Origin of the sequence: Lysobacter sp. BMK333-48F3 (genome assembly GCF_019733395.1) — a bacterium.
Classification (GTDB): Bacteria; Pseudomonadota; Gammaproteobacteria; order Xanthomonadales; family Xanthomonadaceae; genus Lysobacter.
The window spans coordinates 1653991-1766127 of sequence record NZ_JAIHOO010000001.1; the positions used below are offsets into that span (position 1 = coordinate 1653991).

A 112137-nucleotide genomic window follows, 5' to 3' on the forward strand; every position below is an offset into this window, starting at 1 on the left:
GCGAAGTCAGCCTGCGTTCGCAGGGGCTCGGCGACGCCAGCGCCGCGGTGTACTACCAATGGGTCAAGGAATCGCCGCGCTGGCCCGACATCGTCACCAGCCTGCGCGTGCGTGCGCCGACCGGCCGCGATCCGTTCGGGCTCAAGCTGATCCAGCCCGACGACGACAACAACAACCTCAACATCCCCGAGGAGCTGCCGACCGGTTCGGGCGTGTGGAGCGCAACCTTCAACGTATCGGCGCTGCGCACCTACGACCCGGTGATCCTGTTCGGCAACATCGGCTACACCTACAACCAGCCGACCGACTTCGACGACATCTCGCCGGTGATGGAGCAGGTGTCGCCGGCCGAGGTCGCCTTGGGCAACACCATCCAGCTCAGCGGCGGCCTGGCGATCGCGCTCAACGACCGGTCGGCGATCAGCTTCAGCGTCGCCACCGCGCAGACCGGCGCCACCCATACCACCGCGCCGGGCGGTCCCAAGCGGCGCGTGCCGGGCAGTTCCAGCAACAGCACCACGCTCAACATCGGCGCCAGCTACGTGTTGCCGTCGGGATGGACCCTCAACGGCCAGCTCGCCGCCGGACTGACTCCGGACGCGCCGAACTTCGTGTTCTCGATGCGCGGTTCCAAGTCGTTCTGAGCCGAGGCGTCGCAAGGGGGAAGACAGGGGAGAACAGGGGATAGCGCCGCGGGGCGGCGCAACCGACCGATCGGGTTTCGCGCTGCAGCGCCGTTCCGGCGCGGGCGCCGGGGCGAAGGTGTGAGGCTTTCGCCCTGTTTTTTGTCCGTTCCCGGCGCTCAGGCGGCGCGCTCGGGGCCGTCGTCGTCGACGCTGCCCTGCTCGAAGCGGGCTTGAATGGCGCGCACCCGCACCCGGGTCGATTCCAGCTCGCCGGCGGCGGCGCGCATCGCGGCGATCGGATCGTCGATGCCGAAGCGGCGGTGCAGGACCTTGCGTTCGCGTTCGTTGAGCCCGGCGAACAATTCCATCAGCCAGGCATTGAGTTCTTCGTCGTGCTCGCTCATGGCCGCACTCGGTGATGGCGCCGAAGCGACGCCGCGAATGGGATGGGAACCGGAGGTTCGGGCAGCCGGTTCAGGCGGGTTGAGCGTCCTGCTCGGCGTCGTCTTCGCCGCTGCGCATGCCCAGCTTCAGCATCAGCCGGTACAGCGTCACCCGCGATACGCCTAGTTCGCGCGCCGATTCGCCCAGGCGCTGGCGATTGCGCTTGAGCGCTCGCTCGATCGCTTCGCGGGTGGCGACGTCGCGGGCTTCTTCCAAGGTCATCGGCCGCTCCGCGGCCGCGTCGCCGATGCGCAGGTCGGCGGCGGTGATATAGCGCCCTTCTGCCATGACCACGGCCTGGCGTACGCGGTTGATCAGCTCGCGCACGTTGCCGGGCCAGGCATGGCGCTGCATGGCCTGGCGCGCGCAGGGCGAGAAGCCCTTGAAGCCACGTCGGCCTTCCTGTGAATAGCGGCGCAGGGCGTGGTCGGCGAGCAGGTCGATGTCGGCGCCGCGCTCGCGCAACGGCGGCATCTGCATGCGCAGCACGCACAGGCGGTGATACAGATCGGCGCGGAACCGGCCGGCCGCGACCGCAGCGTCGAGATCGTGGTGGGTCGCCGAAACGATGCGCGCGTCGACCCGGATCGGAGTCTGGCCGCCGACCCGCTCGATGGTGCCCTGTTCGAGAAAGCGCAACAGCGAGGTCTGGCTGTCCAGCGGCAGGTCGCCGATTTCGTCCAGGAACAAGGTGCCGCCGTGGGCCAGCTCGATCCGGCCGAGCTTGCGTTGCTGCGCGCCGGTGAAAGCGCCGCGCTCGTAGCCGAACAGCTCGGACTCGACCAGGTTGTGCGGGATCGCGCCGCAGTTGATCGCTACGAAAGGCGCACGGCTGCGCGAGGAATGCCGGTGCAGGGCCATCGCCGCCAGTTCCTTGCCGGTGCCCGTTTCGCCGGCGATGAACACCGGCGCATCGCTGCCGGCGGCCTTGCCGAGCATGCGGCACAGGGTGCGCACGCCCTCGCACTCGCCGATCATGCCGTCGACGTGATGGTGTTCGGCGCCGCGGTATTGGCCGCAGGACAGCGCCGCCATGCCGTGGCCGTGGCCGATCACTGTGTGCAGCACCGCCTCGGGGCAGGGCAGGGTGACGTAGTCGTAGCAGTAGTCGCGGATCAGCCGCCGCACCAGCGCGTCGCCGAGCTGCTCGGCGTGGATGCCGGCGATCCAGCCCGCGTTGGGCGTGGTCAGGGCGGAGCTCAGTTCGCTGAGGTCGCGGGCGCTGAAGCCTTCGCGCAGATCCACCAACACGGCGTGCGCGGTATGCGGACTGGCGTGCAGCATGCGCATGACCGCTCGCGCGTCGGCGGCGCGGCGCAGGCTCCAGCCCAGCCCCCGCAACGCGGTCAACGCGTGCATGCGCCCGGCCCCGCCGGGACTCAAGTACAACAATTCGCGCGGGCCTTCCGCTGCCGCACCCAATGGCGGCGGCAAAGTCATGGCCGCTTGGCGACCCCCCAGGTCGCGCTGTGCGTGATTCGACATCGCAGGTTCCCCACCGGCGCGAGCGCGCCATGAACTACCGCAAGTCTCTATGTAAACGAAGATAGCAACCGATTGCGGACAGTGTGATATCCGTCCGATATACGGTAAAAAATTTGTGGTATACGGCGAACCGGGTGGGGCCCCGGTTCACCCGTTCAGCGCGGAAAACCAAGCTTGGACCCGCGCTTAGCCCTGTTCAGCGTCGTAGTCGAGGTGATAGCGCACCGCCGTTTCGACCTCGCGCTTGCTGCCCAGGAACACCGGCACGCGCTGGTGCAGGCCGGTCGGCTGCACTTCCAGCATGCGCTGGCGGCCGGTGCTGGCGGCGCCGCCGGCCTGTTCGACCAGCAGGCTCATCGGGTTGGCCTCGTACATCAGCCGCAGCTTGCCGCCCTTGTCGGCGCACTTGGCGTCGAGCGGATAGCTGAAGATGCCGCCGCGGGTCAGGATGCGGTGCACGTCGGCGACCATCGACGCCACCCAGCGCATGTTGAAGTCCTTGCCGCGCGGGCCTTCCTTGCCGATCAGCAGGTCGGCGACGTAGCGCTGCATCGGCGGCTGCCAATGGCGCTGGTTGGACATGTTGACCGCGAATTCCTTGGTGTCTTCGGGAATCTTCATGTCGCGCGTGGTCAGCACGAAGCTGCCGACCTCGCGGTCGAGGGTGAAGGCGTGGGTGCCGTGGCCGATGGTCAGCACCAGCATGGTGCTGGGGCCGTAGGTGGTGTAGCCGGCGCAGACTTGCTCGGTGCCGGGCTGGAGGAAGTCCTTGTCCTCGGCCTGGGTCACGCCGTCGGGCGCGCGCAGCACCGAGAAGATGGTGCCGACCGAGATGTTGACGTCGATGTTGGACGAGCCGTCGAGGGGATCGAACAGCAGCAGGTAGTTGCCGCGCGGGTAGACGTCGGGAATCGGATGCGAGGTGTCCATCTCTTCCGAGGCCAGGCCGGCGAGGTGGCCGCCCCAGGCGTTGGCTTCGAGCAGGATCTCGTTGCTGAGCACGTCGAGCTTCTTCTGCGCCTCGCCCTGGATATTGCCCGTGCCGGCGTCGCCGAGCACGCCGCCGAGGGCGCCCTTGCCGACCGCGATCGAGATGGTCTTGCAGGCGCGGGCGACGACTTCGATCAGCAGGCGCAGGTCGGCGTTGATGCGGCCGGCGCGCTGTTCTTCGATCAGGTAACGGGTCAGGGAGATGGCGGAGCTGGGGCTGGGCGTGGGTACGGCGGACATGGGCTCGGGGCGGTGGCGGCGAGGGGCGCCATTGTCGCCGATGCCGGGCCGCGCGGCGCCTCGCCGCCGGCCCGCGTTCAGCTCGGGCGCAGGCCGTCGGCCTCGCGGCGCAGGTGGCGCTCGGTCACGCCGAAGGCATGGGCGACCTCGCGCAGGCTGCGGCCGCTGCGGATCGCGGCGCGGATGCCGACCCGGCGTAGGCCGACGAACACGCCCCAGGCCGAGGGAATCTCGATGGTGCCGGCGGCGCTGGCGCGATCGAGCAACTGGCGATGGGTCAGCGGATCCAGCGCCAGGCCCATGCGCGAGGAACAGGCGGCGCGGCCGCGCGGCAGGTACAGCCGGCGCCCGCCGTGACGGTGCACCAGCCCCAGCATCGCGCCGAAGCCGGCCTTGCCGGCCACCTCGGCGGCGACCCACGGCAGCGAGGCCAACACCTCGATGTGATGCTCCTCGCAGAACCGGCACAGCGACTCGAACTCGGGCGAGTCCGGCTCGGGCAGGCCGGCGAAGCAGGGTTGCGGGGCGCGCGAGGCGTCGCTGTGCAGAGTCAGTACGAAGTTCATGTCCGGCAGAACGCAGCGGCGCCGTATTCGTGAAGCGATGCGCGCGGCGGCGATCGCGGTTTGCGCCCTGCGGCGGCTGTACGGCTGCGATCGTCGCCCGCGCTGGGGAGGCGATCCGCATGTCGCCGCCGTCGCCGCGTCGCTACAAGTCGGACCTGCGGCGTCGTGCCGCAACGGGAGGCCGCTCCCGATCACGCGGTGCTACAGGAGAACACCGACATGCCCTATCAGATCTTTCAATGGAACGCCGACCCGCTGGCCATCCCCGAGCGCTACTGGGCCAGTGCGCAAGGCGTGCCGCCGGAGGGCGGCGACGTGGTCGACACGGTGCGCTTCACCCAGTTCACCTCCTGCATCGGCGTCCTCGCCAGCAGCGGCGAGGGCGAGGACACGCAGGTGGTCGGCATCCATCTGTCGTTGATGGACGCGAACGACAACTGGTTCGATATCGGCGCGGCGCAACAGGTCATGGCCGTGCTGGCGAACTATCCGGACAATCGCTGGATCGTCGGCCAGACCACGATCTGGGAGGACACCGATCCGGTCAGCGCCGCCTACCAGTACCTGGTCGACCAGATCGGCGAAGCCAACTACCTGTCCGCCGACGACGGCATCTACTCCGGCGCGATCAACCAGGTCGACGAGCTGGAAGCCCGCTACGTCGCAGCCTGAGGCCGCGCCGGCGCTACCATGGCGGCGTCGCCCGACGCCACGCCGCCTTGCTTCCGACCGCCGCCACCGCCGAATCCGCGCCGCGCCGTAAAGTCCTGCACATCGACATGGACGCGTTCTACGCCTCGGTCGAGCAGCGCGACGACCCGGCCTTGCGCGGCCGGCCGGTGGTGGTGGCCTGGCGCGGTGCGCGCTCGGTGGTGTGCGCGGCCAGCTACGAGGCGCGCAAGTTCGGCGTGCGCTCGGCGATGCCGGCGGTGCGCGCCGAGCGGCTGTGCCCGCAGGCGGTGTTCGTGCCGCCGGACTTCGTCCGCTACAAGGCGGTGTCGCGCCAGGTGCGCGAGATCTTCGCCCGCCACACCGACCTGATCGAACCGCTGTCGCTGGACGAGGCCTACCTGGACGTCACCGCGACCAAGACCGGCCTGCCCTCGGCCACCGCCACCGCCGAAGCGATCCGTGCCGCGATCCGCGAGGAGACCGCGCTGACCGCCTCGGCCGGGGTCGCGCCGAACAAGTTCCTGGCCAAGATCGCCTCCGACTGGAACAAGCCCGACGGCCTGTTCGTGATCAAGCCGCACCAGGTCGAGGCCTTCCTGGCGCCGCTGCCGGTGGGGCGCCTGCCCGGGGTCGGCAAGGTGATGGAGCGCAAGCTGGCCGAACTCGGCGTGGCGGTGGTCGCCGACCTGCGCGCGCTGGGCGCGTTGGCGCTGGAGCAGCGCTTCGGCCGCTGGGGCAGGCGCCTGCACGAACTGTCGCAGGGCATCGACGAGCATCCGGTCGAGCCGGAGCGGCCGACCTTGCAGATCTCGTCCGAGGACACCTTCGCCGAAGATCTGCCGTTGGAGGCGCTGGACGAGGACATCCGCCGCCTCGCCGAAAAGACCTGGGACGGCTACCGGCGCGAGTTGCAGCGCACCCCGGGACGGATCGCGCGCACCGTGGTGCTCAAGCTCAAGACCGCCGACTTCCGCATCCTCACCCGCAGCCTGACCGCTGCGCAGCCGCCGGCGGGTGCGGACGAACTGGCGCGGATCGCCGCCGCGCTGCGCGGCCGGGTCGAGCTGCCCGCGCAAACCCGCTACCGACTGGTCGGGGTCGGCTTGTCGGGGTTCGTGCGCGAAGACGAGGCCCCGCCGCAGTCGGACCTGTTCGACGATCGCGACCCGACGGCGGACGACTGAGTCAGGCCGCGGCGGGCTCTTCCATCCGCACCACGTAGCGCACCGCGTCCATCCGCACCGCGCGCAGCGGCGCGTCTACCTGGCGCGCGGCCTCGCTCCACAGCGGCGACTGGCATTGCAGATTCAGGCAGCCGAAGCGCTGCGCGGCCTCGCGCGCCTGGCGGAACAACTCGACCTCGATGCCCCGGTCGCGCCACGGCGCGCGCAGGTAGGGGTCGTCCAGGTGCAGGCAGTAGGCGCGTTCGAGCATCGAGAAGCCGGCGGTGGCGCTGGCGTAGCCCACCGCCTGGCCGTCGACTTCGGCGATCCAGGCCCAGGCGGCGTACGGCGGCTCGAACAGCACTTCCAGCAGTTCCAGCGCATCGCTGCGCGGCGGTCCGTAGGGGCGCCGTTCCAGCGCGCGCTGTTCGATGTGCTCCTGGCACAGCGCGATCAGCAAGGCGGCATCCTGGCGCTGGACGGGGCGGACCACCAGGCCGGCGGCGGCGTTCGCGCCGGAGGATTCGGCGGCGGCGGGCTGGGCTTTCATCGCGGGGGGCTCCTGAAAGGCGGGGACTGAAGGGGCGCAAGCGGGATTCGCCGACGGCCCGGGCGCAGCGGGCGCGGTAGCATCGGCGGCGAGCGCCGGACCTGCCGACCGCGGGCGCTCGGCCCGGACCAGGGCATCCTGCGCCCGGGCTTTTAAGAACTTTTTAATCGTGCCGGCGCACAGTGCGTCCGGTGGAGCGACGCAACGACGCAGACGGACGGAGCATGAAGATCCTGTTGGTGGAAGACGACGCCATGCTCGCCGAGGCGGTGCGCACCGGCCTGCGCCACGATGGCGGCCGGGTCGACTGGGTCGCCGACGCGCCGCTGGCCAAGACCGCGCTGGTCGATCACGACTACGACGCGGTGGTGCTCGACCTGGGCCTGCCCGGCGGCAGCGGCCTGAGCGTGCTGGCGACCCTGCGCAACCGCTACGACGCCACCCCGGTGCTGATCGTCACCGCGCGCGACAAGCTCAGCGAACGCATCGCCGGGCTCGACGCCGGCGCCGACGACTACATCGTCAAACCCTTCCAGCTCGACGAGCTGGGCGCGCGGCTGCGCGCGGTGATGCGGCGCAGCCAGGGCCGGGTGTCGCCGGTGCTCAGCTGCGGCAGCGTGGTGCTGGATCCGGCGCGGCGCCTGGTGACCCGCGACGGCGAACCGGTCGCGCTGAGCGGCCACGAGTTCCGCACCCTGATGCTGCTGCTCGAGCGCCAGGGTCGGGTGGTCACCCGCGAGCAACTGGAGGAAGCGGTGTACGGCAGCTCCGGCACGATCGAGAGCAATACCATCGCGGTCTACGTGCACCAGTTGCGGCGCAAGCTCGGCGAGCCGTTGATCGTGACCGTGCACGGCTACGGCTACCGCATCGGCGGCGGCCCGAATTGAGCATGCGCCGTCACCGCGATGCCGGCGCCGCGGACGCGAGCGCCGCCGACCCGACCACCGCCGCGGCGGACTGGCGCGAACGCCGCCGCCAGGCGCGCCGCGAGCATTGCCGACGGATGCGCGAATTCCCCGGCGGGCGTTCGCTGCGCTGGAAACTGACCTGGGTGCTGATCAAGGCGGTGCTGCTGGCCTGGTTCGTCTGGCTGAGCTGCCAGGTCTGGCAGCTGGGCCGCGAGCACACCGGCATGCTCGACAACTCGCTGCGCGAAATCGCCGAGCAGGTGCTGGGTTCGATGCCCGAAGGCCTGGATCGCCTGCCTTCGCGCGATCCGGCGCGGCCGACGGTGCCGGTGGAAGCCGACCGCAAGATGAGCTTCCAGGTCTGGGCCAACGGCCGCAACGTGGTGTACTCCGCGGCGGCGCCGCTGCAGCCGCTCAACCCCGAGTTCAAGGACGGTTTCGCGCGCCGGATCATCGACGGCGAGCGCTGGCAGGTCTACACCCTGACCGATCCGCAGCGCGGCCTGGTGGTGCAGGTCGGCCGGACCAAGCGCATGGCGATCGAGGAGCTGCAGGGCTGGATCGTCGGCAGCCTGCTCGCCGCGGCGCTGATCCTGGTTGCGTTCGCGCTGGCCACCTGGCTGGTGATCGGGCGCTCGCTGCGGCCGATCACCGCGCTGCGCGACATCCTGCGCCAGCGCCAGCCGCTGGACCTGACCCCCTTGCCGACCCAGGCCTTGCCGAGCGAGTTCCGGCCGCTGGTCGACGCCTTCAACGGCCAGCTCGAGCGCGTCGACGCCGCGGTCCAGCACGAGCGCCGCTTCATCGCCGACGCCGCGCACGAGCTGCGCACGCCGCTGGCGGTGCTGAGCACCCACGCCGAACTGGCCCTGCGCGCGACCACCCTGGAAGACAAGAACGGCGCCCTGCAGCGGCTCAACGCCGGGGTCCAGCGCGCGGCGCGGCTGTCGGAACAGTTGCTCGACCTGGCCCGGCTGGACGCCGGCGAAGAGTCGGTGCGGCTCAAGCCGCTGGACCTGTCGGACCTGATCGTGCTGGTGATCCGCGACTTCGAGACCCTGGCGCGCGAGCGCCGCCAGCGGATCAGCCTGCGCACCGGGCCGTCGCCCTTGCTCGGCGACGTCGACCAGCTCGGCATCCTGCTGCGCAACCTGCTCGACAACGCGGTGCGCCATGCCGGCGCCGACGGCCAGATCGCGGTCAGCTGTACCCGCGGCGACGACGGCGCGGTCGAACTCAGCGTCGCCGACAGCGGTTGCGGGGTCGCTGCAGAAGATTGCGAACGGATCTTCGACCGTTTCTACCGCGCCCCGGGCAGCCCCGACGGCGGCAGCGGCATCGGCCTGTCGCTGGTCGCGCGCATCGCCCAGACCCACGGCGCGCGGATCGAATGCGGCCCGGGCCTGGAGCGCGGCAGCGACGACCCGCGCGGCCCGGGCCGCGGCTTCGAGGTGCGGCTGCGGTTCCCGGGGGCGCCGGCGGCTTAGGCGCTGGGGCGACAGCAACAGCAGCAGCAAAGAGCAACAGCAAATCCCCCCTGGCCCCCCTTTTTCAAGGGTCTTAGGAAGCAAACAGCCCCTCAGAGTGGGTTGGATCGTAGCAACTTGAGGGTCGCCCGGTAGAGGTCTTCGTGGCGGTGGTTGAAGCGGAACTCGCACTCCTTCAGGTGCAGGTAGAAGGTGGCCTTGGGCACCTCGTTGAATTTGGCCAGGCGCCGCTTGGCGAAGCTCCAGAAGCTCTCGATGCCGTTGATGTGGTTGTCGCCCTCGGCGAAATGATTGCCGCTGTGGCGAATGCGCCAGTGCTTGGCATAGCCCAGGTCGACCAGGCCGTCGTAGCTGGACAGACAGTCGGAGAGGATTTCGCTCTCCAGGCGAATATGCCCACGAATTAAGGCCTGAAGCGTGGCGGTTTTGCAGTTGGGGACGATCTGGGTGTAGACGTGCTGGCCGCGTTTGAGCATGCCGAAGACGATGGTTTTCTTGCCGGCGCCGCGGCCGCGTTTGCCGCGCACGCGCCACGGTCCGAAGAAGGATTCGTCGACTTCCACCTGGCCGGTGAACGGCGAATGCTGCTCGCATTCGGTGGCGATGGCACGACGCAAGGCAAGGAAGATCGAGTTGACCGATCGCACGCTCAACCCGGTCAGTTGCGCGGTGCTGGTCGCGGTCAGGTCCAGGGCCCAGCAGCGCACGAGGGCCCGAAATCGGGCCTCGCTGATTTTCGAACGGCTGTAGTACCTATTTTTCTTATTCATTTCAGGAAGATAGCTGCGTTATGAGGCAGCTTTGCTTCCTAAGACCCTTTGAAAAAGGGGGAACAGCAAGCTGCATCGCGGTGGAAGTAACGGCCTCGCGATCTCCGTGGATGTCGTGGAAGCCCGACCGCAGCGGATCCACCCGAAGCATTCCCCCCTTTGAAAAAGGGGGGCCAGGGGGGATTTGCTTTTGCTTCCATTGCGAAACCCCCCTCCCCGCCGCCCTGCTGACAACAGGCTGGCAGCAGCCCCCGCGCACAGTGCTGCGGTGCGATCGGCACGGCAGAGGGGTGCGGCATGGACCGGCAGCGACGGACGATCTTGCGGTTGGGGGCGAGCGCGCAGCTCGCGGCGTGGGCGACGCTGTTGCCGACCGGCGCGGTGGCCGGCGGCGCAGGCGGCGCCGCTGCTACGAGCGAAAACGGCGCCGGCGGCGATGGCGAGCGCGACGGCCGCCACGATTTCGACTTCTATCACGGCCGCTGGCGGGTCGAGAACCGGCGCCTGGCGCAGCGCCTGGCCGGCAGCGACGACTGGATCGAGTTCGAAGCCACCGACGAGTGCCGGCCGGTGCTCGGCGGGCTCGGCAGCGTCGACCGCTACCGCACCGACTGGAACGGCGGCATCGAGGGCTTCGCCCTGCGCCTGTACCGACCGCAAAGCCGGCAGTGGCACGTGTACTGGGCCAGCGACCGCGACGGGGTGCTCGAACCGCCCCTGGTCGGCGGCTTCCGCGACGGCGTCGGCCTGTTCGAGGGCCTGGAAGCGCACCAGGGCCGGATGCTGCGCGCGCGCGCGACCTGGTCGCAGATCCGCGCCGACAGCGTGCACTGGGAACAGGCGCTGTCGCCCGACGACGGCCGCACTTGGGAAACCAACTGGGTCATGCGCATGACCCGCATCGACTGACGCGCATCGACCGACCCGACCAGGAGACCGGCGCCATGACCGCCACCGCAGCCCAATCGACCCTCGCCGCGTCAGCGCGCGACGACAGCCGCCACGACTTCGACTTCCTGCACGGCCGCTGGCAAGTGCGCAACGAACGCCTGCGCGAGCGCCTGAGCGGCAGCGACGAATGGGAAACCTTTTCGGCGCTGCAGACCTGCGCGCCGGTGCTCGGCGGACTCGGCAACGTCGACGCCTTCGTCAGCGACTGGGACCGAGCTGGCGCGCCGGGCCGTTTCGAAGGCATGACCCTGCGCCTGTTCGATCCGGCGCGGCGGCAGTGGAGCATCTACTGGGCCGGCAACCACGACGGCGTGCTCGAACCGCCGGTGGTCGGCGGCTATCGCGACGGTGTCGGCAGCTTCGAAGGCGAACTCGAACACGCCGGCCGCCCGGTGCTGGCGCGCTTCGTCTGGAGCGGCATCAGCAAGAACACCGCTCATTGGCACCAGCAGTTCTCCGCCGACGGCGGGCGCAGTTGGGAAACCAATTGGCATATGTGGCTGCGCCGCTGCGGCGACGATGGCCGCCTGCTGCACGAGGATGCGGTGATCGAACTACGCCGCTATCGCCTGCAGCCGGGGCGGCGCGAGGAACTGATCGAGCTGTTCGAGCGCGAATTCGTCGAGCCGCAGGAAGCGGTCGGCATGCATTTGATCGGCCAGTTCCGCGACCTCGACGACGACGACCGCTACACCTGGATCCGCGGCTTCCCCGACCACACGCTGCGGCGCAGCGCGCTGGAGGGCTTCTACGGCGGGCCGACCTGGAAGCGCCACCGCGAAGCGGCCAACGCGACCATGGTCGACAGCGACGATGTGCTGATGCTCAAGCCGGCCTGGCCGGGCGCGGGCTTCGCCGCGGCCGCGCAGGCGCGGTCGGCGCCGGGCGCGACCGTCGAAGCCGGGCCCGGGCTGATCCTCGCCGGCGTCTGTGCCCTGGCTCCGGCCGCCGCGGCCGGCTTCGCCCGCGCCTTCGAACGCGAGTTCGCCCCGGCACTGCGCGCGACCGGCGCCGAATTGTTGGGCGTGTACCTCAGCGACGACACGCCGAACAAGTTTCCGCGTTTGCCGGTGCGCGAGGACGGCCCGCACCTGGTCTGGTTCGCGCGGGTCGAAGACGCGTCCGCGGCGGAACGGCTGCAGGCCGACCCGGCCTGGCGCGCGCGTTGGGCCCAGGCCGAGCGCGAAGCCCTGCGCGGGCCGCCGGAGTGGCTGCGGCTGGCGCCCACGCCGCGTTCGGAGCTGCGCGGGTGAACCCGCGGCGCCGCGGTACCGCTGCGCTTGAACGCGGCGCGGCGGCGCGGGATCATGCCGCATGCGCCGCGCCGACCGCCTGTTCCTGTTGATCCACGCCCTGCGCGGCCGCCGCCATGCGATCACCGCCCAGCAACTGGCGCAGACCCTGGAAGTGTCGCTGCGCACGGTCTACCGCGACGTCGCCGACCTGCAGCGCTCCGGCGTGCCGATCGAAGGCGAGGCCGGGGTCGGTTATCTGCTGCGCAAGGGCGCGGACATCCCGCCGCTGATGTTCAACCCCGACGAGCTCGAAGCCCTGGTGGTCGGCACGCGCTTCGTGCGCGCCTTCGGCGGCGAGCGCTTGGGCCGCGGCGCCACCGCCGCCTTGCTCAAGATCGAGGCGGTGCTGCCGCCCGAGCTGCGCGCCCGCAGCGCCCGCACCCGCATCTTCGCTCCGCAGTTGGACAACCGGATCGAGGCCAGCGGCCTGATCGACGCGCTGCATGCGGCGGTGCTGGAACAGCAGGTGCTGCGCCTGAACTATCGCGACAGCGAAGCGCGCAGCAGCGAACGCGAGATCGAGCCGTTGTGCCTGTCGTTCTGGGGCGGCAGCTGGACCCTCGGCGCCTGGTGCCGGCTGCGCGCAGGCTTCCGCAGCTTCCGCCCGGACCGGATCGCCGACTACGCCGCCACCGGCGAGCGCTTCGCCGAATCGCGCGAACGCGGCCTGGACGCGTACTTGCGTTCGGTGGGCGGGCAGGGATTGGAGCCGGTGTAAGCAGAAAGGCGGAACTGAAGCGATTGGGCCGATGCTTCCTGGGATGCATCGCTAGCCGTCGCCCCCTTTGAAAAAGGGGGCGAGCGCCCGGTACGAGTACGAAGTCCGATCGGACTGGCGGCGCGGGGGATTTGCTTTTTGCACGCAACATCAAAAGCAAATCCCCCCTACCCCCCCCTTTTTCAAAGGGGGGAACAGCAACGCGGCGAATGTGGAGCATGTGCCAGTTGCTTCGGCGGACGCGGATTTTTAGCCTTTTTCGACTTTCGACTTTCGACTTTCGACTTTCGACTTTCGACTTTCGACTCCCGATTCCCGTCCCTCAGCGAATCCGCACCGCCTCCAGCCGCGCCAGCTTGTCCGGGTTGCGCATGATGAAGATGTCGCGCAGGCGGTCGTCGTCGTCGTAGCCGAAGCTGATCGCCGCTTCGATCTTGCCGTCGCGTTCCAGGATCACGCCGCGCGAGCCGTTGAGGTCGACGAACAGCCAGCGGTCGTCGCGGCAGGCCGGGTGCAGCACAGCCTGGATGAAACCCAGCACCGCGTCGCGGCCGTGCAGGGCTTCGGCTACCGCGGTGACCTTGCCGCCGCCGTCGGCGCGCAGGGCGATCTGTTCCGACAGCAGCGCGGCCAGCGGCGCGGTGCGGCCCTCGACCAGGGCGGTCTCGAACGCCGCCAGCAGCTGCTCCTGCTGCTCGGCCGGGGTGACGTGGCGGACCTTGGACCGTTCGACATGTTCGCGCGCGCGCTGGACCAGCTTGCGGCAGGCGGCTTCCTCGATGTCCAGGGTCCGGGCGACATCGGCATAGGACTGCTCGAAGATCTCGTACAGCAGATACGCGGCGCGCTCCTTCGGCGTCAGCCGCTCCAGCAACAGCAGGAACGCGGTCGACAGCGACGAGGCCAGGGCCAGCTGCTGCTCGGGCTGGTCGGCGCTTTCGGCCTGGATCGGTTCGGGCAGCCAGGAGCCGACATAGTCGACCCGGCTGCGGTGGGCCGAACGCAGCAGATCGATGCAGCGGCGGGTGCAGGCCGTGGTCAGCCAGGCCGCCGGGTTGTCGATGCCGCTGCGCTCGGTGTTCTGCCATTTCAGGAAGGTGTCCTGGACCGCGTCCTCGGCGTCGGCGCGCGAGCCGAGGATGCGGTAGGCCAGGCCGGTCAGCATCGGCGCGGTCTGGGCGAACAGGCGGTGGTCGTCGTTGGCGGTCATGATCGATTCCTGGAGGCGGCGCAGATGATAGCCAGCGCCGCGGCCGTTGCCGACGCGTACGGCTGCGCAGCGCGCGGCACGCAGCGTCCCGCGTTCAGTGCTTGGAGACCTGCAGCCGGTTCCACAGGTTGATCATGCCGACCAGCGAGGTCAGCGCGCCGATCTGGGCATCGTCGTAGTGGGCGCGCAGTTCGCTGCGCAGCGCGGCGTAGTCGCTGCGCTCCTCGATCCGGGTCAGCGCCTCGGTCCAGGCCAGCGCGGCGCGTTCGGCCGGGCTGAAGTCGCCGACGTGGCGCCACACGCTCAGGTGATCCAGGCGGGCCTGGGTTTCGCCGTCGGCGCGCGCCTCGCGCAGATGCATCCTGATGCAGAAGGCGCAGCCGTTGAGCTGGGAGGCGCGCAGCTGGATCAGGTGGTAGACCGCGCGCGGCAGCCCGCGTTGGTCGATCGCGGCCTGGACGCTGCCGTGGACGTCGCCGAGCTGGCTGAGGATCTCGGGGATTTCGCGTTCGTACTTGATGGCGTCGGTCTGGTTCATGGGGCGCTCCGGCGGGGTTTGGGTGGGCTGATACCGGTTCGACGATCCAGCCCGGCCGCCCGTGACATCCCCGCCAAAAAATTCTCGCTCCCTGTAGGAGCGGCGTGAGCCGCGACCGCGCCATCGCGACAACGACGCGGCCGGCCGGTAGCGCAGGGAAATCAACCGCGGATATCGACAGGCTTAGGCGACGCCGCGAGTGCGAAGCATGGCGGTCGCGGCTTGCGCCGCTCCTACCCCGGTCCGGCAGAACGGCTTCGATGATCGGCGACGGAGGCGGATGGTTCTGCGCATCCCCTGTCGCGGCTCACGCCGCTCCTACAGGCGCAGCATGCTCTTCGAATCCACAATCCCCAACGATCAAATCACCCGCAAAGTGATCGCCTTCAGCACCGCCCGGGTGCGGTCGCGGGTGTCGAGCTTTTCCAGGATCGTCGAGACGTAGTTCTTGACCGTGCCTTCGGCCAGGAACATGGCGCGGGCGATTTCCTTGTTGGAGTAGCCGCCGGCCATCAACCGCAGCACCGAGACCTCGCGTTCGGTGAACAGCGCGCGCGGGGCGTCGTCGGCGTGGTAGCGGTAGCGCGCGCGCACCGGCTCGGTGCTGACCGGTTGCAGCAGGGTCTCGCCAGCGGCGACCCGGGCGATGGCGTCGCGCAGGTCTTCCGGGGCGGCGTCCTTGAGCAAAAAGCCCTGGGCGCCGGCTTCGGTCGCGCGCAACAGCAGCTCGCTGTCGTCGAAGGTGGTCAGCAGCAACACCGGGGTGGCGTCGCCGCGCTCGCGCAGGCGCAACAAGGCGTCGATGCCGTCCAGGCCGGGCATGCGGATGTCGCTGAGGATCACGTCGACGGACGTGTCGGCTAGGCGGTCGAGCAAGGCCTGGCCGTCGTCGGCCTCGAACGCGATCTGCAGGCCCAGCCGCTCGAGCAGGGCGCGCAGGCCGGCGCGGACCAGGGTCTGGTCGTCGGCGAGGGCGAGCCGGATCGGCGCGCGCGGCGCGGTCGCGGCGCTCACGCCGGCCGCTCCGATGTGGGCAGCTCTGATGTGGGAAGCTCCGCCTCGATCCGCAGCGCACCGCGCGCATTGGCGGCCAGCTGCAGGCGGCCGCCGAGCGCGGCGATGCGTTCGCGCATGCCGGTCAGGCCGTTGCCTTCGCGCAGCGCGCCGCGAAGCCGGCCGTCGTCTTCGATCGCCACCCGCAAGCGGCCGGGTTCGGCCCGGATCTCGACCCGCACCCGCTCGGCCTCGGCTTGGCGCGCGCTGTTGGTCAGCGCTTCCTGCACCAGCCGCAACAGAGCCTCGGCCAGAGCCGGGTCGGTCAGGTGCAGGCGCGGGTCGATGTCCAGGTCCAGCACCGGCCGCGGCAGCGGCGCGGCCAGCGCGCGCAGCGCGGTGGCCAGGTCCAGCCCGCGCGCGTCGCGCAGGGCCTGGACCACGTTGCGGATATCGCCGAGCAGTTCGACCGCCAGTTGCTGGGCCAGTTGCACCTCGCGGCGCTGGCCGAGCCCGGGTTCGGCGGCGAGCGCGCGCAGGTTCAGGGTCATCGCGGTGAGCTTGTGCCCGGCGACGTCGTGCAGCTCGCGCGCGACCCGCAGGCGTTCGGCATCGCGTGCGCTGTCGGCCAGCAGGGCGCGGGTGGCGAGCAGGTCGGCGTTGACCAGGGCCAGGCGGTCGCGGGTCTGCTCGGCGCTGCGCGCGTAATGCGCGACCAGCGCGGCGAAGCTCTGGAAGCCGGCGAAGATCAAGGTGACGATGAACGGCGCGCCATGGCCGGCCTGGCGCAGGATCAGGTACAGGGCCAGGTTGAGCAGCAACGCGATCGCCAGTACCGGCCGCAGCGGCAGGGCCATGACCAGGTGCGCGGCGACGATCACCAGCAACGCCGGCGCGGCGCCGCCGGTCGGCGCCAGCCAGCTCACCGCCAGCGCGCTCAGGCATTCCGGCACGAACAACCACGCGCGCCAGCGCGGCCGCGACGGCGGCAGCAGGTCGTGGCCGAGGAAGCAGGCCAGGAACAGCGCCATCGCCAGCCATTGCGCGGCGCGCTCGGCATCGTCGTCGTAGCGCAGCGACAACAGCACCGCCAGCCAAGTCAGCACGGCGGGCAGGTTCAAGGGTTGCAGCAGCGAGCGCAGGCGGCCGGACATGGCCGGATGCTGCGCGCGGCGCCGCGCACAGGCAATGGCCGCGCAGCAGAAAGTGACTTCCGGCAGGGTCGATCGACGACTCCTGGCCCCTGTGCCGGCGACGGCCGCGACGCAGCATGGTCCGGCGCCCACTTTCACCGCCGGGCGCCCTACCGGAGCCGCCGCCATGTTGTCCGCCTACGATTGGATCAAGACCCTGCACATCGCCGTCGGCGTGGTCGCGCTGATCGGCTTCTGGAGCGCCGGCCTGGCGCGCAAGGGCAGCCCCCTGCACCGCCGCGCCGGGCAGATCTTCCTGCTGGCGATGACCGGGATCCTGATCACCGGCGTGCCGATGGCGGCTTACAAGCTCGAACAAGGCCATCCGGTCACCGCCGCCTTTCTCGGCTATCTGCTGGTGATCACCGCCACCGGGGTGTGGACCGGCTGGCGCGCGATCGCCGACAAGCGCGACGTGCGCCGCTACACCGGGCCGGTGTACGTGGCCCTGGCCGGGTTGTCGCTGCTGTCGGGCGCGGCGATCCTGGCGCTGGGCCTGCGCATCGGCGCGCCGCTGCTGACCGGCTTTTCCAGCATCGGCTTGTTCATCGGCGCCGACCTGCTGCTCAAGCGCCTGCGCCGCGAGCGCCTGGGCGCGCGCCCGCGCTGGTGGCTGATCGAGCACTACACCGCGATGATCGGCAACGGCATCGCCACCCATATCGCCTTCCTCGGCATCGGCCTGCCGCGCCTGTTTCCGGCGATCGATGGAGCGGCCCTGCACTACGCGGCCTGGTTCGGCCCGCTGCTGGTCGCGATCGGCGCCAAGCTCTGGTTCGACCGCCGCTGGCGCGCGCCGCAGCCGGCGACCGTGGGCGCGCGAGCGCCGGCGCAGATCGGTTGAACTGCGACGCAGGCGCAAGGATCACAGTCGCGGCGAAAAAGAAAGTGTCGCCGGTTGAGCGTCGGCATGCCCTTCGCACTGCAACCGCGCGCCGCAAGCGCGCATCAGATCGGATAACTCTTAGCGGAATCCGACCATGCCCAACGCCCGCCCCCTGCCCCGTTCCGCCGTCTTCCGCCGCACCGCGCTGGCCCTGGCCCTGATCGCCGGCGTCGGCGCGGCCCACGCCGCCGAACCGGCCCCGGCCGCCGATCCGGTGCGCTGCCATGCCGGCGCTTACCGCCTGGACGACGGCCGCGTGGTCGACATCGGTGCGGTCGCCACGCCCGGCACGCTGCGCTGGCGCCTGGTGGACGGCCGCACCGGCAAGCTGACCCAGCGCGACGGCGCCTGGACCAGCACCCGTGGCTGGACCGACCAGGCCGACGGCGTCGCGGTGTCGTTCGGCGACTGCGCGCAGGGCAAGATCCGCTACGACGGCCACACCGGCCAGAAGCTGCGCTTCGACGTCCGCGAGACCCGCTTCCAGGGCAACGGCGTCGAGCTGCGCGGCCGCCTGGTGCTGCCGGAAGGCCGCGACAAGGTGCCGCTGGTGGTGCTGGTGCACGGCTCGGAGAACTACTCCGGGGTCGACCTGTACCACCTGCAGAACCTGTTCCCGGCCAACGGCGTCGGCGTGTTCGTCTACGACAAGCGCGGCACCGGCGGCTCGACCGGCAAGTACAACCAGAATTTCTACCAGTTGTCCGACGACGCCGCGGCGGCGCTGCGCGAGGCCAAGCGCCTGGCCGGCGCGCGCGCCGGCCGCACCGGTTTCCAGGGCGGCAGCCAGGGCGGCTGGGTCGCGCCGCTGGCGGCGAGCAAGGAGCCGCAGGCCGAGTTCGTCGTGGTCGGCTTCGGCCTGGCCGACGGCGTGCTGGCCGAAGACCGCGATCAGGTCGCGATGGACCTGCGCGCGGCCGGCTTCGGCGACGCCGATATCCTGGCCAAGGCGCGCGAAGTCTCCGACGCCACCGGCCTGATCGCCTCCAGCGACGGCCAGCGCGGCTGGGAAGAACTGGACGCGTTGCGCGCCAAGTACGGCGCGCAGCCGTGGTGGAAGGCGCTGAAGGGCGAGTACACCGGTCTGGTGATCAACAAGACCCGCGCCGAAGTGCTGGCCGAGCTGGCCCGGCTGGACGTCGACGTGAGCTGGGACTACGACCCGATGCCGGTGCTGCGCGACCTGCGCGCGCCGCAGCTGTGGATCGTCGGCGGCTCCGACGTGGAAGCGCCGTCGGACGAAACCCAGAAGCGCCTGGTCGGCCTGGCCGGCGAAGGCCGACCGATCACCACCGCGCTGTTCCCGACCGCCGACCACGGCATGCTGGAGTTCGACGTCGACGCCAAGGGCGAGCGCCAGCACAGCCGCATCTCCGAAGGCTATTTCCAGATGCAGCTGGACTGGATCCAGCGCGGCAAGCTGGACCATGCGCCGTACGGATCGGCCAAGCTGTTGGCGCAGCCGAAGTGAGCGCGCAGTCCGTCGCCCGCAGCGCGGCGGACTTCGCAGCGATGCCTGGATGAAGCCCTGGATCCCCGCTTTCGCGGGGACGACGGCCGAAGGCTTCGCGGCGACTCGCGCTACCGTTTCGGCGCCGCGGTGCAACAGATGCCCGCGCCGCTCTCCTATCGTCATCCCCGCGAAAGCGGGGATCCAGAGACTTCAGCGCGATGTCCCGATGCCGCTGTGCGGCGATGCGTTCCCTCGCGCAGAAAATCCCCGCACTGCGACCCCGATTGCAATTCGATGACATCGCTCATGTCGTATCGACATGACGAGGTTCCGCATCGTCCGCGCCGATTTACGAACCGGTAACCGTCGCTTTACGCAGCCGCGCCCGCGATCCACTAGAACGAAGCCTCCTCAAATACGACCGGGGGCAGCATGCGCATCACCATCGTCGGAGCGGGTTTCAGCGGCAGCGCCTTGGCGCGCGAATTGGTCGGGCAGGCGGGGCCGGGCGTGGAGCTGTGCCTGGTCGGCATCGGTGACAGCTACGGCCGCGGCGTGGCCTACGGCGAGGCGCGGCCGGAGCACCTGCTCAACGTGCGCGCCAGCGAACTGGGCGCGACGCCCGATCAACCCGGCGGCTTCGCCGACTGGCTCAACCTCACCGACCGCGCGCGCAGCAGCTACCTGCCGCGGTTGTTGTACGGCGAGTACCTGCATGCGCAGTTGCAGACCGCGCTGGCCGGCAGCGCGGCGGCGTTCAACCAGATCCGCCAGGAAGCGGTGGCGGTCGAGCGCGCGGCTTCGGGCTTCCGCATCCACCTCGCCGACGGCAGCGACTTCCTCAGCGACAAGGTCGTGCTCGCGGTCGGCGCGCTGCCGCCGCAGCCGCTGCCCGGGGTCGGGCCGCGCCTGGCGATCCATCCCAGCTATCTGGGCTGGCCATGGCAGGACGGCGCGATCGATGCGATCGACCCGGACGCGCGGCTGTTGATCGTCGGTACCGGCCTGACCATGGCCGACGTCGTCGTCACCCTGCACCGCCGCGGCCATCGCGGCCCGATCGTCGCCCTGTCTCGCCACGGCTTGCTGCCGCGCGCTCACGGCGAGTATCCGCCGCCGCCGATCGCCTTGCCGCCGGCGGTGCTGCAGGCCTTGCAGACGCACGCACCGCGCGAACTGTCGTGCGCCTTGCGCACCCTGGTGCCGGTGGTCGAGGACTGGCGCAGCCTGGTCGATGCCCTGCGCCCGCATCTGCAGGGCTTCTGGCGCGGCATGCCCTTGCCGCAGCGGGCGAGCTTCCTGCGTCACCTGCGCTCGTACTGGGAGGCGGCGCGGCACCGCATCGCGCCGCAACTGGCCGAGGAGCTGCTGCGCCTGCGCGAACACGGCCGCCTGCGGATCCGCGCCGGCCGGCTGGTGCGCGCGCGTCGCGGCGCCGATGCGGTCGAGGTCTTGATCCGCGAGCGCGGCGACAACGTCCTGCTGCAGGAGCGTTACGACGTATTGATCCGCGCCACCGGCCTGGACACCGACATCGAACGCACCACCCATCCCTTGATCGCGCATCTGCGCGAGTCGGGCCTGGTCGCGGCCGACCCGCTGGGCCTGGGCCTGCGCACCTCGGATCGGTTCGAAGCCCTGGACGCCAAGGGCAGCGCGGTGCGCGGCCTGTACGCGCTCGGGCCGCTGCTGCGCGCGCAGCGCTGGGAGATCACCGCCGTGCCGGAGCTACGTCAAGCGGCGCGCGAGCTGGCCGGCGAGTTGCTCGCGACCGCCTCGACCGCGCGCGCCGGCGCCAAACCGCTGGCCGCGACCGGCTGACGCCATGCCGCCACATCGCGGCGCCGCCGCCCGCCTGTAGGAGCGGCGCAAGCCGCGACCACCATGCCGCCACATCGCGCCGCCGCCGTCCGCCTGTAGGAGCGGCGTAAGCCGCGACCACCGCAGCGGTGGTCGCGAGCGCGGCAGCCGAAGACCGGCCATACGGTTCTGGCGAACAACGCCTTGGTGCCAGGCTTCGGCGGCGGACGTGAATGACGTCGCTTCGGCGGTCGCGGCTTACGCCGCTCCTACGACAGGCAGCGCACAACCCGTGCTGGGGTAGGAGCGGCGCAAGCCGCGACCGCCATGTCGCCCCATCGCGGTGCCGCCGCCCGCCTGTAGGAGCGGCGTAAGCCGCGACCATCGCAGCGGTGTGCGCGAGCGTGGTAGCCGAAGCTCAGACCGGGCTGGCGACCGGATAAGGCCGTTCCGTCGGTAGCGCGGCGCCGGCCTCGTCGAGCCGTCCGGCCTGGACCAGCCCGTGGATGCGATGCGCCAGCGGGGTGATGTCGTCGATACGATGGATCCATTGCTCGACGTAACGATCGACCGCAAGCGGGCCGAGGCCGATCTGGATCGAACGGTGCGGCAAGGGACGCAGATGCAGATCGCGTTCCGGATCCCATTGGATGCGGACCGGGTGGGCGCGCTTGTGCTGCTCCCATTCGCCTGGACTCATGTCCGGATCGGGGTGGCTGGCGCAGGCGTGGCGCAAGGCCCATTCGAAACCGGCGCGGTCGATATCGATCGCCAGAACGCGGGCCTGACCGGCGTCTTTGTGGCCCCAGCCGGCGCGATACATCATCCACAGGAACGAAGGCTTGATCCAGGTCATGCGTTCGCGCTTGAACGGCGCGACGAAACGGCCGGCGCGCAGCGCCGCATCGGCGATCGCGTGGGAATAGGCCTGGTAGACGCGGATCGTGGCGTCGTCGTAGACGGCGCGGATCTGGCGATGGGGCACGGCGGACTCGCCGTGGTGGTCGTCCGCACCCATGTGCGGGGTCTTGCTCGGGTTGTCGTCGTTCATTCCGCGCCAGTGTAGCGCGTTGCGCTATCGACCTGGGCAGCGGGCGAGCGCCGGCTCCCGGAGGAGGAGCCGACGTGTGCGGAATCGAACTAACCGGCCGCCGCGTCGCTCAAACGTCCCCGTCCGTCAGCCAGCCCTCGCCGGTGCCGCGATTGAACACCTGGTCCTCGGCCAGCACCTCGCCGGCCGGGATCGAATCCTGCCGGGCCAGGCGTTGGTAGATCGGGGTGAAGTCCGGAGTCGTCGCCTGCATCAGCTGTTCGAAGCTGTCGATGACGAAGTAAGTCTTCTGGAAGGTGTCGATGCGGTAGCGGGTGCGCATGATCCGCTCCAGGTCGAAGCCGATCCGGTTCGGCGCGTTCGATTCCAGGCAGTGGATCGATTCGCTCTTCGACGAGACGATGCCGCTGCCGTAGATGCGCAGGCCGTCGGCCTGCTTGATCAGGCCGAATTCGACCGTGTACCAGTACAGCCGGGTCAGGTGCACCAGCGCTTCGGGGTTGATCCCGTGCGCCTTCACGCCGCCGCGGCCGTAGGCCTGCATGTAGTCGGCGAACACCGGGTTCATCAGCAGCGGCACGTGGCCGAACAGGTCGTGGAACAGGTCCGGTTCGGACAGGTAATCGATCTGGTCGGCGCGGCGGATCCACCAGGTCACCGGGAAGCGGCGGTTGGCCAGGTGATCGAAGAAAGTCAGCTCGGGCAGCAGGCCTTCGACGCCGACCAGCTCCCAGCCGGTGTGGGCGCGCAGCACGCGGTTGAGATCGTCGAACTTCGGGATCCGGTCCGGGGTCATGTGCATGGCGCGCTGCGCAGCCAGGAACTCGTCGCTGGCGCGGCCGACCAGCACCTGCTGCTGGCGCTCGAACAGCTGCGCCCACACCGCATGGTCCTGGCTCGAATACGAAGCCCACGGCTGCTCGACCACGGCGGTCGTGTAGACCGGCACGTAGCCCTTGTCGGTGAGTTGGTGTTCGACGCGCTGCGGGGTGGGCTGCTGGCTGGCCATGGAACGCTCCGTGCGTCCCGGAGAGGGACGCTACGACTGTAACCGTGGCCCGGCGCAATAGGCTTGCGTTATTGCGCGCCCACGCCGGTTTGGCGCAATATCGTTGCGTCAAATCGCCAGGGGGCGCAGCGAATGGCCGCGATCGAGCTGGACCGTACCGACATCGTGCTGCTCGCCGAATTGCAGCGCGAAGGCCGTCTGACCAATGCCGAGCTGGCCGAGCGGGTGCACCTGTCGGCCTCGGCCTGCCTGCGCCGGGTGCAGCGGCTGGAGCGCGAGGGGGTGATCTCCGGCTATCGCGCCGAGGTCGACCCCGAACGCCTGGGCCTGGGCTTGCAGGCCTTCGTCCGGGTGCGCCTGGGCCGCCACGACAGCGAGGCGGTGGCGGCGTTCGCCGAGTTCGTCGACAGCTGGGACGAGGTGGTGGCCTGCTATGCCCTGACCGGCGACATGGACTACCTGCTGCAGATCGTGGTGCGCGACCTCGACCACCTCTCGCGCTTCCTGCTCGACCGCCTGCTCAACCAGGCCGGCGGCGCCGACATCAATTCCAGCCTGGTGCTGCGCACGGTCAAATCCTTCCGCGGCCTGCCCTTGCCGGGACGCTGATCGCGGCTCAGGGGTCGCTCGCCGACGCGTCCGGGGCCGGCTCTTCGGTGGCGGTGTCCTGCGGCGCGGCGGCCGGCGCCTGCGGCGGGAATGCGTCCGGTGCCGGCGGCGCGAGCAGGTCGATGCGGCGGCCGTCGTCGAGTTCGACCTCGATCCGCGAATAGGTCCAGCGGCCGTCGCGGCGTTCGCCGCGCAGATGCACCTGCGCCTCGCCCTTGGGCCCGCTCAGCGGGAACACCGCATCGACTTCGCCGCCCTCGTCGTTCATGTCGAAGCGGCCGCTGCGCATCCAGCCCGAATCCACCGGGCTGCCGAGCGCGGCGATCACCGCCGGATCGTGGCGCGCCAGGCCGGCGGCATGGCGGAAGGGTTCGCCGGGCTTCATCAGCCCGCCCAGCCCGCCGAGGCCGTACATCACCAGGGCGCCCAGCATCAGCCCGGCCAACAGGATCACGCTCAGGCAGCCGGTCGGGACCGCCCATTTCCAGTGCCGGCTCCACCAGCCGGGGTTGGCGCTGTCGTTCATGGGATGGCTCCTTGCGCTGTCCAGGGTTGAGTGTGGTCGCATCCGCGCGCGGCGATCAGCCGATGCCGCCTCGGTTCCGGGCGAATCGGGCGGGCCCTACGCGGGGTGTTAGGGACGGAGGGGATCAAGCGAGCTTAATCCCCTCCGTCCCTGCGTTCTGGCCGATCGCCGCCAGCGCTGCGGCGCGCGCGTGCAGGGCGGCGGTGTCGAAGCACGGGATCGCGACGTCGTCCGGGCCGATCAGCAGGCCGATCTCGGTGCAGCCCAGGATCACGCCTTGCGCGCCCTGCGCGACCAGCCCGGCGATGATGGCCTGGTACTCGCGTCGCGACTCGTCGCGGATCCGGCCCAGGCACAGCTCGTCGTAGATGATCCGGTGCACGCGTTCGCGCGCGGCGGCGTCGGGCACGATCACCTCCAGGCCGTGACGCTCGATCAGGCGCTGGCGATAGAAATCCTGCTCCATGGTGAAGCGGGTGCCGAGCAGGCCGACGCGCTGCAGCCCGGCGGCGCGGATCGCCGCGCCGGTGGGGTCGGCGATGTGCAGCAGCGGCAGGCCGCAGGCGGCTTCGACCGCATCGGCGACCTTGTGCATGGTGTTGGTGCAGATCACCAGCAACTGCGCGCCGCCGTCGCGCAGGCTGCAGGCGGCGCGGCCGAGCAGGGCGCCGGCCGCGTCCCAGTCGCCGGCATGCTGCAGGCGTTCGACCTCGGCGAAGTCGACGCTGTACAGCAGCAGCCGCGCCGAATGCAGGCCGCCGAGGCGTTCGCGCACGGTTTCGTTGATCTGGCGGTAATACGGCAGGGTCGATTCCCAGCTCATGCCGCCGAGCAGGCCGAGGGTCTTCATCGCGGTCGCGGTCATCGCCGCAGTATGTCACGCATGCCCGGCGCGGCGTCCGCTCAGGGCGCGGCCGCGCGGGCGCCGGCGGAGGCCGGCCGGGCGAAGCGCTCGCCGAAGAAATCGCCGCGGTTCCAACGCGGCCGCTGCGGATCGTCGGCGATCAGCTGGCCGATGCGCGCGTTGAGCCGCGCCAGCCGCGCCGCATCGGCGTACTGGATCGGCTGCGAGGCGTCGTCGCCGGGTTGGTGGTAGCGCTCGCGCAGGAATTCGCCCAGCACCGCGCGACCGTCGGCGCCGGCGTCGCGCGCCTGGATGCCGCCGGTCAGGTACACCGCCGGAATGCCGGCGCGGATGAAGGCGTACTGGTCGCTGCGGATGAAGATGCTTTCTTCCGGATTCGGGTCCGGGCTCAGGCGCAGGCCGACTTCGCCGGCGGCGCGTTCGAGCGTCGCCTGCAGGCTGGAATGCTCGACCCCGACCGGAATCGCGTCGCGGGTGGGGGTCAGCAGCACCGGCATGTCCATGTTGACGTTGGCGACGATCGAGCCGGCCGCGACGCTGGGATGGCGCGCATACCACTGCGCGCCGAGCAGGCCTTTTTCCTCGCCGGTCACCGCCAGGAACAGCAGCGAGCGCTGCGGCGGCGAGGGCGCGCGCGCCAGCTGCTGCGCCGCTTCGAGCAGGATCGCCACGCCCAGGGCGTTGTCGAGCGCGCCGTTGTAGATCGCGTCGCCGCGCACCGGCGCGCCGATGCCGACGTGGTCGAGATGCGCGCTGAACAGCACGTGCTCGCGCGCCAGCGCCGGATCGGCGCCGGGCCGCAACGCGACCACGTTGCGCGATTGCGCCGGCGCGATCCGGGTCAGCGACGACAGCTCCAGCGTGCCGGGCAAGTCGTAGCCGCGCAGGCTGCCCTCGCGCGCATCGCGGAACACCTGCTGCGCGTTGCGGCCGCCGGCATCGAGCAGCAGCGGCGCGGCCGCGGCGGACACGTTGGCGATCACCTGCAACTGCGGGAAGGTGTCGATCGCGCGGCCGTCGGCGTCGCGCAGGCGCATGCCCGGCCGCGCCCAGTTCTGCGCGCCGCGCGCCCACGGCTGGCGTTTTTCCTCGTCTTCGGTCGAGACGATCACCGCGCCGACCGCGCCGCGCGCGGCCAGGGCGGCGAACTTTTCCCGCATCGAGCTGTAGAACGCGCGCCGGTCGATATCGAAGCGCGCCGGCGCGCCGTGCAGCAGCACTGCGATCTTGCCGCGCAGCTCGAGCCCGGCGAAGTCGTCGTAATCGAGTTCCGGCGCGTGCACCGCATGGCCGACGAACACCGCCGGCGCCGCGATCCGCGCCTGGGCGCGGTCGAAGTCGAGTTGCGGCAGGAACTGTTCGCGATAGGTCAGCGCCACCGTCGCCGCGGGCCGGCGCACCACCAGGCTGCCGCCGCCATCGACCCGCTGCGCGCGCAGCAAGGGCACGCGCTGGAAATAGCTGCCGTCGTCGCCGGCCGGGCGCAGGCCGATCGCGCGCAGGCGCTGGGCGACGTACAGCGCGGCAAGATCGTAGCCGCGGGTGCCGGTTTCGCGGCCTTCGAGCAGATCGTCGGCGAGAAAGCGAAGATCGGCCTCGATCCGGCGCGCGTCGGCGCCGGCGGCGGGATCGTAGGCGTCCGCCGGCGGTGCCGGCGCATCGCGCTGGCAAGCGGCCAACAGGCACAAGGCGGCGGCCCAGGCCCAGCGGGACATACGGCCGGCCAGTCGGCCGGATCGGAACGAACGGCGCATCGGATCCCCCACGGTCGCGAAGCGGCGCGCGCCCGGCGGCGCGCGAATGCCGCCGACGCTAGCACCGCCGCGCGCGCGCCGCCACGGCCGCAGCGTCCGCGGCGCTGCGCGCGAACCGGGAACAACCTGTGCCGCGATCGCAATCCTGCGCTGCGACAGCGGTCGCACCGGCGGGCGCGAGCATGAATGCGGCCGGGCCGACGCATTCATGCCGCGCGCCGCGGCCGTCCGCGGCGACCGTCGCCGTCGCCGTCGCCACGCTCACCGAATCTATAGGCCGGGCGACCGCGCGCCCGGCACGCAGGCGCCGCCCGTCCCAGAACCGGACATCCGTTGCCGTGGCCTGTCCGGCGCGGGAAAACAGCTGCGTTCACCCCTACGCCACCCCCCACCGAGGAGTCGCTCATGCCTACGATTACCGCGCCCATCGTCGCCGCTTACTGCGAAGGCCTGTTTTCCAAGACCGGCGGCAAGAGCTACATCGAAGGACTCAAGAACTCCAAGTTCAACACCGCGATCCTGGCGCTGGCCCATCCGCACTACCAGGACAAGTCGCCGCCGGCGCCGGACGCCTTCAAGGGCGACCTGTACTACAACGACACCGAAATCTTCGCCAACGGCAAGTATGTCGGCCCGGCCGAATGGATACCGCTGGTGAATTCGCTGACCCTGGGCGAGACCGGCATCGAGCGGGTCTGGCTGTCGATCGGCGGCGGCGGCGTGGGCGACTACGGCAACATCCAGAAGCTGATCGCCGAGTACGGCACCGGCGAGAAGAACCCGCTGTACCAGAATCTGGTCGCGCTGAAGAACACCTTCCCGGCGATCGAGGCGATCGACCTGGACGACGAGGAAATGCAGGACACCAAGCTGATCGTCGAGTTCAGCCGCATGCTCGGCAAGATCGGCTTCCACGTCACCTTCTGTCCCTACTACAACCCCGACTTCTGGGTCGGCTGCCTGGCCGAACTGGAGAAGAGCGATCCCGGTCTGGTCATCGCCTTCAACCTGCAGTGCTATTCCGGCGGCGCGGGCAACGATCCGGACGACTGGATCCAGGCGCTGCGGCAGAAGCTCGGCGCCGGTTTCCCGGCCAGTTTCGTGATTCCCGGCGTGTCGACCGATTCGACCCCGAACCAGGTCCAGCAGCAGTACGCGCAATGGGCCAGCGACGGCATCGGCGGCGGCTTCCTGTGGACCTACGAATCGGCCGGCACCCAGGCGCCGGACTACGCCGCGGCGATCGCCACCGGCCTGGGCACCGCCGCGGCGTTGCGCGGCTCAGTCGAAGTAGAACGACGCCCCGATACCGCCCGTTAAATCGGGGCTGTCGCGGTCCAGGCCGACGTCGAACGAGGCGTCGAGCTGCACGCGCGGGGTCGCCATCCAGGTGACCCCGCCGCCTGCGACCGACGTGGTCGAGGCATGGTCCTGGCGCGACACGCCGGCTTCGACATAGACCGCGATGCGGTCGTTCAAGGCCAGGCTCAGGCTCGGCGACCAGGTCCAGGTGTTCAGGCCGTCGCTGCGGTCGAGGTTGAAGTACAGCGCGCCGGACAGCCGCTCGTCGAAGTCGTAGCCGAGCGTGGTGCCCAGCGTGTATTGAGTCGCGCCGTTGCTGAACTCGCGATCGCCGCTGGCTGCGGCGACGCCGGCCAGCACGGCCCACGAGAACGCCTCGTGCGCGCTCGGCAGCGCCGCCTTCAACGCCAGGCCAGTGTCGCCGGCGCCGTGGCGCGAGCGGCGCCCGTCCGCATCGCGTTCGCGCAACCGGTTGTAGGGCGAACCCGACAACTGCAGTTCGACCCGATCGCTCAGGCCCAGGCGCAGATTGGTGTTGGCGCTGTACAGCGTGCGCCGCGCGCCGCCTTCGCGGTCGCGCTCGAAATCCGGCAGGCCCTGTTCCCAGGCGAAGGCGCCGCGCGGCAGGGTGTCGGTGGAGAACGAAATGCCGGGACGGTCGAACGACGGCGCCGACTCCTGTGCCAGCGCCGGCGACGACAGCGCGGCCAGGGCGACCGCAGCGAAACCACCCCTCACGGTGCGACCCAGCGGCCGCGCTGCATCTCGCAGGCCTGCTTGATCGCCGCGATCTGCTCGGGGCTGCGCTTGTAGTAGTGGATCCGCGCCTGCGCGCCCATCGGCGACTCGCACACGCCGTTGGCGCCGGCCGGGCAGCTTTCGACCCGGCGCGCGGTCACCTGACCGCCCATCTCCGCCAGCCCCGGCACGCTGCCGTTGCACTGCTGCTTCTGCAGCTCCTCCGGTACCGGCTGCTCGGTCTGGGTGCATTCGTTGACCGGCTGGCCCATCACCTGCCCTTCCAGCAGGCAGGCGCTGCCGGCGTGGGCCAGCGGGGCGAGGGCGAACAGGGCAACGGCGGCGAGGATACGGGACTGGCGCATGACGCAACCTTGGTCACAGGAGCGGGCGGCGCCCGCGGTGCGCAGACCTTACTGCAGAACGCCGGTCCGCGCAGCGTGGGCTGGCGGACCGGCGTGGCGGCTCAGTGATAGCGCACCGACGGGTCCCAGCGCGAGGTGTCGCAGAAGTTGTCGCCCTTCGGCGCGACGATGAAGAACAGGCTGTCGCCGGCGGCGACGCTGCGGTCTTGGGCGATGCTGCGCCCGACCGTGTCGGCGTTGGCGATGTCGGCGGAAAAGATCTCGGTGCCGTTGTGCGCTACCGAGGCATTGACGCCATCGCCGCAGTTCACGTCGGCGTCGCGCAGCGTGCCTTCGATGCGGACCGTACCCGCCTTGGGCGCGATCCACTGCAGCGCCGGCATCTGGGTCGTGGCGGGGTGCATCGCGTCGCTGTAGATGCGCGCCCACTCCTCGCTGCCGACCCAGTAGCTGCCGGCCCAGCTCATCGGCGACAGGCCGGCGCCTTCGCCGCGCAGATAGCGCCAGACCTGGCCCTGGGTCGAGGCGAAGTCGGCCGACTGGCGGTAAGCGTCGACCGAGGCGCCGAGATTGACCTCCCAGCGATAGATGCCGAAGTTGCTTGCCATGTAGGTCGGGTCCTTCATGCAGTACAGGTAGAAGGACTGGCCGGCTTCGGCGTTGACCGCGCCGTTGCGGTCGGCGATGGTGCAGTACTGGTAGCCTGCATCCGGCTTGAGCGAATGGGCCGGTTCGTCGGCGACGACGAAGGCGGGTGAGGGGTTCCAGTTCACCGCGTCGGTGGACTCGTACAGCTTGACGCTGGAATTGATCCGGGTGGTGTCGTTGGGATCGCCGTTGGCCTTCCAGGTCATCGCGGTCAGCGGCATGTAGAACTTGCCGTCGTAGCTGCTGCGCACGGCCTGGGTGTGGGTGATGCCCCAGATCGACAGCGGCTGCCACAGGCCGCCCAGACCGTTCTGGGTGAAGCCGTTGCCGTCGTACTTCTTCCACAGGCCGGCATTGAGCTGGCCCGCGCGCGCCGAGGCGATCACCTCGGCGACGCTGGCGCGGGCCACGGCCATGCCGATGCAGCCCGGCGTGCTGGGTTCGCTGGCCGGGCATTGCGGAACCGCGCCGCGCAGCGAGTCGACGTAGTAGACGTGGAAGTAGCCGTCCTTGATCAGATAGGGCGCGCCCTGAATGTTGTGCGGCTGCGGGTCGCCGTAGGCGCTGACGATGCGGCCGAGGTAGTTCCAGGTATTGCCGTAGTCGCTGGACCAGGCCAGGCCGATCCGGGTCCGGCCTTCGCGATTGCCCGGGCCGCCGCTGCCGGCGACGTTCTCCTCGTGCACGAAGGCCAGCAGTTCGTTGCCTTCGGCGCTGGGCTGGTACAGGCTCACGAACCACAGATTGGTCACATCGGTGTGGCCGACCTGGGTGAAAGCGGTGCCTGTGCCGTTGCCGCAATAGTTCGCCGGAGTGCGATTGCACATTTCCTTCTGCCAGACGAACTGACCATAAGGCGCGTCCAATCCACCGCGATGCAGGGTATGGACGATACCGCCGCTGTGGCGCCAGGCCGATGCCAGCCAGTAGCGTTCGGTGCTGGTGGTGTAGGTCGACAGCGAGCCGTCGAGCTGGGTGCCGGCCAGGCTGCCCTGGGTCATTTGGCCCGGCGTGGCGACGATCACCGGCGAAGTGACGCGCGAAACGGTCGCGGTCTGGGCGCCGGCCTGGCCGGCGAGGCCCAGCGACAAGGCCAGGCAGAGCGTAGCGCAACGCAGGCGCAGGGTGCGGAACTCGCTCATGGAGCATCCTTGAGTTTGGGTCGCCTTCGCGCGGTCGACAGGGGCGCATGCGGCGACGGGACGGAATACAGGGGGGCGGACGCCGCCGTCGATGCGAGCCGCGACCGAAGCCGGATGCGTCCGATGCGGTCGGCCGTCGTCGCTTCGCCGTAAAGCACATGCGAAGCGCGATTGCAGTCCGGAGCGGACTCTAGCGCACTCGGATCGCGTCAAGTAAGACGAGGCCGGCGACGTGCAATGTGTCTTGCGAAGCGCGAATGTGCTGGCCCGCGCCATCGATTCGATCGCCGCGGCTAGCGCTCAGGCACTCGGCCATGGCTGCACACACAGGCAATGCCGATGTACTTTCCAATTCCGCTCCGGCGACCGCGGTCCGAACACAACATAGTTGACGATCTGGGCGGACGGAAACTCCCAGATTTGCGCCTGGGCAATATCCATGCGTGGCGGCGGCAGCGCGGCGCGCAGCGCTTGCGCGCTGCGGCGGAACTCCGGCATCAGGACGCGCCGGCGTCGATGGCGGCGAAACAGCTGCACCTCGGATAACCAGCCGCGACTGACGAAGTTGAACCAGTACGGCGCGCGATAGCCGAACAGCGTGAATCTCAACACCGTAGGGCCGTGGTGACACGGCTCGAAGTGTTCGCTTGGAATCAGGTCGTACAGGTCGGAGCGGGTGATGCCCCAAGGCACCACCACGCCGTACTCCGGAACCGGAATACCGATTCCGGGATCGCAATAGGGAAGCATTGCGCGCGGGCTCGGGGCGAGCCGGATGCGGACAGGTGCGCGCAGTCTAAACGGCGTGGCTGTCGCTGCGCAGGCTCTTGTCTGAAAAATGGCCCCGCCGGCGCCGTCGACTACTCCTCCGGCTCGCGCCGCGGCGGGAACCGCAGCACGGTGCCGGTCTGCACGTCGCGCGGGTCGGGGCGGTTCCACAGCACCGGCACTTCGCGCGGCTTGGGCGGTTCCAGTTCGTCGTCCAGCGGCACCAGTTCGGCGTCTTCTTCGTCTTCCCAGCTGTAGCGCTTGCGCGGCGGCAGCGGGTCGCGCAGGCGGAAGGCGTAGGCGGCGATCACGCCGGCGACGGCGCCGCCGAGGTGGGCCTGCCAGGACACGCCGATCTCGCGCGGCAGCACGGTCAGCAGCATGCCGCCGTAGAGCAGGAAGGCGATCATCGCCGCGGCGATCGAGGCCCGGTCGCGGCGCAGCAGGCCCAGGGTCATGACCAGGAACATCAGCCCGTGGGTGAGGCCGCTGGCGCCGAGGTGGTAGCTGCCCGGCTCGCCGAGCAGCCAGGCGCCCAGGCCGGAGCCGAGCCACAGCAGCGGCAGGGCGCGGATGGTCGCCTTGGGGTAGACCGCGCCGGCCAGGCTGCCGAGCAGCAGCAGCGAGGTCGCGTTCGCCGCCAGGTGTTCGATCGAACCGTGCAGCAAGGGCGCGGTCAGCAGGCCGAGCAGGCCCGCCGCCGACCAGGGCTGGACGGTGAACGGGCGCGGGTCGAACAGGCTCTGGGCGCTGAACACCGCGACCAGGACCAGGACGAAGCCCAGGCTGAGGTTGAGCGCGCGCAGCAGCCGCGCGCGGTCGGCCTTGCGCTGGGCCGGGGTGTCGGGGATCGGGGCGTCGGTGGGCAGGTGCATGGGGATCAGATTGGCACCGGCGGCGGGCAAAACAAGCCGGCCGGCGCGGGCTTCTTCGTCCCGCAGGCGGGATTGCGACGCCGATCGGCCAGCGGCCGCACCGGGCCGGCGGCGCCCGGCCCGGTAGAATGGCCGGATGACTACCGAAATCCCCACCGTACGCCTCAAGAACGCCTGGAAATCCACCCATCCCTGGATCTTCCAGCGCCTGGTCGACAAGCCCGCCCAGCGCCCCAAGCCGGGCGCGATCGTCGACGTGGTCGGCGTCGACGGCGTCTGGATCGGCCGCGGCTTCTACAACGGCCATTCGCGCATCGCCCTGCGCATGCTGGAAAACGATCCCGATGTGGCGATCGACGCCGACTGGTTCGCGCGCAAGATCGCCGCGGCGGTGTCGCTGCGCCGCGACGTGCTCAAGCTCGATCAGGTCAGCGACGCCTGGCGCGTGGTGCACAGCGAAGGCGACGGCATCAGCGGCCTGGTCGTGGACCGCTACGGCGACCTGCTGGTGGTCGAGTACTTCAGCGCCGGCGCGTTCCGCCACCGCGAATGGATCTACGACGCGCTGCGCGCGCAGTTCCCCGGCTGCCGCTTCTACGCCTTCGCCGACGAACACGTGCAGAAGCAGGAAAGCTTCGACTTCCGCGGCACCGAGGCGGTGCCGCCGGCGATCATCACCGAGTACGGAATCAAGTTCCGCGCCGATCCGGCCGGCGCGCACAAGACCGGCTTCTTCGCCGACCAGCGCGAGAACCGCGAGTGGCTGTCGCAGCAGGTCGCCGGCAAGCGCGTGCTCGATCTGTGCTGCAACACCGGCGGCTTCGGCGTCTACGCCAAGGCGCGCGGCGCCGAGGAAGTGATCGGCGTGGACATCGACGCCGACGTGATCAACATCGCCAAGGGCAACGCCAAGCTCAACGGCGCCCACGTCAAGTTCGTCCAGGCCGACATCTTCCCCTACCTGCGCGACCTGGGTAACGCCGGCGAGCGCTTCGACGTGGTGATCCTGGATCCGGCCAAGATGACCCGCGACCGCGAGCAGGTGATCGCGGCGCTGAAGAAGTACCTGGACATGAACAAGCTGGCGCTCAGCGTGGTCAAGCCCGGCGGCCTGTTCGCGACCTTCTCCTGCACCGGCCTGGTGTCGGAGGACCAGTTCCTCGACATGCTGCGTCGCGCCGCGTTCTACGCCGGGCGCACGGTGCAGGTGCTCAAGGTCGCCGGCGCCGGCGCCGACCACCCCTGGCTGGCGCAGGTGCCGGAGTCGCGTTACCTCAAGGCAGTGTTCTGCCGCGTGCTGGACTGAGCGCGGCCGGTCGAAACGAGCTGGGCGCCGCCGGCCGGACCCGGGTCCGGCCGGCGCGGTTCTAGCGCGGGCGCATCCCGTTCGTGGGCAGGCTCAGCACGCTGGGGTGTTCCACCGCCTGCTTGATCTGCAAAGCGAATTGCTGGCAAACCATCCCGCGCTGCGGGGTGTCCTTGATCCCGTCGTAGAAGCGGTTGGCTTCGTCGAAACCGATCTGGAACTCGGCCTCGATGTCCACCGCCTGGCCGGCGGGCAGGGCGGCGTTGGCGGTGTTCGCCTCGGCCTGGAACTTGTTCCTGTGCCGGCGCAACAGGTCCGCATCGAAACCGCAGCGGGTGCCGAACTGGTAGCTCATGCCGGTCGCGCGGGCGACCGAGGCGATGGCGCCGGCGGGGCCGTCGTTCGCGGCCAGCGCGGGCGAGGCGGACAGCAACAGCGACAACAACAGCGCGGGCGATCTCATCGGCGGTCCGTTTCGGTGGCGGTGGGACGGGATTCTGCACCAGGGCCGAGCCGTGGCTGCGACAGAACCCGGCGCCGGTGTCGCGCCGGACCGGCTCAGTCGCGCCACCACAGCACCGCCGGCGGATCTTCCGGACGCAACTGGTCGGCGTTCAACAGCGTCTCCAGGCGCAGCCCCGGCAGGCGCAGGCTGAGCGCGGTGGCGACTTCGCGGTAGCCGGGCCAGTCGAACGGCAGTTCGAGCCGCTGGCCGGCGGCGGTGCCCAGTTCGACGAAGGTCTGGCGTTGCCCGTCGGCGTCGATCGCGTAGGCGTCGACGCCGTCGATCTCGTTCCAGCGCACGCCGTAGATCCGGCCGGCGCCGTCGTCGCGCCAGACGCCGCGCGGGTCGGCGTACAGCCTGGGGGCATGCGGATTCATCGGCGGGCCGTCCTGGTCGCGGCTACCGGGGGAGCGGCGGCCGGCCTTGCTCGAAGGGGAACTCCTGTCCACTCCGATTTCATACCCGCGATCGGCGGCCGCGGAAGGGCGCCGGCGACCGCCGATGCCGATATTGCGATGGATCTCACAAAAACGCCCCGACCCGGTGCGGACTGCGCACCGGGTCGGGGTCGTGGCCTGCCGATTTAGCGAGCCGATTTTAACGAGCCGATTCAGCAAGCGGATTCAGCGAGCGGCAGCGACGGCGCCTGCGATCGGAGTGGCGGTGCGGGCCGCCGCCGGGGCCGCGACGACGCGGCGGTTGGCCAGGATCACTCCGGCGAACACCAGCGCCACCGCCGGGATGAAGCTCCAGCCCAGGCGTTCGTCGAACAGCACCGCGCCCCAGATCACCCCGGTCAGCGCGACCACGTAGCCCAGCTGGCTGTAGGCGACGCTGTCGGCGATGCGCTGCAGGGCAGCGGCGGCGACGTTGGCGGCCAGGGTCACCAGCACCATCGCCAGCAGCAGCGGCCAGGCCTCGGCGATCTTGGCCGCGCTGCCCTGCAGCTCGGCGCCGGCCAGCAGCGGCAGCACCGCCAGGGCCTGGACCAGCATGGTGCCGGCGGTGGACATCGGCGCGCTCAGGCCGGCCGGCCAGCGGCGGCTGCGGTAGACGTTGCCGATCGCCAGCAGCACCGGCACGCCCAGCGCCGCGCTCAGCGCCAGGGCCTGCTCCGGCTCCACCGCCTGCGCCCGCGGCGCCAGCACCAGCAGCACCCCGACCAGGCCCAGGGCGGTACCGGCCAGCGCGGTCGGGCTCGGCCAGCGGCGTTCGACCAGGGCGTTGAACAGCGAGGTGAACATCGGCGACAGGGTCACCACCACGGCGAAGATGCCGGCCGGGATCCGCGCCAGCACCCAGTTGCCGAGCAGGGCCGAGCCGGCGACCGCGATCGCGCCGGCGGTGGCGTAGAAGCGCAGCGTGGCCGGGTCCAGGGGCAGGCGCTGGCCGCGGCCGCGCAGCACCGCCAGGATCAGGCCGGCGGCGCCTGCGGTCTGCACGAAGGAAACGATGAACGGGTTCAGCCCCTGGCTCAGCAGCAGCTTGCTCAGCACGAAGATGGCGCCGACCAGGCTGCCGGCGGTCAGGGTCAAAACGAGGCGCAGTGCGGTGGCGTTCATGGCGGCGGGAGGCGGTGGCGGTGAGGTCGGAGGCCAGATTAGGCGTCCGCGGCGCGCGGATAATCGGCCTCCAAGTGGCTAGACTGTTTCCCTATGTCAACAATCCTGCCCAGTAAGCTGCCGGTCCCGGACCTCGCCGGCCTGCTCGCCTTCGTCCGCGTCGCCGAACTCGGCAGCTTCGTCCGCGCGGCCGACGCCCTGGGCCTGTCCAAGGCCGCGGTCAGCAAGCAGGTGTCGGCGCTGGAGCGCCGGCTCGGCGCCCAGTTGCTGCACCGGACCACCCGCCGGCTGAGCCTGACTGAGGCCGGCCAGGCCTATCTGCGCCATGCCCAGGGCGCCTTCGCCGAGGCGCGCGCGGCCGAGGACGCGGTCGCCGGCACCCACGCCGCGCCGCAGGGCCGGTTGCGGGTGTCGGCGCCGATGACCTTCGGCGCCCTGCACGTGGCGCCGTGGCTGGCCGGGTTCCTGGCCCGCTACCCGCAGGTCGACCTGGACCTGCAGCTCGACGACCGCGAGCACGACCTGGTCCAGGGCAGCTTCGACCTGGCGATCCGCCTGGGCCGGCTGGAAGCCTCCAGCCTGGTCGCGCGCACCATCGCCTACAGCCGGGTGCTGGTCTGCGCCGCGCCGGCCTACCTGGAGCGCGCCGGCCGGCCGCAGCGCCCGGACGAACTGGGCAGCTACGACTGCCTGCACTTCACCCTGTCGGCCAGCGGCCGCACCTGGAGCTTCGCCCGCACCGGCGAGGTGGTGCGGGTGGCCTTGGGCGCGCGCCTGGACGCCAATTCCAGCCTGGCGCTGAAGGCGGCGGCGCTGGCCGGCGCCGGAATCGTGCGCGTGCCCGAGTTCGCGGTCGCGCGCGAGCTGGCCGAGGGCGCGCTGGTGCAGGTGCTGCCGGACTGGGAGCTGCCCGGCCTGGACGTGCATGCGGTGATGCCCGAGCGGCGCTACGTGCCGGCCAAGGTGCGCGCCTTCGTCGAGCACCTGGTCGAAGCCTGGATGCACGGCGGCGGCTGGAGCGACCCGCGCTCGCTCCAGCCGCGCCGGCCGGCCGCAAGGGACGGAGGGGATTAAGCCGGTGGCTTGATCCTCTCCGTCCCTGAGTGCGTACGCGGCGAGAGTCGCAGCCGCTGCGCTGCTGGCCGCGCATCTCAGAAGCTGAGACTCATCTCGTTAGACTAGTGGCGAACAACCGCGCTTCGAACTTGCAAGTGCGGAAGGGACGGAGGGGGTTAAGCCTCTGGCTTAACCCCCTCCGTCCCTACTAACCGAGCGTTCCGATGCCCCTCACCGCCGCCCTCGTTTCCATCGCGTTCGCACTGCTGATCGGGGCCGTCCTGGCCTGGCTGCTGGCCCGCGCCAGCGCCGCGCGCGCGCTGGAAACCGCGCGCGCCGAGCTCGGCGCGCAGTTGAACGCGGCCCAGCTCGAACGCGCCCAGCTGGCCGAGCGCGCCGCGCGCATTCCCGAGCTGCAGGCGCGCGTGGACGAACTGGAAGACCAGCGCGACGCGCTGGTGCGCGACAGCGGCGGCCTGCGCGAGAGCATCGGCCGCACCGCCGCCGAACTGGACAAGGAACAACAGAGCCTGCAGCGCCTGCGCCTGGAGTTCGGCGCGCTGGAGCGTTCGCGCGACGAAGCCGCGGCGCAGTCGCAGCAGCGCTCGGTCGAGCTGGAGCGGCTGTCGACCCAGCTCGACGCCGAGCGGCGCCAGGCGCAGGAGAAGATCGCCCAGCTGCGCGAAGTGCGCGAGGACTTGTCGGTCCAGTTCAAGAACCTGGCCAACGACATCCTGGAAGAGAAGAGCAAGCGTTTCACCGAGCAGAACCGCAGCCACCTGGGCCAGTTGCTCGATCCGCTGCAGCAGAAGCTCACCGAGTTCCAGGCCAAGGTCGAGACCGTCTACGACCAGGAGACCCGCGATCGCACCGCGCTGGGCGAGCAGGTGCGCCAGCTGATGGCGCTGAACCAGTCGCTGAGCGAGGACGCCAAGAACCTGACCACCGCGCTCAAGGGCTCGAGCAAGACCCAGGGCGCCTGGGGCGAGCTGATCCTGGAGCGGGTGCTGGAATCGGCCGGCCTGCGCAAGGGCGAGGAATACGACGTGCAGGAAAGCCACGGCACCGAGGACGGCGAACGCCGCCCGGACGTGACCGTGCACCTGCCCGAAGACCGCCACCTGATCGTCGACGCGAAGCTGTCGCTGGTCGCGTACGAGCAGTTCGTCAGCGCCGAGAACGAGGACGACCGCGCGCGCGCGCTGAAGCGGCACATCGAGTCGATGCGCCAGCACATGCGCGGGCTGTCGGACAAGCGCTACCAGGAGCTGTACGGCCTGCGTTCGCTAGATTTCGTGCTGATGTTCGTGCCGATCGAGCCGGCCTTCATGCTCGCGGTCGCCAACGACCGCGGTTTGTTCATGGAGGGCTGGGAGCGCAACGTGCTGATGGTCAGTCCGTCCACGCTGCTGTTCGTGCTGCGCACGGTCAAGCATCTGTGGCGGCAGGAGGCGCAGAACCGCAATGCGCAGGAGATCGCCAAGCGCGGCGCGCAGCTGTACGACCGCCTGTGCGCCTTCGTCGCCGATCTGGAAAAGGTTGGCGAGCGCATCGAGCAGGCCAAAACGAGTTTCGATGCGGCGCACGGCAAGCTGGCGTTGAACAAGGGCAACGTGATCCGCCAGGCGGAGATGCTGCGCGAACTGGGGGTGAAGCCGAACCGGGCCCTGCCGGCGGCCCTGGTCGAGCTGTCGGCCGACGGCGATGCGCCTGCCGGCGACGCGTCCAGCGACGGCCTGCCCAGCGATAGCCCGCCCAGCGACGGCCCGCAACCGATCGAAGGCGCCGCCGGCCTGCCGCCGCCGGCCGACGAAGCCTAGCCCTTGTAGGAGCGGCGTCCCACAGGGATTTCCTTCGCTCATAAGCCGCGACCGCCATCCCGCCCATTCGCCGCGTCTTTGTCCTAGGCCCTTGTAGGAGCGGCGTAAGCCGCGACCGCGCTCTTGCGGTCTCGCGGCGTTCGTCGTTCGAAGGCTTCTAAAGCTCTTAAGGCTTCAAAGCTTTAAAGCTCTAAAGCTCTAAAGCAAAGCTTCCGTCCGCAAGCGGCCGGGTCACTTTCTTTGTCCAAGGCGACAAAGAAAGTAACCAAAGAAAACGCCATAACTGTTTCGAATCAAAAGCCACTATGGGACGAGGCCTGCGCAGGGCTGCTCCGCACAGGCCATCCATGGCCTGGCTGCGCACGGCCCGCATCCTTGCGGGCCGCCCTTCGGGGCTTCAGGGCGTTCTCGCGAGGCCGGTTCTGCGCCAAGCTCTTTACGGCAACGGCAACGGCAACGGCAACGGCAACGGCAGCGGCAACTGCTGATCGGCGTTGTCTGACGCGCGATGCCTTGGCCCCACCGAATTACGGCGACGCACAAAACAAAACGGCCCGGATCGCTCCGGGCCGTTTCGCTTTCGCTGTTCGTCGCGCCTATGCCGCTCAGCCGCCGTCGGTCGGCATCACCGGCATCGCGTCGGCGGGGACGCTGGGGTTGCTGTCGTCCTGCAGGTACTCGGGCAGCTGGCTGTCGCCGTTCTTGTCCATGCGGTCGCCGAAGATCTGGTAATCGCGGCGCTGCATCCAGGAATCGCGGACCAGGGCGTACTCGTCCTCGGCGCCGTCGCGCAGGCTGTCCAGCGGCAGCAGTTGGGCGCGCACGTCGACCAGTTGCAGGCCCTGCAGCGGAATCCGGATGCGGTCGCGCTCGACCTGGCGCAGCGGGCTCAGCGGGGCGTCGCCGAGGGCGCCGAACGAATCGCGCACGGTGCGCGGGCCGAACAGCGGCAGTTCGACGTAGCGCGAACGCTTCCAGCCCCACACGCCCAGGGTCTGGCCGAAGTCCTCGCTGCGGTTGGGCAGCTTGGCGTCGCTGGCCGGATCGAAGATGCCGCCGATGCCCAGGGTGGTGTTGAGGGCGAAGCGGCCCAGCGACTGCGCCGCCTGCTTGGGCTTGCCCTGCAGCAGCGCGTTGAGCGCCGACACCGGCTGGCCGAGGTTGTTGAAGAAGTTGCTCACGCCCAGCCGGATCGGCCGCGGCACGACCTTGCTGTAGGCGCGCGCCAGCGGCCGGGCGATGCCGCGGTCGACCGCCATGTTGAAGCGGTGCATCTTGCGGTTGTAGCGCTCCCACGGATCGTAGGCGCCCGGCACCGAGGCCGGCGCCGGCAGGGTCGGGTCGGCGACCGGATCGTAGTCCTGCGGCTGCACCCCGTAGATCTCGTCGAAATCGCGTTCGGCGTCGGTGCGCTGGTCGTCCGGATTCGCGCTCGCGGTCGCGCTGGGCGGGGCCGGCGGCGGCGCGTCGGTGCGTTCGACGTCGGCCGTGGCGGCGGGCTCGACCTGCGCCGCAGGCGCCGGTTCGGCCTGCGCCACGCTCTCGCCGGCGGCGACCGCGGCGCTGCCGGCCATCGCCAGCGCGCGCGCCGAATCGGTCTGCACCGGCGCCGGTGCGGCGATCGCCGCGGCCGATGCGTCGTGGCCGACGCCGCTGTTCGGTGCGGCCAGTTCTACGGTCGGAACTTCGGCCGCCGACGCCGCGACGGCGCTGGACTGGGCGAAGGCGGGAACGCTGGGCAGCGCGGCCAGGGCCAGGCCGAGCGCGAAAGTGAGTGCGTGGGGGCGCATGGGTTGCAGTCTAGTCTTCCAGGACAACGGGTGGGGGCAGCCAGGGCCCGATCCTCGGGCGAAGGCGACCGCAACGGATGTGGGAGGCGCCGGCCGGATCAGCGACCGAAGCCGAGCGCGTCGTCGAGGCGATAGGCGTCGCGCAACTCGGCCAGGCCGGGCGGCGTTCCGATCACCTCGACGCCGGGCGCCAGCGAGGCCAGCTCCGCCAACAGCGCCAGGCCGGCGCTGTCGACCGACGCCACCGCCGACAGGTCGAAGCGGCGCGCGCCGGGCGCCAGCGCGCGCGCCTGCGGCCACAGCGTCGCCGCCGCGGCGCGGTCGAGCGCGCCGGCGAAGCTCAGCGCATCGCCGTCCTTGCGCACGCTGGCGGGAGCGCCGGCCATGCTCAGTTGCCGCCGGCCTGGGCCTGCAGCTTGCCGGCCTTGAGTTCGGCGGCGACCTGGGCGATCGGCTTCTGGCTCAGCGGCGCGTCGAACTGATTGCGGAAGGTCTGGACGAAGCTGACGCCTTCGACCATCACGTCGAACACCTTCCACTGCTGGCCGTTCTTGCGCAGCAGGTAGTCGACCGGCACCGGCTCGCCGCCCTGGCGCAGGAACTCGCTCGACACCTTGACGATGGCGCCGCCGCGCAGCGGGGTCTCGGACTTGATCCGCACCTTGAGCTTGGTGTTGAAGTCCAGCAGGGCCGAACCGTAGCGCTGCATCAGGCTGCCGGTGAGGGCGTCGGCGAAGGCGTTGACGTCGCCGTCGGAGGCGCCGCGGCCGTGCGTGCCCAGGACCAGGCGCGCGGCGTAGTTGCGGTCGAACACCTGGTTGAACTCGGTCGAGATGAACTGGCTCAGCGCGGCGCGGTTCTTGGTGAACTCGGCGCGGCGCGCTTCCAGGGTCGACAGGATGCGGGTGCTGTTGTTCAGCACCATCGCGCTCGGCGAACCGGCCGCCGGAACGGCCTGGCCGGCCGCGGCGGTGGCCTGGGCGAAGGCGAGGCTGGGCGCGCCGGCGAGCAGGGCCGAGGCGACGACGATGGAAATCAGGGAGCGCTTCATTTCTGGGTCTCGTCCGTGGTGGGGGCGGCTTCGCCCTGGAGGTAGTCGGGGACGCCGGCGTCGGCGGGCTTGGCTTCGCCGCCCGCATTGCCGCCTTGTGCGCCACCGCCGCTGAACATGTACTTGCCGACCAGCTGAATGAGGTCGATCGCCGGCTGGGTCAGGTAGATCTCGTCGCCGGGCTTGAGGTTTTCCGGGTCGCCGCCTGGGGTCAGGCCGATATAGCTCTCGCCGAGCAGGCCGCTGGTGAAGATGCCGGCGGCGGTGTCGGCCGACAGCTTGTCGTAGCGCTTGTTGATCGCCAGGGTGACGATCGAGTTGTACTTGACCGGGTCCAGCGAGATGTCGGCGACCTGGCCGACGGTGACGCCGCCGATCTTGACCGGCGCGTTCGGGCGCAGCGCGCCGATCGCGGTGAAGCGGGCCTTGATCTCGTAGCTGTCGCCGCCGAAGCCGAACTTGCCGTTGGTGGAGGCGATCGCCAGCACCAGCAGCGAGCCCAGGGCGAGCAGCAGGAAGGCGCCGACGGCGAATTCGATGCGGGGACTGCGGACGGACATGGAGGTCACCTTTACTTGAACAAGAACGCCGACATCACGAAGTTGAACATCAGCACCAGCAGCGAGGCGTTGACCACCGCGCGGGTGGTCGCCACCGAGGTGCCCTCGATGGTCGGCTCGGCGTGGTAACCCACATAGGCCGCGACCAGCGCCGCGGTGGCGCCGAACACCGCCGACTTCACGAACGCCATCAGGAAATCGTCGAAGAAGTCGACGCTGTCCTTGAGCACCTGCCAGAACGTGCCGGCCTCCAGGCCGATCACGTGCACCGACTCGAAGTAGCTGGCGCAGATCGCCAGGCTGCAGAAGAAGCCGGTCAGCAGCGGCACGCACAGCACCGCGGCCCAGAAGCGCGGCGCCACCGCCTTGCCGACCGGGTCGATCGCCATCAGGCCCAGCGCGGTGATCTGGTCGGTGGCGCGCATCAGGCCCAGTTCGGCGGCGATCGAGCTGCCGGCGCGGCCGATGAACAGCAGCGCGGTCAGCACCGGGCCCAGTTCGCGGTACAGGCCCAGGCCGAGCATGGCGCTGACCTGGTTGGCGGCGCCGTAGGTGTCGAGCGCCCGGTAGCCCAGCAGGGTCACCGAAAGTCCGACGAACGCGCCGCCAACGGCGATGATCGGCAGCGAACGTGCGCCGATCTTGTAGATCTCACGGACCAGCTCGCGGAAAAAGTCGAGGCTCGGCTTGGACGCGCGCAGCACCGACAGCGAGAACAGGCCGGCGCGGCCCAGGGAGCGGGTCGCGGCGATGAAGGGCATCAGGCAACCTCCGATTGGCGCGGCGCGGCGTCGAAGCCGATCGGGCCGTCCGGCTCGCCGCGCAGGAACTGGCGCACCAGCGGGTCGTCGCTGCGCTCCAGCTCGGCCGGGGTGCCGGAGAACACGATGCCGCCGTTGGCGATGACGATCGCGTGGTCGGCGACCGGCAAGGTTTCGTGGACGTGGTGGGTGACCACGATGCTGGTCAGGCCGAGGGTGTCGTTGAGCCGGCGCACCAGGCTCATGACCACGCCCGAGGCGATCGGGTCCAGCCCGGTCAGCGGCTCGTCGTAGATCATCAGCGGCGGGTCCAGCGCCAGCGCGCGGGCCAGCGCGACCCGGCGCGCCATGCCGCCGGACAGCTCGCGCGGGAACACGTCGGCGGCGGCGCCCAGGCCGACCGCATGCAGCTTCATCAGCACCAGGCGGCGGATCAGCGGATTCGGCAGGCGGGTGTGGGCGCGCAGCGGCAGGGCCACGTTCTCGGCCGCGGTCAGGTCGGTCAGCAGGCCGTTGCCCTGCAGCAGCACGCCGATGCCCTTGCGCAGCTCCAGCAGTTCGCGCGAGCGGCGCGGCACCTCGCGCCCGAACACCTCGACCCGGCCGGCGGCCGGGGCCAGTTCGCCGGTCAGCGCCGACAGCAGGGTCGACTTGCCGCTGCCGGAGGGGCCGAGCACGGCGACGATGGCGCCGCGCGGCACCGACAGGTTGATCCCGCTCAGCACGCTGCGCCCGCCGCGATCGAGGCGGAGGTCGGTCAGGCGGACGATGGGCGGTTCGGTCGTCATGCGCGCGGGGCGGGTCCTGCGGTGAAGGCGGTGGGATCGACGGGCGGAGCGCACTGCAAAACGGCGCAGCTTGGCCGAGCCAGGCTGAACCGGGGTGGAGCGCGCCATTGTCGCAGGTTCGCCGGCCGGTCTCGCGGCGACGGCGGAATGGAGCGTTCGCTGGCCGCCGCGTCAGCGTGGCCTGGGGCGATTAAGAGGGCTTTAAGTGTGCTGGCGGGGAAGCCGTTGGTGGTTGGTAGAGCAACAGCAACAGCAAATCCCCCCTGCCCCCCTTTTTCAAAGGGGGGTAATGCTTCGGGTGGGGTGCCGGTTTGCGGTGGCGTCGCGGCACCTCGAAGCACCGCTTGCTGTTCCCCCTTTTGCACCGCTTTGCTGTTCCCCCCTTTGAAAAAGGGGGGCAGGGGGGATTTGCTTTGGGCTTCGGCTGTCGGCCCCACCACCGCGCCCCGTAAACGCCACACCCTGCCGCAGCGCAGCGCGCGCCCTTGCGGCAAGATGTCGCGATGCCCGCGCGCGCCGATTTCCGTCTCTACCATTCCAATGCGCTGGACGTGCTCGCCGGGCTGCTGGCGCAGGAACTGCGCACCCCGGCGCCGGGGCTGGGCCTGCTCGCGCCGGACACCATCCTGATTCCGCAGGTGGCGATGCGGCGCTGGCTGCAGGCGACCCTGGCCCAGGCCTACGGCATCGCCGCCAACCTCGAATTCCTCACCCCGGGCGAATTCGTCCGCCGCGCGCTCGAGGCCAACGTGCCCGGCGACGAGGACGACCTCGATGCCGCGGCGATGCGCTGGCGCCTGTACGCCACCCTGGCCCAGCCGGCGCAGTGGCGCGAGCCGGCGCTGGCACCGTTGCGCGCCTACCTGGACGGCGACGATCCGCTCAAGGCCTGGTCGCTGGCCGGCGAGCTGGCCTCGTTGTTCGAGAAGTACCAAGCCTGGCGCCGCGACTGGCTGCTGGCCTGGGACGCCGGCGGCGAGCGCCACGATCCGCAGGCGGCGCTGTGGCGCAAGGTCGCCGCCGGCCGCCGCTACCGCGCGCGCCGGATCGACGACTACCTGCAGCGCTTCGGCGGCGACCAGGCGCCGGCACCGCGCGGCCTGCCGCCGCGGTTGTTCGCCTTCGCCACCCTCAACGTCTCGCCCGACGTACTGCGGGTGATCGCGACCCAGGCCCATGCCGGCACCCTGCACTTCTACCTGCCGACCCCGACCCGCAAGTACTGGGGCGATCTGAGCAGCTACGGCCAGCGCCTGCGCCAGCTCGACGCCGCCGGCGGCGCGCCGGCCGCGGACGAGGAAGAAAACCCCTTGCTGCAGGCCTGGGGCGCGGCCGGGCGCGATTTCATGGCGGTGCTCGGCGGCTACGAAGTCGTGCATCCCTCCGGCGAAATCGCCGCCTATGCCGACCCCGAGGACAGCCGCCACGACGACCCCGCGCGCGACAGCCTGCTACAGAGGCTGCAGCGCGACCTGCTGCACCGGCGCGCGCCGCCGCTGCTGCCGTGGCGCGCCGAAGTCGAACGCGACGACGCCAGCCTGCAGGTCCACGCCTGCCACACCCGCCTGCGCGAAGTGCAGGTGCTGCACGACCAACTGCAGGCCTTGCTCGATCCGGACTCGCCGCAGGGCCGGCGTTTCGATCCGCCGCTGCAGCCGCGCGAGATCGCGGTGCTGGCGCCCGATATCGACCCCTACGCGCCGCACATCGCCGCGGTGTTCGGCGGCCTGGCCGGGCGCGCCGGCTACATCCCCTATGCGCTCGCCGACGTCAGCCCGCTCGCCGCCGAGCCGCTGGCCGAGGTGTTCCTGCGCCTGCTCGCGCTGCCGGTGTCGCGCTTCGGCCTGAGCGAAATCCTCGACCTGCTGGCGACCCCGGCGATCGCCGAACAGGCCGGGCTCGACGGCGCCGGCCTCGACCGTCTGCGCACCTGGCTGCAGGACGCCGGCGCGCGCTGGGGCATCGACGCCGCGCACCGGCGCCGCCACGACGCGCCCGGCGACGACGCCTACACCTGGGCCTTCGCCCTCGACCGCTTGCTGCTCGGCCACGCGGTCGGCCACGACCACGACGGCCACGGCGAACTGGTCGCCGGCATCGCGCCCTACGCCGAACTCGAAGGCGCCTCGCTCGACGCGCTGGATGCCCTGATCCGCTTGCTGCGGGTGCTGGCCCGGCACGAGCGCGCGCTCGATGCGCAATTGAGCCCGGGGCAGTGGGCCGAACGCCTGCTCGGCTTGCTGCGCGCGTTGCTGCCCGAGCGCCCGCGCGGCGGCGCCGACCAGCGCACCCTGGAGCGCCTGCGCAGCCTGATCGAAAGCTTCGCTCGCGACGCCGCGTTGGCCGACGTGGAAACCACGGTGCCGGCGGAAGTGGTGCGCGCGCATTTCCGCGCCGCCCTGGCCGAGGCCGATACCCGCGCGCCGCTGCTGACCGGCGGGATCAGCTTCGGCCGCATGGTGCCGATGCGTTTGATTCCGTTCCGGGTGATCTGCCTGCTCGGCATGAACGACGGCGACTACCCGCGCCGCGATCCGGCCGGCGGCCTCAACCGGCTCGCCGCCGAACTGGGCACCGCCGCGCGCCGCCACGGCGACCGTTCGCTGCGCGACGACGACCGCTTCTTGTTCCTGCAGCTGTTCGCCGCGGCTTCGGACAGTTTCTACCTGAGCTACCTCGGTGCCGACCCGCGCGACGGCAGCCAGCGCGAGCCGTCGGCCTTGATCGCCGAACTGCTCGACGTGGCCGCGCGCTACCACGCCGACCCGGCGCAGGCGCGCAAGGCCTTGCTGGTGCGGCAACCGCTGCAATCCTTCGCCGCGGCCGCGTTCGGCGCCGGCGAGCGCGAGGGCGAGCGCGAACCGCGCCGCTTCAGCTATCGCGAGGAATGGCGCGCCGCGGTCGACGCCGGCGCGCAGGAGCGCGCGCCGATCGGGCCCTGGCTGGAACAGCCGCTGGCGCCGGCCGCGAGCGAGGACGAGATCGCCTACGCCGAACTGCGCGCCTTCCTGCGCGACCCGCCGACCGCGTTCCTGCGCCAGCGCCTGGGCCTGCGCCTGCCGGACCGGATCGAGGCCGAGGACGACGTCGAGCCGCTGGTGTTGCCCGGCCCCGGCCTGTTCCGGCAACAACTGCAGCGGGCGGTGTTCGACGAATTGCTGAGCGGCGCCGGCGCGGTCGACCGCGAGCGTCTGCAGGCGCAATTGCGCGCGCGCGCCCTGCTGCCGTCCGGGCCGCTGGGCCGGCGCCAGCTCGACGCCCTGCTCGGCCAGGTGCGCCCGTACGCGGACGCGTTCGGCCGCTGGCGCGAGGGCGAGGCGCAGACCCTGGACTTCGCCCTCGACCTGGACGGCCGGCGCTTGTCCGGCCGGCTCGACGAGCTGTATCGCGGCGGCCTGGCGCGCTTGCGCTTCGACCGCGTGCACGGGCCGGCGCAGATCGCCCACGGCCTGGACTGGCTGGTGCTGTCGGCGCTCGGCGACGCGCGCCCGCTGGCCCAGTTCGCCGATACCGACACCGGCCCCGGCCCGCACCTGCGCCCGCCGGTACCGCCGGCGCAGGCGCGCGCCGCCCTGCAGGCCTTGCTGCGGCTGCGCGACTACGGCCTGCGCGAGCCGCTGCCGTTCCTGCCGCGCGCCGGCTGGCTGTGGTACGAGGCGGCGATGCAGGATCCGCAGGGCTGGAGCGACGCCGGCTGGAACAAGGCCGAAGCCCAGTGGCGCGGCAGCCCGCGCAGCTGGGCCGAGGCGGGCACGCCGGGCGCGCTGTTGGCGCTGCGCGGGCGCGACCCGTTCGCCGATCCCGAACTGGGCGAGCAATTCCGCGACATCGCCCGGCGCGTGTTCGGCGCGGTGGTGTCCGGCCGCGACGAGGACGCGGCATGAGCGCAGCGCGCGATCCCTTCCTCGACCTGCCGCTGGACGGCCTGCGCCTGATCGAGGCCAGCGCCGGCACCGGCAAGACCTACACCCTGGCGACCCTGGTCACCCGGCTGGTGATCGAGCGCGGCCTGCGCATCGGCCAGATCCTCGCGGTGACCTTCACCGACGCCGCCACCCAGGAACTGCGCGAGCGCCTGCGCCGGCGCCTGCTGCTGGCCGCGCGCATCGCCGCCGACGATCCGACCCTGGCCCGCGCCGGCGACGACGCCGAGCGCGCCCTGACCCGGCAGTTGGTCGAAGCCCAGGCCGAAACCGAAGGCGCCGCGGCGTTGCGCGCGCGCCTGCAGCGCGCCGCGCGCGAGATCGACCTGGCCGCGGTGGTCACCATCCACGGCTTCTGCGCGCGGGTGCTGGCCGAGCATGCGCTGGAAACCGGACAGCCGTTCGCGGCGCCGGAAATGATCGGCAGCGAACGCGAGCTGCTCGACGAGATCGCGGTCGACCTGTGGCGCGCGTTCGGCGATCAGGCCGCCGCGGCCGAACTGCTGTCGCGGCAGTGGCCGGGCGGGCCGGAGGCCTTGGCCGCCGACCTCGGCGCGCTGCTGCGCACGCCCTTGCTGCTGCCGCCGATGCCGGCCGAGACGGCCGATCCCTTGCCGGCGCTGGAAGCGGCGGCGCAGGCCTTGCGCGAAGCGTTCCGCGCCCACGGCGAAGACGCCTGCATCGCGCTGGAGACCGCGATCGCGGCCAAGGTGCTGAACGGCAACAGCTACCGCGCCAACCTGCCGCGCGAAGCCTGGGCCCTGCTCGAGCGCTGGTGCGCCGACGGCGACGCCGCGCAGGCGCTCGACCCGCGCCTGGACAAGCTCACCCCGGCCCAGTTGGCGGCCAAGACCAACAAGGGCAAGGACGCTTCGACCCCGGCCTCGCCCTTGTTCGACGCGGTCGCCGCCTATCTCGACGCGTCGCGCGCGCGCGCGCAGTGGCTGGACGGACAGGCGATCGCCTTGGTGCATCGCCTGCGCGAGGCCGCGGCCGCGCGTCTGGCCGAACTCAAGCGGGTGCGCCGGGTGCAGAGCTTCGACGACCTGATCGACGACGTCTACGACGCCTTGCAGGGGCCGCACGCCGAGGCCCTGGCCGAGCGCCTGCGCCAGCAGTACGCGGTGGCCCTGGTCGACGAATTCCAGGACACCGACCCGCGCCAGTGGGCGATCTTCGAGCGCGTGTTCGGTCCGCGCAGCGCCGCCCCGGCCGGGCTGTTCCTGATCGGCGATCCCAAGCAGGCGATCTATGGCTTCCGCGGCGGCGACGTGCACACCTATCTCGGCGCGGCCGCCCAGGCCGAGGCCGCGCCGCCGCTGGAGCACAACTTCCGTTCGCGGCCGTCGCTGCTGGCGGCGGTCTCGGCGCTGTACGCGCAGGCCGGCGCGGCCGCGTTCGTCGACGAGCGCATCCGCTTCCGCGAAGTCGCCCCCGGCGGCGCGGTCGCCGATGCCGATCTGTCGCGCGACGGCGCGATCGCGCCGGCCTTGACCCTGCGCCGTCTGCCGGCGCCCGGGGACGGACGCAAGAAGGCCGAATGGAATGCCGGCGAGTCGCGCGAGCAGGCCGCGCGCGCCTGCGTCGCCGCGATCCACGCCTGGCTGGCGCAGTCGCGCGAGGGCCGGGCGTCGATCGAAGGCCGGCCGCTGCAGCCGGCCGACATCGCCGTGCTGGTGCGCAGCCACGACGAAGCGGCGCGGATCCAGCAGGCGCTGACCGTGGCCGGCATTCCGGCGGTCGCCGCCGGCCGCCGCAGCCTGTTCGCGACCGAGCAGGCGCAGGAGCTGCTGAACCTGTTCGACGCCCTGCTCCAGCCCGGCGACGGCGGCCGCCTGCGCACCGCTCTGGCCAGCGTGCTGATCGGCCTGGACGGCGCGGCGATCGCGCGCCTGGCGCAGGACGAGGCCGAACAGGCGCAGTGGCAGGCGCAGGCCCTGTTGTGGCGCGAGCGCTGGCAGCGGCACGGGCCGCTGGCCCTGATCGCCGACCTGTGCGCGGCGCAGGCGCCGCGCCTGCTCGCGCTCGACGACGGCGAACGGCGCCTGACCAATCTGCTCCAGCTCGGCGAAGTGCTGCAGGAGGCCGACACCCGCGCGCTCGGCCTGCACGGCCTGCGCGACTGGCTGCGCCTGCGCATCGCCGAGGCCGACGACAGCGACGAGAAACAACAGCTGCGGCTGGAGTCGGACGCGCGCCGGGTGCAGATCCTGACCCTGCACAAGAGCAAGGGCCTGGAGTTCGGCCTGGTGTTTCTGCCGTTCGTGGCGATGAGCAAGGAACCGCGCGAAGGCCGCTGGTGCGAATACCCGGACCCCGCCCACGGCAAGGTCCTGCAGCTGAAGACCGAGCTCAGCGTCGCCGGCGCGCCGGACTGGAAGCAGGCCTTCGAGCGGGCCGCGCAGGAGCAGCGCGCCGAGGACGCGCGCCTGCTCTACGTCGGCCTGACCCGCGCCCGCCACGCGCTGTGGATCGCCTGCGGTCCCTTGTACCGCAGTGCGGAGGCGCCGCTGCAGCCGATGCTGGGCGACCTCGACGCGCTGGCCGCGGCGCTGCCGCAGGCGATCGAACTCGACGATGCGGCGTTGGGCGCGCCGCCGCGGCCGTTGCCGCCGGCGCCGAGCGGACAGGTGCCGCCGGCGCGGGTCGCGCGCCGCGGCGGACCGGCGCGCGACTGGTGGGTGTACAGCTTCACCCAGCTGACCCAGGAGGACGACCGTGCCGCCGCGGCCGAAGAGCGCGGCGCCGAAGACGAGCCGGAGACGGCGCCGGTGTTGCTGGCGCCGGGCGATGCGCGTTTCTCCGGCAGCCGCTTCGGCAACGTCCTGCACGAAGCCCTAGAACGGGTCGATTTCCAGCGCTGGAGCGACTGGCGCGAGGACAGCGTGTTGGCGCCGGACCAGGCTGCGCTGTTGGTGCAGGCGCTGCGCAAGGAAGGCTATGCCGAGGCCGACCTCGACGACGGCGTTGCGCTGCTCGCCTCCTTGGTCGGCCGCACCCTGACCGCGGCCCTGCCCGAAGGCGCGCGCCTGTGCGCGTTGCCGGAGGCGGCGCGGCGCGCCGAGATGGAATTCCACTTCGCCCTGGAGTCGGTGCCGGTCGATGCGCTGCTGGCGACCCTGCATGCCCACGGTTGGCTGCGCGAACGGCGCGGCTTCGGTCTGCGCCGGCGCCTGGACGGCCTGATGACCGGCAAGATCGACCTGGTCTACGCCCACGACGGCCGTTACTACGTGCTCGACTACAAGACCAATCGCCTGCCGGGCTACGAGCCGGCGCAACTGGAGCGGGCGATGGCCGACAGCGAATACACCCTGCAATCGCTGATCTACACCCTCGCCCTGCACCGCTGGCTGCGCTTCCGCCTCGGCGAGAGTTACGACTACGCGCGCGATTTCGGCGGCGTGCGCTACCTGTTCTGCCGCGGCCTGGATCCGGCCGACCCGGCCGCCGGGGTGTGCGCGTTCGTGCCGCCGGCGGCGCTGGTCGAGGCGGTCGACGGCTTGTTCGCCGGCCACGGGGTCAGCGCATGAGCCTGCTCGATGCGCTGCTGCGCGACGGCAGCCTGCGCACCGTCGACCACGCCCTGGCCCAGGCCTTGCGCCGGCTCGACCGCGACACGCCGGACCCGGTGCTGGCGGCGGCGGCGCTGGCCTCGCAGGCGATCGCGCGCGGCCACGCCGGGTTCGATCCGGCCCAGCCGCAGGCCTACAGCGAAGCGGCGATCGACTGGCCCGAGCCGCAGGCCTGGCGCGAGGCGCTGGCGCAGTCGCGCTGGGTGGCCACGCCGGAGCCTGCGCAGCCGGCCGACGCCGAGGCGCCGCTGGTGCTGGAGCGCGGCCTGCTGTACCTGCGCCGCTATCGCGAATACGAACGCCGCCTGGCCCAGGGCCTGCGCCGGATCGCCGCGCATGCGCCGCCGCCGCCGGACCTGGCCGCGCTGGCGCCGTTGTTCGCGGCCTTGTTTCCGCAGGCGCGCGAAGACGACCGCCAGGCGCGCGCAGCGGCATTGGCGCTGCTGCAATCGCTGTTGATCGCCACCGGCGGCCCCGGCACCGGCAAGACCACCACCATCGCCCGGCTGCTGGCGCTGTTGATCGCCCAGGCGCGGTTGGATGGGGTAGCCGCGCCGCGCATCGCCCTGGCCGCGCCGACCGGCCGCGCCGCCGAACGCATGGCCGAAAGCCTGCGCCTGGCGGCGAGCGGCCTGCAGGCGCTGGAGCCGGGCCTGGCCGCGGCCCTGCCCGCCTCGGCCAGCACCCTGCACCGCCTGCTCGGCAGCGTGCCCGACAGCGCGCGCTTCAAGCACGATGCGCGCAACCCGTTGGCCTGCGACGTGGCCGTGGTCGACGAGGCCTCGATGGTCGACCTGCCGTTGATGTGCAAGCTGGTCGAGGCGGTGCCCGATGGCGCGCGCCTGATCCTGCTCGGCGATCGCGATCAATTGCCTTCGGTGGAAGCCGGCGACGTGCTCGCGGCGATCGTCGACGCCGCCGGCGACGACGAGGGCCTGCCGGCGCCGCTCGCCGAGCGCTTGCGGCCTCTGCTCGGCGAGCTGCCCGTGCGCGCCGATCCCGGCCCGCTGGGCGCCTGCCGGGTGCATCTGCGCCGCGGTTACCGCCAGGCCGAGAGCCTGGACCTGGCGCCGCTGGCGGCGGCGGTGCGCGACGGCGACGCCGACACCGCGCTGGCCCTGCTGCGCGGCGGCGAATTGGCCGGGGTGCATTTCCACGAAGACCTGCACGACCCGCTGACCGGCGCCGGCCGCGAGGCCTTGCTGCCGGCCTGGCGCGCGCTGAGCGAAGCGCGCGATCCGCTGCAGGCCCTGGCCCTGGCGTCGCGGCTGCGCCTGCTGACCGCGCTGCGCGACGGCGGCCAGGGCGCGGCGCCGCTCAATGCGCGGATCGAAGAGGCTCTGGCCGGCTCGCACCGTCCGAGCTATTTCCACGGACGCCTGCTGTTGATCACCGAGAACAGCTATCGCCACGGCCTGTTCAACGGCGACATCGGCGTATGCCTGCGCGCCCGCGACGATCAGGGCCGCGACCTGCCCGGCGCGCCGGTGCTGGCCTGGTTCGCCGGCGGCAGCGAGGGCGCGCGGCCGTTCCATCCCTCCGCCCTGCCCGCCCACGGCGGCGCGTTCGCGATGACCGTGCACAAATCGCAGGGCTCGGAGTTCGACTCGGTGTGGCTGCAGCTGCCGCGCCAGGACGCGCGCCATCTGTCGCGCGAGTTGATCTACACCGGCCTGACCCGGGCGCGGCGCGAACTGCATCTGGCCGCGAGCGAGCCGGTGCTGCGCCAGGCGCTGTCGCGGCACGCGGCGCGGGTGTCGGGGCTGGCGTGGCGGTTGGGTGGGTGAGGTTGCGGCAACAGCAGCAACAGCAACAGCAACAGCAAATCCCCCCTGGCCCCCCTTTTCAAAGGGGGGAATTCGTTGGGTGAGAACGAGGCGGCGGTCGCTATCGTCGCGTCTCCACCGCTCCTGCTGTTCCCCCTTGAAAAAGGGGGGGGATTCGTTGGGTGAGAACGAAGCGGCGGTCGCTATCATCGCGTCTCCACCGCTGCTGCTGTTCCCCCCTTTGAAAAAGGGGGGCTAGGGGGGATTTGCTCTTAGTCCGAGCGCGCTGCGCAAACCAGCCCCCATCGCGCCTCAAACCAGCGCCGCATCCTCGTCGCTGGGCGTATCGTCGCGGCGCGCATCGGCCGGCGTCGCCTTGGCCGCGCGCGCCGGGGTCTTGCCGCCGCGCGCGTCCACCGCTTCGGCGATGGCTTCGATCGCCTCCACCACCGGCACCGCGATCGTGCGCGATTCGCCGGCTTCCTTGGCCAGCCCATGCGCCAGCGCCGCTTCGGCTTCCTCGGAGGCCTTGCGGAAGCGCTTGGCGTCCGGGCACAGCACCTGCATGTAGTCGGCGTCGAAGTTGAGCCGCTCGACCAGGAAGTCGATGAAGGCGCGGACCTTGGGCGACTGCACCTGGCCGCGCGGGAACACCGCGTTGAACTCGTATTCCGGCCCGGTCCAGCCGGCCAGCACGCGCTGCACGTAGCCCTGCTCGGCGAAGGCCTTGACCGTAACGTCGGCGGCCAGCATCAGCGCCTCGCCGCACAGCAGCGCGCCGCGCAGCGGGCCCGGATCGTTGGCGACCATCACCGGGTCGATCACGTAGTCGACGCTGCGTTCGCCGTCGCTGAGCGTCCACACGTACTCGTTGTTGCGGCGAGACTTGGGCATCGCCAGGGTGCGGTGATGGCGCAAATCGTCCGGATGCAGCGGCTCGCCGTGGCGCGCCAGGTAGTTCGGGCTGGCGTAGATCTGGGTGCGGAAGATCGCCAGCCGGCGCTTGATCAGGTTGGAATCGGGCAGGTCGCCGACCCGCAGCGCGACGTCGATGCCCTTGTCGATCAGGTCGACGGTGTCGTTGCTGAGGTTCATCTCCACCCGCACCTCCGGATGGCGCGCATGGAACTCGCCCAGCAGCGGCGCGATCCAGGTGATGCCGACCGAATACGGCGCGGTGATCCGCAGCCAGCCGCGCGGGCCGCCCTGCAACTGGCCGACCGCGCTCTCGGCTTCGGCCAGTTCGCGGGCGATGCGCTGGCAGTGTTCGAAGTACAGGTTGCCGGCCTCGGTCAGGCCGAGCTTGCGGGTCGTGCGATGCAGCAACTGCGCGCCGAGCCGGGTTTCCAGTTCCTGCACCTTGCGGCTGACCGTGGTCTTGGGCAGGCGCAGCGCGCGCGCGGCGGCGATGAAGCTGCCGCTTTCGACCACTTTGACGAAGATCAGGGTGTCGTTGAGATCGTGAGCCATGGGGGATGGCCTCCTTTGCGAATGTTGGCGATGCCGCACTTGCGGTGTCGTGCGATGCGGCCTGGCCGTGGCCGCCGGTGCTGGAACGAAAGCGCGAAGCGGATGATCGAGTAACCACGCGACAGCGTCTGTGCATGAACGGGCCGGCGGCGATGACGTCTGTCACCGCGGCCGACTGATCCCGTCCACTGCCGTGGATGGCGCGCGGCGGCGACAGTGGCGGATGTCGTCGTCCCGGCCGTGCGGCGCCTCCTGCGCCGGCGACTGCTTCCCCTTGCCTGCGCTCCAGGCTTGGGGGCCGGACGCGGTGCGATCAAGAGGGTACCCGGGGTATTGGCCCGATGTCGGGACAATTATTCCCTGAATCAGTGGCTAATCAAGTGCCATTGGCCTCTCTACTCTGTGCCGCAGATCGACACGAGGCCCCCGCCATGTTGACCCCCCGTCAAGCCCGATTCGCTTTTCTACCTTTGATGCTGGTGGCCATGTCCGCCCTGATCGGGCTGGCCGTGGTCGTGTTCCGCCAGGGCCTGGCCCAAGGCCCGGAAGAGGCCTGGATGCTGGCCTGGGTGCTCGCGTTCACCATCGCTCTGCCCGCGGCGATGCTGCTGATGCCGGCCGTCGGCGCCCTGCTGGCGCATTACACCCGAGGTCATTCCGAGGGTGACACGCGTCATGGGATCATCCCGGTTGTGGGATCAAAAGTCCCGGGAGCGGGACAATGAAAGCTCCACTGGTTGTACTCGGTGCCACCGGCGGCGTCGGCCGCGGGGTCGTCCAGGCCGCGATCGACAGCGGCCGGCCGGTCGTCGCGGTCGCGCGCCAGGCCTCCGAACTGAAGGCGCTCAAGGCCGGCTACCCCCACGCCGACCTGACCACGATCGCCGGTTCGGTCGCCAACGACGCCGCCGGCGCCAAGCTCGCGCGCGCGCTGCGCAAGCTCGGCCGCCCGCTCGCCGGCGTGGTCGCCGCGGTCTGCGGCAACGCCGAACGCGGCCGCCTGCTCGACAACCCGGCCGAGTTTCTGCGCCGCAAGCTCGACGAGGACCTCCTCCCCCACCTCGCCGCGGCGCGTCACTTGCTGCCTCTGCTGGCCGAATACGATCGCGGCGGCACCTACGTGCTGATCGGCGGTCCCGGCAGCGAGCATCCCTGGGCCGGCTACGGGCACCGTTCGATCGGCGCCGCCGCGTTGCGCATGCTCGCGCGCGTGCTGCACGACGAAGCGCGCCAGCTGTCGGTGCGGGTGCAGTTGCTCGCCGTCGACACGCCGGTGTGCACCGAGTTCAACCAACGCCATTCCTGCCCCGAATGGCCGAGCGCGCTGTCGGTCGGTCAGCGCGCCCTGGCCCTGGTCGAGCACGACGTCAGCGGCGAACTGCCGCGCCCGATCGTGCCCTACGCGCTGCGCCTGTCGCCGCCGGAACTGCCGCCGCGCGGCGGCGCGCGCGTTCCGCTTCCGCCCGCCCGCGACGAGCCCGCGCGCTCGCAGCCCGCCAGCGATTCCGATCCCACCGCCCGCTCCATCCTCCCCAAGTCGACGCCTTCGACGGATGCGCAAGATCCGGACTGCGCATCGGACGAAAAGGCGCAACGCTGTCTGCAGGACGCGCGTGCGCTGTTGAAGTCGTTGACCACCAAGAATCCCAAACAGGAACCCACCCCCCGATGAGCACTCGCAAATCTCTCGTCCGCTCCGCCCGCACCGGCGTCGGACCCTCCGTGCTCGCGCTGGCCGCGAGCATCGTCATCGCCCTGGTCGGCGTGGGTTGCGGCAGCCAGGCCGCCACGCCGGAAGGCATGCCGCCGCCGCCGGAAGTCAGCGTCGCCCAGGTGCTGAACAAGCAGGTCCGGCAGTGGGACGAATTCACCGGCCGGGTCAGCGCGATCGAAACGGTCGAGCTGCGTCCGCGGGTGAGCGGCTATGTCGAGCGCGTCGCCTACAAGGAAGGCCAGGAGGTCAAGAAGGGCGACCTGCTGTTCGTGATCGACCAGCGCCGCTACCGCGCCGAACTCGCCCGCGCCCAGGCCGAGCTCGAGCGCGCGCGCGCCGAGGCGCGCCTGGCCCAGACCCAGGACAAGCGCGCCCAAACCCTGGTCGAGGCCAAGGCGATCTCGCGCGAAGAGTTCGAGACCCGCCGCGCCGCCAGCACCCAGGGCGACGCCGCGGTGCGCGCGGCCGAAGCCGCGGTCGCCTCGGCCCAGCTCGACCTGACCTTCACCGAAGTGCGCTCGCCGATCAGCGGCCGCGCCGGCCGCGCCCTGGTCACCGTCGGCAACCTGGCCTCGGCCGACCAGACCCTGCTGACCACCCTGGTCTCGCAGGATCCGATGTACGTCTACTTCGAAAGCGACGAGCAGACCTACCTGCGCTACCAGGAACTGGCCCGCAAGGGCGAGCGCGCCGACAGCAAGAACCCGGTCCGCGTCGGCCTGGCCAGCGAAACCGGCTACCCGCACGCGGGCACGGTCGACTTCACCGACAACCAGGTCGATCCCAGCACCGGCACCATCCGCGCCCGCGCGGTGTTGCCGAACCCGGACCGTCTGCTGACTCCGGGCCTGTTCGCCCGCGTCCAGCTCGAAGGCAGCGGCGACTTCAAGGCCCTGCTGGTCGACGACAAGGCCGTGCTCACCGACCAGGACCGCAAGTACGTCTACGTACTCGGGCCGAAGAACGAGGCGCTGCGCAAGGACATCGTGCCGGGCCGGATGATCGACGGCCTGCGCGTGGTCAGCTCCGGCCTGTCGCCGCAGGACAAGGTCATCGTCCACGGCGTGCAGAAGGTGTTCATGCCGGGCATGCCGGTGTCGCCCAAGAGCATCGCGATGGGCGCGCCGGCACCGGGTCCGCAGCTGGCGCAGGCGGCCGGGTCGAAGTGATCCGCGGCTAGCCGACCTTCCGAACCGGACAGCGTTTCCGCCCGGGCCTGGCGCCCGAGCCCGGTTCAAAAGCAATCGAAGGCCGCGCCCGCGACGGGCGCGGCCGGGGACTCATGCGGCCGCAAACCGCACCAAGGAATCCTTCATGGACTTTTCCAAATTCTTCATCGACCGGCCGATCTTCGCCGCGGTGTTGTCGATCGTGATCTTCGCCGCCGGCCTGATCGCGATACCGATCCTGCCGATCAGCGAATATCCCGAAGTGGTGCCGCCCTCGGTGATGGTGCGCACGGTGTATCCGGGCGCCAATCCCAAGGTCATCGCCGAAACCGTCGCCGCGCCGTTGGAAGAGGCGATCAACGGCGTCGAGGACATGATGTACATCAAGTCGGTCGCCGGCTCCGACGGCGTGCTGGCGATCACCGTCACCTTCCGCCCCGGCACCGATCCCGACGACGCCGCCGTGCGCGTGCAGAACCGGGTCAGCCAGGCGCTGGCGCGATTGCCCGAGGACGTGCGCCGGCAAGGCGTGACGACCCAGAAGCAGGCGCCGGTGTTCCTGATGGTGGTGCACCTGACCTCGCCCAACGGCAAGTACGACACCCTGTACCTGCGCAACTACGCCCGCCTGCACGTCAAGGACCAGTTGGCCCGGCTGCAGGGCGTGGGCGACGCGCAGATCTTCGGCGGCGGCGACTACGCCATGCGCGTGTGGCTGGACCCGGACAAGGTCGCCTCGCGCGGCCTGACCGCCAGCGACGTGCTGCGCGCCATGCGCGAGCAGAACGTGCAGGTCTCGGCCGGCCAGCTCGGCGCCGAGCCGATGCCCAACAGCGACTTCCTGACCCTGATCAACGCCAAGGGCCGCCTGCAGAGCGAGGAAGAGTTCGGCGACATCGTGGTCAAGAGCGGCGCGGACGGCGAAATCGTCCGCCTGGCCGACGTCGCCCGCCTGGAACTGGGCGCCGGCGACTACAGCCTGCGCTCGCAGCTCGACGGCAAGAACGCGGTCGGCATCGGCATCTTCCAGTCGCCGGGCGCGAACGCGCTGGAGATCCAGGAGCAGGTGATCGCCAACATGGATCGCCTGGCCAAGAGCTTCCCCGAGGGCATCAAGTACGAAGCGGTGTACGACACCACGATCTTCGTGCGCGACTCGATCAAGGCGGTGGTCACCACCCTGCTCGAAGCGATCCTGCTGGTGGTGCTGGTGGTGATCCTGTTCCTGCAGACCTGGCGCGCCTCGATCATTCCGCTGCTGGCCGTGCCGGTGTCGGTGGTCGGCACCTTCGCCGCGCTGTACCTGCTCGGCTTCTCGATCAACACCCTGAGCCTGTTCGGCCTGGTGCTGGCGATCGGCATCGTGGTCGACGACGCGATCGTGGTGGTGGAGAACGTCGAACGCAACATCGAAGAAGGCCTGAGCCCGCTGGAAGCGGCGCACCAGGCGATGAAGGAAGTGTCCGGACCGATTGTCGCCATCGCCCTGGTGCTGTGCGCGGTGTTCGTGCCGATGGCCTTCCTGTCCGGCGTCACCGGCCAGTTCTACAAGCAGTTCGCGGTCACCATCGCCATCTCCACGGTGATCTCGGCGATCAACTCGCTGACCCTGTCGCCGGCCCTGGCCGCGCGCCTGCTCAAGCCGCACGGCGCGGCCAAGGACGCGCCGACCCGCCTGATCGACCGTCTGTTCGGCTGGCTGTTCCGTCCGTTCAACCGCTTCTTCAACAGCAGTTCGGAGAAGTACCAGGGCGCGGTCTCGCGCACCCTGGGCAAGCGCGGCGCGGTGTTCGTGGTGTATGCGGTGCTGCTGGTCGCCACCGGCTTCATGTTCAAGGTGGTGCCGGCCGGCTTCATCCCGCTGCAGGACAAGCTGTACCTGATCGCCGGCGTGAAGCTGCCGGAAGGCGCCTCGATCGCGCGCACCGACGCCTTGCTGAAGAAGGTCACCGACATCGCCGGCAAGATCGACGGCGTGCAGAACACGATGGCCTTCCCCGGCCTGAACGCGGTGCAGTTCACCAACACGCCCAACACCGGCGTGGCGTTCCTGCCGCTCAAGCCGTTCAGCGAACGCAGCCGCACCGCCGAGGAGATCAACGCCGAACTCAACCAGAAGATCGCCGGCTTCCAGGAGGGCTTCACCTTCGCCCTAATGCCGCCGCCGATCCTCGGCCTGGGCAACGGCGCGGGCTATCAGCTGTTCGTCGAGGACCGCAACAACCTCGGCTACGGCGCGCTGCAGAACGCGCTCAGCTCGTTCCAGGGCGCGATCATGCAGACCCCGGGCATGGGCTATCCCAACAGCACCTACCAGGCCAACGTGCCGCAGCTCGACGCCGAAGTCGATCGGGTCAAGGCCAAGGCCCAGGGCGTGCCGTTGACCGAGTTGTTCGACACCCTGCAGACCTACCTGGGTTCGGCCTACGTCAACGACTTCAACCAGTTCGGCCGCACCTGGCAGGTCATCGCCCAGGCCGACAGCTCCTACCGCGACAGCGTCGAAGACATCGCCAACCTGCGTACCCGCAACGACCGCGGCGAGATGGTGCCGATCGGTTCGATGGTCACGGTCAAGCAGACCTTCGGCCCCGACCCGGTGCTGCGCTACAACGGCTATCCGGCCGCCGACATCGCCGGCGACGTCGATCCGAGCATGATGTCCTCGGCGCAGTCGATGTCGGTGATCAAGGACCTGGCCGATAAGGTCCTGCCCAAGGGCATGGAAATCGAGTGGACCGACCTGAGCTACCAGCAGGCCAGCCAGGGCAATGCCGCGCTGATCGTGTTCCCGCTCGCCATCCTGCTCGCCTTCCTGGTGCTGGCGGCGCTGTACGAAAGCTGGACCCTGCCGCTGGCGGTGATCCTGATCGTGCCGATGTGCATGCTCTCGGCCTTGCTAGGCGTGTGGCTGACCGGCGGCGACAACAACGTGTTCGTGCAGGTCGGCCTGGTGGTGCTGATGGGCCTGGCGTGCAAGAACGCGATCCTGATCGTCGAGTTCGCCCGCGAGCTGGAACTGCAGGGCAAGGGCATCGTCGAAGCGGCGCTGGAATCCTGCCGCCTGCGCCTGCGCCCGATCGTGATGACCTCGATCGCGTTCATCGCCGGCACCGTGCCGCTGGTGCTCTCGCACGGCGCCGGCGCGGAAGTCCGCTCGGTCACCGGCATCACCGTGTTCGCCGGCATGTTGGGCGTGACCCTGTTCGGTCTGTTCCTGACCCCGGTGTTCTATGTCGCGCTGCGCAAGCTGGTCGGGACCAAGCTGGTCTCGCACGGCGACCACCACAGCGCTCTGGAGAAGGTTCATGCGTAATCTGAAACTCCCCGCCGTCGCGGCGTTGAGCCTGGCCCTGGCGGCCTGCGCGGTCGGTCCGGACTATGTCCGGCCGACCCTGGCCACGCCGGATTCGTTCGCCCGCGGCGACGCCGCCGCGGCCACCGACGGCAGCGTCGCGCCGGAACCGGACAACGAGTTCTGGCAGAACTTCAACGATCCGCTGCTGACCCGGCTGATCGAGGAGTCGCTGTCGGCCAACCACGACCTGCGCATCGCCCTGGCCAATTACGACCGCGCCAACGCCTTGCTGCGCGGGGCCAAGTTCGACCGCTTCCCGACCATCACCGGCAGCGCCAGCGGCAGCGAGTCGCGCTCCAGCTCGGACCAGATGCCGAACGTGTCCAACGACGGCCGCGACAACGAGAGCTACGCCGTCCAGGCCAACGCCAGCTGGGAGCTCGATCTGTTCGGCCGGGTCCGGCGCGGGATCGAGTCCTCGCGCGCCGAGACCTGGGCCAGCGCGGCCGATCTGCAGGCGATGCAGGTGTCGATCGTCGGCGAAGTGGCGCGCAGCTACGTCGAACTGCGCGGCCTGCAGGAACGCCTGCGGGTCGCCCGGGTCAACGCCGACAATCAGAAGGAAACCCTGCGCCTGGTGCAGGCCCGCTTCGACGCCGGCCGCGGCACCGAGTTCGACACCTCGCGCGCCCGCGCTCAGCTCGAAGCCACCCTGGCCCGGGTGCCGAACCTGGAAGCCCAGGTCGCGGTCACCCAGCATCGCCTGGCGGTGCTGAGCGGGCAGACCCCCGACGCGCTGATCGCCACGCTCGACGCCGAGGCGCAACTGCCGGCGTTGCCGGCCCGGCTCGATGCCGGCACCCCGGGCGAGCTGTTGCGCCGTCGGCCCGACGTGGCCGCGGCCGAGCACCGCCTGCACGCCGCCACCGCGCGCATCGGCGTGGCCACCGCCGACCTGTTCCCGCGCTTCACCCTCAGCGGCCTGATCGGCTCGCAGGCGATCGACACCAGCGCGCTGTTCGAACGCGCCAGCGAGACCCGCCTGGTCGCGCTCGGCATCGACTGGTCGTTCCTCGACATCGGCCGGGTCCGCGCCCGGATCAAGGCCGCCGACGCCCAGGCCGAAGGCGAGCTGGCGCGTTACCAACAGAGCGTGCTGCTGGCGCTGGAGGACACCGAGAACGCGCTGGTGCGTTATGCCCGGGCGCGGGTCGAGGACCAGCACCTGGAGCGCGCCGCGCAGGACAGCGCCAAGGCGGCGCAACTGGCGCGGGTGCGTTACGAGGCCGGCGCCGCCGACCTGTTCGAGGTGCTCGACGCCGAACGCACCCAGTTGCAGGCCCAGGACGCGTTCGCCGATGGCCGCACCCGCAGCGTCACCGGCGCGATCGCCCTGTACAAGGCGATGGCCGGCGGCTGGCCGGGCCGCGAACCGGTGCGCGAGAGCGTGGCCGGGCGCTGAGCCTGGCCGCAGGGACGCCCGTCGGCCGCGGCCGACGAGCGTCCCGGGCCGATGGCCAGGCCGCGGCGAGTGCTGCATAGGTTTCTTGACCGGCGCGATTCCCGGGGCGCGGCGCGGCCCTTCCCCTCTCGATCGCCGCGCACCGGCGCCGGTCTTTTTGTCGTCCCGCGGCGGACCGGCCTGGCCGGTCCGCCGTGCGAGGCCCAGCCGCCTTCCGGGCGGCCGCTTTCCTCGACCGGTTTCCTCGACCCGACGGTCCGGCCGCGACGTCCCGCGGCGCGGCCCGCCCGCCGCCGGAACGGCGGACGCGACCTGGTAGCGCGTCCGCCGTGCTACGGCGCAGCGGCCGGATCGTCGGTTTTTTGTTCGCGCCAGGCGGCGCCCGCCCCGCCCCCGCACGGCCCCGCACCGTCTCGGCTAGACTGCGGTGCTTCGGACGTGGGAGCGGACTGACGGTATGCGCATCGGCCTGTGGGCGCTGTTGATCGCGTTGGCCTGCGCCTGCCTGCCGGCCGCCGCGCAATCGCTGAAGGTCGAGGTCTTGCTGACCGATACCGACCTGCAGGCGCCGCCGGCCGGCGCGCCGGTGATCATGCGCTTGGTCGCCGAACGTCCCGACGAGGTGATCCGTTTCAGCCTGCCGCGCCGCGACGCCGGCTATTGGCTGCGGCTGACCAGCCAGCGCGCGGTCGCCGCGCACGAGGGCCAGTTGCTGGTGCTGCGCGGTCCGCGGGCGATGGGGCCGTTGCTGTACTACCCGCCCGGCGCCGGCGCGCGCGAGGTCGAGGACGCCGAGCACGGCGGCGTGCCGCTGATGCGGCGCGGCTGGGTGCTGGCCCTGCCCAACGGCTGGCCGCCCTCGTCGGTGGCCTACCTGCGGATCAAGGGCCGCGCGGCGATGAGCGAGATCCGCCTGTCCTTCGCCAGCATTCCCGAACTGGCCCGGCAGGAGCGCGGCGACGCCCGCTTCATGGCCGCCGCGTTCACCGCGATGATGCTGATGGCGGTGGCGATGGTCGGCGTCTGGGTCGCGTTCCGCGACTTCGTCTACCTCGGCTACGGCGCCTACCTGGCCTGCATCGCCACCTATCTGCTGTTCCTGTCCGGCGACGCCTCGGAAATGTGGGGTCTGGCCGGGCTGGCCAGCGAGCCGGCGATCGGCTGGGCCCTGGCGACCCTGGCGACGATCTTCCAGCTCGGCTTCAGCCTGCGCTTCCTCGACCTGCCGCGGCTGATGCCGCGAGTGACCTGGGTACTGCGTCTGATCCAGTGGGCCAACATGTTCTGGCTGCTGGTGCTGGTGGTGCTGCGCGAGCAGTCCTACGGCTGGTGGTACATCGGCGGCAACGCCCTGCTGCTGCTCGGCGTGCCGCTGATGCTGGTGATCGCGGTGATCGCCTGGCGCCGTGGCGCGCCCTACGCCGGCTATTACCTGCTGGGCTGGACGCCGATGCTGGTGTTCGCCGCCGCCCTGGCCGCCAACACCCTGGGCCTGCAGGACGCCGAATGGGCCGAGCGCGGCCTGGCCCTGACCGCGGTGCTGGAATCGGCGGTGCTGGCGCTGGCATTGAGCCAGCACGCCGCCAACCGTCACCGCATCCTGTTGCTGGCGCGGCAGTCGGTCGAACGCGATCCCTTGACCGGCGCGCTCAACGCCCAGGTGCTGGAACAGATGCTCGAGGCCTGGTCCTCGCCGGGCAGCCTCAACGTCAACACCTACGGCCTGTTGCTGGTCGACCTGGACGGGTTCGGCGAGATCAACGCCCGCTACGGCCGCGCGGTCGGCGACGCCCTGCTGCAGCAGGCGCTGTCGCGCATGCGCGGCGTGCTGCGTCCGGACGACACCATCGCGCGCATGGAAGGCGACTGCTTCGGCATCGTCAGCGAATGCGAGCGGGTCGAATGCGAGCTGCTGGCGCGGCGCATCGCCGACACCTTCGCCCGCCGCCCGTTCCGCATCGACAGCCACGAGATCCCGATGAGCGTCAGCATCGGCCTGGCCATGTCGCAGCGCGGCGAGTCGGTGCCGCAGCTGTTCGACCGGGTCGGCCAGGCCCTGCGCAACGCCATCTCGGCCGGCCGCAACGCGGTCAGCGTGGCCCAGAACAGCGGCCGCGACGTGGCCACCGCGCTGCTGCCGGACTAAGCGTCGTCACGCAGCGCTAACGAGGCTGAGCGCGCTGAACGAGACCGCGCCGGTCTTCACCTGCATTGCATCGGCCCCGTCCTAGCTTAGGACCCAGGCAAGCGCGGACCGCCCGCGCTCGGTTCAGGGGCCATGAGACAGTACGACAAAAAGGAAGTCGGCGACGCAATGGCCGAGGTCATCGCCCCGGGCGAGTACCGCGAGCATTTCCATCGCGAGTACCGGTTCGCCCCGTATTACAGCGCCGGCCGCGAATGGCTCGATTACGAGCCGGCGTACCGTTACGGCTACGAGCGTTTCCTGAATTGCTGCGGCCGCCGCTTCGAAGAAGTCGAAGCCGACCTGGCCCGCGACTGGAGCGGCCACCGCGCCAGCTCGCGCCTGCACTGGTCCGAAGCGCGCGAAGCGGTGCGCGACGGCTGGCACCACATCGAGCGCAGCCTTCCGCATGCGCTCGACCGACCGCCGCGCCGTGCGCCGCGGTCAGCTCCCTAGGTCTCTCTCCCCCGGGGAGTCTTGAGGTCGCTTTCGGGCGGCCTCTTTTGTTTTTGGGCGGGAATCGGGAATGGGGAATGGGGAATCGGAAAAGCGGCGGGGTGACGCGGCTGAAAGGCAGCGGATAGGCTCCAGTGGCCTCGATTGGCTGGGTACGAGACTCGGCGCCCTCCACGCTCGCGCGACTGTGCTTTACCGATTCCCGATTCCCGATTCCCCATTCCCAGCCGAACCGGCACGCCGGGCCGGCCCCGCCTGCGGTAGCATTTCGGTCCCCCTTGCTAGAGGCCGCCTCATGGCCGATACCCCCGACAAGCCGTCCCGCGAACAGGCCGAGGCTGCGGTCCGCACCCTGCTCGCCTGGGCCGGCGAAGACCCCCGCCGCGAGGGCCTGCTGGACACGCCCAAGCGCGTGGTCGAGGCCTATGGCGACTGGTTCAGCGGCTACACCGACGATCCGCGCGAGTACCTGGCGCGCACCTTCGAGGAAGTCGCCGGCTACGACGAGATGATCGTTCTGCGCGACATCGAGTTCGAAAGCCATTGCGAGCACCACATGGCGCCGATCATCGGCAAGGCGCACGTCGGCTATCTGCCCAACGGCAAGGTCGTCGGCATCAGCAAGCTCGCGCGCGTGGTCGAGACCTATGCGCGCCGCTTCCAGGTGCAGGAGAAGATGACCGCGCAGATCGCCCAGTCGATCCAGGACGTGCTGCAGCCGCTCGGCGTCGGCGTGGTGGTCGAAGCCGCGCACGAGTGCATGACCACCCGCGGCGTGCACAAGCGCGGGGTCAGCATGATCACCTCGAAGATGCTCGGCATGTTCCGCGACGACGCGCGCACCCGCGCCGAATTCCTGCGCTTCATCGACGTCGGCCCGGGGCGCTGAGCGCCCGCTACCGCGCGGCCCTCATCCGCCCCTGCGGGGCACCTTCTCCCGCCAGCGGGAGAAGGGACGGCGCTGCGCCTGGCGCCGATTGACCTGCGGTTACGTCTTTTGCCGGCGCTGCAGAGGCCGACAAAACGCATGCTCTGCTTCCAAGCCCCTCTCCCGCGTGCGGGAGAGGGGTTGGGGTGAGGGCCGCCCTCAGCCCGCCCGCGCCAGCGGCGTATCGCCCGCCGCCGCCAGCGGCGCCCGCTCGCTGAGCAGGCGCACGATCCCCGCCGCCGCCTCGCGGCCTTCGAACGCCGCGGTCACCACCAGGTCGGCGCCGCGCACCGCGTCGCCGCCGGCGAACACGCGCGGATGGGTGGTCTGGTAGGGCAGGCCGGCACCGGCGGCGCTGCGCCGCGAGGCGCAGCCTTCGCTGTTGGCCAGGATCTTGATCCGGCCGTTGGGCGCCAGTTCGATGCCTTGTTCGGCCAGCCATTGCGGCGCATCGGGCTGGAAACCGAAGGCGATGATGACCACGTCGGCCTCGAGTTCGGATTCGCTGCCGGCGACGACCTCGGCGTTGCGGCGGCCGCGCGCGTCGGGTTCGCCGAGCCGGGTTTCGGCCACCCGCACGCTGCGCACCGTCTCCTCGCCGAGCAGCGCCAGCGGCTGGCGATTGAACAGGAATTCGACGCCTTCCTCGCGCGCATTGGCGACTTCGCGCGCCGAACCCGGCATGTTGGCTTCGTCGCGACGGTAGACGCAGCGCACCTGCGCCGCGCCCAGCCGCACCGCGCTGCGCACGCAGTCCATGCCGGTGTCGCCGCCGCCGAGCACGACCACGCGCTTGCCGCGCAGATCGGGCAGTTCGATCTGGTCTTCCCAGCCGGCGATCGGCTGCGAGCGCACCGAGTCGCCGTCGGAATGCACCACGCGCCCGTTCTGGACCAGGAAGGGCAGGGCCGGCAATACCTGGCGCAGGTCCTGCCCGGGCAGGCCGCCGTCGGTGTAGCGATAGGCGCCCAGGCCGAGGAACACCGCGTCGTACTCGGCCAGCAGCGCGTCGAAACTCAGGTCGCGGCCGATCTCGACGCCGAGGCGGAACTCCACGCCCATGCCTTCCAGCACCTCGCGGCGCTGGCGCATCACCGATTTCTCCAGCTTGAAGCTGGGGATGCCGAAGTGGAGCAGGCCGCCGACGTCTTCGTAGCGATCGAACACCACCGCCTGGATGCCGGCGCGGGCCAGGCGATCGGCGCAGGACAGTCCGGCCGGTCCGGCGCCGACCACCGCGACGCGGTGGCCGCTGGCCTGCACCGTCGACAGGTCCGGGCGCCAGCCGCTGGCCAGGGCGTTGTCGACGATGTACTTCTCGACCGCGCCGATGGTGACCGCGCCGAAGCCGTCGTTGAGGGTGCAGCTGCCTTCGCAAAGGCGGTCCTGCGGGCAGACCCGGCCGCAGATCTCCGGCAGGGGGTTGGTTTCGTGGCACAGCGACGCGGCTTCGTGCAGGCGGCCTTCGCGCGCCAGCTCCAGCCAGTTCGGAATGTAGTTGTGCAGCGGGCAGGCCCAGCTGCAGTAGGGGTTGCCGCAGTCCAGGCAGCGGCCGGCCTGCTTCTTGGCTTCGACCTCGGCGAAGCGGCCGTACAGCTCGCCCCAGTCGCCGTCCAGGCGCAGTTGCAGCGGAATCCGCGCCGGCATCTCGCGCGGCGCATCGCGGAATTGGAAGACGGGCTTCTTGCTCATGCTTGCGTGACCGGCTGGCGTTGTCGACAGGAGGTGTTGGAGATCGCGTTAGGAGCAACGGCAAGGGCAAATCCCCCCTGGCCCCCCTTTTTCAAAGGGGAGAATCCGATCGGTTTTACCGGCCGGGTCTGAAGGTCTGCGCTCGGGTGCTGAAAACGCGAAATTCCAATCATCGTCGTCGCTTCCGTCTTTGCCTGGGCCGGAAATCCGGCCTTTGCCGTTGCCGTTCCCCCCCTTTGCAAAAGGGGGGCAGGGGGGATTTGCTTCCGCCGTTGCTTTTGCCGTCGCCTGCGAGCGCTCCATCGCCGTCACGCCGCGCTCTTCAAGGCTTCCGCCAGCGATTCCAGGCTCGCCGCCTTCGGCTTGACCAGCCAGAACTTGCCGAGGAAGTCGCGCATCTCGTCGAGGATCTTGCGCGCCCACGCGCTGCCGGTGAGGGCGGCGTGGGTCTCGAGCAGATCGTGCAGATGCGAGCGGTGGTGCTCGAAGCCGTCGGCGGAGATGCGCAGGATGTCGATCAGCTCGTGGTTGTAGCGGTCGACGAAATCGCGGTCGACGTCGAGTACGTAGGCCATGCCGCCGGTGAAGCCGGCGCCGAAGTTCAGGCCGGTGCGGCCGAGCACCGCGACCACGCCGCCGGTCATGTATTCGCAGCAGTGATCGCCGGCGCCCTCGACCACCGCGGTGGCGCCGGAGTTGCGCACCGCGAAGCGCTCGCCGGCGCGGCCGGCGGCGTACAGCTCGCCGCCGGTGGCGCCGTACAGGCAGGTGTTGCCGAGGATCGGGGTCTCGTGCGCGACATAGCGCGCGCCGTGCGGCGGGCGCAGCACGATGCGGCCGCCGGCCATGCCCTTGCCGACGTAGTCGTTGGCTTCGCCGGACAGCTCGAACTGCAGGCCGCCGGCCTGGAACGCGCCGAAGCTCTGCCCGGCGGTGCCCTGGAAGCGCAGGGTCAGCGGCGCGTCGTTCATGCCGCGGTCGCCGTGCAGGCGGGCGATGCGGCCGGACAGGCGCGCGCCGATGCTGCGGTCGGTATTGCGGATCTTGTAGCTGTATTCGCCGCCGGCCTTGCCGGCGATGACTTCGGCCAACTCGCTTTCCAACTGCGCCGACAGCCCGTCGGGCGCGTCCGGCGGCGCCGGCATGCCGCAATGGCCGCCGTGAGCGAGACCGTCGCCGGCCAGCAGCGGGGCCAGGTCCAGGCGTTGCTGGCGGCGGCTGTCGCCGTCGCGCTGGCGCAGCAGATCGGTGCGGCCGACGATCTCGCCCAGGCTGCGCACGCCCAGCGCGGCCAGCCAATGCCGCACTTCCTCGGCGAGCAGGCGGAAGAAGTTCTCGACCCGTTCCGGCAGGCCGGTGAAATGGTCGCGGCGCAGGCCGGCGTCCTGGGTCGCCACGCCGGTGGCGCAGTTGTTGAGGTGGCAGATGCGCAGGTACTTGCAGCCCAGCGCGATCATCGGCGCGGTGCCGAAGCCGAAGCTCTCGGCGCCGAGCAGGGCCGCCTTGACCACGTCCAGGCCGCTCTTGAGGCCGCCGTCGGTCTGCAGGATCACCCGCTCGCGCAGGTCGTTGGCGACCAGCGCCTGGCGCGCCTCGGCCAGGCCCAACTCCCACGGCGTGCCGGCGTAGCGGATCGACGACAGCGGGCTGGCGCCGGTGCCGCCGTCGTGGCCGGACACGGTGATCAGGTCGGCGCCGGCCTTGGCCACGCCGGTGGCGATGGTGCCGACGCCGGCGTGCGAGACCAGCTTGACCGAGATCAGCGCCTGCGGATTGACCTGGCGCAGGTCGTGGATCAGCTGGGCCAGGTCTTCGATCGAATAGATGTCGTGGTGCGGCGGCGGCGAGATCAAGCCGATCCCGGGCATGGCGTAGCGCAGCCGCGCGATCAGTTCGTTGACCTTGTGCCCGGGCAACTGGCCGCCTTCGCCGGGCTTGGCGCCCTGCGCGACCTTGATCTGCAGCACTTCGGCGTTGACCAGGTACTCCGGGGTCACGCCGAAGCGGCCGGAGGCGATCTGCTTGATCTTCGACACCTTGTCGGTGCCGTAGCGGGCCGGGTCTTCGCCGCCTTCGCCGGAATTGGAACGGCCGCCGAGGCGGTTCATCGCGATCGCCAGCGCTTCGTGCGCTTCCGGCGACAGCGCGCCCAGGCTCATCGCCGCCGAGTCGAAGCGGCGCACGATGGCCTCGACCGGTTCGACCTGGTCGAGCGGAATGGCGCCGGCCGGATCGGCCTGCAGGTCGAGCAGGTCGCGCAGCGCCGCGGTCGGGCGTTCGTTGACCGCTTCGGCGTAACGCTGCCAGTCGCTCCACTCGCCGCTGCCGACCGCGCGTTGCAGGCGGGTGACCACGTCGGGATTGAACAGGTGGTACTCGCCGCCCGGGGTGTACTTGAGCAGGCCGCCGATCTCCGGCAGGCGGTTGGCGTCCCAGGCGATCTGGGCCAGCAGCTCGTTGTCCTGCTGCAGGTGTTCGAAGCCGGCGCCGCGGATGCGCGAAGGCGTGCCGGCGAAGCACAGCTCGACCACTTCCGGATCCAGGCCGATGATCTCGAACAGCTGCGCGCCGCGGTAGCTGCCGATGGTGGCGATGCCCATCTTGGAGATGATCTTGAGCAGGCCCTTCTTGATCGCGCGCCGGTAGCTGCGGCCGATCTGGGCGACCTCGCCGTGCTTGGTGCGCAGGATGCCGCGCGCGCCCAGGTCGTGCAGGGTCTGGTAGGCCAGGTAGGGGTACACCGCGGTCGCGCCGAAGCCGATCAGGCAGGCGAAATGGTGCGGGTCGCGCGCGGTGCCGGTCTCGATGATCAGATTGGCGTCGCAGCGCAGGCCGACCCGGACCAGATGCTGGTGGATCGCGCCGGTGGCGAGCAGGGCGTGCATCATCAGCGCGTCGCGGCGCGGGCGCCGGTCGGTGACGATCAGCAGCACGTTGCCGTCGCGGGTGGCTTCCTCGGCCTCGGCGCAGATCCGCTCGATCGCCGCCTTGAGGCCTTCCTCGGCGGTGTAGTTGAGGTCGATGTAGCGGTGCGACTGGTCGTACGGCGCCATCGACAGCAGCTGGCGCAGCTTGCGCTGGGCCAGCACCGGCGAGTTCAGGTGGATGTGGCCGACATTGCCCGGCACGTCGACGAAGATGTTGCCCTCGCGCCCGATCTGGGTCGCCAGCGACATCACGCAGTCCTCGCGCAGCGGGTCCATCGGCGGGTTGGTGACCTGGGCGAAGGCCTGGCGGAAGTAGTCGTACAGCGGCCGCACCTGCTGCGAAAGCACCGCCATCGGCACGTCGTCGCCCATCGAGCCGGTGGCTTCCTGTTCGATCTCGGCCAGCGGGCGCAGCACCTGTTCGCGTTCTTCGCGGGTCAGCTGGAACAGCTTCTGGAAGCCCGACAGGGTCTCGTGGTCGAAGGGCTCGGCGGCCAGGTTGGGGTCGATCAGCTCGCTGTGCAGGTAGGTCACGCCCTGCTTGAGCCAGCGCTTGTACGGCGCGCGGGCGCGGTTGATCCGGTCGATGGCTTCGGAGTCGAGCAGCTCGCCCTGGTACAGGTCGGCGGCGATCATCTCGCCCGGGCCGAGCTTGCCCTTGGCTTCGATCTCCTCGGCCGGCAGCTCCCACACCCCGGCTTCGGAGGCGATCAGGAAATGGCGGTCGCGCGAGCGCAGCCAGCGCGCCGGGCGCAGGCCGTTGCGGTCCAGGGTGCAGGCGGCGTAGCGGCCGTCGCAGGTGACGATGCCGGCCGGGCCGTCCCAGGGTTCGGAGTTGAGCGCGTAGTACTCGTAGAACGCGGCCAGGTCGGCGTCCTTGTACTCCAGCGACTGGGTCGCCGGCGGAATCAGGATCCGCATCGCCTTGAGCAGGTCCATGCCGCCGGCCTGCAGCACCTCGAGCATGTTGTCCAGGCTCTGCGAGTCGGAACCGTCGAGACTGACGATCGGGTCGAACTCGCGCAGGTCCAGGGTCGGGGTGCGCCAGGCGTGGGCGCGGGCCTGGGCCCAGGCGCGGTTGCCGGCGACGGTGTTGATCTCGCCGTTGTGGGCGAGCAGGCGGAACGGCTGCGCCAGCGGCCAGCGCGGGGTGGTGTTGGTGGAGAAGCGCTGGTGGAACACCACCGCGCTGGCGGCCAGTTCCGGCCGCTGCAGATCGGGGTACAGCTGCATCAGCCGATCCGGCAGGACCATGCCCTTGTAGCCGATGCTGGCCGCCGACAGGCTGACCACATAGAAGTCGCGGAACGCCTCGGCGTCGGTGCGGCGCAGGCGCTGCTCGGCGCGGCGCCGGGCCAGGAACAGCGAGCGCTGGAACGCGGCCGGGTCGAACGGGGTGGCGGCGTCGACGAAGATCTGCTCGATCCGCGGCACGGTGCTGCGCGCCAGGCTGCCGCAGGCGCCGAGGTCGACCGGGACGATGCGCCAGCCGGTGACCCGCATGCCTTCGGCGCGCACGGTCTCGTTGAGGGTGTCGCGGGCCTGCGCGGCCAGCGCCGGGTCGTGCGGCAGGAACACCAGGCCGGCGGCGAAATGCGCGCCCGGGCGGATGTTGGCCTCGCGCGCGATCAGGCGCAGGAAAGCGTCGGGGTGACGGATCAACAGGCCGCAGCCGTCGCCGCTGAGACCGTCGGCGGCGACCGCGCCGCGGTGGGTCATGCGCGACAGCGCTTCCAGAGCGCGATCGACCAAAGCGCGGCTGGGACGATCGTCGAGTTGCGCGATCAGCCCGAATCCACAGCTGTCCCGCTCGTCGCGGGGGTCGTACAGACGTTGTTGCTTGGCTTGCATCGCATCTCCGGACCGTGGGTGCTCCGTGATCGCTAGCTCGCTACCGCTGCGCGTTGTGGTGTCGCCGTTTCCCTTAGTGGTGCATCCCTAAGTGCTGTCCCCAACGCGAGCGCGCTCGCGCGATGTCGTCGCTGTTTTCGCCGTAGGTGTTGCCGTCACGCAGGGCGCATCGGCCAATGGCGCGGGAGTTGCCTCCGCACCGCGGCGTCCGAACCGAGCGTGTTTCGACTAAACCACAATTTGTGCGATGCGGCAATTCGCTCCGGGCGCGGTTGCGGCGTGTAAGCCGGCAGGCCCCGTCTTGTGAGCGCGCGTGCTGACAAGCACATTCGTAAGGCTATGAAGATGTTGGAAAAATTCCCGATTCCACGGACAATTGGTAACGTAAGAAACCATCGTGAAATGACTATCGTCAGCGGCGCCGGCGCACCCGCGCGCTAGACTGCGCCGCAAGGACGTCCCCACCGCCTCTTCCGCCCTCTCATGACCATTGCTTCCGCTCCCGTCCCGGGCGCGCGGCGCGCTGCGCTGCTCTTCATCTTCATCACCGTGCTGATCGACGTGCTGTCGTTCGGCCTGATCATTCCGGTGCTGCCGCACCTGATCGAGAACTTCGTCGGCGGCGACACCGCCAAGGCGGCGTACTGGGTCGGCGTGTTCGGCACCGTGTTCGCGGCGATCCAGTTCGTGTTTTCGCCGATCCAGGGCGCGCTGTCGGACCGCTACGGCCGCCGGCCGGTGATCCTGCTGTCCTGCCTCGGCCTGGGCCTGGACTTCATCCTGATGGCGGTGGTCAACACCCTGCCGTTGCTGCTGGTCGGGCGGATCATCGCCGGCATCACCGCGGCCAGCTTCACCACCGCCAACGCCTACATCGCCGACATCACTCCGCCGGAACAGCGCGCCAAGAGCTTCGGCATGATCGGCGCGGCGTTCGGCGTCGGCTTCGTGATCGGGCCGGTGATCGGCGCCTACCTGGGCGAGATCGACCTGCGCCTGCCGTTCTGGTTCTCCGCCGGCCTGGCGTTGCTGAACTTCCTCTACGGCTGGTTCGTGCTGCCCGAGTCGCTGCCGCCGGAGAAGCGCACGCCGCGCTTCGACTGGAGCCACGCCAACCCGTTCGGCGCGCTGGTCCTGCTCAAGCGCTACCCGCAGGTGTTCGGCCTGGCGGCGGTGGTGTTCATCGCCAACATGGCGCACTACGTCTACCCGAGCATCTTCGTCCTGTTCGCCGACTACCAGTACCACTGGGGCCTGCGCGAGGTCGGCTGGGTGCTGCTGGTGGTCGGGGTGTTCAACATCATCGTCAACGTCGGCCTGGTCGGCCGGGTAGTGGCGCGCCTGGGCGAACGCCGCGCGCTGCTGCTGGGCTTGAGCTGCGGCGTGACCGGCTTCGTGATCTACGGTCTGGCCGAAACCGGCTGGCTGTTCCTGCTCGGCCTGCCGATCAGCGCGCTGTGGGCGATGGCGGCGCCGGCGACCCAGGCGCTGATCACCCGCCAGGTCGGCGCCGATGCGCAGGGCCGCATCCAGGGCGCGCTGATGAGCCTGGTCTCGCTGGCCGGCGTGCTCGGTCCGGCCTTGTTCGCCGGCAGCTTCGGCTATTTCATCGGCAAGCACACGCCGCTGCACCTGCCCGGCGCGCCGTGGTTCATCGCCGCCGCCTTGCTGGCGATCGGCGTGGCCATCGCCTGGCGCTTCGCGCGCGCGCCGGCGGCCGCGGCGCCGACCGCGGACGCGGCGGCCTAACCGATGGCACAGGCGCGGTAGCGGGGCGGCGGCGACACTGGCCGCCTGTTCCGCCCCCGTGTTCCCACGCCGGAGTCCGTCCATGCGCCTGCCCGCGCTTCCCGCGTTCGCGCTCGTCGCCGCCCTCAGCGGCTGCGGCAGCGTCGAATACCGCGACACCAACGCCGCCGTCGATGCCCGTCCCGAATGCACCAGCGGCCCGCAGCGCCCGGGCGAATCGCCGCCGGCCTGGTGCGAGCGCAAGCTCGAGGCCAAGTGGGGCTCCAGCGACAACAGCGAACCGGTCGATTTCAAGCAGCGCGACGAGCGGCGCTGAACCTGCGGCCTTGTCGCCGTCTTGACGCCGCGCCCCGTATGGCTGGGGCATGAGCGTGGCCAATCCCAACCGCCGCGCCGCGCGCGCGGCCGGCCTGCGTTACGTCAACGACGGCGAGCCCGGCATCGGCCGCCGCCGCGCCGGCCGCGGTTTCAGTTACGTCGACCCGCGCGGGCGCAAACTGCGCGCGGCGCGCGACCTGGCGCGGATCCGCGCCCTGGCGATTCCGCCGGCCTACACCGACGTGTGGATCTGCCGCGACGCGCGCGGCCACCTCCAGGCCACCGGCCGCGATGCGCGCGGGCGCAAGCAGTACCGCTATCACCCGCAATGGCGGCAGGTGCGCGACGAAGGCAAGTTCGAGCGCGCGCTGGCGTTCGCCCGCGCCTTGCCGGCCTTGCGCCGCAGGGTACGGCGCGACCTGGCCGCGGCGGGCTTTCCGCGCGACAAGGTGCTGGCGATGGTGGTCGCGGTGATGGCCGAAACCCTGTTGCGCATCGGCAATCACGAATACGCGCGCGACAACCGCTCGTTCGGCCTGACCACGCTGCGCAACCGACACGTCGAGTTCCTGCGCGGCGGCCGGGCGCGGTTCCGCTTCCGCGGCAAGAGCGGCCTGGCGCAGCAGGTCGAGTTGGACAATGCGCGTCTGACCGAGTTGGTGCGGCGTTGCCAGCAACTGCCGGGGCAGGCGCTGTTCCAGTACCGCGACGACGACGGCCGGCTGCAGCCGGTGGATTCCGGTGCGGTCAACGATTATCTGCGCGAGGCGATGGGCGAGGCGTTCACGGCCAAGGACTTCCGCACCTGGGGCGGCACCGTGGCGGCGTTCCGGCGCCTGGCGCAACTGCCGCTGCCGCCGTCCGCGCGCGGCGGCGCGCCCAGCGAGCGCGCCTTGAGCGCGGCGCAGAACGCGGTGATCGGCGAAGTCGCCCAGGCGCTGCGCAACACGCCGGCGGTTTGCCGCAAGGCCTATATCGACCCGGCGCTGTTCGCCGGCTGGCGCGAGGGCCGGCTGGCGCGCTATGCGCAGGGCGTGCGCAGCGAACGGCAGTGGGAGCAGGCGGCGCTGCGCTTCCTGCGCGCGTCGCGGCGCCGGCGCGGGTGACGCCGCGCGGGTCAGGGCGTCATCTGAGCCAGGTCCGCTTCCGGCAGCGGCAGCAACGCCCAGAACGGCGTGCGCTGCTTGGCCCAGTCCTGGGCGGCATCGTTGAGGATTTCGATCAGGGTCGCCGCGTCTTCGCCGTATTCGGCCTGCCAGGAGCCGGCGTTCTCGATCAGCAGCAGATAGCCGGGCGCCGGCCACCACGACAGGTCGTTGACGCTGTCGTCGAGCGCGTCCCAGTTGCCGCCGAACCAGTCGGGGAAGCGCAGGCCGCGGGCGATGCGCGTCAGCGCGTCGTCCTTGCCGGTGCAGTCGGCGAAGTCCACCCGCGCCACCGCGAACTCGAGCTCGGTCGCGGCATCGGCGAGCGCGCGCGCATCGCGCGCATCGATGAAGTAAGCGCCGGCCTGGGCCGGGTCGGCGAGCAGTTCGCGCGGATCGACCGAACTCATCGCGCGCCTCCGTCGGGTTCGAAGCGGGTGAAGCTGCGGTAGTGGTCGTCGGTGTAGTAGTACTCGCTCGGCGGATCGCCGCCGGTGACGATGCGGCGTGCGCCGCGGTCGTTCTCGCCGGGCGTGTCGACGGTGTATTCGCGGTAATAGCCGCGCGGCTGCCGCGGCAGGCGGCGTTCGCGGTTCTGGAAGGTGCCGCCGTCCTGGCGGTGCTCGAACGGGCCGCCGGCGGCGATCCGGCGCAGCACATCGGCCGCTTCCGGCGGCAGCGCGATCGAGGCGATCGGCGGCATTTCGTCGTGACCGCGGCGGTCGGGGACGCCGATTGGCGTCGGCGTCGGCGTCGACGTCGGTATCGCGATCGTGCTCGGCGCCGATGCGGGTGTAGCGGGCGTGGCCGGAGTGGGAGCGCGTTCCCCGCGCTGGCTCCAGGCCCACAGGCCGATCAACAACACGGCGGCGATCAGCCACAGATGGCGGCGCATGACGGACTCCTGGCGAACCGCGGCAGTGTAGGCCAAACGGCGCGGCGCCGGCGCTGCGACGCGCCCGATCGTCGTCGCTTACCGCCGCATCCGCGCGGTGAGCGCGGCGACGGGATCGCGGCGTTCGCAGCGCGGCCGACGCCTGGCCGGGCGAGCGGTGCGGCGTCGCTGCGACGGACCGGGCCGGTCCATCGCAGCGGGACGCCATCGCGCGGTCGTGTTGGCGGCGCGGGTTCAGCCGCAGCTGACGCTGGTCACCACGTTGTTCTCGTCGACGTAAACGTTGACCCGGCCCTCGCGGTATTCCTTGGTCACGAACTGGCCGGGCTTGAGCACGCGCACCAGGTCGCCGCCGGCATCGACGCGGGCGCGCTCGACCGTGGCGGTGTCGGCGGCCTTGCCGGCCGCATTGGCCTGGGCGAGCTCGGCATTGCAGCGCGGGCGCGGCGGCGGCGGCGCCGGTTCGCCCGGAGCGATCGCGGCGCTGTCGGCCGGCGGCGGGGCCTGTTCGGCCGAACTGGGCATTTCATCGGCCTTGGGCGCGCCGGCGCAGGCGCTCAGGGCCAGCGACAGCGAACCGGCGAGGGCGACGCCGGCGAGCAGGCGTCGCAGGGACGAGGGGGCGTAAGACGGGCGCGGAGTCCGGTTCGGCATGGCGGTGTCCTGGGCGAATGCGCGCGCGGCGCGGTCCGGCCGAGCCTGCCGTCCGGCGGCTGTGCCCAGGGTTAACGCCGGCCGCGGATCGTCCGATCCGCGACCGCAGTCGCGCTCAGCCGCAGCGCAGGCCGGTGATGGCGCCGCGTTCGTTGACGTCGATGTTGAGGCGGTCTTCGCGGTAGTCCATGGTCGCCGCGGTGCCCGGTTCCAGCACCCGCACCGAACGGCTGCCGCTTTCGACCCGGGCGCGTTCGACCACGTCGGCCGAGGGCGAGCGGCCGACCGCCCAGCGCGCGGCTTCGGGATTGCAGACGCCGGGCCGGGAACCCGGGCCGCCGCCGACGTCGGTCGGCGGAATCGGCGTGGCGCAGGCGGCGAGCAGCAGCGGCACCGCGGCGGCGGGCAACAGGACGCGCAATCGGGCGAAGGAGGACATGGCGGGGCTCCTGATCGTTGTGTCGCGAGCCTGCGGCCGGCGACGTGTGCGGCGCATGAAGGCCGCGGGCCGCGCAGTGTAGCCGGCGACGATGACGCCTGAACGCGCCCGGCTGTGCGCATTTCGGCGCATGCAACCGCCAGCCCGCGTCGCGGGCTTTAGGGGTAGGAGCGACGCAAGTCGCGACGCGTTGCAGCCGCTGGCGTCGCCGTTGCGGTTTCGCGGTCGCGGCTTGCGCCGCTCCTACCCCGATGGAGCCAGTTCGGCGTGGGCCTGGACCAGGCGCGGCAGCAGTTGCGCCAGGGTCGCCACGTCCTGGTGGTTGTGCGCGATCACCCGCCGCAGCAACGCCGCGCTGCCGCCGCGCAGATACTGCAGCCAGGCCGCCGGCGCCTGTGCGCCGGGCAGGTCGTCTTCGCGCAGGATGCGCAGCAACTCGCGTTCGATCGTCGCCAGCTTGCAGTTCTCCCACACCCCGCGGTACAGCCGCCGGGTCGGAAACAGCAGGTCGACGTGATCCAGGCCGAGCAGCGGATTGGGCTGCCGCGCCAACCGGTAGCGAGCGTTCAACAGCGGCGCGTCGTAGCAGCGGCCGTTGTAGCTCGACAGCACGGTATCGGGCCGCAGCCAGCCGGCGAATTCGCGCAGCATCGCCGGTTCGGCGGCGAGGCTGGCGATGGTCAGCTGGCGGATGCGCAGGCCGGCGCCGCGGCCGGGGTCGTGTTGCCAGTCGGCGGCGCCGATCATGAAGGCGCGGGTGCCGGTGCCGCCGGCCAGGCCGGTGGTTTCGGTGTCGAAGAACAGCAGCCGTTGCGGCTCGACGCTTTCGTCGCCGCGCTTGGCGAACGCCAGCGACAGCGCGCTGGCCGGCACCGGCAGCGGCAGATGCGCTTGCAGGTAGTACAGGCCCGGCGCGATTTCCTCGCCCGGCAAGGAGCGGTCGAGCGAGCGGCGCGCCGGCGACGCGGCGGAGCCGGCCGCGACCGGTGGGGATTCGATCGCGGCCGACGGCGTCGGCTTGCGTTCGCGCAAGGCGATCAAGCGGCGCAGGGCGTCGATGTCGGTGCGCGGGCCGCGCGCGCGGCTGGGCGTTTCGCTCTCGGCGCGGGGCGGGGGCGCAGCGGCTGGGCTGGGAGCGGGCGAGGGCGGCGCGGTCGCCGGGGACGCCGGCTCGACGGCAGGGGATGCGGCGATATCCGCGCCGGGCTTGCGCTCGCGCAAGGCGATCAGGCGGCGCAACTGCGCGGCATCGGTAGACGCAGGGCGGGGCTGCGCATCGTCGAGCGCATCGTCGAGGAAGGGGATGTCGCTGGCGGCGATCCGGCTTTGGTTCGGCGTCGCCGATGCGCGGGGCAGCGGCGCGGGCGGATCGGCCGAAGAGCGAATTTCCCCCAACCCCTGTTTTTCAAAGAGGGGCGCGCTGGCGTCGGCGCGGCGGGTGCCTTGTGCGTCCGCGGCATGGCGATGGCCTGCGCTTGCGGGCGCGGATGGGGTTGGGGCAACGGCGGCAGTGAGCGCTGCGGCGGGCGAGGCGGCCGGCGGCGGCGCATCGGCCTGCGTCCGTCCCGCCTGCCGCTGCAGCAGGCGCAGCTTGGCCAGGTCCAGGCTCACGCCTCGCGGCCTTCGCCCAGGGCGTTTTGGCCGAGCAGGGCGAGCGAATCGCGGTCGAGCGAGGCCGGGTCGAGCAGATCGGCATCCAGCCGGCTGTTATCCGGCGAACCGTCATCCAGCGAACCGTCATCCGGCGAACCCTCGCCGAGCAGGCCCAGCACCTTCAAGGCCAGGGCCTTCGGCGTCGCGCTGCCAGCGCGGTCTTCGTCGGCGGCCAATACCGGGCCGACGCAGGCCGGGCAGCCGGCGCGGCAGTCGCAGCGGCCGACCAGTTCGCGCGCGCGCTGGACCAGTTCGGCCTGGCGCCGCCACAGCGGTTCGCTGAGGCCGACCCCGCCGGGGAAGTTGTCGTACAGGTACACGGTCGGCACGAACTGCTGCACTTCCAGGGTCGCCAGCGACCCGGCCGCGGCCTCGGACTCGACCCCGCGCAACTGGCCGCGGCCGCTCGCGTCCTGGGTCGCGAACCAGGCGCCGTCGCCGTTGCCGACCGACTTCTGCAGGTCGCGCGCATCGGCCATCACCGCCACCGTGGCGACCACGTGCAGCGCGTGCGCCGCGCCGAGGAAACCGTCCAGCGCGTCCTGGCGCGATTCGAAGCGCGACAGCAGCACGCCCTGCGGCAGCTGCCACCACACCGCGGTGGTGTGCAGTTCCTGGTCGGGCAGGGCGACCGGGCCGTAGCCGATGTTCTCGTGGGTGTAATAGCGGATCTTCTTGTAGCCGGCCACCCGCCGGACCACGTGCACTTCGCCGTGGTGGCTGTCGCCGCGTCCGGCGGCGGCGCCGTCGAAACGGTCCAGCACCTTGAGCTTGGTGTAGTCGATCGAGTCGGTGTAGTAGTCGACGTGGGTGCGCACGACATAGGCCTTGCGCCCGTCCCAGTCCAGGCGTTCGACCTGGTAGGGCACCGACTGCACCATGTGGATCGCGCCCTCGTACAGGGTCAGCGCCGCGGCCGAGTAATCGACCTCGGCGATGATCGCCTGACGGCCGTCGCTGCGGTCGACCACGACGAAGTTGCCGTCGGCGACCGAGCGCAGGCTGACCGCGTTGGCCGGGTAGCTGTCGGCGATCCATTCCCAGCGTTCGCCCTCGCGGTGGACCACGCCGGTTTCGGCCAGCGCCTCCAGGAACACCGCCGGGTCGATCGGGCCGAAGCGTTCGCCGTGCAGGAACGGCAGCTCGAACGCGGCGCAGCGGATGTGATCGAACAGCACCAGCGGCTGGTCCGGGGCGATGCGCGCGTGTTCGGGCGGCGCGTCGGCGAAGAAATCCGGATGCCGCACCATGTATTGGTCGAGCGGCTGCGAATTGGCCACCAGCACGCCCAGCGAGGGCTGGCGGCGGCGGCCGGCGCGGCCGAAGCGCTGCCAGGTCGCGGCGACCGAGCCGGGGTAGCCGTTGAGCACGACCACGTCGAGGCTGCCGATGTCCACGCCCAGCTCCAGCGCCGAGGTCGAGACGATGCCGTCGATGCGGCCGTCGCGCATCGCCCGCTCGGCCTCGCGCCGCTCGCTCGGCAGGTAGCCGCCGCGATAGGCGCGAATCCGCGCCGGCTTGCGCGGGTCGTGGTCGAACACGTCCTTGAGGTATTTGGTCAGCACCTCGACCATCAGTCGGGTCTGGGCGAACACCAGGGTCTTCAGCCCGGCCTTGATCGCGATCCGGGCGATGCGGTTGCTCTGCGAACGCGCCGAGGCGCGCAGGCCCAGGTCGGGATTGATCACCGGCGGGTTCCACAGCAGCACGTGCTTGTCGCCGGTCGGCGCGCCGGACTCCAGGATCGCCCGCACCGGCCGCTCGATCAGCGCCTCGGCGTGGGCCTGGGGGTTGCCGATCGTCGCCGAGCACAGGATGAACTGCGGCCGCGCGCCGTAGAACGCGCAGATCCGCTGCAGCCGGCGCAGCACGTTGGCGACGTGGCTGCCGAACACGCCGCGGTAGGTGTGGATCTCGTCGATCACCACGTAGCGCAGGTTCTCGAAGAACTGCGCCCACTTGGTGTGATGCGGCAGGATCGCCTGGTGCAGCATGTCCGGGTTGGAGACCACGATGTCGCCGTGCAGGCGGATCGCCTGGCGCGCGTCGCCGGGGGTGTCGCCGTCGAAGGTGAAGGCCTTCACCCCCAGGTCGCCGGCGCGGTTGAGCTCCAGCAATTCGGCGACCTGGTCCTGGGCCAGGGCCTTGGTCGGAAACAGGTACAGCGCCTTCGACGCGGGCGCGCCGGCGGCGCCGGCCATGGCCGCGGCGACCACCGGCAGGGTGTAGCACAGCGACTTGCCCGAGGCGGTCGGGGTCACCACCGCCACGTCTTCGCCGGCCTGGGTCGCCGTCCAGGCCTCGGCCTGGTGGCTGTAGAGCCGTTCGATGCCGCGCTCGCGCAGCGCCCGCCGCAGCGGCTCGGGCAGGTCGTCCGGCAGCGGCGCGTAGCGGCCTTCGCGCCCGGGCAGGGTGAAGGCGCCGGTGATGCGGTCGCGGTAGCGGCGTTGTAGCCGGTCGGCCAGGGCGCCGCCGTGGCGGGCGTCGATGGCCTCTTCGCTGCGGGCCAGGGCCTGCGAGCGCTGCGCAGCGGGGACGAGGTCGCGCGGGGACGGATCGATCAGGGCGGACATGGGCGCAGGCGGCGGAGGGGAGTCTCGTTGTACGAGACTGCGATCTCAGCGTGTGAGACGCCATAGGCTTTGCCGGCCATGCCTAAACGATTCAGGCCGCTGCGCCGCGCAACGGGTATCCTTGCGCGCCGCAAAACGCTCCAGTCCCAATGAAGATCGGCATCGATTTCGGCACCAGCTATTCCGCCGCCGCGGCGGTGATCGACGGCGCGGTGCGCACGGTCCGGTTCGGCGAGGAGCGCCAGTTCCGCACCACCGTGTATTTCCCCGAGGCGGTGCCCGACCCGAGCCGGTTCGAGCTGACCGATGCGCTCGAAGCCGAGGTCGACGCCCTGGTGCGCAGCGCCCGCGCCCAGCAGACCCGCGCCCTCAACGAGGCCCAGGCCCGGCGCGAGCACGCCGCGCGGCTGCCGGCCGAGCAGCGCGAGGCCGCGCTGGCGCTGATCCCGAGCCCGCTCCAGCGCAACGAGGCCGACCTGCGCCGCGACGCGATCCGCGCCGTGCGCCGGCAATGGCTGGAACAGCAGGTGCGCGAGGCGCGCGCCTCGGCGGCGACCCTGCAGAACGCGGTCTACGGCGAGGACGCGGTCGAGGCCTACCTCGCCGAGGGCTACGGCAACCTGGTGCAGTCGCCCAAATCGATGCTCGGCTACCAGTTGGCGCCGCACGTGCGCCAGACCATCGTCGGCATCGCCGGCTACATCCTCGAACACATCCGCCTCAGCGCCAGCCAGCAGCTCGGCGCCAACGTGCGCTCGGCGGTGCTGGGCCGGCCGGTGCAGTTCCGCAGCTCGATGGGCGCGGCCGGCGGCGACCAGGCCCTGGCGATCCTGACCGAGGCCGCGCAGGGCGCCGGCTTCGACCAGGTCGAATTCCTCGAAGAACCGGTGGCCGCGGCGCTGGGCTACCACGCCCAGAGCGCGCATCGCCATCGCACCCTGGTGGTCGACATCGGCGGCGGCACCACCGACGTGACCCTGGCCGAGGTCGGCGGCGAACGCGAGCCGGTGGTGCTCGGCTCCTGGGGCATCGCCCGCGGCGGCGTCGACGTCGACCTGTCGCTGAGCCTGTCGCGCTTCATGCCGCTGTTCGGCAAGGGCGCGACCCGGGTGCCGGCGCATCACTATGTCGAGGCCGCGACCGTGCACGACGTGGTGCGCCAGCGCGAGTTCCAGCGCCGCGACAGCTACCGCGAGGTCGAAGCCCCGTTCGGCCCGCGCCTGATCGCCCTGCAGCAGACCGGCAACACCACTCGCCTCAGCCGTGCGGTCGAAGCGACCAAGGTCCGGCTCAGCAGCGAGGCCGACAGCCGGGCCGAACTGGACTACATCGAAACCGGCCTGGGCCTGGCCTCCAGCGCCGTCGACCTGAGCCAGGCCGCCGAGCCCTTCCTCGGCTTCGTCGCCGAGCTGTTGGCCGAGGTCGCCCAGGAGATCGGCGAACCGCCGGCGACCGTATTCCTGACCGGCGGCATGTCGCGCGCCCCCTACGTCCGCGAAGCCGTGCGCCGCTGCTTCCCTGACGCGAAGCAGGTCGCCGGCGACCCGTCGCTGGGCGTGGTGTCGGGGCTGGCGTTCGCGGCCTTGCGCGCTGGTTGAAGCGGCCCATGCCGTGAACGGCGCACTCGGAAGCGCATGGCGCCTGTGGCAAGGTAACTGCATGACCTAGGCAGGAGGCCGGCATGGATGCGCGAACCGACGAGGCAAGCGGGCCCCCAGTGGCTCGATTGGCTTGGCTGTTGGATAGGTTCCGACAACATCCCAAAACCGGCGTTCTGTCCTTGGCGGTGGTATGGGGCGGCGCGATCGTTCTGCATCACTTCTATCGCATCGGCTATCTGCCGGTACTGGCGATGTCGGACCTGCTGGGCGTGGCGATGGCTTCGGCGGCGATCGGGCTGATATTGCTGGTGTCGGTCGCCGTGGCGATGATCGCGCCGGGTCTGATGTTGGTGTATTGGCGCCGGAGCGGGGTAGGGCCGCGGAATGCGGTGTTGCTGCGTGCCGATCAGGCGTTCAGATCACGCTGGAAGCATAGGGACTACGCTTGGCTGAGCGCCGCCGCAGCTGCGGTCGGATTGGCTGCGTATATCGCCATGTTGTATTACGACCGCGGCTATTTGCTGTTCGTATGCATGATCCCGCCCATGGTGGTGGCGATCATGCTCGAGACGCCGCTGCGTCATCGATTCGTCATAGCCCCTTCGCGCAGCCGCTGGGTCACTTTGTTCTTTCTGTCCTACTGCTACACGGTCGCCTGGGCGTTCACGCTGATGGTGGTCCTGCTGTGGCGAGAAGACGATGGCGATACTTTCCTCGCCAAGGCCGCCGGGCTCGCCATCGGCGCCGTGGTTCTGCATCTGGTGATGCTCCGCACAGCGGACATGCCGCGTTCCACCCGCGTGCTCATCCCCGCTATGCTGGTTTTGTACGTCCTGGTATTCACCAGTTCGCTGTCCACGGGCGCCAGCCGCATCGTCAACTTCTTCGGTCTGGGTCAGATCCCGCGCGTCGATATCGCATTGACAAAAAGCGGATGCGACACTGTCAACGCCGTCTGGTCGAAGCGTCCTTGCGTGGCGGTCGGCGGCAGAGATCCCAGCGCTTACCTGCTGGCGGATGTCGATCTCGTGACCCGGATCGGCCCGCACTACCTGGTCGGCGAACGCGGCACGGTCGCCGACCTGGAGAACCGTCGGCTGCTCCGCGTCGCCGTGCGCAGCGAGGACGTACTGGGCTGGGCCCGCGTCAGAGACGACAATCCTCCTCCATGAAACCCCATTCTCCCGCCTGCGAGCGCAACCGCGAGCCGATCCTGGCGGTGCTGCGCGAGCGCTTCGCCGACCGCCGCGAGGTGCTGGAGATCGGCAGCGGCACCGGTCAGCACGCGGTGCATTTCGCCGCGGCGATGCCGTGGCTGCGCTGGCAGTGCTCGGATCGCGCCGAACATTTGCCCGGAATCCGCATGTGGCTGGACGAGGCGGGGCTGGCGAACACGCCGGCGCCGATCGCACTGGCGGCGGTGGCCGGGTCGGCGACCGGGCTGGTGCCGATGCCGTCGCTGCCGCCGGCTGCGGATGGACGTGGGCCGGGTTTCGATGCGGTATTCAGCGCCAATACCCTGCACATCATGGGCTGGCCGCAGGTCGAGGCGCTGTTCGCCGGGTTGGCGAATGTACTGGCGGAGCAGGCCACGCTGGTGGTCTACGGGCCGTTCAACTACCAAGGGCGCTACACCAGCGACAGCAATCGCGAGTTCGACGCCTGGCTGAAGGCGCGCGATCCGGCCTCGGGGCTGCGCGATGCCGAGGCGGTCGATGCCTTGGCCGCCGGCCACGGCCTGAGCCTGATCGCCGACCTGGCCATGCCGGCCAACAACCGCTGCCGGGTCTGGCGCCGCGGCGGCTGAGCCCGCGGCGAAATGCCGCGCGGCGGCGTTGACGGCGGCCGGCCGGCGCGCCGCACAATGCGGCGTCCTCGTTGCGGGTCCTGAGCCGATGCTTCCGTCTTCGATCCGTCGCCCGATCCGTTGCTGGTTGCCGGCCCTGGCCGCGTTGTTCGTCGCCGCCTGCGGTGCGCCCCAGGCGCCGCCGGCCACCGACGCTGCGGCGGCGAACCCCACGCCGGCGGCACCCGCCGCAGCGCCGTGGCAGGTCGAAGACTGGCCCTTGCCGGTCGACGGCGGCGCCCAGCCGGACCTGATCGCCACCCCCGACGGCGGCCTGTTGCTGTCGTGGATCGAGTCGCGCGACGGCCTGCATGCCTTGAAGTTCGCCCAGGCCGGCGCCGACGGGCGCTGGCGCGGCGCGCCGCGGGCGATCGCGCAGGGCCACGACTGGTTCGTGAACTGGGCCGACACGCCGCACCTGGCGGTGTCGGCCGACGGCGCGCTATGGGCGCATTGGCTGCGCAAGTCCGGCGACGCGCCCTATGCCTACGACGTGGTGCTGGTGCGCTCGGCCGACGGCGGCGCGCACTGGTCGGCGCCGTTGGCGGTCAACGACGACGGCACTCCGACCGAGCACGGCTTCGTCTCGCTGTGGGCCGAGGGCGCCGATGCGATGCGGGTGGCCTGGCTGGACGGCCGCGCCAGCGGCAAGGGCCAAGGCCATGGCGAACACGCCGGCCACGGCGGCGCGATGACCCTGCGCAGCGCGCGCTTCGGCGCCGATCTGCAGCGTTCCGGCGAGGCCGTGCTGGATACCCGCACCTGCGACTGCTGCCAGACCGACGCGGTCGCGACCGCGCGCGGCGCCTTGCTGGTCTACCGCGATCGCGGCGAACAGGAGGTGCGCGACATCGCCGCCGCCCGCCTGATCGACGGCGCCTGGACGCCGCCGCAGCCGGTGCACGCCGACGGCTGGGTCATGCCCGGTTGCCCGGTCAACGGACCGGCGGTCGCGGCCCAGGGCGAGCGGGCGCTGGTGGCCTGGTACACCGGCGCCGGCGAGGCGCCGTCGCTGCGCATCGCCACCAGCGCCGATGCCGGCGGACGCTTCGGCGCGCCGTTGACCCTGGATCGCGGCGAGGCGGTGCAGGGCCGGGTCGATCTGGCCCTGGACGCGGACCAGGCCTGGGTGTTGTGGATGCGCGAGGACCGCGGCGGCCAGAGCCTGCAGTTGGCGCGGCTGGCGCCGGACCTGAGCCAGGAACGCCAACGCCTGGCGCTGGCCCAGGTGCGCGGCCGCGGGCGCGGCACCGGTTTCCCGCAACTGGCCCTGGCCGGCGGCGCGGCCTACGCGGTCTGGACCGACCTGGTCGACGGCCGGCCGCGGCTGCGCGGGGCCAGGGTTCAGCCCGAGGCGACGGTGCGCAGCAAGGGCGAATCGAACATCGCCGCCGGCGCGATCACCGGTTCGTCCAGCGGCACGCGTTCGCCGTAGCGCTCGCGCAGCTTGGCCTTCACCGCCGGGTCGTCGAGGCGGAAGCTGCGCAGCGGCCGGGTCTGGCCGATGCGCAGGCCGAGCGCGCGCTGGTACAGCTTCCAGGCCAGCTCGCTGCAGTAGATGCGCCGGTCCGACCATTCGAAGGCGAGGTCGTAGCGGCGGCCGACGAACCGCGCCGCCTGCGCGTGCAGCCGCGCCTGCTGGGCCGCGTCCGGCGGCGTGCGCAGGCGCTTGAGCACGTAGTGGCCGCGTTCGCCGCGCGCGATCCAGGCCGCCAGCGGGGTGTAGGACACCGGGTCGATCGCTTCGAACACGTAGGGCCGGCCGTCGCGATGCAGGATCACGCCCAGGTGGCTGTAGCGCGAGCCGGTGGCGCGCTGGATCGCCTGGCTTTGCGAGGAGCGCGAGACCTGGAAGATCAGGTCGCCGTCGCGCACCGCCAGCGGCTGCGCCTGCGCCGCGCAGGCGGCCAGCAGCAGGCCGAGCAGAGCGGGCCAGGCGCGGCGCATGCGCTCAGCCCGCGGCCGGCGCCGTGGCGAACAGGCGCACGTCGTGGCTTTCGCCGTTCATGCGCAGGCTGCCTTCGGCGCACAGCCCCAGCCGCTCCAGCACCCGGATCGAAGCGGCGTTGGCCGGATGCACGATCGCCAGCACCCGCGGCAGCGCCAGCACCTCGCGCGCGTAGCGCAGCACCGCGGCGCCGGCCTCCTGGGCGTAGCCGCGCGCGCGATGCTGCGGCAGGTAGGCGTAGCCGATGTCCGGATCGGGCAGGGTGTCGCGGCGCAGCAGGCCGCACATCCCGATCGGCTCGCCGCTGTCGCGCAGCTCGACCCGCCACAGGCCGAAACCGTTGCGGGCGTAGCTGGCCGTCGGGCCGTCGGCGATATAGCGCGCGGCGCTGTCCAGGTCGCGCACGCCGCGGTCGCCGATGTTCTGCAGGAAGGCCGGGTCGGTGACCAGTTCGAGGATGAAAGGCGCGTCGGCGGGCACCAGTTCGCGCAGCAGCAGGCGTTCGGTCTGGATCGGCAGGGCGGACGGCATCGGCGGCATCGGGCGAGCGGGCGGGAGTGAGGACGCGGGCAACGATACGACAGTGGCGCGGGTCGGTGTGGCGACGATGAAGTCGGCGCCGCCGCGCGGCTAGACTGGACGGCCGTCCGCCTCCGCTCGCCGCGCATGACCGTCCTGTCCGCCCTGCCCGAACTGCATCCCATCGCCGAAGACAAGCGCCGCGCGGTGCTCGACGCCCTGGCCGAGATCGAACGCGAGCACGCGGTGCGGATCGTCTACGCCTGCGAATCGGGCAGCCGCGGCTGGGGCTTTTCCTCGGCCGACAGCGACTACGACGCGCGCTTCGTCTATGTCCACGAGCGCGACTGGTATTTGACCGTCAACGAGCTGACCGGCCCGAACCAGCCGCAGCGCGACGTGATCGAGCTGCCGATCGAGCACGACCTAGACGTCAGCGGCTGGGACCTGCGCAAGGCCCTGCGCCTGCTGTCCAAGTCCAACCCGACCCTGCTGGAGTGGGTGCGCTCGCCGGTGGTGTACCGCGAGGATCCGGCGCTGAGCCCGGGCCTGCGCCGGCTGGCCGAGACGTTCTACTCGCCGGTCGCGGCCTGGCACCACTACCTGAGCCTGGCCCTGGGCACCTACCGCGGCCACCTCGGCGGCGAGGCGATCCGGACCAAGAAGTACCTGTACGTGCTGCGCCCGGTGCTGGCCTGCCAGTGGATCGAGCGCGAGCGCACGCCGCCGCCGATGGCGTTCGAAGACCTGATGGCGCGGCTGCTGCCGGACGGCCCGGTGCGCGAGGCCGTCGACGCCTTGCTCGAACGCAAGCGCCGCAGCGCCGAAACCGAGGCCGGGCCGCGGATCGCCGCGATTAGCGATTTCCTGGAAGCCGAGCTGACGCGGATGCAGGCCGCACCGCCGGCGCTGTCCGCCGGCAATGGGCGGCAGGAGACGCTGGACGCGTATTTCCGCTCGGCCTTGGGCTGAGCGGGGAGAGCGGGAACAGCGCAGAGCAAATCCCCCGGCGCCGCCGGAACGCGGGCATCCGAACAACGCAGGCGCCAGCCCCCTTTTTCAAAGGGGGCCGGTTTTCGAAGGGGGCCAGCTTTCAAAGGGGGCCAGTTTTCAAAGAGGGCCAGTTGAAAGCGGGAGCGAATTCGCGCGAGCCTGCGTCAGGCCAGCGCCGCCGGCAGCATTCCCCCCTTTGAAAAAGGGTGAGAGCGTGCGCTTGCGAACCGCAGGTTCGCGCACGATCGAACGCCAGCAGGCTATGCCTGCTGGCCGGACGGGCTAGGGGGGGCTTTTGCTTCGCCTCCGTCACCCAACGACGCCGGCACGCTCCTCAGTTCGACAACGGCAACGGCTGCTGCAGCGGCTCGATCGTGCCCTCGCCGCGCATCACCTTCTTGTACTCGGCGCGCGAAACCGAGATGTAGCGGTCGTTGCCGCCGATCTCGACCTGCGGCCCGTCCTGCACCGCGCGGCCGCCGGCGTCGACGCGCACGTTCATGGTCGCCTTCTTGCCGGAATGGCAGATGGTCTTGATCTCGCTGATCTCGTCGGCCCAGGCCAGCAGGTACTGGCTGCCTTCGAACAGCTCGCCGCGGAAATCGGTGCGCAGGCCGTAGCACAGCACCGGAATGCGCAGCGCATCGACCACCTCGCTGAGCTGCCAGACCTGGGCCCGGCTCAGGAACTGGGCCTCGTCGACCAGCACGCAATGCAGCGCGCCACGCGCGGCGATGTCGGCGCGGATCAGCGCTTCCAGGTCCTGGTCGCGATCGAAGGCTTCGCCGTCGGCGCGCAGGCCGATCCGCGAGGCCACGGTGCCGCGCCCGGCGCGGTCGTCCAGGTGCGGGGTCAGGATCGCCACGCGCATGCCGCGCTCGCGGTAGTTGTGCGCCGACTGCAGCAAGGTCGTGGTCTTGCCGGCGTTCATCGCCGAATAATAGAAATAGAGCTTGGCCATGCGTGCAGTGTAGGCCGCGCGCGCGCCGCGCCACAGACTTGACGGCGCGCGCGGCGGACGTCGAACCGGCGCGGCCGGTCCGACGCCGATGGGTTCAGTTCGAACGCGGTGCGTTCTGCGCCGGGCCGACCTCGACGTTGCCGTCGCGCCAGACCACGTCCTCGGCGGCCCAGTAACGGGCGCTGTCGAAGCGCCAGTCGTGGTACATCGCGGTCAGGTCGGTGGCGCCGGGCTCGAACAGCCGGGCCGGGCCCGGGGTGAACACCTGCAGCCGGCCGACGTCGCCGGTGCGGCTGCCGGTGATCTCGCGCTTGGAGCGCGACAGTGCCTGCTCGAAGCGCGGCTTGGCGACGCGGTCGCCGTATTGGTCGTACAGCGCCTGGCCCTCGCGCAGGGCGCGTTCGCGCTCGGCCTCGTCCAGCTCCTGCCACATCTTCTCGCGCAGGATCGCGAACTGCGGGTACTGGCGCTCGGCGGCCAGATCGGCCCAGGCGTAGGCCAGGGCCCGGTCCTGGCTCGCGCCCAGGCCGTACCAGTACATCAGGCTCAGGCGGTGCTGCGAGTACTTGTCGGCGTAGCGCGCGGCACGGCGGAAATGGCGGAAGGCGTCGTCCCAGTCGCCCTGCGCGGCGGCCTGGCTGCCGTACAGGCGCCACAGCTCGTTGGGATGGGTCTTGGCCATCCGGCTGCGCTGGTCGAAATGTTCGCGCTGCATGCGGTCGCTGTCGGCGCCGACCGCGGCGGCGGCCGCGGCGTCGTCCGGCGCGGCCAGGACGGGGGCGGCGAGTGCGCCGCCGAGGGCGATGACGAGTACGAGCAGGCGTTTCATGCCGGGTTCTCCTCGGTGGGGCGGCAGGCCCCGCGGCCCCGCCCATACGCCGCACCATACGCCGCGCCGGGGCCGGCGGGAATCGCATCGATCGCGGTTTCGCCCGGTTTCGTCCCGCGGCGGCGGGCGCCCGCCCGTTCATCCGCGGGCGCAGCCGGCCGGCCGCGCCGGTCGGCTAAACTGCCGCGCCCGGGCCGGCTCCCCGCCGGCGACGAAGACCGCATGCAAGGCCTCAATCCCCCCCAGCGCGCCGCCGTCCTGCACACCGATGGCCCTCTGCTCGTGCTCGCCGGCGCGGGCAGCGGCAAGACCCGCGTGATCGTCGAGAAGATCGCCCACCTGATCGCCAGCGGCCGGATGCCGGCCAAGCGCATCGCCGCGATCACCTTCACCAACAAGTCGGCCAAGGAAATGCGCGAGCGCGTGGCCAAGCGCATCCGCGGCGACGGCGCCGACGGCCTGACCATCTGCACCTTCCACGCCCTGGGCCTGAAGTTCCTGCAGTTCGAACACGCCCGGGCCGGCCTGCGGCGCGGCTTCAGCGTGTTCGACAGCGACGACAGCGCGGCCCAGGTCAAGGACCTGATGCCGGCCGGGACCAAGCCCGACGTGCTCGAGGACATGCGCAACCTGATCTCGCGGGCCAAGAACGCCGGCCTGTCGCCGGGCGAGGCGATGGCCGCTTCGCGCACCCCGCGCGAGATCGAGGCGGCGGTGCTGTACGAGCGCTACCAGTCGCGCCTGACCACCTTCAACGCGGTCGACTTCGACGACCTGATCCGGCTGCCGGTGGAACTGCTGGAAACCCACGCCGACCTGCAGCTGGCCTGGCGCGAGCGCATCGGCTACCTGCTGGTCGACGAATGCCAGGACACCAACGACGCCCAGTACCGCCTGCTCAAGGCGCTGTCCGGACCGACCGGACTGTTTACCTGCGTGGGAGACGACGACCAGTCGATCTACGCCTGGCGCGGCGCCAACCCCGACAACCTGCTCGAGCTGGGCAAGGACTATCCCAGCCTGCAGATCATCAAGCTGGAACAGAACTACCGCTGCAGCAACCGGGTGCTGCGCGCGGCCAACGCGCTGATCGCCAACAACCCGCACGAACACCCCAAGACCCTGTGGAGCGACCAGGCCGACGGCGAGCGGATCAAGGTCTGGGAATGCCGCGACAGCGCCCACGAGGCGGAGAAGGTCGCCGCCGAGATCCACTTCCTGGCGCAGAAGCACGAAGCGCCGTGGAGCGACTTCTGCATCCTGTTCCGCGGCAACCACCAGAGCCGCGCGCTGGAAAAGGCGTTGCAGCTGCTGCGCGTGTCCTACCACCTCAGCGGCGGCACCGCGTTCCTGGAGCGCGGCGAAGTCAAGGACGCGCTGTCGTGGCTGCGCCTGATCGCCAACCCCGACGACGACACCGCCTTCCTGCGCGCGGTGACCTCGCCCAAGCGCGAGATCGGCGCCACCACCCTGGCCAAGCTGGCCGAGATGGCCCAGCACGCGCATCTGCCGATGTCGCGCATGGCCGAGTCGATCCACGCGATCAAGCAGCTGACCCCGCGCGCCGGCACCGCCCTGGACGGCTTCGTCCAGATCGTGCGCTACCTGCGCGACCAGGCGCAGAAGATCAGCCCGGCCGAACTGGTCGGCGTGCTGGCCGAGCGCAGCGGCCTGCTGTCGGCGATGCGCGCGCAGTGCAAGGACGAGGCCAGCTTCCAGCGGCGCAAGGAGAACCTGGAGGAACTGTCGGGCTGGTTCGACGGCGGCCGCGGCTCCGGCCCGGGCGAACTGGCGGCGCAGCTGGCGCTGCTGTCGCACGCCGACAAGGGCGAGGCCGGCAACCAGGTGCGGCTGATGAGCCTGCACGCGGCCAAGGGCCTGGAGTTCCGCTTCGTGTTCATCGTCGGCGTCGAGGACGGCAACCTGCCGCACGACGCCAGCCTCGACGAAGGCCGCCTGGACGAGGAACGCCGGCTGATGTACGTGGGCATCACCCGGGCCAAGGAAGTGCTGTACCTGTCGCATTCGCGCGAGACCCAGCGCTGGGGCGAGCGGATCCGGCTCAAGCCCAGCCGCTTCATCGACGAGCTGCCGGCGGAAGAACTGCAACGCGACGGCGCCGACCCGGTCGCCGACGCGGCGCGCAAGCGCGAGCGCTCGATGGCCGGGTTCGCGGCGATCAAGGCCTTGCTGGAAGAGGGGTGAAGCGGCGCGACGATCGCGCGGCGCTGCGCAAGCGGGGCGTTCGGCGAAGGTGTGAAGCAGTACCAGTTCCAGGCTGCGCTGCGTTCTGCCTTCGCTCGCGCCGCCCCGGTATTGCCTCTTCCCCCATGACGAGGGTAGCTTCGTCAATCTGATTGAGGGTGCAGGATGAACGCGTATTCGGTTTTGCGTCGATTAAGACGCCGTTTTACCACTGCTGAGCAAAGCGTGGGTACTTCCGCCGAGGTTGCGCTGCACGAGCCGGTGCCGGAACCCATACCGGAGCCAGCGCCGGAGCCGGAACCCGTTGCGGCTCCGCCTGCGGTGCCCAAGATCCTGGTCAGCCAGGGACTGTGTCCGACTTGCGGCCAGGAGGCGGTGTTCTCGGCGACCCACGAATGGTTGCGCGACAGCTACCTGTGCGAAAGCTGCGGCAGCATTCCGCGCGAACGCGCCTTGATGCATGTGATCGAGACCCTGTATCCGCAGTGGCGCGAGATGCGCATCCACGAATCGTCTCCCGCCGGTCGCGGCGCGAGCCTGAAGCTGCAGACCGAATGCAAGGACTACGTTCCGAGCCAGTTCTTTCCCGGCGTCGCGTCGGGCGAACTGGTCGACGGGGTGCGCTGCGAAAACATGGAGCGACTCACTTTCGCCGACGAAAGCTTCGACCTGCACATCTCGCAGGACGTGATGGAGCACGTGTTCGATCCGGCCGGCGCGTTCGCCGAGATCGCCCGCACCCTGCGTCCCGGCGGCGCGCATGTCTTCACCGTTCCGCTGGTCCATCGTCAGCATCCGTCCGCGCGCCGCGCGCGCATGGGCGAGGACGGCGTCATCGAGCATCTGCACGAGCCGCAGTACCACGGCAACCCGGTCAGCGAGGACGGCGCCTTGGTCACCGTGGACTGGGGCTACGACATCTGCCGTTACATCCACGCGGCCTCGGGTCTGTACACCCATATGTTCCTGATCGACGATCTCAGCCGCGGCATTCGCGCCGATCTCAACGAAGTGCTGGTGACGGTGAAGCCCGGGCACGGGCAGGCCGACCGCATCTGATCGCGACAATGCGCCCCTAGCCCCGCATTCCGGCCGAACCGCCCCAACCGACCGAGCGCCGAGCCATGACCCTGCTGATCAATGCCTATTCCACCCTCGCTGCGCCGCCTGCGCCGGAGTTCGCGCGCGCGCCGGCCAACCGGCGCGACCGCAGCGATCCGGAGCTGGTGCCGCATCTGCAGGGCTTCGTCGGCTACGTGCTGGGCACGGTCGAGCAGGGCATGGACGCGCGCACCTTCGCGGTGATCCGGCACCTGCAGCGGGTCCAGACCCATTACAGCTTCGAGGTCGAGGACGACGCCTTCGACGCGCTGACCGCCTGGGGCCAGGCCGCCAACGCGATCTGCTTCCTGCCCGACGGCAGCGTGCGCGACGCCGCCGGCAACGTCCTGGTCAGCCGCGGCGAACCGCCGGTGGAGACCGACGCGACCCTGCCGTATCCGGCCGACGCGCGTGCGCGCAAGGCGCGCAGCGAGCAGGCCCTGCACGCGCTCGGCGCGCCGCCGCCGGCGCACCTGCCGCCGGTGCTCGGCGAGGGCGAAGTGCGCCTGCGCGGCGACGACGAAGCCGCGCGGCGCATGCTGGCCCTGTGCGCGGTCGCGGTGCGCGCCGAGTCGCTGCATACGCAGCCGCTGTCGACGCAGGAGATCGCGGCCAAGCTCGGCCCCGGCGTGGCCGCGCTGACTCCGGTCGAGCGCGCCTTCATCGATCAGGCCTCGCCGGACCAGGAGACCTGGGCCGACCAGGGCTGGCGCTACGAAAGCGCCGCCCTGCTGCAATGGGCGCTGGGCCTGCGCGACACCCTGCCGGAACCGACCGAAACCTGCGACGCCGCCGACGTCGCGCGCGTGGCCATCGACCACGCCGACGAGGCGCGCATCGCCCAGGCCCGGCTGCGCCCGGTCGCCGAACTGCTCGACGCCCTCGACGCGATCTACCGCCGCCATTGGCTGGTGCGCCAGGCCCGCCTGGACGAGGCCGAGCCGCCGATCGGCCTGCACCCCAGCGTGGTCTACGAACGCCACTACGCGCTCAACTGGCTGCTGCGCTTCGACGAGCAGGACTGGGACGAGGTGGGGACGCCGACTTGAAGCTTCCAGCTTTCGAGCATAGTGCCGCCATGACCGCCCTCACCGTCCGCGACGCCACCGCCGCCGATCATCCGGCCATCCTCGCCCTCAATCTTGAGTCGGTGGATCTGATGAGCCCGATGGACGCGCAGCGCCTGCGCGAATTGGACCGCGAGGCGGCCTACCACCGGGCGGTCTGCGACGGCGACGAGGTGGTCGGGTTCCTGCTCGCGCTGCGCGAAGGCGCCGCCTACGACAGCCCCAACTACCTGTGGTTCGGCGAGCGCTATCCGGCGTTCCTGTACGTCGACCGGATCGCGGTCGCGGCCAGCCACCGCGGGCGCCGGCTGGGCGGCCTGCTCTACGACGATCTGTTCGGTTTCGCCCGCGACGGCGGCTTCGAGCGCATCGCCTGCGAGTTCTACATCGTGCCGTTCAACCAAGCGTCCAGCCGCTTCCACGCCCGCTACGGTTTCGCCGAGGTCGGCACGCAGTGGGTCGCGGAAGGACGCAAGCAAGTTTCGCTGCAGATCGCGCCGGTCGCGGCCGACGCCTGACGCGCGCGGCTTGCGACGCACACGCCGGCATCGGCCGGTCCACGGAAGGAACGAAGATGAGCAAGCTCTCCGCGCTGGCGGCCCTCGGCCTGGCGCTGTGCTGCGCCGCCGCGCCGCTCGCGGCCGCCGAGGCCGAGCTCGGCACGGCGCCGGCCGATCGGCATCCCGGCTACCCCTGTCTGGTCAACCTGCTGCAGCAACTGCTCGATGCCGATGGCCCGGGCGGCGCCAGCACTTTCCATATCGGCCGGGTGCTCGAACACCCCGATCAGGACCACGACGGGGTGCGGGTGTACTGGCCGCGCTCGCAGGCGATCGTGCTGGTCCAGCTCGACCGCGGCGGCTGCGCCGATCCGCACCAGCGCTACGACGAGCTCGCCCTGGGCTGGTACCGGAGCAAGGCGCGGATCGACCTGCGCCGCGACGTGGTCGCCGACGAGGCTTCGATGAGCGGCAGCAGCTACCTGGTATCGCGGCCCTGGGTCGAGGCGGTGATCGGCGACGCGCGCGAACGCGGCACCGCGCTGACCTTGCGCCGCGCCTCGTGGCGCGCGCGCCGGGCCGCCGCCGCCGCGGCGCCATACTGAGGCGCGGCCGGCCGCGCTCGACACGGTTTTGCGCCCCGGCCTACACTCGGCCGTTTTCTCCGGGACCTCTTGCGCATGAACCTCCGCGCCCTGCCATTCGCCGTCCTCGCCGCCGCGCTGGCGCTGGCCGCCTGCAAGCCCCAGCCCGGCGCCCCCGCGGCGCAGGATGCGCAGCCGCAGCCCGCGCCGGCCGCTCCCGCCGCCGCGCCGGCGGCCAAGCCCGCTGCCGGCCAGGCCGACGACAACCTCAACGCCGTGCTGTGGATGCAGCGCGCGGTCGAGTACCGCGCCAGCACCGAGACCATCTATCGCGCTGCCGCCGACAAGCTCGACCAGGCGCTGAAGCAGCCGAACTGGGACGCGCTGGTGCCCGACGAGCGCGGCAACGCCGCCAAGGGCCTGAAGCCGGCGGTGATCATGGACGTCGACGAGACCGTGCTCGACAACTCGCCCTACCAGGCGCGCCTGGTGCGCGACGGCAAGGAGTACGACGAGGCGACCTGGGACGCCTGGGTCGCGGAAAAGAAAGCCAAGCCGCTGCCGGGCGTGGTCGATTTCGCCAAGGCCGCGCAGGCCAAGGGCGTCACCATCCTGTACCTGTCCAACCGCGCCGTGCACCTCAAGGACGCGACCCTGGCCAACCTGCGCAGTGCCGGCCTGCCGGTCGCCGACGACCAGGTCTTCCTCGGCCTGGGCACGGTGGTCGAGGGCTGCGAGCAGAACGGCAGCGAGAAGAACTGCCGCCGCCTGCTGGCCGGCCGCCAGTACCGCGTGCTGATGCAGTTCGGCGATCAGCTCGGCGACTTCGTCCAGGTGGTGGCGAACACGCCGGAAGGCCGCGACGCGCTGCTGCAGCAGCATCACGACTGGTTCGGCGAACGCTGGTGGATGCTGCCCAACCCGAGCTACGGCTCGTGGGAGGCGATGACCTTCAACAACGACTACAGCCAGCCACGCGAGGCCCGCCGCGCGGCCAAGCGCGCCGCGCTGGACGTGGCGCCCTGAGCGATCTCAGCCGGAAAGGCGACATTCGATTCAACAAAATCAATTACTTGAAGGATGTTTCTTCAGGTGTTGCATTAACTTCAGGCCGGCGCTAGGCTGCACCCATCCCGGTGCGAGCCGGGGCCATGCCACAACTCGACATCTGCCGGCGCAAGCCGGTTTTGCAAGGAGGCCTCGCGCCTCCTTTTTCTTTGGCCGCGCCGGTTCCGGCGGGAAACCCTCTTCGCGCTTCTCACGCACGCGCATAGCCCCAGTTGCGACGGGCTTGAGCGAGGGGCGTTTGATTCAGGGCCATCGGCTTGCCGGGCGACCAGCCTTGTGTCGAACGACTGTCCTGCCGCTTGGGCCGGTGCGAAGATCAACCGGAAGCTGCGAGGGCGGAACACCATGAATTCGGCGTCGGATCCGGTAAAGATCCATTTCAAGCTGGAGCAGGATGAAGAAGGCTACCCTCCGGTTGACTGGGAGAGTCTGTGGGCCACTCCAGCTGGAGAAGCGCTCTACATACTCGATAACACGCCGTTCTATGCCCGGGGCGTAAGTTCCGGCGATACGGTTACTGCGGTCGTCGTGAACGGTCGCCTTGAATTTACAAAGTTGGCCGGACCGGGTGGCCACTCCACGATCCGTGTCGTTGCATTCGATGAACACGTCGTTCCCGCGTTGCGCGCGTCGCTGAAGCGGCTCGGCTGTTCCTCGGAGGTGTCGAATCTCCCCGCCTTCCTTGCGATCGATGTGCCGCCAGTAGTCGACTATGCGCGCGTCATGGAGCTGATCGAGTCATACGCTGCGTCTGGCTCAATCGACTATGAAGAGTCTTCGATCCAGCACTGAAAAAGACATTCTGCGATTGCGGAGATTTCATCGAGAAGCTGCGCGCGGAGTCTTTCTTGCGCGAACGAAGTTGATCGACGATTGGCCGGAGTCCTGGGAGCAACCGCTATCTCCGGCTCTCCGGATATCGCTATGGCTTACTCATGTCATTCTCTTCCAAACAATGTATGCGCCACGTGGAGCGTACATTGGCATGTCAAAGATCTCTTGCTTCGATTTTCCTGGTTTTCGCAGTGACCCAAGGCAATGATCGCAATCCACCGATAGCGGGTGCCTGGATCCAGAACAGTCGCAACGACTGAACTTCATGGGCGCGCTCTGGAATTCAGAATGAAGATAAAGTCCGCATGGATTTTGATCCTAAGCGATGAAGAGTATGGAAGACCAGGGCGATAGATTGAACCGGCTTCGAGAGCGGCGCGCGCATGCACAGGCGCTGCGTGATCAGGAGCGGCTCCGCGAAACCTATGGCGAACGGCTTGTTGCGGCGGTCGCGGCGGCTACCGGGAGAGTGCTGTCGCTCGATGACTTCGACAGGGGTGTCGAGGAGCCTTTGCCTTTCTGCTGGCCCAAGGACATCGTAGATGCAATCGGCCTTGTGGCGCCTTATATAAGCCGATTCGAGGCGAATGAGCTTCTATCGTGCGTCCGGGGCCGATTGGGAACCCTGAGCGGTAGCCTGGGTTTCCACGAGAAGCCCTATCTCGGAATTGCAAGGCTGGATGGGACGGATCCGGGTAGCCTGCTGCTGGTGGCGGAATCTACCGAGGATTCAGTGGTCTTTTATTCCGACGATCCCACTGGAGTGATTATGGTCGACTGCTATCCCAGTCAGTCAGGTGGGCCATTCAGCATTGTCGTGCAAGGCGAGAGGCTTGTTCGTGAGTTGACCGATTGCTTACCCGCTAACTCGCACAAGATTGCCAGCCGCTAGCACGGTCTGAATTGATGCGCTTGCACGTGAGGACTGGTTGCTGGCTCAAGACTAAGGGGCGCTATCGCTCAGCTGCGACACCTGTGGCGGTGTATTTCGATCCGGCACTCAGTCTGAAAGGACCCTGGTCGTGGCCAAGACCAGATCTACTCGCGATGACGACGCGCGCTAATACGTCACCAACACCGTGATCGTGTCGCTGTAGCTGCCGACCGTGGCGGTCTGCGGCGCGACGCGGCCGTACACGGTCAGCGATTGGCTGGCGCCGCTGCCGGTGCCGCTGAGGGTGTCGTTGTTGAGGGTATTGCCCCAGCGTTGGCTGCGGCTGCCGTCGCGGTACAGCTCGTAGGGCACGAACTGGCCGCTGCCGTTGGCCATGCGGCGGATGTTGCCGCTGGCGTGCAGGCCGTTGTCGAGGCCGATCTGCCACGGCGTGCGGCCGGTGCAGACCAGGCCGATGCTGGTGGTCTGGTCGATGTTGCCGGTGATGAAGCCGGGGGTGTTGCCGAAGCCCAGCGTCGGCACCGGCTTGGGCGTCAGGGTGCAGGCGTTGGGCACCGAGCCGTTGACGGTGAAGGGGAAGCTGCTGGACGTCCCGGGGCTGCCGCCGGATGTGCAGGAGGCAGGCATGGTTCCAGAGCCGATGATGGTCGGCTCGTCGTAACGGAATTCGATCTTGGTGTCGGCGGCGGCGGTAAAGCGGTTGAGGTAGGTGCCGGCGTTGAGCCCGCTTTGCGCCGGAATGCGGCCGTATAGCGTCGCGGTGAGGGTTTGGCTGCCGCCCAGCGCCAGCACCGAGTAGCTGAACTGTAGCGGCAGAAAATTGGGCACCGTGGCGTTGCCGCGCGCGCCCCAGATCGCGCTGCGTCCTGCATCGGTGTACAACTGCATCTGCATCGGGTCGTTGAACCCGTTGATCAGCCGCCGCGGATTAAGCGTGCCGCCGCCGTCGGTGCCACTGAAAACGCTCACGCACATGTTGACCTTGGCGGTGCCCAGCACGGCCAAACCGAAGGTCGAGCACGTGACGCTCAAGTTCGCGGTGGCATCGACGATGCCGCCGTTGGTCGGGGCGAAGTTGAGATCGGTCATGGTCGCGGAGCAGGTGGTGGCCGCGCGCGCCGCCGGCGCGTCCAACAACAGCCATAGCAACGCGAGTGCCGCGAGTGCGGTGCGCACGGACGCGTATGCGTTCATCGCGGCGTCTCCGCAGCGCAGGTCACCGGCCCGATCCGGGCGATGCCGTCGCCGCCGGCGTGTTCGTAACGTGCATGTCCGGAGCGCGCATGTTCGAAGCGCGCTTCGCAAACGCGGCCGTCCGGCGCGGTCGCGCGCAGGCGGTTGTGGTCCTGCAACGCTTCCAGATAGGTCTCGCCGTCGTAGCCGACCCAGGCGTCCTCGCCGTGTTCGCTGCGCACCCGGCTGCCCGGTGCCAGCGGCCGGCCGGCGGCGTCGTGCAGCACCACCACCGCGGCGCGGATCGGGGTCAGGCCGAAGCGCACCACGGTGCCGGAGCGGTCGCGCGGGGTGGCCTGGGCCTCGACCCGATCGACCCGCATCTGCGCCGGCAGCGCCATCGCATCGATGCCGAGGCGGTTGCGTTGCCAGGCGTTGAGCGGGGTCACCAGCAGCATGCCGTCGGCGTCGGTATGGCCGATCGGGCGGTTCTCCAGCAGCACCGGCACGCCGGCGACGCCGTCGGTGGAGACCACCGCGAAGGCGTCGTTGACCGAGCGCGCGGCGAAGGCGTGTCCGCCCATCCACACCAACGCGCCGCTGCCGCTGGCGTAGGCGTAGTCCTGGTCGGCGACGCGGGCCAGGCCCAGGCCGAAGCGGCCGACCGAGTTCAACCAGCCCAGTTCGGCCAGCCCGCCTTCGGCGCCGTCGCCGCCGCGCGCCTGCAGGCGCCAGCCGAAGCCGCCGTCGCCCGGTACCGGTTGCGAAAGGTCCAGCACCGCCTGGTCGCGGCCGCGATCGCGTTGCAGCGAGGCGGCCAGGCGGGTGCGTTCGCCCAGGTCCAGGCTGAGGCCGAGGTAGGCGCTGCGGTCGGCGGCCAGGTCCAGGTTCTGGTTGTAGCTCAGGCTGAGGTGGGCGCGGCCGGCGAAGCTGCGGCTCCAGTGCAGGCCGGCGTAGCGCGCCGGCGCTTGCCGGCGGCCGGCGTCGTCGCGGTAGGCCAGGCGTACGTAGTTCAGGCCGAAGCTGCCCAGGTCGGCGTCGTTCCAGCTCAGCAGCGCGCGTTCGCTGACCCGCGCCGGGCCGAGGCCGTAGCGCGAGGCCAGGTCGCGGTAGCCGCGTTCGGCGCGGCGGCTGTCGAGCGAAAAATTGAGGCGGCCGTTGCCCCAGTTGTAGGCCGCCGCGTACTGCCAGCCGCTGCGTTCCCAGGGCCGTTCGTTGCGCGCGTCGCGGCCGTGCGCGAGCGAGCCGCTGAGCACGCCGGCGCGGCCGAGCAGGGCGACCGCGCCGAACCCGGCGTTGGCGATGCCGTCGCCGCCTTCGCCGTGCGCCTCCACGGTCAGCCGGTCGCTGAGGCCGTAGCGCAGCTCGGCGCTGGCCAGCGCCGAGTCGCCGTAGGAGAACGACTTCAGCGCGTAGTCCTCGCGCGCCAGGCCCAGGCTCAGCGACCAGTCCGACAGGCCGCGCGCGAGCAGTTGCTGCGCGGCGTAGAACGGGAAGTCGAGTTGGCGGGTGCGGCCGAAAGCGTCGGTGATGACGATCTGGGCGCTGCCGGCGCCGCTGATGCCGGGCACGGTGGCGAGCTGGAACGGGCCCGGCGGCAGTTCGCCGCTGTACTGGCGCAGGCCGTTGACGTACAGGTCCACCGCCGAGGGCAGCGCGACTTCGCCGGCGAAGGTCGGCAGCGGGGTGGTGATGCGGTAGGGCTGCAGGCCGAAGTCGCGGCCCAGGCGCAGGCCGCCCAGGCGCAGCGGCCGGGTCCAGTCGAGCCGGCCGCTGACCACGTCGCCGACGCTGAGGCTGAGCATCGATTCCGGCGCCGACCAGCGCCAAGTGCTGTCCAGGCGCACCGAGTCGGTGCGGCGCGGCGCGCCGTCGTTGCGGTAGTGGCGGGTCGCCGCGGTCTGGCTGAACACCCCGGGGCCGAGGCCGAACGCGCGCAGTTCGGCGTAGGCGGTGACGTTGTCGTTGCGCCGCTCGCGGCTGGCGTAGAGGTCGTAATTGAGCAGCAGCCCGGGCGAGGCGCTGGCCTCGGGCACATCCAGGCCGGGCTGGTTGAGCCGGGTGGTGGCCAGCGACAGTTGCGACAGCGGCGCGTCGATCGCGACCCGCTGCAGGGCGGCGTCGTAGCGCACGGCCACGCCCGGCACGGCGTCCACGGCCAGCACCTCGGCCGGATCGTGTCCGGCCAGGACGAAGCCGAGCCCGCGCAGGGTGGCGACGCTGGCGTGGAGCCGACCGGCGCGCAGTTCGAACGGTTGCGGCGCCTGGTACGGCCCCTGGTTGAGGCTGACTTCCAGGTACAGCGGCAGGCTCGCGGCCTGGGCGTCGCCGGCGCGGGCCAGCAGCGGAGGCGGCTCCGCCGCGTACGTCGGCAAGAACGCCGCGAGCAGGCCGGCCGCCATGGCGTCAGCGAGCCGGCGGATCCAGCGCCAGGGCCTGCTCGGTGGCTTCGCCATTGATCCTCGCCTTGAGAGTGCCGGCGCCGCGCAGCAGCGCCGCCGGAGCGGTCAACGGCCAGCGCATGCGCTGGCCGGGCAGGACATAGCCGAGCAGTCCGGGCGCGACCGGGTGGCGCTGGCCGCGTTCGTCGACGAAGGCCAGGTCGGCCAGCTGCGCGTGCCGGTCGCCGCGGTTGCGCACCTCCAGGCTGGCGCGGTCGCCGTCGAAGCTCAGTGCCGCGCCCAACTGCGGCGCGGCCGGCGGGTCGCCGGCGGCGGCCAGGAACACCGGCACCGAGTAGCGCAGGACGAACTGCAGGCCGGGCTTGCGGGCGCCGTCCGCCGGCGGCAACTCGTCGACGATCAGGCGATAGCTTTCCTCGGCCGGCGGCGGCGGGCCGAGCCGGATCACCCGCACCAACTGGCGCGCGCCGGGCGCGAGTTCGAGCATCGGCGGGCTCGCCGCCAGCGCGCGGCTGGGTTCGAAGCGCTCGCCGGCCTCGTCCTGGATCCAGCGGAACACCCGCACCTGGGCCTGCAGCGGGTGTTCGCCGCCGTTGATCAGCCACAGCCCGTCGGCCTGGCGGCGCGCGCTCAGGGTCAGGGTGGTCGGGGTCAGCTGCAATCCGCCGGCGCCCGCGGCCGGAGCGGCCAGGGCGACGGCCGCGCACAGCAGCGCGGCGGTCAGGCGGCGGACGGCGGTGGCGGGCCGGCGGCCGGGCATCGGCGCCCGGTCAGTAGGTGATCGTGGCGGTCACCACGTCGCTGTAAGTCGCAGCGGGAAAGTTGGCGCTGGGGGTCCTCCCATAGACCGGCAGGTTCTGCGCCGCGCCGGTGCCGGAACCGGCCAGGACGTTGCCGCCGACGCCGGTGGTGCTGCCCCAGACGTCGCCGGACCCGCGCGCGCCGGCGCGGTAGAGCTGGTAGGGCACCTCGGTGGTGCCGTCGCTCATCTTGCGGCTGTTGACGTCGCTGCCGTTCTGGCCGTTGTCCAGGGCGATGGTGTAGGCGGTGCCCGGGGTGCAGGTGACGACCAGCTGGCCCTGCGCGTCGACGTTGGTCGCGGTCGAGGCGACGCTGCCGAAGTTGACGTCGGTTGGCGCGGTGGCGCTGATCGTGCAGCTGCTGGTGATGGTGATGGTGACGTCGAAAGTGGTGCTGTCGTCGGCGGCCAGGGCGGGCGCGGCGGCGGCGAGCAGAGCGAAAGCGGCGACGGAGCGGAGCGATGCGGAACGCATGGATCGGTTCTCCTTGCGCAGAGCGCTATGGACGCGCCGGCGAGGCTACCGGCTAACTGGCTACAACGGAAAAACCCGCCAGAGCGGGCAACATAGCGATCCCGCGGCGGACGAAAGCGTCAGCCGGTCACGCGCGCCGTTCGCGCGCAGGCCGGGTGGGTGAAATGTGATTTCCGTCACGAATTTGCGTTGTGGCCGTTTGCGCAAAAAGGCGGCACGGCGCGCCGACCCGTGTGCTTCGGCCTAGTCGTGACGGCGGCCGGCTTGTGTCGCTACCGGCCCGCGGCCAAGATGCCGGTCCGCGACTGGGGAGCCGCACCCGATGTCCATCGTCCGACGCGCCTGCGCCGCGCTGCTGTCGACCGCCGTGCTGTCGACCGGCGTGCTGTCGACCGGTGTGCTGTTGATCGGCGTGCTGGCGGCGGCCGGCTGCGGCCGCGCGCCGCCGCCGCCCGAGCCGGTCGCGACCCAGCCGGTGCAGGCGGTGACCCAACTGGTCGCCGACCTGCGCCGCAACGACCTGGAGGCTTATGCCCGCCACGCCGTGCCGGCGCCGCTGCATGCGCGCCTGGAAACGGCGTGGAGCGAGGGCCGCACGGTCTGGCCGCTGACCGAGCTGCCGCTGGACGACCGCTTTCCCAGCTTCATCGCCGCGCTGGCCGCGCCGGACGCCGAGCGCACCCTGGTGGCGACCTACCGGCGCCAGTTCGCCGGCGCCGATGCCGAGCTGCGCTCGGCGGCCAAGACCCTGGGCCTGTTCGCGGCCCAGTACGTGCGCAGCGAACCCGGCTACAGCGAGACCGAGCGCGACCACCATGCCCAGCTGATCGTCGCGTTCAGCGCCTGGGCCCAGACCGCGCCGCTGGGCGATTCCAAGCGCGCCCGTGCGGCCATCCCGCAGCTGGTCGCGGCCGCGCGCGCGACCGGCCTGGCCGCGCCGGACGCCTTCGCCCATGCCGGCATGGACCGCAGCCTGCGCCGGCTGGGGCCGTTCGTGGAGCGGCTCAAGCAGGTGTTGACCGGATACGGCCTGGACCTGGACGCCGCCCTGGGCAGCGTCCAGGCCAGCCTGGCCGAGCAGACCGGCGACACCGCGCGGGTGCGGATCCGCTACCGGCTCGCCGGCGAGGCGGTCGACGCCTACGTGCTGGTCGAGCGCCGCGACGGCCGCTGGTACCTCAGCGATCTGCTGCGCCATGCCGAGGCCGAGGCCGATGCGCCGGCCAAACCGCCGGCCGCAGCGGCCGCCGGCGTGCGCGCCGGCAAGGCCGCGGCAGCCGTCGCGGGGCCGGCCACGGCACCGGCCCAGGCGCGCTGAGCGCCGCCGTGCGGGCCGGCCGCGCCGCCGCAGCGGGTCAGGCGCGCGCCGAAGCCGAATAGGCATAATGATTCGGATGCCGAAACAAACGCCCCTGCCGTTCCCCCACGCCCAACCGAACGACCCGGACGCGCCCGCTCGTCCCGCCGAGGCCGGCGACGCCGCCGAGGCGCAGGCCGCGACCGCGCCGAACGCCGACGGGCTCGGGCTAGACGAATCCACCGTGCCCGCGCCTGCTTCGATCGAGCCCGCTCCGGTCGAGCTCGCAACGACGGGGCCTGCAACGACCGACTCCGTTGCCGCCGAGCCCGCGCCGGCCGAGCCGGTCGCGCGCGCCGAGGCCGCCGCCGAGCCGCCGCCGGCCCAGCCCGAGCTGCCGATGACCGCCCCGGCCGGCGCCGCGCGCGCGGCCGTGCCGGCGACGCCGCGGCCGTGGTGGGCGCGCCTGCTCGGCAAGCTGATGGCGCCCTGGGTGTCGGTCAGCATCGAACCCAAGGACCCGGCCGAGCACATCGCCGAGGAATGGGACGGCCGCCCGGTCTGCTACGTGCTGGAAGACTACGGCCTGTCCAATGCCCTGATCCTGGAGCGCGCTTGCCTGGAGGCCGGCCTGCCCTCGCCGCTGCAGCCGCTGCCGGGCGATCCGCTCGGCCGCAAGCGCGCCTATGTCGCCCTGTCGCGCCGCCACGCCGGCACCCTGGCCCCGTCCGGCCCGCCTTCGGCCAAGACCCATTCCGGCTCGCTGGCGCGCCTGCTGCAGGCGCACCGCGCCGACCCGGCGCTGGACGTGCAGTTGGTGCCGGTGTCGATCTTCGTCGGCCGCGCCCCGGACCGCAGCAGCGGCTGGTTCTCGGTGCTGTTCTCGGAAAACTGGACCCTGGTCGGCCGCTTCCGCCGGCTGCTGGCGATCGCCCTCAACGGCCGCCACACCATGGTCCGCTTCGCCCCGCCGGTGTCGCTGCGCGGCATCGTCGCCGAGGGCCTGGAGCCCGAGCGCACCGTGCGCAAGCTCTCGCGCGTGCTGCGCACCCACTTCCGCCGCATCCGCGCGGCGGTGATCGGCCCCGACCTGTCGACCCGGCGCATGCTGATCGACCGCGTGCTCGCCGCCGACCCGGTCAAGGACGCGATCAACGACCAGGCCAAGCGCGACAACAGCAGCAACGCCGACGCGTGGAAAAAGGCCCATGCGATGGCCTACGAGATCGCCGCCGACTACTCGCATCCGGCGGTGCGCTCGGCCAGCTTCCTGCTGACCCCGGTGTGGAACCGGATCTACCGCGGCGTGCTGGTGCACCACCTGGACAAGCTCAAGCAGGCCGCGCCCGGCTACGAAGTGGTCTACGTGCCCAGCCACCGCAGCCATCTCGATTACCTGCTGCTGAGCTATCTGCTCTACACCAAGGGCATCGTGCCGCCGCACATCGCCGCCGGGGTCAACCTCAACCTGCCGGTGGTCGGCACCATCCTGCGCAAGGGCGGCGCGTTCTTCCTGCGCCGCAGCATCCGCGGCAGCGCGCTGTATTCGGCGGTGTTCTCCGAATACGTGGCGCAACTGGTCGCCGGCGGCTACTCGATCGAGTACTTCATCGAAGGCGGACGTTCGCGCACCGGCCGGCTGCTGCCGCCGAAGGGCGGCATGCTGGTGATGACGGTGCGCGGCTTCCTGCGTCAGCCGACCCGGCCGGTGCTGTTCCAGCCGGTCTACATCGGCTACGAGAAGCTGATGGAGGGCAACAGCTACCTCGACGAGCTGTCCGGCAAGCCGAAGGAAAAGGAATCGATCTGGCAGCTGCTGTGGGGCATTCCCAAGGTGCTGCGCTCCAACTACGGCCAGGTGGTGGTGAACTTCGGCGAGCCGATCCGGCTCAACGACCTGCTCGCCGAGCACGCGCCGCAGTGGACCGGCCAGCCGATCGGCGAAGACGACAAGCCGGCCTGGCTGTCCGACACCGTCGACGCCCTGGCCGAGCGGATCCAGGTCAACGTCAACCGCGCCGCCGACGTCAACCCGATCAACCTGCTCGCGCTGGCGCTGCTGTCCACGCCCAAGCACGCGATGGGCGAGGCCGACCTGCTGGCGCAGATCGCGCTGAGCAAGACCTTGCTGGCCGAGCTGCCGTACTCCGACCGGGTCACCGTGACCCCGCACACGCCGCAGGAAATCGTCGCCCACGGCGAGGAGATCGGCGTGCTCGAGCGCGTCGCCCATCCGCTCGGCGACGTGCTCGGCGTCGACGGCGAAGACAAGGCGGTGCTGCTGAGCTACTTCCGCAACAACGTCCTGCACCTGTTCACCGCGGCCTCGTGGATCGCCTGCTGCTTCCAGCACAACCGGCGCATGAGCCTGGCCGGCGTGCTGCGCCTGGGCCGCAGCGTGTACCCGTTCCTGCAGGCCGAGCTGTTCCTGCCCTGGACCGAGGAGCAGTGGTCGCAGCGGCTGGTGCGCACGGTCGAGGTGTTCGTGCGCGAGGGCCTGCTGGAGCGGGTCAGCGACGACGACGGCGGCATCCTGGCCCGCAACGCCGGCCAGACCGACGAGGTGTTCCGCCTGCGCGCGATCGGCCACTCGCTGCAACAGGCTTTCGAGCGCTACTACATCGCCATTTCGGTGCTGGTGAAGAACGGCCCCGGCACGCTCTCGGCGTCCGAGCTGGAAAGCCTGTGCCAGCTCGCCGCGCAGCGCCTGTCGCTGCTGTACGCGCCGGCGGCGCCGGAATTCTTCGACAAGACCCTGTTCCGCGGCTTCATCCAGAAGCTGCGCGAGCTCAAGCTGGTGTGGCCGGACAGCCAGGCCAAGCTGGCCTTCGACCAGCGCCTGGACGCCTGGGCCAAGGACGCCAAGGTCATCCTCGGCCGCGAACTGCGCCACACGATCGAGAAGATCAGCCCGGAGATGGCGGCCAAGCCGCAGACGCCTTCGACCGTGGGCGAGTGAGTCCTTCCGCTAGGTCACACTGATCCGGCATTGCACGCTCGTTGATCGCGAGCACGCGTCTGCGCAGAATCGGTGCTTCTGCGTCGGCAGGCGCGCGCATGGGGACGATATGTTCAAGACTTCGCTGCTGGCGGCCGGCGCGCTCGCCCTGGGCTTCGCCACCGACGCCCAGGCCGTCGCCAAGGATATCGACGGCTATCGGTCCGACCGTGTCGCGCTCGCCTCGCAGAGAGGCGTATTCGTCTCGCGCGACGAAGGCGGTTCGACGCCGTTGCGGTTCCGCTTCAGCCTGTTGCCGCTGAAGGGCTGAGTCCGGCGCCGGGCTCGGGCGACATCCCCGGCCGATTCGAGCGACGCCATTGTCGGCTCCGATGTGCCCCGATGGCCATTATCCGCGGCCTCGTTCGTTCGCCTGACGCCAAGTCCTTGGGGTTGCCGGCGCTTGCATAGATAATGCGCCGCCCGCGAAGCAAGGGCTTACAGGGGATATTGCATGACCAGATACACCGTGCCGGCGTCCGTCGCGCTGGCGCTAGCGTTCGCTCTGCCGGCGCAAGCCGCGGACAAGATCGTCGACGGCTACGGCGTCGACCGTGCCGCCTTGGCCGCCGGTCTGCCGGTGCGTAGCGTCGCGATGAACACCACACTGCGTCCCCAGTTGGGATACGCGATGACGCCTAGCTATTCCGTCTCGGTGACCCCTTGGGGACCGGGCGTCAGTCCCGCCACGACCTTGGGGGTCGGACTGGCGACGGGGTTGATCAGCGGGGCGCTGATCAACGCTTCGATCTACGAAGACGCGCAGCATCGCGCCATGGCGGCTTTTTCGCCGATCCGCCGCGCGGGTTGCGAGTTGCAGGCCGACACGGCTATGCACGCGGCGATCGACGCAGCCGTGCGACGCAGCCCCTGGGGCGCCGGGGTCCGGTCGCTGGCTTCGTCCGCCGACGAGCGCAGTCTCGACTCGGTGGTGAAGCAGGGCGAGCCTCGCCACGTGTTCGCATTCACCTCGTCGCTGTCGGTCGAGATGGCCGGGCTGGTGACGACCGTGGACGTCAGCGCTTATGCCCCCCAGGATGGCGGGTCGGACTGGCGCAAGCGCCCGCTGTGGCGCGATCTGCTGATCGTGGTGTCGGACCCGGTATCGCTCGAGCCCAAGACCCAGGCCGATATCGACAGCATGGTGGCGGAGGAGCGGGCGCGCTACGCGGCCAGCGGCGGCGAGGAACTGATCAAGCGCGTCAATGCGCGCGGCGGCAGCGCGGACCCGATCGACCGCAAGGCCGCGCTCGCGGAGCAGAGACTGCACAAGAAGTTCATGGACACCGCCCGTCAACCGGTGTGGACGTTCGAGGGCAGCCGCTTCCGCCGCGCCCAGCTTTGGGCCGAGAACGATTGCGCGCGGTTGAAGTCGGCCATCGCCCAGGCCGGTGCGGAGACCGGGCGGCTGCTCGACGACCTGTACGCACAGAAGCTGCCGCCGCGGTTGGGGCAGGACGAACGGCAACCGGCGATGGAAGAGCAGTTCGGAGTGCGCAAGACCGTCGCCCTGCCCGGCGGCGCCTACGTTTCCCGCGCCGACCAGGGTGAAATCGACCTGCGCTTTCGCTACGACCTCCTGCCTGCCGACAAATGAGCCCGCAGCCGGGGCCGGCACCGGTCCCGGTAGCGAACGCCGGCCCCGCCCGCAGGCCATGGCCCCGGGCGGGCCTGATGTTCGTCACTGCGGCCGCTAGCCGACGACGGGTTACCATCGCCCGACTCCTTTCCCGGGCCCGCCGATGCCGCCCAGTTCGATCGCCGCAAGCCAGTCTGGTCCATCGCCGCTCGCGGCGGCGGGGACTCCTTCCGCCTGGCTGGAGATTCCGCTCATGGCCGCGCGCCTGCTGTGGCGGCACTGGCCGGCGCTGGCGTTCTGGTTCTTCGCCCAGCGGGTCTGCTACGACCTGTTGATGGACCTGGCGGTCAAGCTCGGCGAGCGCTCGGTGCTGCTGTCGTTCGCGGCCCTGTCGGTGCTGATCGTGACCCAGCTGGCCGGCACGATCCTGATGTTCCAGTCGCTGCGGCCGTCGCTGCCGATGCTGGCCGGCGGCGCGCTGACCCCGGATACCCGCGCGGTGCGCAAGCAGTGGATCACCGCGCTGGCGATCGCGATGCTGCCGTTCTTCGCCTACTACGCCGGCTGGGGCCTGCTCGAGGACCTGCGCCGGCAGTTCCGCACCGAGTACGTGTTCAGCGTCTGGGAAAAGGAAAACCTCAACCAGGTGCTCAAGCTCAAGGGCCTGTGGATCGCGCTGGCGGTGGCCTGGGCGGTGCGCTGGTTCAGCAAGCGCCGTGCGGCGGCCAGCGGCCACGCGCTGTGGAACGTGATCGCGACCAGTTGCGAAGCCTATTGGGTGTTCGTCGGCGTGGCCGCGATCGCTCAGCTGACCAAGCTGGCCCAGGACTGGTGGCACGAGCGCGTGGTCTACGTCGCCGTGACCACCTGGTGGGAAAGCCCGACCGCGCTGTACAAGACCCTGGCGCCGACCAAGCGCGGCCTGGCGCCGCTGTGGGAGTTCTTCTCCACCGCCGCCGGCGCGGTCGCGTTGCCGCTGATCTGGCTGGCGATCACCGCGATCGTCTACGGCATCGACCTGCGCCGCGCGCAGCGCCTGGACGACGCCGACGAGGCGCTGGGCAAGGTCACCCAGCGCTTCAAGGCGATGCACTTCACCCTGCGCATGCTCGCCGACAAGGCCAGCGCGGGCTGGACCAGCAAGGGCGTGCCGGTGGTCAACAGCCTGCGCCTGGTGCTGCGCGCCGGCTTGCCGGCGCTGCTGACCCTGTGCGTGTGCTGGCAGTTGCTGGCTTACCTCGACTCCTGGTCGTGGCGGCTGATGACGCTGTGGATCGGGCCGCAGGATCCGGACTGGCAGCGGGTCATCGGCCAGCCCTGGTCGGTGTTCCTGACCACGCCGCTGTCGTTCCGCACGTCGCTGCTGACCGATGTGTTGCGGGTGGTGTTGTTGGCGGCGACCTTCGACCGCGCCATCGCCCGCCTGCCGCGCGCGGGGTAGGAGCGGCGTCCCACCGGGATTTCCTTCGGTCACAGGCCGCGACCGCCATCCCTCCCTTTCGCCACGTCTTGTCCTGCGCCCCCTGTAGGAGCGGCGTGAGCCGCGACCGCGCTGCTGCGGTCTCGCGGCGTCTGCGTTCGAAGGCTCCGAAAGCCGCGACCGCCATCCCGCCCATTCGCCGCGTCTTTGTCCTGCGGCCCCCGTAGGAGCGGCGTAAGCCGCGACCGCGTTGCTGCGGTCTCGCGACGCCTGTGTTCGAAGGCTCCGAAAGCCGCGACCGCCATCCCTCCCATTCGCCCCGCCTTTGTCCTGCGCCCCTTGTAGGAGCGGCGTAAGCCGCGACCGCGTTGCAGCGGTCTCGCGACGCCTGTGTTCGAAGGCTTCAAAGCTTCAAAGCAAAGCTTCCGTCCGCAAGCGGCCGGGTCACTTTCTTTGTCCAAGGCGACAAAGTCCCACGGGATTTCCTTCGGTCAAAAGTAACCAAAGAAAACGCCATAACTGTTTCGAATCAAAAGCCACTATGGGACGAGGCCTGCGCGGGGCTGCTCCGCACAGGCCATCCCTGGCCTGGCTGCGCACGACCCGCATCCATGCGGGCCGCCCTCCGGGGCTGCAGGTCTTCTCGCGAGATCGGTCCAGCGCCAAGCTTTTCACGGCAACGGCAACGGCAACGGCAACGGCAACGGCAGGCGTCGCACAGCGGCTGTTCGGGCGGGCGGTTGGAGCCGCGACATTCTCATTCGCCGCTGTGCATCACAAATCGCTCCCGCGCCAAGGGCGGCAGACTGTGACCGGTCCGACCAAGACGCGTTCTGCCCTGGAGTAGCGTGCCGCTGTCGTCGATCGAGAGGCGGGCGATATCCGTGCGGATTCCGTGCCGCGCGGTGTCGTTTCGCTGGCAGGCCGGATCGAAACCGGCAGATGCATCGGCGAGGGCAGTCGCGCATTCCCTGTGCGGCTTCCTCCACACTTGTCCGTCGGAGTCCGTCATGACGTTCTCGCCGTTGTTGCGTTTGCTCGGCCTGTGCTTGTTGGCGATGTCTTCAGCCCGGGCCGCGGTGCCGGCCCATTACGTCGTATTCGAACGCGATGTCCAGGGCCGCGCCGAGCCGGTGTTCTACGCCCAGGTGCGACTGGCCGACGACGGCCACGACCGCGCCGGCGCGGTCGCGGCCGAACGCGGCGTCGAGCGCATCGGCTATCGCGCATTGCGCAACGGCACCAAGAGTGCCGTCGCCTACGAGGCGCGGCAGCCGAACTTCCTGCGCGCCGAGTTCGCCCGCGATCCGCAGCGCGGCGACGGTGCGATCCAATCGCATCCGCTGGTGCGCGATCCGCATCGCGCCTTCGTCGTGCGCCTGCCGTTGGCCGAGGCCGATGCGATCGAA

96 protein-coding genes (2 of these 96 cut by a window edge) are annotated in these 112137 nt (G+C 70.6%); 50 read left to right on the forward strand and 46 right to left on the reverse strand.

Annotated features, from left to right (window positions below):
* A protein-coding gene (locus K4L06_RS06955) for a hypothetical protein (RefSeq protein WP_221670708.1) crosses the window boundary here: on the forward strand, positions 1-644 show its end. The gene continues 658 nt to the left of window position 1, outside the view; 644 of the gene's 1302 nt are visible here — the last part of the coding sequence; its start codon lies beyond the left edge, outside the window; its stop codon occupies positions 642-644.
* Positions 645-802: 158 nt separating this feature from the next.
* Here the strand turns inward: K4L06_RS06955 and K4L06_RS06960 are convergent, their stop codons facing one another.
* The 4 genes from K4L06_RS06960 to K4L06_RS06975 all read right to left on the reverse strand — a co-directional run bounded on the left by K4L06_RS06960 (position 803) and on the right by K4L06_RS06975 (position 4351).
* Positions 803-1030, reverse strand: coding sequence for a hypothetical protein (locus K4L06_RS06960; RefSeq protein WP_221670709.1), 228 nt, complete (start codon positions 1028-1030; stop codon positions 803-805).
* A gap of 70 nt (positions 1031-1100) precedes the next feature.
* Positions 1101-2555 carry a sigma-54 dependent transcriptional regulator gene (locus tag K4L06_RS06965; RefSeq protein ID WP_343225738.1) on the reverse strand — a complete coding sequence of 485 codons (1455 nt, stop codon included), beginning with the start codon at positions 2553-2555 and terminating at the stop codon, positions 1101-1103.
* Between the two features lie 186 nt (positions 2556-2741).
* Positions 2742-3785 carry a class 1 fructose-bisphosphatase gene (locus K4L06_RS06970; RefSeq protein WP_221670711.1) on the reverse strand — a complete coding sequence of 348 codons (1044 nt, stop codon included), beginning with the start codon at positions 3783-3785 and terminating at the stop codon, positions 2742-2744.
* Between the two features lie 77 nt (positions 3786-3862).
* Positions 3863-4351, reverse strand: coding sequence for a hypothetical protein (locus K4L06_RS06975; RefSeq protein ID WP_221670712.1), 489 nt, complete (start codon positions 4349-4351; stop codon positions 3863-3865).
* Positions 4352-4570: 219 nt separating this feature from the next.
* On the opposite strand from K4L06_RS06975, the gene K4L06_RS06980 reads away from it, so the two are divergent.
* Together K4L06_RS06980 and dinB are read left to right on the forward strand one after the other, a co-directional pair.
* Positions 4571-5023, forward strand: coding sequence for a hypothetical protein (locus K4L06_RS06980; RefSeq protein ID WP_221670713.1), 453 nt, complete (start codon positions 4571-4573; stop codon positions 5021-5023).
* A gap of 47 nt (positions 5024-5070) precedes the next feature.
* Complete coding sequence (dinB, locus tag K4L06_RS06985) at positions 5071-6207, forward strand: DNA polymerase IV (RefSeq protein ID WP_255595007.1); 1137 nt, start codon at positions 5071-5073, stop codon at positions 6205-6207.
* Position 6208: 1 nt separating this feature from the next.
* Here dinB and K4L06_RS06990 read toward each other — a convergent pair whose 3' ends face one another.
* Entirely contained in the window at positions 6209-6736 is a 528-nt protein-coding gene (locus tag K4L06_RS06990; RefSeq protein ID WP_221670714.1) for a GNAT family N-acetyltransferase, read from the reverse strand.
* A gap of 224 nt (positions 6737-6960) precedes the next feature.
* On the opposite strand from K4L06_RS06990, the gene K4L06_RS06995 reads away from it, so the two are divergent.
* Complete coding sequence (locus K4L06_RS06995) at positions 6961-7626, forward strand: response regulator transcription factor (RefSeq protein WP_221670715.1); 666 nt, start codon at positions 6961-6963, stop codon at positions 7624-7626.
* 2 nt (positions 7627-7628) lie between these two features.
* Positions 7629-9134, forward strand: a complete 1506-nt coding sequence (locus K4L06_RS07000; RefSeq protein ID WP_221670716.1) for an ATP-binding protein — start codon at positions 7629-7631, stop codon at positions 9132-9134.
* 92 nt (positions 9135-9226) lie between these two features.
* On the opposite strand, the gene K4L06_RS07005 is transcribed toward K4L06_RS07000, so the two are convergent.
* Positions 9227-9904 (reverse strand): IS1595 family transposase, encoded by a 678-nt coding sequence (locus K4L06_RS07005; protein WP_221670508.1) that lies wholly within the window; start codon positions 9902-9904, stop codon positions 9227-9229.
* A 297-nt stretch (positions 9905-10201) separates the two neighbouring features.
* Between K4L06_RS07005 and K4L06_RS07010 the strand changes: the two genes are divergently transcribed.
* The 3 genes from K4L06_RS07010 to K4L06_RS07020 all read left to right on the forward strand — a co-directional run bounded on the left by K4L06_RS07010 (position 10202) and on the right by K4L06_RS07020 (position 12868).
* Positions 10202-10813 (forward strand): hypothetical protein, encoded by a 612-nt coding sequence (locus K4L06_RS07010; protein ID WP_221670717.1) that lies wholly within the window; start codon positions 10202-10204, stop codon positions 10811-10813.
* Between the two features lie 35 nt (positions 10814-10848).
* Positions 10849-12108 (forward strand): NIPSNAP family protein, encoded by a 1260-nt coding sequence (locus K4L06_RS07015; RefSeq protein ID WP_221670718.1) that lies wholly within the window; start codon positions 10849-10851, stop codon positions 12106-12108.
* Between the two features lie 61 nt (positions 12109-12169).
* Positions 12170-12868, forward strand: coding sequence for a YafY family protein (locus tag K4L06_RS07020; protein WP_221670719.1), 699 nt, complete (start codon positions 12170-12172; stop codon positions 12866-12868).
* Between the two features lie 322 nt (positions 12869-13190).
* Here K4L06_RS07020 and sigJ read toward each other — a convergent pair whose 3' ends face one another.
* From sigJ to K4L06_RS07040, 4 genes are all read right to left on the reverse strand, one after another.
* Positions 13191-14078 (reverse strand): RNA polymerase sigma factor SigJ, encoded by an 888-nt coding sequence (gene sigJ / locus K4L06_RS07025; RefSeq protein ID WP_221670720.1) that lies wholly within the window; start codon positions 14076-14078, stop codon positions 13191-13193.
* Positions 14079-14172: 94 nt separating this feature from the next.
* Entirely contained in the window at positions 14173-14616 is a 444-nt protein-coding gene (locus K4L06_RS07030; RefSeq protein WP_221670721.1) for a carboxymuconolactone decarboxylase family protein, read from the reverse strand.
* A gap of 360 nt (positions 14617-14976) precedes the next feature.
* Positions 14977-15630, reverse strand: coding sequence for a response regulator transcription factor (locus tag K4L06_RS07035; RefSeq protein WP_221670722.1), 654 nt, complete (start codon positions 15628-15630; stop codon positions 14977-14979).
* The gene (locus K4L06_RS07040) at positions 15627-16763 is read right to left on the reverse strand and encodes a histidine kinase (RefSeq protein WP_221670723.1); all 1137 of its coding nucleotides are present in this window, start codon (positions 16761-16763) and stop codon (positions 15627-15629) included. Before K4L06_RS07040 ends, K4L06_RS07035 begins: the two co-directional genes overlap by 4 nt.
* 166 nt (positions 16764-16929) lie before the next feature.
* Between K4L06_RS07040 and K4L06_RS07045 the strand changes: the two genes are divergently transcribed.
* The 3 genes from K4L06_RS07045 (at position 16930) to K4L06_RS07055 (ending at position 20962) form a co-directional block, all read left to right on the forward strand.
* Positions 16930-17646 carry a hypothetical protein gene (locus K4L06_RS07045; RefSeq protein WP_221670724.1) on the forward strand — a complete coding sequence of 239 codons (717 nt, stop codon included), beginning with the start codon at positions 16930-16932 and terminating at the stop codon, positions 17644-17646.
* 136 nt (positions 17647-17782) lie between these two features.
* The gene (locus tag K4L06_RS07050) at positions 17783-19159 is read left to right on the forward strand and encodes an alpha/beta hydrolase (protein ID WP_255595008.1); all 1377 of its coding nucleotides are present in this window, start codon (positions 17783-17785) and stop codon (positions 19157-19159) included.
* Between the two features lie 414 nt (positions 19160-19573).
* Positions 19574-20962, forward strand: coding sequence for an FAD/NAD(P)-binding protein (locus K4L06_RS07055; RefSeq protein ID WP_221670725.1), 1389 nt, complete (start codon positions 19574-19576; stop codon positions 20960-20962).
* A gap of 397 nt (positions 20963-21359) precedes the next feature.
* Here K4L06_RS07055 and K4L06_RS07060 read toward each other — a convergent pair whose 3' ends face one another.
* Together K4L06_RS07060 and phhA are read right to left on the reverse strand one after the other, a co-directional pair.
* Entirely contained in the window at positions 21360-21992 is a 633-nt protein-coding gene (locus tag K4L06_RS07060) for a DUF4291 domain-containing protein (protein WP_255595009.1), read from the reverse strand.
* A gap of 109 nt (positions 21993-22101) precedes the next feature.
* Positions 22102-23001 (reverse strand): phenylalanine 4-monooxygenase, encoded by a 900-nt coding sequence (gene phhA, locus K4L06_RS07065; RefSeq protein ID WP_221670726.1) that lies wholly within the window; start codon positions 22999-23001, stop codon positions 22102-22104.
* Between the two features lie 132 nt (positions 23002-23133).
* On the opposite strand from phhA, the gene K4L06_RS07070 reads away from it, so the two are divergent.
* On the forward strand, positions 23134-23610 hold the full coding sequence (locus K4L06_RS07070) for an Lrp/AsnC family transcriptional regulator (protein ID WP_221670727.1): 477 nt from the start codon (positions 23134-23136) through the stop codon (positions 23608-23610).
* A 7-nt stretch (positions 23611-23617) separates the two neighbouring features.
* Here K4L06_RS07070 and K4L06_RS07075 read toward each other — a convergent pair whose 3' ends face one another.
* The 3 genes from K4L06_RS07075 to K4L06_RS07085 form a co-directional block, all read right to left on the reverse strand.
* A complete protein-coding gene (locus tag K4L06_RS07075) occupies positions 23618-24136 on the reverse strand; it encodes a cytochrome c oxidase assembly factor Coa1 family protein (protein ID WP_221670728.1) in 519 nt (172 codons plus the stop codon).
* 124 nt (positions 24137-24260) lie between these two features.
* Entirely contained in the window at positions 24261-24986 is a 726-nt protein-coding gene (locus K4L06_RS07080; protein WP_221673549.1) for an aspartate/glutamate racemase family protein, read from the reverse strand.
* Between the two features lie 53 nt (positions 24987-25039).
* On the reverse strand, positions 25040-26716 hold the full coding sequence (locus tag K4L06_RS07085; RefSeq protein WP_221670729.1) for a M28 family metallopeptidase: 1677 nt from the start codon (positions 26714-26716) through the stop codon (positions 25040-25042).
* A 444-nt stretch (positions 26717-27160) separates the two neighbouring features.
* Between K4L06_RS07085 and K4L06_RS07090 the strand changes: the two genes are divergently transcribed.
* Complete coding sequence (locus K4L06_RS07090) at positions 27161-28075, forward strand: hypothetical protein (RefSeq protein ID WP_221670730.1); 915 nt, start codon at positions 27161-27163, stop codon at positions 28073-28075.
* On the opposite strand, the gene K4L06_RS07095 is transcribed toward K4L06_RS07090, so the two are convergent.
* The 5 genes from K4L06_RS07095 to K4L06_RS07110 all read right to left on the reverse strand — a co-directional run bounded on the left by K4L06_RS07095 (position 28037) and on the right by K4L06_RS07110 (position 32593).
* Entirely contained in the window at positions 28037-28795 is a 759-nt protein-coding gene (locus K4L06_RS07095) for a transporter (RefSeq protein ID WP_343225739.1), read from the reverse strand. The two genes, K4L06_RS07090 and K4L06_RS07095, sit on opposite strands and share 39 nt — an antisense overlap.
* Positions 28792-29160: a hypothetical protein gene (locus K4L06_RS22580; RefSeq protein ID WP_255595010.1), complete on the reverse strand. Its 369-nt coding sequence runs from the start codon at positions 29158-29160 to the stop codon at positions 28792-28794. Before K4L06_RS22580 ends, K4L06_RS07095 begins: the two co-directional genes overlap by 4 nt.
* 101 nt (positions 29161-29261) lie before the next feature.
* Positions 29262-30950, reverse strand: a complete 1689-nt coding sequence (locus K4L06_RS07100) for a hypothetical protein (RefSeq protein ID WP_221670732.1) — start codon at positions 30948-30950, stop codon at positions 29262-29264.
* Positions 30951-31250: 300 nt separating this feature from the next.
* On the reverse strand, positions 31251-31700 hold the full coding sequence (locus K4L06_RS07105) for a hypothetical protein (RefSeq protein ID WP_221670733.1): 450 nt from the start codon (positions 31698-31700) through the stop codon (positions 31251-31253).
* Positions 31701-31810: 110 nt separating this feature from the next.
* Positions 31811-32593 carry a rhomboid family intramembrane serine protease gene (locus tag K4L06_RS07110; RefSeq protein ID WP_221670734.1) on the reverse strand — a complete coding sequence of 261 codons (783 nt, stop codon included), beginning with the start codon at positions 32591-32593 and terminating at the stop codon, positions 31811-31813.
* Positions 32594-32729: 136 nt separating this feature from the next.
* On the opposite strand from K4L06_RS07110, the gene K4L06_RS07115 reads away from it, so the two are divergent.
* Positions 32730-33899, forward strand: coding sequence for a class I SAM-dependent rRNA methyltransferase (locus K4L06_RS07115; protein ID WP_221670735.1), 1170 nt, complete (start codon positions 32730-32732; stop codon positions 33897-33899).
* A 61-nt stretch (positions 33900-33960) separates the two neighbouring features.
* On the opposite strand, the gene K4L06_RS07120 is transcribed toward K4L06_RS07115, so the two are convergent.
* From K4L06_RS07120 to K4L06_RS07130, 3 genes are all read right to left on the reverse strand, one after another.
* A complete protein-coding gene (locus tag K4L06_RS07120; protein ID WP_221670736.1) occupies positions 33961-34362 on the reverse strand; it encodes a hypothetical protein in 402 nt (133 codons plus the stop codon).
* A gap of 95 nt (positions 34363-34457) precedes the next feature.
* On the reverse strand, positions 34458-34781 hold the full coding sequence (locus tag K4L06_RS07125; protein ID WP_221670737.1) for a hypothetical protein: 324 nt from the start codon (positions 34779-34781) through the stop codon (positions 34458-34460).
* Between the two features lie 246 nt (positions 34782-35027).
* Positions 35028-35966: a DMT family transporter gene (locus K4L06_RS07130; protein WP_221670738.1), complete on the reverse strand. Its 939-nt coding sequence runs from the start codon at positions 35964-35966 to the stop codon at positions 35028-35030.
* Positions 35967-36059: 93 nt separating this feature from the next.
* Here K4L06_RS07130 and K4L06_RS07135 point away from each other — a divergent pair, with 93 nt between their 5' ends.
* The 3 genes from K4L06_RS07135 to K4L06_RS07145 all read left to right on the forward strand — a co-directional run bounded on the left by K4L06_RS07135 (position 36060) and on the right by K4L06_RS07145 (position 39330).
* Entirely contained in the window at positions 36060-37040 is a 981-nt protein-coding gene (locus tag K4L06_RS07135) for a LysR family transcriptional regulator (protein WP_221670739.1), read from the forward strand.
* A 206-nt stretch (positions 37041-37246) separates the two neighbouring features.
* On the forward strand, positions 37247-38842 hold the full coding sequence (gene rmuC, locus K4L06_RS07140) for a DNA recombination protein RmuC (protein ID WP_221670740.1): 1596 nt from the start codon (positions 37247-37249) through the stop codon (positions 38840-38842).
* A gap of 347 nt (positions 38843-39189) precedes the next feature.
* Complete coding sequence (locus tag K4L06_RS07145; RefSeq protein ID WP_221670741.1) at positions 39190-39330, forward strand: hypothetical protein; 141 nt, start codon at positions 39190-39192, stop codon at positions 39328-39330.
* A 117-nt stretch (positions 39331-39447) separates the two neighbouring features.
* On the opposite strand, the gene K4L06_RS07150 is transcribed toward K4L06_RS07145, so the two are convergent.
* The 6 genes from K4L06_RS07150 to K4L06_RS07175 form a co-directional block, all read right to left on the reverse strand.
* The gene (locus K4L06_RS07150; RefSeq protein ID WP_221670742.1) at positions 39448-40632 is read right to left on the reverse strand and encodes a VacJ family lipoprotein; all 1185 of its coding nucleotides are present in this window, start codon (positions 40630-40632) and stop codon (positions 39448-39450) included.
* A gap of 98 nt (positions 40633-40730) precedes the next feature.
* Positions 40731-41018, reverse strand: a complete 288-nt coding sequence (locus tag K4L06_RS07155; RefSeq protein ID WP_221670743.1) for an STAS domain-containing protein — start codon at positions 41016-41018, stop codon at positions 40731-40733.
* Between the two features lie 2 nt (positions 41019-41020).
* Positions 41021-41683: an ABC transporter substrate-binding protein gene (locus tag K4L06_RS07160; RefSeq protein ID WP_221670744.1), complete on the reverse strand. Its 663-nt coding sequence runs from the start codon at positions 41681-41683 to the stop codon at positions 41021-41023.
* Positions 41680-42243, reverse strand: coding sequence for an outer membrane lipid asymmetry maintenance protein MlaD (mlaD, locus tag K4L06_RS07165; protein ID WP_221670745.1), 564 nt, complete (start codon positions 42241-42243; stop codon positions 41680-41682). The genes K4L06_RS07160 and mlaD overlap by 4 nt, the downstream gene beginning before the upstream one ends.
* An 11-nt stretch (positions 42244-42254) precedes the next feature.
* The gene (locus K4L06_RS07170) at positions 42255-43004 is read right to left on the reverse strand and encodes an MlaE family lipid ABC transporter permease subunit (protein WP_221670746.1); all 750 of its coding nucleotides are present in this window, start codon (positions 43002-43004) and stop codon (positions 42255-42257) included.
* Positions 43004-43792, reverse strand: coding sequence for an ATP-binding cassette domain-containing protein (locus tag K4L06_RS07175; RefSeq protein ID WP_221670747.1), 789 nt, complete (start codon positions 43790-43792; stop codon positions 43004-43006). Before K4L06_RS07175 ends, K4L06_RS07170 begins: the two co-directional genes overlap by 1 nt.
* 503 nt (positions 43793-44295) lie before the next feature.
* On the opposite strand from K4L06_RS07175, the gene recC reads away from it, so the two are divergent.
* From recC to recD, 3 genes are read left to right on the forward strand one after another with little or no spacing between them, the layout of a single operon-like run.
* Positions 44296-47676: an exodeoxyribonuclease V subunit gamma gene (gene recC / locus K4L06_RS07180; RefSeq protein WP_221670748.1), complete on the forward strand. Its 3381-nt coding sequence runs from the start codon at positions 44296-44298 to the stop codon at positions 47674-47676.
* Entirely contained in the window at positions 47673-51248 is a 3576-nt protein-coding gene (locus tag K4L06_RS07185) for an exodeoxyribonuclease V subunit beta (protein ID WP_221670749.1), read from the forward strand. The genes recC and K4L06_RS07185 overlap by 4 nt, the downstream gene beginning before the upstream one ends.
* A complete protein-coding gene (recD, locus tag K4L06_RS07190) occupies positions 51245-53077 on the forward strand; it encodes an exodeoxyribonuclease V subunit alpha (RefSeq protein ID WP_221670750.1) in 1833 nt (610 codons plus the stop codon). Before K4L06_RS07185 ends, recD begins: the two co-directional genes overlap by 4 nt.
* A 291-nt stretch (positions 53078-53368) precedes the next feature.
* Here the strand turns inward: recD and K4L06_RS07195 are convergent, their stop codons facing one another.
* Positions 53369-54526, reverse strand: a complete 1158-nt coding sequence (locus K4L06_RS07195; RefSeq protein WP_221670751.1) for a LysR family transcriptional regulator — start codon at positions 54524-54526, stop codon at positions 53369-53371.
* 473 nt (positions 54527-54999) lie between these two features.
* On the opposite strand from K4L06_RS07195, the gene K4L06_RS07200 reads away from it, so the two are divergent.
* The 8 genes from K4L06_RS07200 to folE all read left to right on the forward strand — a co-directional run bounded on the left by K4L06_RS07200 (position 55000) and on the right by folE (position 65699).
* A complete protein-coding gene (locus K4L06_RS07200) occupies positions 55000-55251 on the forward strand; it encodes a DUF2798 domain-containing protein (protein WP_343225812.1) in 252 nt (83 codons plus the stop codon).
* Positions 55248-56198 (forward strand): SDR family oxidoreductase, encoded by a 951-nt coding sequence (locus K4L06_RS07205; protein ID WP_221670753.1) that lies wholly within the window; start codon positions 55248-55250, stop codon positions 56196-56198. Before K4L06_RS07200 ends, K4L06_RS07205 begins: the two co-directional genes overlap by 4 nt.
* 71 nt (positions 56199-56269) lie before the next feature.
* On the forward strand, positions 56270-57409 hold the full coding sequence (locus tag K4L06_RS07210) for an efflux RND transporter periplasmic adaptor subunit (RefSeq protein WP_343225813.1): 1140 nt from the start codon (positions 56270-56272) through the stop codon (positions 57407-57409).
* A gap of 145 nt (positions 57410-57554) precedes the next feature.
* Positions 57555-60725, forward strand: a complete 3171-nt coding sequence (locus K4L06_RS07215; RefSeq protein WP_221670755.1) for a multidrug efflux RND transporter permease subunit — start codon at positions 57555-57557, stop codon at positions 60723-60725.
* On the forward strand, positions 60718-62169 hold the full coding sequence (locus K4L06_RS07220; protein WP_221670756.1) for an efflux transporter outer membrane subunit: 1452 nt from the start codon (positions 60718-60720) through the stop codon (positions 62167-62169). Before K4L06_RS07215 ends, K4L06_RS07220 begins: the two co-directional genes overlap by 8 nt.
* Positions 62170-62626: 457 nt before the next feature.
* Positions 62627-64315 carry a diguanylate cyclase gene (locus K4L06_RS07225; RefSeq protein ID WP_221670757.1) on the forward strand — a complete coding sequence of 563 codons (1689 nt, stop codon included), beginning with the start codon at positions 62627-62629 and terminating at the stop codon, positions 64313-64315.
* A 132-nt stretch (positions 64316-64447) separates the two neighbouring features.
* Positions 64448-64810, forward strand: a complete 363-nt coding sequence (locus K4L06_RS07230; protein ID WP_221670758.1) for a hypothetical protein — start codon at positions 64448-64450, stop codon at positions 64808-64810.
* Between the two features lie 295 nt (positions 64811-65105).
* Positions 65106-65699 carry a GTP cyclohydrolase I FolE gene (gene folE / locus K4L06_RS07235; protein WP_221670759.1) on the forward strand — a complete coding sequence of 198 codons (594 nt, stop codon included), beginning with the start codon at positions 65106-65108 and terminating at the stop codon, positions 65697-65699.
* 198 nt (positions 65700-65897) lie between these two features.
* Here folE and K4L06_RS07240 read toward each other — a convergent pair whose 3' ends face one another.
* A complete protein-coding gene (locus tag K4L06_RS07240) occupies positions 65898-67430 on the reverse strand; it encodes an FAD-dependent oxidoreductase (RefSeq protein ID WP_221670760.1) in 1533 nt (510 codons plus the stop codon).
* Between the two features lie 308 nt (positions 67431-67738).
* The gene (gene gltB / locus K4L06_RS07245) at positions 67739-72208 is read right to left on the reverse strand and encodes a glutamate synthase large subunit (RefSeq protein ID WP_221670761.1); all 4470 of its coding nucleotides are present in this window, start codon (positions 72206-72208) and stop codon (positions 67739-67741) included.
* Positions 72209-72691: 483 nt separating this feature from the next.
* Between gltB and K4L06_RS07250 the strand changes: the two genes are divergently transcribed.
* The 3 genes from K4L06_RS07250 (at position 72692) to K4L06_RS07260 (ending at position 75381) form a co-directional block, all read left to right on the forward strand.
* Positions 72692-73957, forward strand: coding sequence for a TCR/Tet family MFS transporter (locus tag K4L06_RS07250; RefSeq protein ID WP_221670762.1), 1266 nt, complete (start codon positions 72692-72694; stop codon positions 73955-73957).
* An 82-nt stretch (positions 73958-74039) separates the two neighbouring features.
* Positions 74040-74273 (forward strand): hypothetical protein, encoded by a 234-nt coding sequence (locus K4L06_RS07255; protein WP_221670763.1) that lies wholly within the window; start codon positions 74040-74042, stop codon positions 74271-74273.
* Between the two features lie 49 nt (positions 74274-74322).
* Positions 74323-75381 (forward strand): DNA topoisomerase IB, encoded by a 1059-nt coding sequence (locus tag K4L06_RS07260; RefSeq protein WP_221670764.1) that lies wholly within the window; start codon positions 74323-74325, stop codon positions 75379-75381.
* An 11-nt stretch (positions 75382-75392) separates the two neighbouring features.
* On the opposite strand, the gene K4L06_RS07265 is transcribed toward K4L06_RS07260, so the two are convergent.
* The 6 genes from K4L06_RS07265 to K4L06_RS07290 form a co-directional block, all read right to left on the reverse strand.
* Complete coding sequence (locus tag K4L06_RS07265) at positions 75393-75830, reverse strand: barstar family protein (RefSeq protein ID WP_221670765.1); 438 nt, start codon at positions 75828-75830, stop codon at positions 75393-75395.
* Positions 75827-76315 carry a ribonuclease domain-containing protein gene (locus K4L06_RS07270; RefSeq protein WP_221670766.1) on the reverse strand — a complete coding sequence of 163 codons (489 nt, stop codon included), beginning with the start codon at positions 76313-76315 and terminating at the stop codon, positions 75827-75829. The genes K4L06_RS07265 and K4L06_RS07270 overlap by 4 nt, the downstream gene beginning before the upstream one ends.
* Before the next feature lie 234 nt (positions 76316-76549).
* Positions 76550-76969, reverse strand: coding sequence for an I78 family peptidase inhibitor (locus tag K4L06_RS07275; RefSeq protein ID WP_255595012.1), 420 nt, complete (start codon positions 76967-76969; stop codon positions 76550-76552).
* A gap of 115 nt (positions 76970-77084) precedes the next feature.
* Positions 77085-77408, reverse strand: coding sequence for an I78 family peptidase inhibitor (locus tag K4L06_RS07280; RefSeq protein WP_221670767.1), 324 nt, complete (start codon positions 77406-77408; stop codon positions 77085-77087).
* 243 nt (positions 77409-77651) lie between these two features.
* Positions 77652-78647, reverse strand: coding sequence for a ribonuclease H-like domain-containing protein (locus K4L06_RS07285; protein ID WP_343225740.1), 996 nt, complete (start codon positions 78645-78647; stop codon positions 77652-77654).
* A gap of 368 nt (positions 78648-79015) precedes the next feature.
* Complete coding sequence (locus tag K4L06_RS07290) at positions 79016-81571, reverse strand: DEAD/DEAH box helicase (RefSeq protein WP_255595554.1); 2556 nt, start codon at positions 81569-81571, stop codon at positions 79016-79018.
* A gap of 212 nt (positions 81572-81783) precedes the next feature.
* Between K4L06_RS07290 and K4L06_RS07295 the strand changes: the two genes are divergently transcribed.
* The 4 genes from K4L06_RS07295 to K4L06_RS07310 all read left to right on the forward strand — a co-directional run bounded on the left by K4L06_RS07295 (position 81784) and on the right by K4L06_RS07310 (position 86516).
* Complete coding sequence (locus tag K4L06_RS07295) at positions 81784-83232, forward strand: Hsp70 family protein (RefSeq protein WP_221670770.1); 1449 nt, start codon at positions 81784-81786, stop codon at positions 83230-83232.
* An 83-nt stretch (positions 83233-83315) separates the two neighbouring features.
* A complete protein-coding gene (locus K4L06_RS07300; RefSeq protein WP_221670771.1) occupies positions 83316-84407 on the forward strand; it encodes a hypothetical protein in 1092 nt (363 codons plus the stop codon).
* Entirely contained in the window at positions 84404-85042 is a 639-nt protein-coding gene (locus K4L06_RS07305) for a DUF938 domain-containing protein (protein WP_221670772.1), read from the forward strand. Before K4L06_RS07300 ends, K4L06_RS07305 begins: the two co-directional genes overlap by 4 nt.
* 88 nt (positions 85043-85130) lie before the next feature.
* The gene (locus tag K4L06_RS07310; protein WP_221670773.1) at positions 85131-86516 is read left to right on the forward strand and encodes a sialidase family protein; all 1386 of its coding nucleotides are present in this window, start codon (positions 85131-85133) and stop codon (positions 86514-86516) included.
* On the opposite strand, the gene K4L06_RS07315 is transcribed toward K4L06_RS07310, so the two are convergent.
* Positions 86426-87028, reverse strand: coding sequence for a YiiX family permuted papain-like enzyme (locus K4L06_RS07315; protein WP_221670774.1), 603 nt, complete (start codon positions 87026-87028; stop codon positions 86426-86428). The genes K4L06_RS07310 and K4L06_RS07315 overlap by 91 nt on opposite strands.
* 4 nt (positions 87029-87032) lie before the next feature.
* Positions 87033-87560, reverse strand: coding sequence for a GNAT family N-acetyltransferase (locus tag K4L06_RS07320; RefSeq protein WP_221670775.1), 528 nt, complete (start codon positions 87558-87560; stop codon positions 87033-87035).
* A gap of 153 nt (positions 87561-87713) precedes the next feature.
* Between K4L06_RS07320 and K4L06_RS07325 the strand changes: the two genes are divergently transcribed.
* Positions 87714-88520, forward strand: coding sequence for a nucleotidyltransferase domain-containing protein (locus tag K4L06_RS07325; RefSeq protein WP_221673551.1), 807 nt, complete (start codon positions 87714-87716; stop codon positions 88518-88520).
* A 355-nt stretch (positions 88521-88875) separates the two neighbouring features.
* On the opposite strand, the gene K4L06_RS07330 is transcribed toward K4L06_RS07325, so the two are convergent.
* Together K4L06_RS07330 and K4L06_RS07335 are read right to left on the reverse strand one after the other, a co-directional pair.
* Positions 88876-89502: a thymidine kinase gene (locus tag K4L06_RS07330; RefSeq protein ID WP_221670776.1), complete on the reverse strand. Its 627-nt coding sequence runs from the start codon at positions 89500-89502 to the stop codon at positions 88876-88878.
* 94 nt (positions 89503-89596) lie between these two features.
* Positions 89597-90331 carry a hypothetical protein gene (locus K4L06_RS07335; RefSeq protein ID WP_221670777.1) on the reverse strand — a complete coding sequence of 245 codons (735 nt, stop codon included), beginning with the start codon at positions 90329-90331 and terminating at the stop codon, positions 89597-89599.
* 222 nt (positions 90332-90553) lie between these two features.
* Between K4L06_RS07335 and K4L06_RS07340 the strand changes: the two genes are divergently transcribed.
* The 8 genes from K4L06_RS07340 to K4L06_RS07375 all read left to right on the forward strand — a co-directional run bounded on the left by K4L06_RS07340 (position 90554) and on the right by K4L06_RS07375 (position 98582).
* Positions 90554-92536 carry a UvrD-helicase domain-containing protein gene (locus K4L06_RS07340; protein ID WP_221670778.1) on the forward strand — a complete coding sequence of 661 codons (1983 nt, stop codon included), beginning with the start codon at positions 90554-90556 and terminating at the stop codon, positions 92534-92536.
* A 225-nt stretch (positions 92537-92761) separates the two neighbouring features.
* Positions 92762-93595 (forward strand): class I SAM-dependent methyltransferase, encoded by an 834-nt coding sequence (locus K4L06_RS07345; protein ID WP_221670779.1) that lies wholly within the window; start codon positions 92762-92764, stop codon positions 93593-93595.
* A gap of 65 nt (positions 93596-93660) precedes the next feature.
* The gene (locus tag K4L06_RS07350; protein WP_221670780.1) at positions 93661-94686 is read left to right on the forward strand and encodes a DUF4272 domain-containing protein; all 1026 of its coding nucleotides are present in this window, start codon (positions 93661-93663) and stop codon (positions 94684-94686) included.
* Positions 94687-94715: 29 nt separating this feature from the next.
* Complete coding sequence (locus K4L06_RS07355) at positions 94716-95222, forward strand: GNAT family N-acetyltransferase (RefSeq protein WP_221670781.1); 507 nt, start codon at positions 94716-94718, stop codon at positions 95220-95222.
* Positions 95223-95278: 56 nt separating this feature from the next.
* Complete coding sequence (locus tag K4L06_RS07360) at positions 95279-95809, forward strand: hypothetical protein (protein ID WP_221670782.1); 531 nt, start codon at positions 95279-95281, stop codon at positions 95807-95809.
* A 75-nt stretch (positions 95810-95884) separates the two neighbouring features.
* Positions 95885-96814: a 5'-nucleotidase, lipoprotein e(P4) family gene (locus K4L06_RS07365; protein WP_221670783.1), complete on the forward strand. Its 930-nt coding sequence runs from the start codon at positions 95885-95887 to the stop codon at positions 96812-96814.
* 387 nt (positions 96815-97201) lie between these two features.
* Entirely contained in the window at positions 97202-97648 is a 447-nt protein-coding gene (locus K4L06_RS07370; RefSeq protein ID WP_221670784.1) for a DUF4265 domain-containing protein, read from the forward strand.
* Between the two features lie 376 nt (positions 97649-98024).
* The gene (locus K4L06_RS07375) at positions 98025-98582 is read left to right on the forward strand and encodes a hypothetical protein (protein WP_221670785.1); all 558 of its coding nucleotides are present in this window, start codon (positions 98025-98027) and stop codon (positions 98580-98582) included.
* A gap of 168 nt (positions 98583-98750) precedes the next feature.
* Here the strand turns inward: K4L06_RS07375 and K4L06_RS07380 are convergent, their stop codons facing one another.
* The 4 genes from K4L06_RS07380 to K4L06_RS07395 are packed head-to-tail and all read right to left on the reverse strand — an operon-like array spanning position 98751 to position 103434.
* Complete coding sequence (locus K4L06_RS07380) at positions 98751-99779, reverse strand: spore coat U domain-containing protein (RefSeq protein ID WP_221670786.1); 1029 nt, start codon at positions 99777-99779, stop codon at positions 98751-98753.
* On the reverse strand, positions 99776-102214 hold the full coding sequence (locus K4L06_RS07385; protein WP_221670787.1) for a fimbria/pilus outer membrane usher protein: 2439 nt from the start codon (positions 102212-102214) through the stop codon (positions 99776-99778). Before K4L06_RS07385 ends, K4L06_RS07380 begins: the two co-directional genes overlap by 4 nt.
* Positions 102165-102920 carry a molecular chaperone gene (locus tag K4L06_RS07390; protein ID WP_221670788.1) on the reverse strand — a complete coding sequence of 252 codons (756 nt, stop codon included), beginning with the start codon at positions 102918-102920 and terminating at the stop codon, positions 102165-102167. Before K4L06_RS07390 ends, K4L06_RS07385 begins: the two co-directional genes overlap by 50 nt.
* A 10-nt stretch (positions 102921-102930) precedes the next feature.
* On the reverse strand, positions 102931-103434 hold the full coding sequence (locus K4L06_RS07395; RefSeq protein ID WP_221670789.1) for a spore coat U domain-containing protein: 504 nt from the start codon (positions 103432-103434) through the stop codon (positions 102931-102933).
* Positions 103435-103756: 322 nt separating this feature from the next.
* On the opposite strand from K4L06_RS07395, the gene K4L06_RS07400 reads away from it, so the two are divergent.
* The 6 genes from K4L06_RS07400 to K4L06_RS07425 all read left to right on the forward strand — a co-directional run.
* Positions 103757-104752 carry a hypothetical protein gene (locus K4L06_RS07400; RefSeq protein WP_221670790.1) on the forward strand — a complete coding sequence of 332 codons (996 nt, stop codon included), beginning with the start codon at positions 103757-103759 and terminating at the stop codon, positions 104750-104752.
* A 67-nt stretch (positions 104753-104819) separates the two neighbouring features.
* The gene (plsB, locus tag K4L06_RS07405) at positions 104820-107690 is read left to right on the forward strand and encodes a glycerol-3-phosphate 1-O-acyltransferase PlsB (RefSeq protein WP_255595013.1); all 2871 of its coding nucleotides are present in this window, start codon (positions 104820-104822) and stop codon (positions 107688-107690) included.
* Between the two features lie 109 nt (positions 107691-107799).
* Positions 107800-108000: a hypothetical protein gene (locus tag K4L06_RS07410; RefSeq protein ID WP_221670791.1), complete on the forward strand. Its 201-nt coding sequence runs from the start codon at positions 107800-107802 to the stop codon at positions 107998-108000.
* A gap of 183 nt (positions 108001-108183) precedes the next feature.
* Positions 108184-109326, forward strand: coding sequence for a hypothetical protein (locus tag K4L06_RS07415; protein WP_221670792.1), 1143 nt, complete (start codon positions 108184-108186; stop codon positions 109324-109326).
* Positions 109327-109561: 235 nt separating this feature from the next.
* Positions 109562-110749 carry a hypothetical protein gene (locus K4L06_RS07420; protein ID WP_221670793.1) on the forward strand — a complete coding sequence of 396 codons (1188 nt, stop codon included), beginning with the start codon at positions 109562-109564 and terminating at the stop codon, positions 110747-110749.
* Positions 110750-111738: 989 nt separating this feature from the next.
* Positions 111739-112137, forward strand: partial view of a M64 family metallopeptidase gene (locus K4L06_RS07425; RefSeq protein ID WP_221670794.1) — the 5' portion only. It continues 1320 nt past the right edge of the window; the window shows 399 of its 1719 coding nt (coding positions 1-399); it begins with the start codon at positions 111739-111741; its stop codon lies beyond the right edge, outside the window.

What these genes read in the sequence shown, in the direction of transcription:
- K4L06_RS06960 (WP_221670709.1), bottom strand. Translation starts at nt 1,030, where the DNA reads ATGAGCGAGCACGACGAAGAACTCAATGCCTGGCTGATGGAATTGTTC.
- K4L06_RS06965 (WP_343225738.1), bottom strand. Translation starts at nt 2,555, where the DNA reads ATGTCGAATCACGCACAGCGCGACCTGGGGGGTCGCCAAGCGGCCATG.
- K4L06_RS06970 (WP_221670711.1), bottom strand. Translation starts at nt 3,785, where the DNA reads ATGTCCGCCGTACCCACGCCCAGCCCCAGCTCCGCCATCTCCCTGACC.
- K4L06_RS06975 (WP_221670712.1), bottom strand. Translation starts at nt 4,351, where the DNA reads ATGAACTTCGTACTGACTCTGCACAGCGACGCCTCGCGCGCCCCGCAA.
- K4L06_RS06980 (WP_221670713.1), top strand. Translation starts at nt 4,571, where the DNA reads ATGCCCTATCAGATCTTTCAATGGAACGCCGACCCGCTGGCCATCCCC.
- K4L06_RS06990 (WP_221670714.1), bottom strand. Translation starts at nt 6,736, where the DNA reads ATGAAAGCCCAGCCCGCCGCCGCCGAATCCTCCGGCGCGAACGCCGCC.
- K4L06_RS06995 (WP_221670715.1), top strand. Translation starts at nt 6,961, where the DNA reads ATGAAGATCCTGTTGGTGGAAGACGACGCCATGCTCGCCGAGGCGGTG.
- K4L06_RS07000 (WP_221670716.1), top strand. Translation starts at nt 7,629, where the DNA reads ATGCGCCGTCACCGCGATGCCGGCGCCGCGGACGCGAGCGCCGCCGAC.
- K4L06_RS07005 (WP_221670508.1), bottom strand. Translation starts at nt 9,904, where the DNA reads ATGAATAAGAAAAATAGGTACTACAGCCGTTCGAAAATCAGCGAGGCC.
- K4L06_RS07010 (WP_221670717.1), top strand. Translation starts at nt 10,202, where the DNA reads ATGGACCGGCAGCGACGGACGATCTTGCGGTTGGGGGCGAGCGCGCAG.
- K4L06_RS07015 (WP_221670718.1), top strand. Translation starts at nt 10,849, where the DNA reads ATGACCGCCACCGCAGCCCAATCGACCCTCGCCGCGTCAGCGCGCGAC.
- K4L06_RS07020 (WP_221670719.1), top strand. Translation starts at nt 12,170, where the DNA reads ATGCGCCGCGCCGACCGCCTGTTCCTGTTGATCCACGCCCTGCGCGGC.
- sigJ (WP_221670720.1), bottom strand. Translation starts at nt 14,078, where the DNA reads ATGACCGCCAACGACGACCACCGCCTGTTCGCCCAGACCGCGCCGATG.
- K4L06_RS07030 (WP_221670721.1), bottom strand. Translation starts at nt 14,616, where the DNA reads ATGAACCAGACCGACGCCATCAAGTACGAACGCGAAATCCCCGAGATC.
- K4L06_RS07040 (WP_221670723.1), bottom strand. Translation starts at nt 16,763, where the DNA reads ATGTCCGGCCGCCTGCGCTCGCTGCTGCAACCCTTGAACCTGCCCGCC.
- K4L06_RS07045 (WP_221670724.1), top strand. Translation starts at nt 16,930, where the DNA reads ATGTTGTCCGCCTACGATTGGATCAAGACCCTGCACATCGCCGTCGGC.
- K4L06_RS07050 (WP_255595008.1), top strand. Translation starts at nt 17,783, where the DNA reads ATGCCCAACGCCCGCCCCCTGCCCCGTTCCGCCGTCTTCCGCCGCACC.
- K4L06_RS07055 (WP_221670725.1), top strand. Translation starts at nt 19,574, where the DNA reads ATGCGCATCACCATCGTCGGAGCGGGTTTCAGCGGCAGCGCCTTGGCG.
- K4L06_RS07060 (WP_255595009.1), bottom strand. Translation starts at nt 21,992, where the DNA reads ATGAACGACGACAACCCGAGCAAGACCCCGCACATGGGTGCGGACGAC.
- phhA (WP_221670726.1), bottom strand. Translation starts at nt 23,001, where the DNA reads ATGGCCAGCCAGCAGCCCACCCCGCAGCGCGTCGAACACCAACTCACC.
- K4L06_RS07070 (WP_221670727.1), top strand. Translation starts at nt 23,134, where the DNA reads ATGGCCGCGATCGAGCTGGACCGTACCGACATCGTGCTGCTCGCCGAA.
- K4L06_RS07075 (WP_221670728.1), bottom strand. Translation starts at nt 24,136, where the DNA reads ATGAACGACAGCGCCAACCCCGGCTGGTGGAGCCGGCACTGGAAATGG.
- K4L06_RS07080 (WP_221673549.1), bottom strand. Translation starts at nt 24,986, where the DNA reads ATGAAGACCCTCGGCCTGCTCGGCGGCATGAGCTGGGAATCGACCCTG.
- K4L06_RS07085 (WP_221670729.1), bottom strand. Translation starts at nt 26,716, where the DNA reads ATGTCCCGCTGGGCCTGGGCCGCCGCCTTGTGCCTGTTGGCCGCTTGC.
- K4L06_RS07090 (WP_221670730.1), top strand. Translation starts at nt 27,161, where the DNA reads ATGCCTACGATTACCGCGCCCATCGTCGCCGCTTACTGCGAAGGCCTG.
- K4L06_RS22580 (WP_255595010.1), bottom strand. Translation starts at nt 29,160, where the DNA reads ATGCGCCAGTCCCGTATCCTCGCCGCCGTTGCCCTGTTCGCCCTCGCC.
- K4L06_RS07100 (WP_221670732.1), bottom strand. Translation starts at nt 30,950, where the DNA reads ATGAGCGAGTTCCGCACCCTGCGCCTGCGTTGCGCTACGCTCTGCCTG.
- K4L06_RS07105 (WP_221670733.1), bottom strand. Translation starts at nt 31,700, where the DNA reads ATGCTTCCCTATTGCGATCCCGGAATCGGTATTCCGGTTCCGGAGTAC.
- K4L06_RS07110 (WP_221670734.1), bottom strand. Translation starts at nt 32,593, where the DNA reads ATGCACCTGCCCACCGACGCCCCGATCCCCGACACCCCGGCCCAGCGC.
- K4L06_RS07115 (WP_221670735.1), top strand. Translation starts at nt 32,730, where the DNA reads ATGACTACCGAAATCCCCACCGTACGCCTCAAGAACGCCTGGAAATCC.
- K4L06_RS07120 (WP_221670736.1), bottom strand. Translation starts at nt 34,362, where the DNA reads ATGAGATCGCCCGCGCTGTTGTTGTCGCTGTTGCTGTCCGCCTCGCCC.
- K4L06_RS07125 (WP_221670737.1), bottom strand. Translation starts at nt 34,781, where the DNA reads ATGAATCCGCATGCCCCCAGGCTGTACGCCGACCCGCGCGGCGTCTGG.
- K4L06_RS07130 (WP_221670738.1), bottom strand. Translation starts at nt 35,966, where the DNA reads ATGAACGCCACCGCACTGCGCCTCGTTTTGACCCTGACCGCCGGCAGC.
- K4L06_RS07135 (WP_221670739.1), top strand. Translation starts at nt 36,060, where the DNA reads ATGTCAACAATCCTGCCCAGTAAGCTGCCGGTCCCGGACCTCGCCGGC.
- rmuC (WP_221670740.1), top strand. Translation starts at nt 37,247, where the DNA reads ATGCCCCTCACCGCCGCCCTCGTTTCCATCGCGTTCGCACTGCTGATC.
- K4L06_RS07145 (WP_221670741.1), top strand. Translation starts at nt 39,190, where the DNA reads ATGGCCTGGCTGCGCACGGCCCGCATCCTTGCGGGCCGCCCTTCGGGG.
- K4L06_RS07150 (WP_221670742.1), bottom strand. Translation starts at nt 40,632, where the DNA reads ATGCGCCCCCACGCACTCACTTTCGCGCTCGGCCTGGCCCTGGCCGCG.
- K4L06_RS07155 (WP_221670743.1), bottom strand. Translation starts at nt 41,018, where the DNA reads ATGGCCGGCGCTCCCGCCAGCGTGCGCAAGGACGGCGATGCGCTGAGC.
- K4L06_RS07160 (WP_221670744.1), bottom strand. Translation starts at nt 41,683, where the DNA reads ATGAAGCGCTCCCTGATTTCCATCGTCGTCGCCTCGGCCCTGCTCGCC.
- mlaD (WP_221670745.1), bottom strand. Translation starts at nt 42,243, where the DNA reads ATGTCCGTCCGCAGTCCCCGCATCGAATTCGCCGTCGGCGCCTTCCTG.
- K4L06_RS07170 (WP_221670746.1), bottom strand. Translation starts at nt 43,004, where the DNA reads ATGCCCTTCATCGCCGCGACCCGCTCCCTGGGCCGCGCCGGCCTGTTC.
- K4L06_RS07175 (WP_221670747.1), bottom strand. Translation starts at nt 43,792, where the DNA reads ATGACGACCGAACCGCCCATCGTCCGCCTGACCGACCTCCGCCTCGAT.
- recC (WP_221670748.1), top strand. Translation starts at nt 44,296, where the DNA reads ATGCCCGCGCGCGCCGATTTCCGTCTCTACCATTCCAATGCGCTGGAC.
- K4L06_RS07185 (WP_221670749.1), top strand. Translation starts at nt 47,673, where the DNA reads ATGAGCGCAGCGCGCGATCCCTTCCTCGACCTGCCGCTGGACGGCCTG.
- recD (WP_221670750.1), top strand. Translation starts at nt 51,245, where the DNA reads ATGAGCCTGCTCGATGCGCTGCTGCGCGACGGCAGCCTGCGCACCGTC.
- K4L06_RS07195 (WP_221670751.1), bottom strand. Translation starts at nt 54,526, where the DNA reads ATGGCTCACGATCTCAACGACACCCTGATCTTCGTCAAAGTGGTCGAA.
- K4L06_RS07200 (WP_343225812.1), top strand. Translation starts at nt 55,000, where the DNA reads ATGCTGGTGGCCATGTCCGCCCTGATCGGGCTGGCCGTGGTCGTGTTC.
- K4L06_RS07205 (WP_221670753.1), top strand. Translation starts at nt 55,248, where the DNA reads ATGAAAGCTCCACTGGTTGTACTCGGTGCCACCGGCGGCGTCGGCCGC.
- K4L06_RS07215 (WP_221670755.1), top strand. Translation starts at nt 57,555, where the DNA reads ATGGACTTTTCCAAATTCTTCATCGACCGGCCGATCTTCGCCGCGGTG.
- K4L06_RS07220 (WP_221670756.1), top strand. Translation starts at nt 60,718, where the DNA reads ATGCGTAATCTGAAACTCCCCGCCGTCGCGGCGTTGAGCCTGGCCCTG.
- K4L06_RS07225 (WP_221670757.1), top strand. Translation starts at nt 62,627, where the DNA reads ATGCGCATCGGCCTGTGGGCGCTGTTGATCGCGTTGGCCTGCGCCTGC.
- K4L06_RS07230 (WP_221670758.1), top strand. Translation starts at nt 64,448, where the DNA reads ATGAGACAGTACGACAAAAAGGAAGTCGGCGACGCAATGGCCGAGGTC.
- folE (WP_221670759.1), top strand. Translation starts at nt 65,106, where the DNA reads ATGGCCGATACCCCCGACAAGCCGTCCCGCGAACAGGCCGAGGCTGCG.
- K4L06_RS07240 (WP_221670760.1), bottom strand. Translation starts at nt 67,430, where the DNA reads ATGAGCAAGAAGCCCGTCTTCCAATTCCGCGATGCGCCGCGCGAGATG.
- gltB (WP_221670761.1), bottom strand. Translation starts at nt 72,208, where the DNA reads ATGCAAGCCAAGCAACAACGTCTGTACGACCCCCGCGACGAGCGGGAC.
- K4L06_RS07250 (WP_221670762.1), top strand. Translation starts at nt 72,692, where the DNA reads ATGACCATTGCTTCCGCTCCCGTCCCGGGCGCGCGGCGCGCTGCGCTG.
- K4L06_RS07255 (WP_221670763.1), top strand. Translation starts at nt 74,040, where the DNA reads ATGCGCCTGCCCGCGCTTCCCGCGTTCGCGCTCGTCGCCGCCCTCAGC.
- K4L06_RS07260 (WP_221670764.1), top strand. Translation starts at nt 74,323, where the DNA reads ATGAGCGTGGCCAATCCCAACCGCCGCGCCGCGCGCGCGGCCGGCCTG.
- K4L06_RS07265 (WP_221670765.1), bottom strand. Translation starts at nt 75,830, where the DNA reads ATGAGTTCGGTCGATCCGCGCGAACTGCTCGCCGACCCGGCCCAGGCC.
- K4L06_RS07270 (WP_221670766.1), bottom strand. Translation starts at nt 76,315, where the DNA reads ATGCGCCGCCATCTGTGGCTGATCGCCGCCGTGTTGTTGATCGGCCTG.
- K4L06_RS07275 (WP_255595012.1), bottom strand. Translation starts at nt 76,969, where the DNA reads ATGCCGAACCGGACTCCGCGCCCGTCTTACGCCCCCTCGTCCCTGCGA.
- K4L06_RS07280 (WP_221670767.1), bottom strand. Translation starts at nt 77,408, where the DNA reads ATGTCCTCCTTCGCCCGATTGCGCGTCCTGTTGCCCGCCGCCGCGGTG.
- K4L06_RS07295 (WP_221670770.1), top strand. Translation starts at nt 81,784, where the DNA reads ATGAAGATCGGCATCGATTTCGGCACCAGCTATTCCGCCGCCGCGGCG.
- K4L06_RS07300 (WP_221670771.1), top strand. Translation starts at nt 83,316, where the DNA reads ATGGATGCGCGAACCGACGAGGCAAGCGGGCCCCCAGTGGCTCGATTG.
- K4L06_RS07305 (WP_221670772.1), top strand. Translation starts at nt 84,404, where the DNA reads ATGAAACCCCATTCTCCCGCCTGCGAGCGCAACCGCGAGCCGATCCTG.
- K4L06_RS07310 (WP_221670773.1), top strand. Translation starts at nt 85,131, where the DNA reads ATGCTTCCGTCTTCGATCCGTCGCCCGATCCGTTGCTGGTTGCCGGCC.
- K4L06_RS07315 (WP_221670774.1), bottom strand. Translation starts at nt 87,028, where the DNA reads ATGCGCCGCGCCTGGCCCGCTCTGCTCGGCCTGCTGCTGGCCGCCTGC.
- K4L06_RS07320 (WP_221670775.1), bottom strand. Translation starts at nt 87,560, where the DNA reads ATGCCGTCCGCCCTGCCGATCCAGACCGAACGCCTGCTGCTGCGCGAA.
- K4L06_RS07330 (WP_221670776.1), bottom strand. Translation starts at nt 89,502, where the DNA reads ATGGCCAAGCTCTATTTCTATTATTCGGCGATGAACGCCGGCAAGACC.
- K4L06_RS07335 (WP_221670777.1), bottom strand. Translation starts at nt 90,331, where the DNA reads ATGAAACGCCTGCTCGTACTCGTCATCGCCCTCGGCGGCGCACTCGCC.
- K4L06_RS07340 (WP_221670778.1), top strand. Translation starts at nt 90,554, where the DNA reads ATGCAAGGCCTCAATCCCCCCCAGCGCGCCGCCGTCCTGCACACCGAT.
- K4L06_RS07350 (WP_221670780.1), top strand. Translation starts at nt 93,661, where the DNA reads ATGACCCTGCTGATCAATGCCTATTCCACCCTCGCTGCGCCGCCTGCG.
- K4L06_RS07355 (WP_221670781.1), top strand. Translation starts at nt 94,716, where the DNA reads ATGACCGCCCTCACCGTCCGCGACGCCACCGCCGCCGATCATCCGGCC.
- K4L06_RS07360 (WP_221670782.1), top strand. Translation starts at nt 95,279, where the DNA reads ATGAGCAAGCTCTCCGCGCTGGCGGCCCTCGGCCTGGCGCTGTGCTGC.
- K4L06_RS07365 (WP_221670783.1), top strand. Translation starts at nt 95,885, where the DNA reads ATGAACCTCCGCGCCCTGCCATTCGCCGTCCTCGCCGCCGCGCTGGCG.
- K4L06_RS07370 (WP_221670784.1), top strand. Translation starts at nt 97,202, where the DNA reads ATGAATTCGGCGTCGGATCCGGTAAAGATCCATTTCAAGCTGGAGCAG.
- K4L06_RS07375 (WP_221670785.1), top strand. Translation starts at nt 98,025, where the DNA reads ATGGAAGACCAGGGCGATAGATTGAACCGGCTTCGAGAGCGGCGCGCG.
- K4L06_RS07380 (WP_221670786.1), bottom strand. Translation starts at nt 99,779, where the DNA reads ATGAACGCATACGCGTCCGTGCGCACCGCACTCGCGGCACTCGCGTTG.
- K4L06_RS07385 (WP_221670787.1), bottom strand. Translation starts at nt 102,214, where the DNA reads ATGGCGAAGCCACCGAGCAGGCCCTGGCGCTGGATCCGCCGGCTCGCT.
- K4L06_RS07390 (WP_221670788.1), bottom strand. Translation starts at nt 102,920, where the DNA reads ATGCCCGGCCGCCGGCCCGCCACCGCCGTCCGCCGCCTGACCGCCGCG.
- K4L06_RS07395 (WP_221670789.1), bottom strand. Translation starts at nt 103,434, where the DNA reads ATGCGTTCCGCATCGCTCCGCTCCGTCGCCGCTTTCGCTCTGCTCGCC.
- K4L06_RS07400 (WP_221670790.1), top strand. Translation starts at nt 103,757, where the DNA reads ATGTCCATCGTCCGACGCGCCTGCGCCGCGCTGCTGTCGACCGCCGTG.
- plsB (WP_255595013.1), top strand. Translation starts at nt 104,820, where the DNA reads ATGATTCGGATGCCGAAACAAACGCCCCTGCCGTTCCCCCACGCCCAA.
- K4L06_RS07410 (WP_221670791.1), top strand. Translation starts at nt 107,800, where the DNA reads ATGTTCAAGACTTCGCTGCTGGCGGCCGGCGCGCTCGCCCTGGGCTTC.
- K4L06_RS07415 (WP_221670792.1), top strand. Translation starts at nt 108,184, where the DNA reads ATGACCAGATACACCGTGCCGGCGTCCGTCGCGCTGGCGCTAGCGTTC.
- K4L06_RS07420 (WP_221670793.1), top strand. Translation starts at nt 109,562, where the DNA reads ATGGCCGCGCGCCTGCTGTGGCGGCACTGGCCGGCGCTGGCGTTCTGG.